Origin of the sequence: Pseudomonas sp. FeS53a (genome assembly GCF_000931385.1) — a bacterium.
Classification (GTDB): Bacteria; Pseudomonadota; Gammaproteobacteria; order Pseudomonadales; family Pseudomonadaceae; genus Metapseudomonas; species Metapseudomonas otitidis.
The window spans coordinates 111,559-222,869 of record NZ_JYFT01000078.1 but is presented as its reverse complement, the minus strand read 5'-3'; the positions used below and the strand labels follow the sequence as shown (position 1 = coordinate 222,869).

General features: G+C 68.0%; 108 protein-coding genes and 3 pseudogenes. 49 read left to right on the top strand and 62 right to left on the bottom strand.

Translation table 11 applies throughout. The annotated features are described in order from the left end of the window. Positions 1–214 precede the first annotated feature (214 nt). Positions 215–757, top strand: coding sequence for a hypothetical protein (locus tag SZ55_RS25440; protein WP_044413559.1), 543 nt, complete (start codon positions 215–217; stop codon positions 755–757). A gap of 140 nt (positions 758–897) precedes the next feature. Next, positions 898–1,233, top strand: a complete 336-nt coding sequence (locus SZ55_RS25435; protein WP_044413557.1) for a DUF2025 family protein — start codon at positions 898–900, stop codon at positions 1,231–1,233. Between the two features lies 1 nt (position 1,234). Here the strand turns inward: SZ55_RS25435 and SZ55_RS25430 are convergent, their stop codons facing one another. Both SZ55_RS25430 and def read right to left on the bottom strand, forming a co-directional pair. Then, positions 1,235–2,773, bottom strand: a complete 1,539-nt coding sequence (locus SZ55_RS25430) for a ComEC/Rec2 family competence protein (protein WP_044413555.1) — start codon at positions 2,771–2,773, stop codon at positions 1,235–1,237. A gap of 31 nt (positions 2,774–2,804) precedes the next feature. Next, positions 2,805–3,344: a peptide deformylase gene (def, locus tag SZ55_RS25425; protein ID WP_044413552.1), complete on the bottom strand. Its 540-nt coding sequence runs from the start codon at positions 3,342–3,344 to the stop codon at positions 2,805–2,807. A gap of 292 nt (positions 3,345–3,636) precedes the next feature. On the opposite strand from def, the gene SZ55_RS25420 reads away from it, so the two are divergent. Continuing rightward, on the top strand, positions 3,637–3,846 hold the full coding sequence (locus SZ55_RS25420) for a cold-shock protein (protein ID WP_044413549.1): 210 nt from the start codon (positions 3,637–3,639) through the stop codon (positions 3,844–3,846). Positions 3,847–3,890: 44 nt separating this feature from the next. Here the strand turns inward: SZ55_RS25420 and SZ55_RS25415 are convergent, their stop codons facing one another. Then, complete coding sequence (locus SZ55_RS25415) at positions 3,891–4,823, bottom strand: LysR substrate-binding domain-containing protein (protein WP_044413545.1); 933 nt, start codon at positions 4,821–4,823, stop codon at positions 3,891–3,893. 121 nt (positions 4,824–4,944) lie between these two features. Here SZ55_RS25415 and SZ55_RS25410 point away from each other — a divergent pair, with 121 nt between their 5' ends. The 4 genes and pseudogenes from SZ55_RS25410 (at position 4,945) to SZ55_RS25405 (ending at position 6,940) form a co-directional block, all read left to right on the top strand. Further along, the gene (locus SZ55_RS25410; protein WP_044413542.1) at positions 4,945–5,874 is read left to right on the top strand and encodes a DMT family transporter; all 930 of its coding nucleotides are present in this window, start codon (positions 4,945–4,947) and stop codon (positions 5,872–5,874) included. 69 nt (positions 5,875–5,943) lie between these two features. After that, positions 5,944–6,111 (top strand): annotated as a pseudogene (locus SZ55_RS29215) (DUF4124 domain-containing protein); the annotation flags it as partial. Positions 6,112–6,243: 132 nt separating this feature from the next. Beyond that, entirely contained in the window at positions 6,244–6,435 is a 192-nt protein-coding gene (locus SZ55_RS28755; RefSeq protein WP_236692485.1) for a hypothetical protein, read from the top strand. A 190-nt stretch (positions 6,436–6,625) separates the two neighbouring features. Next, positions 6,626–6,940 (top strand): hypothetical protein, encoded by a 315-nt coding sequence (locus SZ55_RS25405; protein ID WP_044413539.1) that lies wholly within the window; start codon positions 6,626–6,628, stop codon positions 6,938–6,940. 75 nt (positions 6,941–7,015) lie between these two features. On the opposite strand, the gene SZ55_RS25400 is transcribed toward SZ55_RS25405, so the two are convergent. Together SZ55_RS25400 and SZ55_RS25395 are read right to left on the bottom strand one after the other, a co-directional pair. Then, positions 7,016–7,285: a DUF3509 domain-containing protein gene (locus SZ55_RS25400; protein WP_044413537.1), complete on the bottom strand. Its 270-nt coding sequence runs from the start codon at positions 7,283–7,285 to the stop codon at positions 7,016–7,018. A gap of 178 nt (positions 7,286–7,463) precedes the next feature. Next, positions 7,464–8,303, bottom strand: coding sequence for a CvfB family protein (locus SZ55_RS25395; protein ID WP_044413535.1), 840 nt, complete (start codon positions 8,301–8,303; stop codon positions 7,464–7,466). Positions 8,304–8,545: 242 nt separating this feature from the next. Between SZ55_RS25395 and SZ55_RS25390 the strand changes: the two genes are divergently transcribed. Next, on the top strand, positions 8,546–10,894 hold the full coding sequence (locus SZ55_RS25390) for an LTA synthase family protein (protein ID WP_044413533.1): 2,349 nt from the start codon (positions 8,546–8,548) through the stop codon (positions 10,892–10,894). A gap of 45 nt (positions 10,895–10,939) precedes the next feature. Next, on the top strand, positions 10,940–11,638 hold the full coding sequence (locus SZ55_RS25385) for an RNA pseudouridine synthase (RefSeq protein WP_044413530.1): 699 nt from the start codon (positions 10,940–10,942) through the stop codon (positions 11,636–11,638). A 25-nt stretch (positions 11,639–11,663) separates the two neighbouring features. On the opposite strand, the gene SZ55_RS25380 is transcribed toward SZ55_RS25385, so the two are convergent. Continuing rightward, a complete protein-coding gene (locus tag SZ55_RS25380) occupies positions 11,664–12,962 on the bottom strand; it encodes a phospholipase (RefSeq protein ID WP_044413527.1) in 1,299 nt (432 codons plus the stop codon). Between the two features lie 195 nt (positions 12,963–13,157). On the opposite strand from SZ55_RS25380, the gene SZ55_RS25375 reads away from it, so the two are divergent. Next, complete coding sequence (locus SZ55_RS25375) at positions 13,158–13,466, top strand: hypothetical protein (protein ID WP_044413524.1); 309 nt, start codon at positions 13,158–13,160, stop codon at positions 13,464–13,466. A 3-nt stretch (positions 13,467–13,469) separates the two neighbouring features. Here the strand turns inward: SZ55_RS25375 and SZ55_RS25370 are convergent, their stop codons facing one another. Beyond that, positions 13,470–13,871 carry a hypothetical protein gene (locus tag SZ55_RS25370; protein WP_044413521.1) on the bottom strand — a complete coding sequence of 134 codons (402 nt, stop codon included), beginning with the start codon at positions 13,869–13,871 and terminating at the stop codon, positions 13,470–13,472. 141 nt (positions 13,872–14,012) lie between these two features. Here SZ55_RS25370 and SZ55_RS25365 point away from each other — a divergent pair, with 141 nt between their 5' ends. Together SZ55_RS25365 and SZ55_RS25360 are read left to right on the top strand one after the other, a co-directional pair. Then, positions 14,013–15,773, top strand: a complete 1,761-nt coding sequence (locus SZ55_RS25365; protein ID WP_044413519.1) for a S8/S53 family peptidase — start codon at positions 14,013–14,015, stop codon at positions 15,771–15,773. A 35-nt stretch (positions 15,774–15,808) separates the two neighbouring features. Then, positions 15,809–16,105: a hypothetical protein gene (locus SZ55_RS25360; protein WP_044413516.1), complete on the top strand. Its 297-nt coding sequence runs from the start codon at positions 15,809–15,811 to the stop codon at positions 16,103–16,105. Here SZ55_RS25360 and SZ55_RS25355 read toward each other — a convergent pair. The 4 genes and pseudogenes from SZ55_RS25355 to SZ55_RS25340 form a co-directional block, all read right to left on the bottom strand. Further along, complete coding sequence (locus SZ55_RS25355; RefSeq protein ID WP_052807669.1) at positions 16,099–16,824, bottom strand: substrate-binding periplasmic protein; 726 nt, start codon at positions 16,822–16,824, stop codon at positions 16,099–16,101. The genes SZ55_RS25360 and SZ55_RS25355 overlap by 7 nt on opposite strands. 70 nt (positions 16,825–16,894) lie before the next feature. Next, positions 16,895–17,953, bottom strand: coding sequence for a haloacid dehalogenase-like hydrolase (locus tag SZ55_RS25350; RefSeq protein WP_044413514.1), 1,059 nt, complete (start codon positions 17,951–17,953; stop codon positions 16,895–16,897). A gap of 162 nt (positions 17,954–18,115) precedes the next feature. Continuing rightward, positions 18,116–18,346, bottom strand: a pseudogene (locus tag SZ55_RS25345) (DUF1294 domain-containing protein); the annotation flags it as partial. Positions 18,347–18,360: 14 nt separating this feature from the next. Further along, entirely contained in the window at positions 18,361–19,692 is a 1,332-nt protein-coding gene (locus SZ55_RS25340) for a DEAD/DEAH box helicase (protein ID WP_044413509.1), read from the bottom strand. Positions 19,693–19,856: 164 nt separating this feature from the next. On the opposite strand from SZ55_RS25340, the gene SZ55_RS25335 reads away from it, so the two are divergent. Next, a complete protein-coding gene (locus SZ55_RS25335) occupies positions 19,857–20,402 on the top strand; it encodes a dihydrofolate reductase family protein (RefSeq protein ID WP_044413506.1) in 546 nt (181 codons plus the stop codon). Beyond that, a complete protein-coding gene (locus SZ55_RS25330) occupies positions 20,399–20,806 on the top strand; it encodes an NUDIX hydrolase (RefSeq protein WP_044413503.1) in 408 nt (135 codons plus the stop codon). The genes SZ55_RS25335 and SZ55_RS25330 overlap by 4 nt, the downstream gene beginning before the upstream one ends. Positions 20,807–20,816: 10 nt before the next feature. Here the strand turns inward: SZ55_RS25330 and rarD are convergent, their stop codons facing one another. The 3 genes from rarD to SZ55_RS25315 form a co-directional block, all read right to left on the bottom strand. Further along, complete coding sequence (rarD, locus tag SZ55_RS25325) at positions 20,817–21,716, bottom strand: EamA family transporter RarD (protein WP_044413501.1); 900 nt, start codon at positions 21,714–21,716, stop codon at positions 20,817–20,819. A 366-nt stretch (positions 21,717–22,082) separates the two neighbouring features. Continuing rightward, positions 22,083–22,682, bottom strand: a complete 600-nt coding sequence (locus SZ55_RS25320) for an FMN-dependent NADH-azoreductase (RefSeq protein WP_044413500.1) — start codon at positions 22,680–22,682, stop codon at positions 22,083–22,085. Positions 22,683–22,827: 145 nt separating this feature from the next. Then, a complete protein-coding gene (locus tag SZ55_RS25315) occupies positions 22,828–23,145 on the bottom strand; it encodes an S-Ena type endospore appendage (RefSeq protein ID WP_044413498.1) in 318 nt (105 codons plus the stop codon). 85 nt (positions 23,146–23,230) lie between these two features. Here SZ55_RS25315 and SZ55_RS25310 point away from each other — a divergent pair, with 85 nt between their 5' ends. The 5 genes from SZ55_RS25310 (at position 23,231) to SZ55_RS25290 (ending at position 28,278) form a co-directional block, all read left to right on the top strand. Next, positions 23,231–24,157 carry a LysR family transcriptional regulator gene (locus tag SZ55_RS25310; RefSeq protein ID WP_044413495.1) on the top strand — a complete coding sequence of 309 codons (927 nt, stop codon included), beginning with the start codon at positions 23,231–23,233 and terminating at the stop codon, positions 24,155–24,157. 10 nt (positions 24,158–24,167) lie between these two features. Next, positions 24,168–24,977 carry an alpha/beta fold hydrolase gene (locus SZ55_RS25305; protein ID WP_044413492.1) on the top strand — a complete coding sequence of 270 codons (810 nt, stop codon included), beginning with the start codon at positions 24,168–24,170 and terminating at the stop codon, positions 24,975–24,977. Then, complete coding sequence (locus tag SZ55_RS25300) at positions 24,971–25,525, top strand: peptidylprolyl isomerase (protein WP_044413490.1); 555 nt, start codon at positions 24,971–24,973, stop codon at positions 25,523–25,525. The genes SZ55_RS25305 and SZ55_RS25300 overlap by 7 nt, the downstream gene beginning before the upstream one ends. Positions 25,526–25,607: 82 nt before the next feature. Beyond that, the gene (locus SZ55_RS25295; protein ID WP_044413488.1) at positions 25,608–27,437 is read left to right on the top strand and encodes an ABC transporter ATP-binding protein; all 1,830 of its coding nucleotides are present in this window, start codon (positions 25,608–25,610) and stop codon (positions 27,435–27,437) included. A gap of 574 nt (positions 27,438–28,011) precedes the next feature. After that, positions 28,012–28,278: a DUF2790 domain-containing protein gene (locus SZ55_RS25290; protein ID WP_044413486.1), complete on the top strand. Its 267-nt coding sequence runs from the start codon at positions 28,012–28,014 to the stop codon at positions 28,276–28,278. Between the two features lie 3 nt (positions 28,279–28,281). Here the strand turns inward: SZ55_RS25290 and SZ55_RS25285 are convergent, their stop codons facing one another. The 5 genes from SZ55_RS25285 to SZ55_RS25265 all read right to left on the bottom strand — a co-directional run bounded on the left by SZ55_RS25285 (position 28,282) and on the right by SZ55_RS25265 (position 33,141). Next, positions 28,282–29,409, bottom strand: a complete 1,128-nt coding sequence (locus SZ55_RS25285) for a GNAT family N-acetyltransferase (protein ID WP_044413484.1) — start codon at positions 29,407–29,409, stop codon at positions 28,282–28,284. Between the two features lie 204 nt (positions 29,410–29,613). Then, complete coding sequence (locus SZ55_RS25280) at positions 29,614–30,924, bottom strand: OprO/OprP family phosphate-selective porin (protein ID WP_044413481.1); 1,311 nt, start codon at positions 30,922–30,924, stop codon at positions 29,614–29,616. Positions 30,925–31,181: 257 nt separating this feature from the next. Further along, the gene (locus SZ55_RS25275; protein WP_044413478.1) at positions 31,182–31,415 is read right to left on the bottom strand and encodes a zf-HC2 domain-containing protein; all 234 of its coding nucleotides are present in this window, start codon (positions 31,413–31,415) and stop codon (positions 31,182–31,184) included. Beyond that, positions 31,409–32,020: an RNA polymerase sigma factor gene (locus tag SZ55_RS25270; protein ID WP_044413475.1), complete on the bottom strand. Its 612-nt coding sequence runs from the start codon at positions 32,018–32,020 to the stop codon at positions 31,409–31,411. Before SZ55_RS25270 ends, SZ55_RS25275 begins: the two co-directional genes overlap by 7 nt. Continuing rightward, positions 32,020–33,141, bottom strand: coding sequence for a beta-ketoacyl-ACP synthase III (locus tag SZ55_RS25265; protein ID WP_044413473.1), 1,122 nt, complete (start codon positions 33,139–33,141; stop codon positions 32,020–32,022). Before SZ55_RS25265 ends, SZ55_RS25270 begins: the two co-directional genes overlap by 1 nt. Before the next feature lie 453 nt (positions 33,142–33,594). Between SZ55_RS25265 and SZ55_RS25260 the strand changes: the two genes are divergently transcribed. Continuing rightward, positions 33,595–34,050, top strand: a complete 456-nt coding sequence (locus SZ55_RS25260; protein WP_044413471.1) for a hypothetical protein — start codon at positions 33,595–33,597, stop codon at positions 34,048–34,050. Positions 34,051–34,088: 38 nt separating this feature from the next. Here the strand turns inward: SZ55_RS25260 and SZ55_RS25255 are convergent, their stop codons facing one another. From SZ55_RS25255 to fadD2, 10 genes are all read right to left on the bottom strand, one after another. Further along, positions 34,089–34,520, bottom strand: coding sequence for an HIT family protein (locus SZ55_RS25255; RefSeq protein ID WP_044413468.1), 432 nt, complete (start codon positions 34,518–34,520; stop codon positions 34,089–34,091). A gap of 83 nt (positions 34,521–34,603) precedes the next feature. Continuing rightward, entirely contained in the window at positions 34,604–35,668 is a 1,065-nt protein-coding gene (locus tag SZ55_RS25250) for a sensor domain-containing diguanylate cyclase (RefSeq protein ID WP_052807668.1), read from the bottom strand. An 87-nt stretch (positions 35,669–35,755) separates the two neighbouring features. Next, positions 35,756–36,796, bottom strand: a complete 1,041-nt coding sequence (locus SZ55_RS25245) for an AAA family ATPase (RefSeq protein ID WP_044413465.1) — start codon at positions 36,794–36,796, stop codon at positions 35,756–35,758. A 1-nt stretch (position 36,797) separates the two neighbouring features. Beyond that, a complete protein-coding gene (pnuC, locus tag SZ55_RS25240; RefSeq protein ID WP_044413463.1) occupies positions 36,798–37,388 on the bottom strand; it encodes a nicotinamide riboside transporter PnuC in 591 nt (196 codons plus the stop codon). Positions 37,389–37,510: 122 nt separating this feature from the next. After that, positions 37,511–38,035, bottom strand: coding sequence for a DUF3087 domain-containing protein (locus tag SZ55_RS25235; protein ID WP_044413461.1), 525 nt, complete (start codon positions 38,033–38,035; stop codon positions 37,511–37,513). Positions 38,036–38,072: 37 nt separating this feature from the next. Then, positions 38,073–38,594: a hypothetical protein gene (locus tag SZ55_RS28225; protein ID WP_152644545.1), complete on the bottom strand. Its 522-nt coding sequence runs from the start codon at positions 38,592–38,594 to the stop codon at positions 38,073–38,075. A gap of 287 nt (positions 38,595–38,881) precedes the next feature. Further along, positions 38,882–42,781, bottom strand: coding sequence for an ATP-dependent RNA helicase HrpA (gene hrpA, locus SZ55_RS25230; protein WP_044413458.1), 3,900 nt, complete (start codon positions 42,779–42,781; stop codon positions 38,882–38,884). A gap of 108 nt (positions 42,782–42,889) precedes the next feature. Then, positions 42,890–43,723, bottom strand: coding sequence for an SGNH/GDSL hydrolase family protein (locus SZ55_RS25225; protein WP_044413455.1), 834 nt, complete (start codon positions 43,721–43,723; stop codon positions 42,890–42,892). 255 nt (positions 43,724–43,978) lie between these two features. Further along, positions 43,979–45,664, bottom strand: coding sequence for a long-chain-fatty-acid--CoA ligase FadD1 (gene fadD1 / locus SZ55_RS25220; protein WP_044413452.1), 1,686 nt, complete (start codon positions 45,662–45,664; stop codon positions 43,979–43,981). A 290-nt stretch (positions 45,665–45,954) separates the two neighbouring features. After that, positions 45,955–47,643, bottom strand: a complete 1,689-nt coding sequence (gene fadD2, locus SZ55_RS25215) for a long-chain-fatty-acid--CoA ligase FadD2 (protein ID WP_044413450.1) — start codon at positions 47,641–47,643, stop codon at positions 45,955–45,957. 268 nt (positions 47,644–47,911) lie between these two features. On the opposite strand from fadD2, the gene SZ55_RS25210 reads away from it, so the two are divergent. Together SZ55_RS25210 and SZ55_RS25205 are read left to right on the top strand one after the other, a co-directional pair. Continuing rightward, complete coding sequence (locus SZ55_RS25210; RefSeq protein WP_044413447.1) at positions 47,912–48,868, top strand: alpha/beta hydrolase; 957 nt, start codon at positions 47,912–47,914, stop codon at positions 48,866–48,868. After that, complete coding sequence (locus tag SZ55_RS25205) at positions 48,865–49,335, top strand: MaoC family dehydratase (protein WP_044413444.1); 471 nt, start codon at positions 48,865–48,867, stop codon at positions 49,333–49,335. The genes SZ55_RS25210 and SZ55_RS25205 overlap by 4 nt, the downstream gene beginning before the upstream one ends. Before the next feature lie 66 nt (positions 49,336–49,401). Here SZ55_RS25205 and SZ55_RS25200 read toward each other — a convergent pair whose 3' ends face one another. From SZ55_RS25200 to SZ55_RS25190, 3 genes are read right to left on the bottom strand one after another with little or no spacing between them, the layout of a single operon-like run. After that, on the bottom strand, positions 49,402–50,274 hold the full coding sequence (locus SZ55_RS25200) for an efflux RND transporter periplasmic adaptor subunit (RefSeq protein ID WP_044413442.1): 873 nt from the start codon (positions 50,272–50,274) through the stop codon (positions 49,402–49,404). Between the two features lie 11 nt (positions 50,275–50,285). Next, entirely contained in the window at positions 50,286–50,492 is a 207-nt protein-coding gene (locus SZ55_RS25195) for a DUF1656 domain-containing protein (protein WP_044413439.1), read from the bottom strand. After that, on the bottom strand, positions 50,479–52,467 hold the full coding sequence (locus SZ55_RS25190) for an FUSC family protein (RefSeq protein ID WP_044413436.1): 1,989 nt from the start codon (positions 52,465–52,467) through the stop codon (positions 50,479–50,481). Before SZ55_RS25190 ends, SZ55_RS25195 begins: the two co-directional genes overlap by 14 nt. A 278-nt stretch (positions 52,468–52,745) precedes the next feature. Here SZ55_RS25190 and ccoM point away from each other — a divergent pair, with 278 nt between their 5' ends. Continuing rightward, positions 52,746–52,865 carry a cytochrome c oxidase subunit CcoM gene (ccoM, locus tag SZ55_RS28900; RefSeq protein ID WP_044413434.1) on the top strand — a complete coding sequence of 40 codons (120 nt, stop codon included), beginning with the start codon at positions 52,746–52,748 and terminating at the stop codon, positions 52,863–52,865. Between the two features lie 139 nt (positions 52,866–53,004). On the opposite strand, the gene SZ55_RS28495 is transcribed toward ccoM, so the two are convergent. From SZ55_RS28495 to SZ55_RS25175, 3 genes are read right to left on the bottom strand one after another with little or no spacing between them, the layout of a single operon-like run. Then, positions 53,005–53,163: a hypothetical protein gene (locus SZ55_RS28495; protein WP_164707288.1), complete on the bottom strand. Its 159-nt coding sequence runs from the start codon at positions 53,161–53,163 to the stop codon at positions 53,005–53,007. Continuing rightward, entirely contained in the window at positions 53,160–53,756 is a 597-nt protein-coding gene (locus SZ55_RS25180) for an alpha-ketoglutarate-dependent dioxygenase AlkB family protein (RefSeq protein ID WP_044413433.1), read from the bottom strand. The genes SZ55_RS28495 and SZ55_RS25180 overlap by 4 nt, the downstream gene beginning before the upstream one ends. 45 nt (positions 53,757–53,801) lie before the next feature. Continuing rightward, complete coding sequence (locus SZ55_RS25175; protein ID WP_044413430.1) at positions 53,802–54,098, bottom strand: hypothetical protein; 297 nt, start codon at positions 54,096–54,098, stop codon at positions 53,802–53,804. A gap of 154 nt (positions 54,099–54,252) precedes the next feature. On the opposite strand from SZ55_RS25175, the gene rapA reads away from it, so the two are divergent. Then, positions 54,253–57,102, top strand: coding sequence for an RNA polymerase-associated protein RapA (gene rapA, locus SZ55_RS25170; RefSeq protein ID WP_044413428.1), 2,850 nt, complete (start codon positions 54,253–54,255; stop codon positions 57,100–57,102). A gap of 55 nt (positions 57,103–57,157) precedes the next feature. Here the strand turns inward: rapA and SZ55_RS25165 are convergent, their stop codons facing one another. After that, positions 57,158–58,495 (bottom strand): spinster family MFS transporter, encoded by a 1,338-nt coding sequence (locus SZ55_RS25165; protein ID WP_044413425.1) that lies wholly within the window; start codon positions 58,493–58,495, stop codon positions 57,158–57,160. Positions 58,496–58,721: 226 nt separating this feature from the next. Between SZ55_RS25165 and SZ55_RS25160 the strand changes: the two genes are divergently transcribed. Next, a complete protein-coding gene (locus SZ55_RS25160; RefSeq protein ID WP_044413422.1) occupies positions 58,722–60,887 on the top strand; it encodes a putative bifunctional diguanylate cyclase/phosphodiesterase in 2,166 nt (721 codons plus the stop codon). Positions 60,888–60,902: 15 nt separating this feature from the next. On the opposite strand, the gene SZ55_RS25155 is transcribed toward SZ55_RS25160, so the two are convergent. The 4 genes from SZ55_RS25155 to SZ55_RS25140 all read right to left on the bottom strand — a co-directional run bounded on the left by SZ55_RS25155 (position 60,903) and on the right by SZ55_RS25140 (position 63,468). Further along, positions 60,903–61,682 carry a hydroxypyruvate isomerase family protein gene (locus SZ55_RS25155; protein WP_044413421.1) on the bottom strand — a complete coding sequence of 260 codons (780 nt, stop codon included), beginning with the start codon at positions 61,680–61,682 and terminating at the stop codon, positions 60,903–60,905. Then, entirely contained in the window at positions 61,679–62,563 is an 885-nt protein-coding gene (locus tag SZ55_RS25150; RefSeq protein ID WP_044413419.1) for an NAD(P)-dependent oxidoreductase, read from the bottom strand. Before SZ55_RS25150 ends, SZ55_RS25155 begins: the two co-directional genes overlap by 4 nt. 149 nt (positions 62,564–62,712) lie before the next feature. Beyond that, entirely contained in the window at positions 62,713–63,081 is a 369-nt protein-coding gene (locus tag SZ55_RS25145; protein ID WP_044413417.1) for a DUF5064 family protein, read from the bottom strand. A gap of 69 nt (positions 63,082–63,150) precedes the next feature. Continuing rightward, entirely contained in the window at positions 63,151–63,468 is a 318-nt protein-coding gene (locus SZ55_RS25140) for a DUF2288 domain-containing protein (RefSeq protein WP_044413413.1), read from the bottom strand. A 309-nt stretch (positions 63,469–63,777) separates the two neighbouring features. Between SZ55_RS25140 and SZ55_RS25135 the strand changes: the two genes are divergently transcribed. From SZ55_RS25135 to SZ55_RS25115, 5 genes are all read left to right on the top strand, one after another. After that, positions 63,778–64,896, top strand: coding sequence for a branched-chain amino acid ABC transporter substrate-binding protein (locus tag SZ55_RS25135; RefSeq protein ID WP_044413411.1), 1,119 nt, complete (start codon positions 63,778–63,780; stop codon positions 64,894–64,896). 115 nt (positions 64,897–65,011) lie between these two features. After that, positions 65,012–65,935 carry a high-affinity branched-chain amino acid ABC transporter permease LivH gene (livH, locus tag SZ55_RS25130; protein WP_044413408.1) on the top strand — a complete coding sequence of 308 codons (924 nt, stop codon included), beginning with the start codon at positions 65,012–65,014 and terminating at the stop codon, positions 65,933–65,935. After that, positions 65,932–67,194 (top strand): high-affinity branched-chain amino acid ABC transporter permease LivM, encoded by a 1,263-nt coding sequence (locus tag SZ55_RS25125; protein WP_044413405.1) that lies wholly within the window; start codon positions 65,932–65,934, stop codon positions 67,192–67,194. Before livH ends, SZ55_RS25125 begins: the two co-directional genes overlap by 4 nt. Beyond that, entirely contained in the window at positions 67,191–67,958 is a 768-nt protein-coding gene (gene livG, locus SZ55_RS25120) for a high-affinity branched-chain amino acid ABC transporter ATP-binding protein LivG (protein ID WP_044413403.1), read from the top strand. Before SZ55_RS25125 ends, livG begins: the two co-directional genes overlap by 4 nt. 3 nt (positions 67,959–67,961) lie before the next feature. Then, positions 67,962–68,663 (top strand): ABC transporter ATP-binding protein, encoded by a 702-nt coding sequence (locus SZ55_RS25115; RefSeq protein WP_044413400.1) that lies wholly within the window; start codon positions 67,962–67,964, stop codon positions 68,661–68,663. Positions 68,664–69,131: 468 nt separating this feature from the next. On the opposite strand, the gene SZ55_RS25110 is transcribed toward SZ55_RS25115, so the two are convergent. Next, a complete protein-coding gene (locus tag SZ55_RS25110; protein WP_044413397.1) occupies positions 69,132–70,052 on the bottom strand; it encodes a LysR family transcriptional regulator in 921 nt (306 codons plus the stop codon). Positions 70,053–70,165: 113 nt separating this feature from the next. On the opposite strand from SZ55_RS25110, the gene SZ55_RS25105 reads away from it, so the two are divergent. Continuing rightward, entirely contained in the window at positions 70,166–70,765 is a 600-nt protein-coding gene (locus SZ55_RS25105) for a short chain dehydrogenase (RefSeq protein ID WP_044413395.1), read from the top strand. Between the two features lie 4 nt (positions 70,766–70,769). Here the strand turns inward: SZ55_RS25105 and SZ55_RS25100 are convergent, their stop codons facing one another. Beyond that, positions 70,770–71,165 carry a DUF488 domain-containing protein gene (locus tag SZ55_RS25100; RefSeq protein ID WP_044413393.1) on the bottom strand — a complete coding sequence of 132 codons (396 nt, stop codon included), beginning with the start codon at positions 71,163–71,165 and terminating at the stop codon, positions 70,770–70,772. Between the two features lie 67 nt (positions 71,166–71,232). Between SZ55_RS25100 and SZ55_RS25095 the strand changes: the two genes are divergently transcribed. After that, positions 71,233–71,901 carry a COG3650 family protein gene (locus SZ55_RS25095; RefSeq protein WP_044413390.1) on the top strand — a complete coding sequence of 223 codons (669 nt, stop codon included), beginning with the start codon at positions 71,233–71,235 and terminating at the stop codon, positions 71,899–71,901. 107 nt (positions 71,902–72,008) lie between these two features. Next, the gene (gap, locus tag SZ55_RS25090; RefSeq protein ID WP_044413387.1) at positions 72,009–73,028 is read left to right on the top strand and encodes a type I glyceraldehyde-3-phosphate dehydrogenase; all 1,020 of its coding nucleotides are present in this window, start codon (positions 72,009–72,011) and stop codon (positions 73,026–73,028) included. Between the two features lie 44 nt (positions 73,029–73,072). On the opposite strand, the gene SZ55_RS25085 is transcribed toward gap, so the two are convergent. The 9 genes from SZ55_RS25085 to SZ55_RS25045 all read right to left on the bottom strand — a co-directional run bounded on the left by SZ55_RS25085 (position 73,073) and on the right by SZ55_RS25045 (position 81,575). After that, positions 73,073–74,170, bottom strand: a complete 1,098-nt coding sequence (locus SZ55_RS25085) for a PLP-dependent cysteine synthase family protein (protein WP_044413384.1) — start codon at positions 74,168–74,170, stop codon at positions 73,073–73,075. Between the two features lie 9 nt (positions 74,171–74,179). Next, positions 74,180–75,085, bottom strand: coding sequence for a DMT family transporter (locus SZ55_RS25080; protein WP_044413381.1), 906 nt, complete (start codon positions 75,083–75,085; stop codon positions 74,180–74,182). Between the two features lie 75 nt (positions 75,086–75,160). After that, positions 75,161–75,508, bottom strand: coding sequence for a Na+/H+ antiporter subunit G (locus SZ55_RS25075; protein ID WP_082078339.1), 348 nt, complete (start codon positions 75,506–75,508; stop codon positions 75,161–75,163). After that, entirely contained in the window at positions 75,505–75,774 is a 270-nt protein-coding gene (locus SZ55_RS25070; protein WP_044413378.1) for a K+/H+ antiporter subunit F, read from the bottom strand. Before SZ55_RS25070 ends, SZ55_RS25075 begins: the two co-directional genes overlap by 4 nt. Beyond that, on the bottom strand, positions 75,759–76,259 hold the full coding sequence (locus SZ55_RS25065; protein WP_044413375.1) for a Na+/H+ antiporter subunit E: 501 nt from the start codon (positions 76,257–76,259) through the stop codon (positions 75,759–75,761). The genes SZ55_RS25070 and SZ55_RS25065 overlap by 16 nt, the downstream gene beginning before the upstream one ends. Further along, positions 76,256–77,761: a monovalent cation/H+ antiporter subunit D gene (locus SZ55_RS25060; RefSeq protein ID WP_044413372.1), complete on the bottom strand. Its 1,506-nt coding sequence runs from the start codon at positions 77,759–77,761 to the stop codon at positions 76,256–76,258. Before SZ55_RS25060 ends, SZ55_RS25065 begins: the two co-directional genes overlap by 4 nt. Further along, entirely contained in the window at positions 77,758–78,090 is a 333-nt protein-coding gene (locus SZ55_RS25055) for a Na+/H+ antiporter subunit C (protein WP_044413370.1), read from the bottom strand. Before SZ55_RS25055 ends, SZ55_RS25060 begins: the two co-directional genes overlap by 4 nt. After that, entirely contained in the window at positions 78,090–80,885 is a 2,796-nt protein-coding gene (locus tag SZ55_RS25050; protein ID WP_044413368.1) for a monovalent cation/H+ antiporter subunit A, read from the bottom strand. The genes SZ55_RS25055 and SZ55_RS25050 overlap by 1 nt, the downstream gene beginning before the upstream one ends. Positions 80,886–81,110: 225 nt before the next feature. Beyond that, a complete protein-coding gene (locus tag SZ55_RS25045; RefSeq protein WP_044413366.1) occupies positions 81,111–81,575 on the bottom strand; it encodes a glycine zipper 2TM domain-containing protein in 465 nt (154 codons plus the stop codon). A 157-nt stretch (positions 81,576–81,732) separates the two neighbouring features. On the opposite strand from SZ55_RS25045, the gene SZ55_RS25040 reads away from it, so the two are divergent. After that, positions 81,733–81,981: a hypothetical protein gene (locus tag SZ55_RS25040; RefSeq protein WP_044413363.1), complete on the top strand. Its 249-nt coding sequence runs from the start codon at positions 81,733–81,735 to the stop codon at positions 81,979–81,981. Here SZ55_RS25040 and pdxH read toward each other — a convergent pair. From pdxH to dinG, 5 genes and pseudogenes are all read right to left on the bottom strand, one after another. Then, positions 81,978–82,625, bottom strand: coding sequence for a pyridoxamine 5'-phosphate oxidase (gene pdxH / locus SZ55_RS25035; protein ID WP_044413361.1), 648 nt, complete (start codon positions 82,623–82,625; stop codon positions 81,978–81,980). The two genes, SZ55_RS25040 and pdxH, sit on opposite strands and share 4 nt — an antisense overlap. Before the next feature lie 48 nt (positions 82,626–82,673). Further along, positions 82,674–83,375: pseudogene (locus SZ55_RS25030) on the bottom strand (OmpA family protein); the annotation flags it as partial. Between the two features lie 139 nt (positions 83,376–83,514). Continuing rightward, positions 83,515–84,660 (bottom strand): EstA family serine hydrolase, encoded by a 1,146-nt coding sequence (locus tag SZ55_RS25025; RefSeq protein ID WP_044413590.1) that lies wholly within the window; start codon positions 84,658–84,660, stop codon positions 83,515–83,517. An 88-nt stretch (positions 84,661–84,748) separates the two neighbouring features. Next, complete coding sequence (locus SZ55_RS25020) at positions 84,749–87,196, bottom strand: beta-agarase (protein ID WP_442963713.1); 2,448 nt, start codon at positions 87,194–87,196, stop codon at positions 84,749–84,751. Between the two features lie 137 nt (positions 87,197–87,333). Further along, positions 87,334–89,478, bottom strand: coding sequence for an ATP-dependent DNA helicase DinG (gene dinG, locus SZ55_RS25015; RefSeq protein WP_044413355.1), 2,145 nt, complete (start codon positions 89,476–89,478; stop codon positions 87,334–87,336). Positions 89,479–89,572: 94 nt separating this feature from the next. Here dinG and SZ55_RS25010 point away from each other — a divergent pair, with 94 nt between their 5' ends. Beyond that, complete coding sequence (locus SZ55_RS25010; RefSeq protein WP_044413353.1) at positions 89,573–90,037, top strand: CopD family protein; 465 nt, start codon at positions 89,573–89,575, stop codon at positions 90,035–90,037. 2 nt (positions 90,038–90,039) lie between these two features. Here SZ55_RS25010 and SZ55_RS25005 read toward each other — a convergent pair whose 3' ends face one another. The 4 genes from SZ55_RS25005 to SZ55_RS24990 form a co-directional block, all read right to left on the bottom strand. Continuing rightward, positions 90,040–90,801, bottom strand: coding sequence for a hypothetical protein (locus SZ55_RS25005; protein ID WP_044413351.1), 762 nt, complete (start codon positions 90,799–90,801; stop codon positions 90,040–90,042). Beyond that, entirely contained in the window at positions 90,794–91,063 is a 270-nt protein-coding gene (locus SZ55_RS25000; protein ID WP_044413349.1) for a DUF1145 domain-containing protein, read from the bottom strand. Before SZ55_RS25000 ends, SZ55_RS25005 begins: the two co-directional genes overlap by 8 nt. 197 nt (positions 91,064–91,260) lie before the next feature. Further along, positions 91,261–91,995, bottom strand: a complete 735-nt coding sequence (locus tag SZ55_RS24995) for an OmpA family protein (protein ID WP_044413346.1) — start codon at positions 91,993–91,995, stop codon at positions 91,261–91,263. 97 nt (positions 91,996–92,092) lie between these two features. Then, positions 92,093–92,791 (bottom strand): OmpA family protein, encoded by a 699-nt coding sequence (locus tag SZ55_RS24990; RefSeq protein ID WP_044413342.1) that lies wholly within the window; start codon positions 92,789–92,791, stop codon positions 92,093–92,095. 149 nt (positions 92,792–92,940) lie between these two features. Here SZ55_RS24990 and SZ55_RS24985 point away from each other — a divergent pair, with 149 nt between their 5' ends. The 3 genes from SZ55_RS24985 to SZ55_RS24975 are packed head-to-tail and all read left to right on the top strand — an operon-like array spanning position 92,941 to position 95,063. Further along, positions 92,941–93,438 carry a DUF6231 family protein gene (locus SZ55_RS24985; RefSeq protein ID WP_044413338.1) on the top strand — a complete coding sequence of 166 codons (498 nt, stop codon included), beginning with the start codon at positions 92,941–92,943 and terminating at the stop codon, positions 93,436–93,438. Positions 93,439–93,440: 2 nt separating this feature from the next. Then, positions 93,441–93,911, top strand: a complete 471-nt coding sequence (locus SZ55_RS24980; protein ID WP_044413335.1) for a YchJ family protein — start codon at positions 93,441–93,443, stop codon at positions 93,909–93,911. Positions 93,912–93,962: 51 nt separating this feature from the next. Continuing rightward, complete coding sequence (locus SZ55_RS24975; protein ID WP_044413332.1) at positions 93,963–95,063, top strand: hypothetical protein; 1,101 nt, start codon at positions 93,963–93,965, stop codon at positions 95,061–95,063. A 55-nt stretch (positions 95,064–95,118) separates the two neighbouring features. On the opposite strand, the gene SZ55_RS24970 is transcribed toward SZ55_RS24975, so the two are convergent. Beyond that, complete coding sequence (locus SZ55_RS24970; protein ID WP_044413330.1) at positions 95,119–95,691, bottom strand: hypothetical protein; 573 nt, start codon at positions 95,689–95,691, stop codon at positions 95,119–95,121. Positions 95,692–95,804: 113 nt separating this feature from the next. Between SZ55_RS24970 and SZ55_RS24965 the strand changes: the two genes are divergently transcribed. The 4 genes from SZ55_RS24965 (at position 95,805) to SZ55_RS24950 (ending at position 99,924) form a co-directional block, all read left to right on the top strand. Next, the gene (locus tag SZ55_RS24965; protein WP_044413328.1) at positions 95,805–96,305 is read left to right on the top strand and encodes an LEA type 2 family protein; all 501 of its coding nucleotides are present in this window, start codon (positions 95,805–95,807) and stop codon (positions 96,303–96,305) included. A gap of 8 nt (positions 96,306–96,313) precedes the next feature. Then, positions 96,314–96,514, top strand: coding sequence for an SEC-C metal-binding domain-containing protein (locus SZ55_RS24960; protein WP_044413326.1), 201 nt, complete (start codon positions 96,314–96,316; stop codon positions 96,512–96,514). A 94-nt stretch (positions 96,515–96,608) separates the two neighbouring features. After that, complete coding sequence (locus SZ55_RS24955) at positions 96,609–97,262, top strand: glutathione binding-like protein (protein ID WP_044413323.1); 654 nt, start codon at positions 96,609–96,611, stop codon at positions 97,260–97,262. 121 nt (positions 97,263–97,383) lie between these two features. Beyond that, positions 97,384–99,924 (top strand): penicillin acylase family protein, encoded by a 2,541-nt coding sequence (locus tag SZ55_RS24950; protein ID WP_044413320.1) that lies wholly within the window; start codon positions 97,384–97,386, stop codon positions 99,922–99,924. A 270-nt stretch (positions 99,925–100,194) separates the two neighbouring features. Here SZ55_RS24950 and SZ55_RS24945 read toward each other — a convergent pair whose 3' ends face one another. Then, positions 100,195–101,352, bottom strand: a complete 1,158-nt coding sequence (locus tag SZ55_RS24945; RefSeq protein ID WP_044413317.1) for a sterol desaturase family protein — start codon at positions 101,350–101,352, stop codon at positions 100,195–100,197. 175 nt (positions 101,353–101,527) lie between these two features. Between SZ55_RS24945 and SZ55_RS24940 the strand changes: the two genes are divergently transcribed. From SZ55_RS24940 to SZ55_RS24910, 7 genes are all read left to right on the top strand, one after another. Continuing rightward, a complete protein-coding gene (locus SZ55_RS24940; RefSeq protein WP_044413314.1) occupies positions 101,528–102,556 on the top strand; it encodes a ligase-associated DNA damage response exonuclease in 1,029 nt (342 codons plus the stop codon). Continuing rightward, complete coding sequence (locus tag SZ55_RS24935) at positions 102,553–104,217, top strand: ATP-dependent DNA ligase (RefSeq protein WP_044413311.1); 1,665 nt, start codon at positions 102,553–102,555, stop codon at positions 104,215–104,217. The genes SZ55_RS24940 and SZ55_RS24935 overlap by 4 nt, the downstream gene beginning before the upstream one ends. Continuing rightward, a complete protein-coding gene (locus tag SZ55_RS24930; protein ID WP_052807667.1) occupies positions 104,214–106,685 on the top strand; it encodes a ligase-associated DNA damage response DEXH box helicase in 2,472 nt (823 codons plus the stop codon). Before SZ55_RS24935 ends, SZ55_RS24930 begins: the two co-directional genes overlap by 4 nt. After that, positions 106,682–107,344 carry a ligase-associated DNA damage response endonuclease PdeM gene (pdeM, locus tag SZ55_RS24925; RefSeq protein ID WP_044413309.1) on the top strand — a complete coding sequence of 221 codons (663 nt, stop codon included), beginning with the start codon at positions 106,682–106,684 and terminating at the stop codon, positions 107,342–107,344. The genes SZ55_RS24930 and pdeM overlap by 4 nt, the downstream gene beginning before the upstream one ends. Positions 107,345–107,654: 310 nt before the next feature. Beyond that, positions 107,655–108,590 carry an oxygen-dependent tRNA uridine(34) hydroxylase TrhO gene (gene trhO / locus SZ55_RS24920; RefSeq protein WP_044413306.1) on the top strand — a complete coding sequence of 312 codons (936 nt, stop codon included), beginning with the start codon at positions 107,655–107,657 and terminating at the stop codon, positions 108,588–108,590. Positions 108,591–108,609: 19 nt separating this feature from the next. Further along, entirely contained in the window at positions 108,610–109,248 is a 639-nt protein-coding gene (locus tag SZ55_RS24915; protein ID WP_044413303.1) for a DsbA family protein, read from the top strand. Then, a complete protein-coding gene (locus SZ55_RS24910; protein WP_044413300.1) occupies positions 109,241–111,019 on the top strand; it encodes an ABC transporter ATP-binding protein in 1,779 nt (592 codons plus the stop codon). Before SZ55_RS24915 ends, SZ55_RS24910 begins: the two co-directional genes overlap by 8 nt. Positions 111,020–111,311 lie beyond the last annotated feature (292 nt).

Below are 111,311 nucleotides of genomic sequence, written 5' to 3'. Positions count from 1 at the left end.
TCTCGGGTGGGTCGGGTCGACCCTGAATGATGGCGGCAGCCACGCTGGCTGTCGCGTTCCGTGCCCCACAAGTGTTAAACAGTCGAGGCTTTGTCGCACGCGTGGTGCGCAACCCGGGCGTCTATGCTTGCGCTTCGGGGCCGGCACGGGCCGAACCGGCCCCGCCACGTGCAGTCGAACGCTCAACCCTGGCACCCGGACCCGAGGACGCCCCATGCCCGTGACCCGCTTCAGCTTCCGCACCCTGTTGCTCGGCCTGCCCCTGCTGCTGGCCGGCTGCGCCGGCCAGTCCTGCGACGAGCCGCTTTCCGGCGAGACCTGCCGCGACGAGAAGCTGCTCTACCAGAACGACATGCTGCAGGCCAAGCTGCTGATCGCGGCGGGTGACCCGGAGAACTACGAGCTGGCCGGCGCGCTGCTCAAGCGGGCGGAGCCGGGGGATACGCGCGGCGAGGTGCCCTTCTACCAGGCGGTGCTGCTGATCAACGAGGGCCCGCAGTTGGAGGAGGTGCTCGATCTGCTGGAGAAGGCAGCGGCGCGCAAGCACCCCCACGCCATCGCCCTGCTCTACAAGATCTGGTCCGAACCCTTCCTGGCCACCGAGGCCGACCCGTTGCGTGCCGAGCTGTACCGGGCACGCTATGCCGACCTGGACGTGGCCAAGAGCGGCTACCCCTCCTTCGAGAAGGCCCTGGCGGTGGTCAATACCCTGGTGGACCGCTCCAACCCGGCCGGGGCGCGGGTCAGCGGGCGCTGACGCCTGCGGCAATACGCCCAGCCCCACCTCGCCGACGCCTGCGGCACAATCCGCCCCCGGAGCCCGGCGCCAGACCGGCGCCCTTCGCCTGCGCGTGTAGACCCGATCCGGTCCTGCGGACCTTCCAGCGAGGTTTACCCATGAGCATCACTTCCAGCGGCATCTGCGCCGCCGCCGACCAGCTGCAGGGCTTCGTCGGCTTCAACCTGAAGACCGGGCACCACATCGTGCGCTTCAGCGAGGATTCCTTCGGCATGGACGTGGACAACGACAGCATCATGCCGGCCAGCGAATTCGTCTGGCAGCCCCACACCGACCACACCATGACCCTCAAGCGCGAGCTGATCCAGTTGCTGCTGGACCAGAACATCGACGAGCGCCTGAACATCAGCGAGCCGCTGCGGGTGTACATGCGCCGCCGCGACCTGCCCGAGATCACCGCCGAGCGCCGCCTGCGGGGCTGCCTGGAGGCCTGAGTCAGGCCTTCAGCACCGGCACCGGGCGCGGCTCGCCGGCCTCGTCCAGTTCGTAGCAGTAGGCTTCCTTGAGGTTGGCCTTGCCGCTGTCGGTGTAGACCAGCAGGCGCTGGCCGTCGGTGCGGGTCTTCACCAGCCCGTAAGCGGTCCGGCTGAAGGCATAGAAGTCGCCACGGCGTTCGGCCTTCTGGGCGTCGGTCAGGCGGGCCCAGCCTTCCATGCGGAAGAACGCCACCAGCTCGGTGACGAACACCAGTGGCTCCTCGACCCGGGAATGCCGCCCCAAGGCACCCATGAGGGTGGCACGGGGGTGGATGTATTCGTTCATCGGGTCGTCGCCGCTGGAGACGACGTTGATCACCGGCGACACCCGTTTGAACAGCGCGCCGGAGAAGTCCGCCGAGCCGTGGTGCGGCACCTTGAACACTTCGGAACGCAGGTTGACCTGCCCGGCATCGTGCTGGCGGGCCAGGGTGCGTCCGGCTTCGTCGTTGAGGTCCCCGCAGAACAGGTAGCTGAAGCCGCCATAGGCCAGGCGGAACACCACGGAGTGGCCGTTGATGGTGTGGGAGGCGGAGTACCCGGAGAAGCCGGTGGGCGCCGTTTCCAGCGAGTCATGACCGACACGGGGCCCGGCGGGTGGCGCACCGAGGAACGGCAGACCGGCGTCGGCCCCTTCGCCGACCGGCAATGGCCCGAGTACCTGGACGTCCACCCCCTCCTTGCGGAGGAAGTCGAAGGCATTGCGCTGGCCAAAGGACAGGCGGCGGAACTCGATGGGCTGGCGGGCCCGGCTCGACCAGGCCTCCAGCGCCTTGCGCCAGGCGCGGAAGTCGGTGTTCATCGCCTCGGCCGGTACGTCCAGGGGGTTGTCCAGCAGGGGCGAGACCAGCAGGGCGTCGTCGACCTGGCGGGTGGGGCCGAGTTGCTCGGTTTCCTTGAGGCCCTTGGCGGCACGCTTGACCAGGCCGTTGTGGTAGATCCGACGGGGCTCGATGAACAGCCGCTTGCGCGGTTCGGCGTTGGTTTCCGAGCGGTGGATCTGGGTCAGCCCGGAGAAGTGGTCGGCATCGCCGTGGGTGACGAGGATGCAGTCGATCACCTTGGGCGCCTCGGGCGAGGAGCCGCGGTAGCGAGCGGCCAGGTAGCGGGCGAACATCTGGTTGTCGCCGCCGTCCACCAGCATCACCTGCCCGACTGGGGTCTCGATCACCGCGCCATCGCCCTGCTGCACGTCGACGAAGTTGACCTTGAGCACCCGGCTTTCCGTGCGCGGCATGACCAGGTCGGCCGGTCGCAGGGGCTTGCCATCGCGGCGCCTGGCCGAGCGCGGAGGCACCAGCCAGGCCTCGGTGGCGACGGGCAGGATGCTGCCGTCGGGGCGCTCCTCGTAGGTGTGGGTGGCGATGCGCACATGCCGCTCGGTCACCTCCAGTACCTCGACGAAATCCCCCCAGGCGAGGGCGTAGAGCAGCGTGTTGCGTTCCGGGCTGTCGTAGACGTTGGCGAGGTCGACGGCGATGGCGTGCTGGGCGGTCATGCTCGGGCTCCTTCCGGGCGTGTTGGGCGGGTCAGTCGTCGGCCGTGGGATCGAGGCCGGGGAACAGCACCTCGGTGAAGCCGAAGCGGGTGAAGTCTTCGATGCGCGAGGGGTAAAGCCGGCCGATCAGGTGGTCGCATTCATGCTGTACGACGCGGGCGTGGAAGCCGTCGACGGTGCGATCGATGGGCTGCCCGTCTGGATCGACGCCCTGGTAGCGGATGGCCCGGTAGCGTGGCACCCAGCCACGCAGGCCGGGCACCGAGAGGCAACCTTCCCAGCCGTTTTCGCGGGCATCGTCCAGGGGCGTGATCACCGGGTTGAGGAGGATGGTCGGCGGCACGGCCGGCGCGTCGGGGTATCGCTCGCTACGCTCGAACCCGAAGATCACCAGCTGCAGGTCGACGCCGATCTGCGGGGCGGCCAGGCCGACGCCGCCGACGTGGTGCATGGTTTCGAACATGTCGTCGATCAGCGTCTTGAGGGCGGCGCTGCCGATCATCTCGTCGGGCACGGGCGGGGCGATGCGCAGCAGGCGCGGGTCACCCATGCGGAGGATTTCGCGGATCATCTCGGGCATTCCGGAACGGTGGCTGGAGGGGCTCGATGAAGCCTGCAAACGCGCCCGCTGGCAAGGGTCGCAACGGCTTTGCAACGCACCTCGCCGGGGGGCGCAAACGGGTCTTTCAACGCAGCGCTAAAAAACGGTAGGCAATCCCCGAAATGACGGGTATGGTGTTGCCCACTGTGCTGCATGTGTGACGTAAATCGATCCATGTTCCAAGCTTCGATTTGTACTCTTTGCGCTCAGTCCGGCGTGGAAAGTCCTCGCCGTGTCAACTTTGTTCAAGGAGTTACTCCAAATGGCTGATCGTCAAACTGGCACCGTTAAGTGGTTCAACGATGAGAAAGGCTTCGGCTTCATCACCACTGACAACGGCCCGGACCTGTTCGTCCACTACCGCTCCATCCAGTCCAACGGCTTCAAAACTCTGAAGGAAGGCCAAAAGGTTTCCTTCGTAGCCGTTCAGGGCCAGAAGGGCATGCAGGCAGACGAAGTCCAAGTGATCTGATCACCGACCGTCTTCCGGAAAAACCGGCCCTCGGGCCGGTTTTTTCATACCTGCGATTTGGCTTCGCTGACGCGCGTACTGGCGCGAGCCTCGGCCACCAGCCAGTCGATCAGCCGGCGTAGCCGCTCGCTGGGCTGCCCCTTCCGGCTCCAGGCCAGGCGGTATTCCCAGGGTGTCGGCAAGCGACACACCTCACCGAACGGCAGCACCAGCCGCCCCTGCGCGATGTCATCCCCCGCCAGCGCCGTCGACCCCAACGCAAAGCCCTGCCCATTCACCGCACCCTGGATCGCATGCCCGATCAGGCCGAAGCGGATGCCGGCCGACGTGTCGACGCGCGCGCCGACATAGCGCTCGAACCAGTCACCCCAGTCAGGAATCCGCAGGTTGCTGGCGCTCTTCCAATGGGCGTGGACCAGCCGCGCGCCCACCAGATCAGCCGGCTCGCGGACCGGATGGGCCTCCAGGTAGGCCGGGCTGCACACCGGGAAGAACACCTCACGGAACAGCAGCTCGCTGGCGGGCAGCGCAGTGCCCTCGGTGACGAAGCGGATCGCCAGGCTGGCCTCGCCGCGCTCCAGGTCCACCAGCTCTTCGGTGGCCTCCAGGCTCAGGGCGATGTCCGGATGGGTGCCGGAGAACTGGTTGAGCCGGCGCATCAACCAGTGGGACGCGATGGAGGGCGCACAGCTGACCTGCAGCGGCCCCTCGGGCATGCCCCGCAGCGCCGCCGCCCCCTCGGCCAGCAGGGCGAATGCCTGGGACACGGTGGCGGCCAGGCGCCGGCCGTTGTCATTGAGGGTGACGGTGTTGCGGGTACGGTCGAACAGGCTGACCCCGAGCTCTTCCTCCAGCAGGCGGATTTGCCGGCTGACGGCACCCGGGGTGACCGACAGCTCGTGGGCGGCCTCGGTGAAGTTGCGGCTGCGGGCGGCGACCTCGAAGGCACGCAGGGCGACAAGGGATGGTGTGCGCATGGGAGTGCTTTGAGTAGAAGTCAAAGCATGATGACAAAACATCGTTTGAATGCAAGGCGCCCGCTCGCCATCCTGCCGCCCTTCCGGCCCACCTGTGCGGCCCCTGCCTTGCGAGTCATCGATGAGACCCACACGCCTGCCCCTGGACCCTTTCGCCTGCGGCCTGATGCTGCTGCTCTGCATCGTCTGGGGCTTCCAGCAGGTCTCCATCAAGCTGGTGGAGCAGGACGTGGCGCCGGTCCTGCAACTGGCCATCCGCTCCGGTATCGCCGCGCTGGTGCTGGGCGCCATCACCCTGTGGCGGGAAGGCAGTGGTGCCTTCGGTGACGGCACCCTGCTGCCGGGGCTCGGGGTCGGCCTGCTGTTCACCCTGGAGTTCTTCTTCATCTCCGAAGGGCTGGTCCGCACCAGCGCGTCCCACATCGCGGTGTTCCTCTACACCGCGCCGATCTTCGCCGCCCTGGGGCTGCACCTGATCCTCCCCGAGGAACGCCTGTCGCCGGTCCAGTGGCTGGGCGTGCTGGTGGCCTTCGGCGGTATCGCCCTGGCCTTTCTCGGCAAACCGGGGAATGCCGCAGGCAGCCTGTTCGGCGATGCGCTGGGCATCTGCGCCGCCGTCGCCTGGGGCGCCACCACCGTGCTCATCCGGGGCTCGAGCCTGTCGGAAGCCGCCCCGGTGAAGACGCTTTTCTACCAGCTAGGCGTTGCCGGCCTGGTCCTGCTGGCGGTGGCCGCCGCCACCGGCCGCCTGGGCCTGGTCCCCAGCGACCGCGCCCTGCTCAGCCTCGGCTTCCAGGTGGTGGTGGTGGCACTGATCAGCTACCTGGGATGGTTCTGGCTGCTGCGCCGCTACCTCGCCTCGCGCCTGTCGATGCTGTCGTTCATGACCCCGTTGTTCGGCGTCGGCTTCGGCGTGCTGGTGCTGGGCGAGCCGCTGGACTCCTCCTTCATCTTCGGCGGCCTGCTGGTGCTGGGAGGCCTGCTGCTGGTCACCGGCGCCGAGCTGCTGCGCGACCACCTGGCGCGTCGGCGCGTGACACACGGCACCTGATTGCACCTATCGGTCAGGAAAAAGGGCTGATAGCCTGTCGGCCGTTTCAGACGAAGTGAGGGATGCACTTTGAGATCGGCCCTGCTCGGCCTCTGCCTGCTGCCCATGCTGGCGCAGGCGGCCGTTTACAAATGCGTCGGCAACGACGGCTCTGTCAGCTACTCCGCCGTGCCCTGCCCCGCCACCGAAGGCCAGACCACACGGATCGTGGAACCTATGCCGACTTCCGGCCCGCCTGCAGCGGTCCCCCCCCTGGAAACACAAGCCTCCCCCCCAGCCACGGCAAGCGAGCCAGACCGCCCACCTGGCACACGCATCACCGTAATTGAGGACAGCTCCGCCAGTAATCGGGAAGCACGAGCCAACGAGATGCGCGAACGCGCCCGGCGAGAGAAGGAGGAGAGTTACATCAGGGATTTCGAACGCATCAAGCGTCAAGAGCAAGAACTGCGCCTGCAGCGCGAATACGAAGCCCGTCAGCGCCAGCAGAACTCTGCCCCATCCCCCAACAGCAGTTCGTCGACCACCGGGGAACCATCGAGCACGGGCACGGGTCAGTGACAACGAGGCCGATGACCGGCGGCCTCAGGCCTCGGACCCCATAGAGTCGCCGCTGGGGGTCCGGGGTCGTTTCACCTGTCATCTCCGCTCACAGTTTCCCTGCGCCCGGGGCGTTCACGCCGGGCCCGGCGTGCCTGATCATGCCGGGCGACGTCGGCCCGATCTGCGGCCAGCCCTACGGAGCCCAACCATGCCCACGCTTTCCCGCCTCCCCTCCCTGCTGTTCGGCAGCGGCCTGCTGCTGGCCCTTTCTGGCTGCGACATGGCCCAGGAGTCGGCCGACCGCCTCGCCGAGAAGACCCGCGAAGCCGCCGAGGAACTGGCCCGCGAAGCCATCAACGACACCGTGGACCAGGTGAACAAGGAAGTGGACAAGGCGCAGCAGGCCACCCGCGAATGGCTCAAGGCACAACCCGGCGAACAGCCTGAACAACCACCCCGTGCCGAGGGCGAGCGCCCGAAGGAGGGCGACGCCATGATGCCGCCCGCTGGCGTGGAAACCTGATCCGCCTCGCCACCCAGCGCAGACGCGATAACGCCGGCCCGGGGCGACCCGGGCCGGCGTTCTGCCGTATGGAAATCAGGCGCCGAAGTAGCGCGGCAACGGCGTGCTGTGCAGGTTGCGCAACGACTCCACCGGCGGCACCTCGCCCAGCTCCAGGGCGATGTCGCGGCGCAGCGTGGCGATGATCAGCTCCAGTTGGGCCGGCTGCTTGAGCGCCGGCACCACGCGCTGGAAGCGGGTGTCGTCCTTCTCCAGCACCACCACGTAGCCACCGTCGGGGCGGCGCTGGGCGCTGAGCGCGTAGTCGGGAAAGGCCTTGGCCAACTGCTTGATGTCGAGACCCATAGCGTTTCACTCTCCAAGGGGCAAAATTTTTCCTGGCAGGGTGTCCTGCAGGCAGCATGCCAGCCTTGAGACAAGCGAAAGCCCAATAAAATCAATGCGTTGGTGAAATAAGCCCAACCCGCTTTCGTGCATTTCGCCCGACCAGCCGAAAATCACCGGGCAATATGCACGATGCGATTCAGCGGCGCGCCAGCTCGATGCCGTCCTCGTGGATGACGATCTCACCGCGCTTGTAGAGGCCGCCTATGGCCTTCTTGAAGTTGCCCTTGCTGACGTTGAACATCTGGGCGATCACCTCCGGCGGGCTCTTGTCGCTCAATGCCAGGCGACCACCTTCGTCGCGCAGACGCTCGAGGATGCGCTCGGCGAGGTCGGACGATGCGGCTTGCCCCTGGGGCTGCAGGCTCAGGGCGATCTTGCCGTCGGGGCGGATCTCGCGGATGTAGCCCTTCTCGCGCATGCCGCTGCGCAGGAACTTGAACACCTCGTTGCGGTGGATCAGCCCCCAGTGGCGGTCCTCGATGATGGCCTTGAAGCCCATGTCGGTCTGCTCCACCACCAGCAGGTCCACTTCCTGGCCCACGCTGTAGCGGGCCGGAGTGGTGTCCAAGTAGCGGTCCAGCCGGGCCGTGGCGGTGATGCGGCGGGAGCGGTCGAGGTAGACGTGCACCACGCAGTAGTCGCCCACTTGCAGCGGGCGCTTCTCTTCCGAGTGCGGCAGCAGCAGGTCCTTCGGCAGGCCCCAGTCGAGGAACAGGCCGATGCGGTTGATCTCCACCACCTTCAGGCTGGCGAAACCTCCCACCTGGACCTTGGGTTTCTGGGTGGTGGCGATCAGGCGGTCCTCGCTGTCGAGGTAGACGAACACGTTGAGCCAGTCACCCACTTCGCAGGGCTGGTCCTTGGGCACATAACGCCGGGGCAGGAGGATCTCGCCTTCCGCACCACCGTCCAGATAGAGACCGAAATCGGTGTGCTTGGCCACCGGCAGGCTGTTGAATCGACCGATCAGGGCCATCTCGCGTACCTCGAATTGACAGGGCGCGCATTCTACAGCCCCCGCCGCAGCGGGGCCACGCACACCGCTCGACGGCCTCGCAACGCCACCTGTCGCCGCTTCGCTGAAACACCTTGATGCGGAGAATTCCGCATTGCCGGCGTTGTCCACTGGCCGCTAGCACAATGATGTTTCAGAATCGTGTCCGCGTTGAAACATTTGCCCGGTTTTCGGATTCTCGCTGCCCTAACTCAGGAGTTCCTGTGCGCACCATCGGCCGCTGGCTGTCTGCTCCCCTCCACCTGATCCTGCTCATCGTCCTGTTCATTGGCATCCCGTTGGTCAGCCGTGCACTGCTCGGCTGGAGCGAAGGCTTCGGCTACGGTTCCGACCTGGCCTTCGGCAGCCTCCTGGTGGCCCTGCTGTATGGTCGCCCGCGCTGGGTAGCCCTGCCGGTGATGCTGTTCTGGGCGCTGATCATGCTGGGGACGGCCGAGCTGGTGGGCGCAGTCGGGCGCATGCCCGAGCCGAGCGACCTCAAGTACCTGCTGGACCCGCAGTTCGTCGGCCACTCCACCCAGGGCGGCGGGCTGACCTACCCCTGGCTGGCCGGCGCGCTGGCCATCGGCATCCTCGCCGCCCTGCTGGCCTGGCATCGCCCGGCCAAACGCCCGGCCCGTGCCTGGCTGGCCGTGCCGCTGGCCCTGCTGGCCGGCCACGCCACCCTGCAGTACCTGCGCCCCAGCGAAGCGGACCAGTGGCGCCAGTTCAACCTGCCCCACAAGCTGCTCGCCGGCGCCCTCAGCAGCGGCCAGATGGCCGTGGAAGACTGGCTCGCCGGAGACCAGCCGGAAAGCCCGCCGGACATCGCCGGCCTGGCCCGCCTGGACCTCGACGGCACCCCGCTGCTGGCCGGCCCCGGCCAGGCGCGCAACGTGCTGGTGATCACCCTGGAAGGCATCCCGGGGGCCTACATCGCCGCCAACCGCGCCGCCATCAACAGCCACTACGCCGAATCGCCCATGCCGCGCCTGAGCCAGTGGGCCGAACGCGCCATGACCACGCCGGACTACGTGCTCCACAGCCACCAGACCATCCGCGGCCTCTACGCCATGCTCTGCGGTGACTACAGCAAGCTCGACTCCGGCACCCCCAAGGGCCTGGAACTGCTGAACAACCCCACCCGCGCCCAGGACTGCCTGCCGGCCCAGCTGCACCAGCACGGCTTCAGCACCCACTTCCTGCAGGGTGCCGGGCTGCGCTTCATGGCCAAGGACAAGATCATGCCGCGCATGGGCTTCGACAAGACCCAGGGCCGCGACTGGTTCCGCAACACCCCCTACCTCGAATTCCCCTGGGGCATGGACGACAAGGCCTTCTTCGAGGGCGCGCAGACCTACGTGCAGCAACTGCGCAAGCAGAAGAAGCCGTGGATGCTCACCCTGCTCACCGTCGGCACCCACCAGCCCTACTCGGCGCCGGAGGACTACCTGACCCGCTACCCGGACGCCAAGCGCGCCGCCATCGCCTACCTGGACGATGCCGTGGACGCCTTCCTCAGCGGCCTGGAGAAACAGGGCGTACTGAAGGACACCCTGGTCATCATCACCTCCGACGAATCCCACGGCATCGACCAGGTGCGCCTGGCCTCCGCCTGGGGCTTCAACCTGGTGCTGGCCCCCGAGCAGGCCGCCCTGCCGCCGATCAAGGGGGGCGTCTACGGCCATGTCGACCTGACCGCCTCGGTGCTCGACTACTTCGGCTACCGCGTCCCGCTGAGCCTGGCCGGCCGCTCGCTGTTCCGCGACTACGAGCAGGGCCGCGAGATGATCTCCTACACCAACGGCATGCTGCGCTACCACGACGGCAAGGAGCACTTCGTCGAATGCGACTTCCAGCAGGTCTGCCGGCGCTACCGCAGTGAAGGCTTCATCGCCGACCAGGCCCGCTTCGACGGCCGTTTCAGCGGTCGCGAAGCCCGCCAGGTGGCCACCCGTGGCACGCTGCTGGACCAGTCCCTGGTCGGCGGCCAGGTGGGCCAGGAATACCAGTTCGCCACCCGCGAGCGCATCCGCCTGAAGCAGCAGGTGAAGGACGACTGGGCCGACAACCTGATCGGCGCCCAGTACCTGGAGCTGCCGAAGAACACCCGCACCGAGGTGGAGCTGACCATCAAGGTCCACGCCATGGACGCCAAGGGCGCCCGCCTGCAGCTCAAGACCAAGGAGTTCGAGCGCGACGTGGCCCTGGCAATTCCCGAGTTCCCGCTGCTCAAGCGCGGCAAGCCGGTAACCCTGCACTTCGCCTTCGACAACCCCGAGGCACGCAAGGCGTTCTCCTTCCACCTGCTGGCCGAAGGGCGCGGCACCATCGAGATCAGCAACTTCAAGGTGGTCACCCAGCCGCTGCCTAATCTCCCTACCGCGCCGGAGGCGGCCAGCCAGGTGGCGGATGCAGCCCCCGAGCGCAAGGGCATCGCCCGGGTGCTCAACCTGTTCGCCCGCCATCCGGAGACGGTCGACAACGACCTGGAGAGCACCGGGGAAGCCGAGTCCGAGGCCCTGCCCGAGCTGTTACCGGTCGACGCCGAGCCGGAAACCCTGGTGCGCTGACCGCGCACCGGGGACAATGCGGGCCCCGCCACAGGAGCCCGCACCATGACCGACCCCATCCGCCTCTCCAAGCGCCTCGCCGAGCTGCTGCCCTGCTCGCGCCGCGACGCCGAGCTGTACATCGAGAACGGCTGGGTCAGCGTCGCCGGCCAGGTGGTGGAAGAACCCCACGCGCGGGTGACCGACGAAGTCATCAACCTTCACCCCGACGCCAAGCCGACGCCGGTGCCGCCGGTCACCCTGCTGCTGCACAAACCCGCCGGCGTGGATGAGGACGGCGCCCGCGCCCTGCTGGTGCCGGCCAACCTGGCGGCGGAGCAGGCCGGCGAGCGCACCCTGCGCAAGCACTTCTCGCGACTGACGCAGATGGCCCCGCTGGAAACCCGGGCCAGCGGCCTGGTGATCTTCACCCAGGCCCACGGCGTCACCCTGCGCTTCGAGCGCCCGCTGGAAGAGGAATACACCGTCGACGTGCGCGGCGAAGCCGATGCCGAACACCTGGCGCGGGTGGCACGCGGGGTCGAGCACAAGGGCCGCCCGCTGCCCCGGGCCAAGGTCAGCTGGCAGAGCGAGAACCGCCTGCGCATCGCCCTGAAGAGCCCGCGCCCCGGCCAGCTGCGGCAGATCTGCGAGCACCTCGGCCTGGAGCTGCTGGGCCTGCGGCGCCTGCGCCTGGGCGGCGTCTCGGCAGCACGGCTGCAGCCGGGGCAGTGGCGTTACCTGCTGCCCGGCGAGAAGTTCTGAAGCGGCGGGCCAATGGCCCGCCTTCCTATGGATTGTCCAGGGTGGTCTTCACCAGGTTGCGGGTGTGCCCGGCGAAATGCCGGATCAGCTTCACCAGCACCTCGTTCAGCGCCGGATCGGTCTCCGCCGGCTTGAGCTGGTTGCCCGCACTGAAGCCCTGCCCCGGCTGGGCACCGGCCAGCCACAGGCCGATGCGCTCGTCGAACTCGTCCGCCGCCTCATAGGACTCCTGCGCCACCACGTCCTGCAGGTAGCCGGGGCCGAACGGCGGGTAGCGGTCGTCGTCCGACGTGTCCGCATAGGCCCTGAGCAGCGGGTCGTCATTGCGCCCCTCGCGCAGCAGCCGGCGCAACCAGTCGGCCTGGTACTTCTCCACTTCCGTATGGCGGGTCGCCACCCGCTCGATGGCCGCCTCCTTGCCCGAGGTATCGCCCAGCGCCGCCTGGATGGCCGTCCACATCAGCGTGGCGGTGTTTTCACCGGGCAGCGCCTTGGCGTGGTAGGGCTGGGTCAGGTCCTGCACGTAGTGCAGCGCCCAGCCGAGGAAGCGGTAGCCCCAGTACGGGTGGCCACTCTCGAACGCCAGCCGCGCCAGCGCCATGTACTGGCGCACGCGCAGCTCCGGGTAGGTGCGGGCGAGGAACGGCGCGGCCTGATAGATGACCGCCGACTCGTGGTAGTAGCCGATGTGGAACGGCGCCTGTGACGAGTATTCGAAACGCGCATCACCGAAGGGCTGGGGGCCGAAGCCGTAGAGCGCGCCGACCTCGCCGGGGTTGTCCGAGAAGAGGTTGATGTCGTGCCCGTAGTCCGGCTCGTCCGCCGCGCTGGCGAGCACCGCACGGGGGCTCACCCGCTCCCCCGGCTCCACCGCCAGGAAGCGCCATTCGTTCCACAGGCTCAGCTTGCGGAACACCAGCACGTCCTGGGCCGGCAGCACCTTGGCCGCCGGCAGCTCCAGCCCCGGCAGCGCCTGGACGAAATACGCCAGGCGGATCTCCGGGCTGACCCGCAGCGCCATGAGGAAGGCACGACGCCGGTCGCCGCTGCCATCGGTGATCCAGCGCAGGCTGTCCGGCCGGGCCGGGTAGTCCGGCAGCTCCTCGCGGGCACGCGCCTCCTGCTCGTCCAGCACCTGCTGCAGGGCCACCGCCTCGGCTGCGAGAAAGTCCTCCAGGCGCTCCACCTGCACCGGCTCGGCCTGGCGCAGCTCGGGCAGGTCGGCCAGGGCCAGCCAGGTGCCGAGGGAATGGTTGGACCAGGCCAGCAGGGTGGCCGGCGAACAGGCGATCAGGCCGCAGAGGGCGAGCAGCAGGCGTTTCATTGCATCTCCGTGTCTGGGGCGCCCTCTTGCCGGGGCGCTCGTCACGCAAGGGTAACAATCGAAGGAACGCCGGGGCACTGTCCAGGCAGGACAGGCGACTCACCAAATCGGTCGCTGCCCCTCGTCGGGCCATGGGAACCCCCGCCACAGGGCCGGTGGTCCACCCTCTGCGACCCCATCCACGAGGAGCCCGCCATGACCACGCCGATCACCCGCGACACCGCCATGCGCCTGGCCACCCAGGCCTTCCTGCCCTATGGCTGCCAGGCCCGGGCCCATGACGAGGACGACAGCTTCAGCTTCACCGTGACCGACCTCCACGGCGGCAAGGTGCTGGAGATCAGCCACGTCCGCAGCACCCAGTACGCCGACCCGGTGCGCCTGGCCGGCGTGCTGGAACAGGTTCGGCTGGACCTGACCCACCAGGGGCGCAACCTCGACCCCTGGGCCATGCCCTACATCCCCGATCCCGAGGTGCTGCCGGAAACCCCGCCGAACTACTGAGGCTCAGGCCCTGGCCGCCTGGTCGGCCAGGGTGTCGAACACCTCCGGCACCAGCGCCGCACTGCCGCGCTCGGTCAGTTGCTCGCGCACCTGCAGGTGCGCCGGCAGGCTGCTGCCGAGGATCTCCAGCAGGCGCACGCCTCGCGCGCCCAGCACGAAGTTCTCGCCGTTGCCGCCCTCCGCCTCCGGGCGGTGCTCCAGGTAGCCGCCCTCCAGCAGCAGGGCCTCGTAGTCCGCCGCGCGCATCTTCAGCGCATCCAGATTGCCGCCAGGGTCGCGACCGCTGGCCAGGCGCTCCTCGGCCAGTTGCGCGGCGTACTCGCGCGGGGCGAAGGGTCGGTTCGCGCCGTTCTGCGCCTCGTGCAGCAGGCGTTCGATCAGTTCCCAGTCGTAGTGCTCGTTCATGGCGATGACTCCTGTGGTGGTCCTCTTCCTTGCGACCGGACGACGCCCGGGCGGTTCGACCGACGAGGCGGACGGTCACCTGAACGAAAGCCGCCCGGGGACAGTCGGAACTGCACAAGGCCCGATCCAGGAGAACCGCCGATGCCCCTTCGTCCCGCCTGCCTCGCTCCCGTGCTGCTGGCCCTGTCCGGCTTGGCCGAGGCCGGCCCGGAGCCCTTGCGCATCGAGCGGCTGGCCCGCTGCGGGGACCTGCTGGAGCCGACCCGGCAGACCTGGTGCCTCGGCGTGCGCGGGCTGGGCAAGGCCGACCCCGTGCTGCACCTGGGCGGGCGCACCCTGGCCGTGGAGCGGGAGCCTGCCGAGGGCCGGCTGCGCCTGCAGGTGGACGCCCGCGAACACCGCAGCGGGCCGGTCTGGCTGGAGGTCGATGGCCGGCGCAGCAACCCGGTGTGGCTGTCGCTCAACCGCAGCCACGTGCTGGCCGCCGGGCCGGATGAGGTGGCGAAGAACATGGACGGGCTGACCACCTACGTCGACCTGGTGAGCCTGCTGATCGAAGAAGACCGCGACGGCGCCCAGGAGGCCCAGCGCCTGGCCGGCAAGTACGGTGCCCAGGTGGTCGGCGCGATCCCGCCGCTGAACGTCTACCAGCTGCGCCTGCCGGCCCGCGACCTGACCGAGCGCGATGCCCTGGTGCTGCGCCTGGGCAGCGAGACCAGCGTCGATGCCGTGGTGGTGGAGGAATCCGCCCCCGAGAAGGGCGAAGAAGCCGAAGCCGTGCCGGCGCGCAGCAAACCGGCGCCCGACTCGGACGAATGGGCCGCCAACCGCTTCATGGACGCGGTGAACTACTACACCCGGCGCATTCCCGCACACCAGGCCCCGGTGCCGGCCACCCCGGTGCGCATCGGGGTGATCGAGCGCGAGGTGGACTTCGACGCCCCCGACTTCGCCGACTACCTCGGTCCCTGCGAAGGGCCGCGCACCTGCCTCTACGCTCGCGACGCACGGCGCCCGGACAACCACGGCTCCACCGTGGCCGGCATCCTCGCGGCACATGCCGGGCGTGGCGGCAACAGCGGCTTCCTGCGGGCCCTGGACGGCGCCAGCCAGGGCTTCGAGGTGATCGCCGAGCGCAATGCCGATGCCGGCATCACCGCCAACATCGCCGCCTCGGTGAACCTGGTGGAGGACGGCGTGCGGGTCCTCAACTGGAGCTGGGGCATCCACCGGGTCGGCGCACGCAACGTGGAAGGCGACGAAGTGGACTCACTGGTGCGCTCCGGCATCGCCATGAGCGGCTACGAGGAGCTGCTGGAAGAGTTCTTCCTCTGGCTGCGCAAGGCCCACCCGGATGTGGTGGTGATCAACTCGGCGGGCAACGGCGCCTCTTTCTCCGGCACCGACGAGTACCGCCTGCCCTCCTCCTTCGTCACCGACCAGTTGCTGGTGGTGGGCGGCCACCAGCGCAGCGAACGCGAAGGCCTGGCGGTGGACGACCGGGCCTATGCGGTCAAGCGCAGCACCTCGAACATCGACATGCGGGTGGACATCACCGCCGCCGCCTGCACCCACGCCTCCACCCTGCAGGCCGGCCAGCGCGGCGACGTGCACTGCGGCACCTCCTACGCCACGCCCATGGTCACCGGGGTGGTGGCCGCCATGCTCTCGATCAACCCGCGCCTGCAGCCGGACCAGCTGCGCATGCTGCTGCGCCGCAGCGCCATGACCATCGGCGGCGACTATGACTTCGAGCCCATGGATGCCGAGGACCTGACGGCCCCCATCCTGCCCTCGGAACGTCGCTACCGGCTCGATGACCCGGATGTCGGCCGCTCGGCACGGCTGGACATGCAGAAGGCCCTGGACCTGGCGGTCCGGAGCCGCGACCGCGTGCGCTGACGCACGCCCCTCAGATGCCGAAACAGGAGGTCACCATGAACCCTCGTACTCCGCTCTTCGCCCTGGCACTGGCGCTCGCCGCACCGCTGCCGGCCCTGGCCACCTGCGGCGTGGACGACGCCGTCGACCAGCGCGGGCAACTGGCCCGCGAGGTGCACCAGGCCACCGACAGCGACCCGAAGCAGGCAGCCCAGGTGAACAAGGAGCTGCGCCAGGACAAGCCCGAGACGTCCGCCCGGCCGGGCACCGATGAATGCGCCGCCGCCGAGCGGCGGGCCCGCGAAGTGGAACGCGCCGGCAGCGAGGCCGAACGCAAGACACCGGATCAGTAGCGCCCGTACTTGCGCTCGATCACGCCGTACTCGCCGCTCTCGCGGATGCGCCGCAGGCCGATGTTGAAGCGGTCGCGCTGGTAGGCGTGGAGGAAGCCCACCTTGTAGTCGGTGGGCTCGAAGAGGTCGAACCAGGCCAGCGGCTGGGCCACGTCCACCTGGTCCCTCACCTCCTGGTTGAGGTAGTTGATGATGCGCCGGTCACCGATGACCACGTCGATGCGCCGCGCATACAGCAACCGGTTGCGGGCGATCTGGTGGGCCTCCTCGCGGTAACGCGGGTTGTTCTCGGCCATGGCCTGGAAGCGCGGCCCGAGCAGGAAGCGCGCACGCTGGAAGGCGCTCACCGAGTACTGCCCCAGGTCCTCGATGGAGGACAGGGTCAGGTTCGAGGCGGCCAGCGCGATGGCGTAGTTGTGGTACTGCAGGTAGACGTCGGAATAGAACGCCTGCACCTGGCTCAGCTCGCTGGTGGGGGCGATGCCGTCCAGCTCGCCGCGCGCCAGCATCAGGTGCAGGCGCTCCATGGGCAGGTAGTGGTACTCCAGCTCGAAGCCGGCTTCACGGGCGGCGGCGGCGATGATCTCCACCTCCAGGCCGCGTTGCTCCGCTTCGAATACATAAGGTGGCTTCTCGGTGCCGAAACCGAACCGCAGGGTTTCCCCCTGTGCCAGCAGGGTCACCCCTGCCAGCACGATGCCGATGAACCACTTTCCCATGCCACCCCCTGGTCACTGCCTCGCAGAATAGTCGCTGGCGCTGTGGCTGCGCAGGGGGCAAGACGGCCGGTTACTGGATCTCCTCCGGCGTCACCACCACCCAGTTGCGGTCGGCGGTGACCGGCAGGCCCAGCTTGGCCTGGGACTCGGCGTTCTTCTTCTGCATGGCGGTGATCTGGTCCATGTACTTGGCCTTGCGGTTCACCCACACCCGCAGCCCGCCCTTCTCCACGTCGGTGCCGTGGAACAGCATGTAGCCATCGCTCTCGGGGGTATCACCGCCCACCAGGATCGGCTTCTTCCACTGGTCGATGTAGGTGAGGATGGCCGCCTGCTTGCCCGCCATCCAGGTGGCCGGGGTCCACAGGTAGGGGGTGACTTCCAGGTCGAGGTTGGCCTTCTCGTCGTAGTGGCCGTCCTTGATCTGCTTGCGCGCGGTGGTCAGGGCGCCGGTCTTGCGGTCCTTGAGCAGGGTGGTGACGCCGATGACGTTCTCGGGCTTCACGTTGTAGCCGTACTTGGGATCGGCGGCGACCATGCGCACCAGCTCTTCCAGGGCGGCGGTCATGATGTACACCTCGATGCCGTTCTCCCGGAGCTTGTTCATCAGCTCCTTCTGCCCGGTGAAGGGCTTGGGCGGGTTGATCTCGATGGTCTTGACCTCATCCCCCTCGTAGTAGGTGCTGGGGATCGGCTTGCCGTAGGCCATCAGCTCGTCCACGTAGCCCTTCAGCTCGCGCAGGGTGAAGCCGGAGAACACCTGGGCCACCCAGGGGTAGCAGACCAGGTCGTCCACTTCGCAGAGGCGGTAGTAGTAGCTGTTGAGGCTTTCCTTGTGGCCGTTGACGTCTTTGAACGGGATGAGCTTGAGCGACGGGTCGAGCTTCTCGCGGGTCAGCACGCCCTTCATTTCCAGGAAGGGCAGCAGGGACTCCTCCAGGTCGTAGCGGTAGCTGGTGTTGTCCATGTCGAACACCGCGTAGGCGCCCTTGTTGGCGTTGGCGGCGATCAGCGCATCCAGCTGCTTGGCGGCGGGCGCCGGCCAGTGGGCGAGTTCGGTGGCGGCTGCGGCGGGGCCGGCCAGGCCAAGGCACAGGGCGGCGGCGAGAAGCGTCCGGGTCAATGTCATCGCGTAGGTTCCCTCGGGGTGGGCGAGGCGCATCAGGCGCCCCGGGCCCCTGGACCCTAGCAGAGGACCATGACGCCGCCATGACCGTAACCGACATGCACCATCGCGCCTGCGTCCACGTCAGTGCCAGCGCCACGTGACCCAGGCGCCGAAGGCCCCGAGGTGCAGCAGGACGATGAACCAGAAGCGCAACTGGTAGGGCAGCTTGCGGTTCTTGTGGCGGATCAGCCGCTGGGCCAGCAGGCCGCCGGGCCAGCCGCCGAGAAGCTCGAAGAGGTGCAGGCGCGCCTCGGGGATGCGCCGCATGCCGGCCACGGCCTGGCGCTTGTCGTACCAGTAGGCGACGAAGCAGACCAGGCTCATGACCAGGTAGACGAGGGCCAGCAGCTGCCAGCCCGAAGGGAGGGTCACTCAGCCGCCGGCTTGCGGCGCTTGAGCGGTGCCAGGCCGTCGCTGCTCACCACCTGCGGCTGCTCGCGGCGCGGGCTGGACGGCTTGCGCTTGGCGGCGGGCTTGGCGGACGCCTTGCCGGTGCTCTTCTTGTCGGTCTTTTTCTTCTTGCTACCGACTGCCTTGCCCGAGGCCTTGACCTTCTTCGGCCCGTTGTAGGTGCCTTTCAGCTCCTTGATCACACGGCGCTCGAAGCTCTGCTTGAGGTAGCGCTCGACGCTGGACATCAGGTTCCAGTCGTTGTGGCAGATCAGCGAGACGGCCAGGCCCTCGCCGCCGGCACGGCCGGTGCGGCCGACGCGGTGCACGTACTCGTCGCCGGAGCGCGGCATGTCGAAGTTGATCACCAGGTCCATGCCCTCGATGTCCAGGCCACGGGCCGCCACGTCGGTGGCCACCAGCACCTTGGTGCCGCCCTCGCGCACGCGGTCGATGGCCAGCTTGCGGTCCTTCTGGTCCTTGTCGCCGTGCAGCACGAAGGCCTTGTAGCCGGCCGCCACCAGGTGGCCGTAGAAACGGTCGGCCTGGGCACGGGTGTTGGTGAAGACGATGGCCTTCTGGTAGGTCTCGTTGGCCAGCAGCCAGCGCGCCAGGGCTTCCTTGTGGTCCACGTCGTCGGCGGTGATGACTTGCTGCCGGGTCGACTCGTTGAGCTGCTCGATGCCGTTCAAGCGCAGGTGCAGCGGGTCCTTCAGGACCTGGGCGGACACCTCGCGCAGGGCCGCACCGCCGGTGGTGGCGGAGAACAGCAGGGTCTGCTGGCGGTTGGCGCATTCGGCGGTGATGCGCTGCATGTCCTCGGCGAAGCCCATGTCCAGCATGCGGTCGGCCTCGTCCAGCACCAGCACCTCCACCTCTTTGAGGCTCACGGTGCCGGAGTTGAGGTGCTCGATCAGGCGGCCGGGGGTGCTCACCAGTACGTCCGGTAGCTTGCGCAGCATGGCGGCCTGGACCTTGAAGTCCTCGCCGCCGGTCACCAGGCCGGACTTGATGAAGGTGAACTGCGAGAAGCGCTCCACTTCCTTCAGGGTCTGCTGGGCCAGCTCCCGGGTCGGCAGCAGGATCAGCGAACGGATGCGCTCGCGGGGCTTGGCTTCACCGATCAGGCGGTTCAGCAGGGGCAGCACGAAGGCCGCCGTCTTGCCGCTGCCGGTGCGCGCGGTGACGCGCAGGTCGCGCCCTTCCAGCGCCGGGGGAATCGCCGCCTGCTGCACGGGCGTCGGTTCGACGAATTTCAGTTCGGCGACAGCCTTGAGCAGACGTTCGTGCAGGGCGAATTGGGAGAACACGGGTACCACCTCGATCGGAAGCCTGGAAAACAGCTGCGTAGGTTACCTTGTGTCGCGCCCGAACGCCCGCGATCCCTTCGCCGGCCCCTGCGCACGACTGAACTCGCGCCCGACCGGCCCACTCCAAACCCTGACGCCCCCGATCCCCTCTGCGGAAAGCCCCCATGACTGCTTCGCTGATCTATTACGTCGCCACCAGCCTCGACGGCTACATCGCCCGCCCCGACGGCCGGGTGGACTGGCTCGAACCCATCGAGCGCTCCGGCGACGACCACGGCTACCACGCCTTCTACGAAAGCATCGACGGCCTGCTGATGGGCCGGGGGACCTACGAGACCGTGCTGGCGATGGGCGGCGATTGGCCCTACCCCAGCAAGCCCTGTACCGTGCTCACCCGCGCCGACCTGCAACCCGCCGGCCCCCAGGTGAAGATCCGCCACAGCACGCCCCAGGAGGCCCTGGCGGAGCTGGCCGAGGCCGGCTGCAAGCGGGTCTGGCTGGTGGGCGGCGGGTCCCTCGCGGGCACCTGCTACGCCGCTGGCCTGCTGGACGAGCTGATTGTCAGTGTGATCCCCCACCTGCTCGGTGCGGGCATCCCGATGTTCGCCACCGGCCTCGAACGGCGCCTGCAACTGCACGAACAACGCAGCTTCGCCACCGGCGTGGTGCAGCTGCATTACCGACTGCTACCGGAAGCCCCTGCCCCATGACCACCCTCGACATCGCCGCCGCCTGCCTGATCGACGCCGACAACCGCCTGCTGCTGGTGCGCAAGCGCAACACCCGGGCCTTCATGCTTCCTGGCGGCAAGCGCGAGCCCGGCGAGAGCGCGCACGAGGCGCTGCGCCGTGAACTGCAGGAAGAGCTGGAACTGAGCCTGCCGGCCGAGGCCCTGAGCCTGCTGGGGTCATTCCGCGCGGCAGCGGCCAACGAGCCGGACACCTGGGTCGAGGCCCAGGTCTTCGTCGCACGCCTGGAGCAGCCGGTGGCACCCGCCGCCGAGCTGGAGGAACTGGCCTGGCTGGCCCCCGGCCAACCGCTGCCGGACACCCTGGCCCCACTGCTGCGGGAACAGGTCCTGCCGGCCCTGGCCGCTCACCCCGCCCTCGCCTGAAGGCTGCGCCTCACACGCCCAGCTGGCGCGCCTGGCGCCGCAGCAGCTGGGCGCTGTCCCAGCCGATCAGCAGCACCGCCAGCCAGATGGGCAGGTAGGTCCACAGCTGCGCCGGGTCGAACGCCTCGCCTAGGAACACCACCGCCACCGCGAACAGCAGCACCGGCTCCACGTAGCTGAGGATGCCGAACAGCCCCAGCGGCAGCAGCCGGCTGGAAGCCATCATCGCCGCGAAGGCCAGGGTGCCCAGCACGCCCAGCCCGGGAATCAGCCACCACAGCGCCGGGGACTGGGTGAACGCGCCCTCGGGGCCGTGGGCGATGATCAGCCACGCCGCCAGGGGGGCCAGCACCAGCATTTCGAGGATGAAACCGGACAGCGCATCCAGGCGCATCCAGCGACGCAGCATGAAATACGGCGGGTAGCCCAACGCCGTGACCAGCGTCAGCCAGGAGAAGGCGCGGGTCATCCACAACTCGTGGAGCACCCCGGCCAGCGCGCAGATCACCGCCAGCAGTTGCAGCGGACGCAGGCGCTCGTTGTAGAACAGCCGGCCGCACACCACCATCGCCAGCGGCAGCAGGAAGTAGCCCAGCGACACCTCCAGCATCCGCCCCTGCAACGGCGCCCAGAGGAACAGCCCCCACTGCAGGCCGATCAGCAACGCCGCCAGCGGCAGCGCCGCCAGCAACAGCGGCTCGCGCCGCAACCGCACGAGCACCCCGCCAAGGGTGGCCCACTGGCGACTCAGCGCCACCAGCAGCAACACCGCCGGAATCGACCAGAGCACGCGCTGGGCGAACACCTGCACACCATCCAGCGGCGCCAGCTCGCGCACGTAGCCCGGCATCAGCGCAAACAGCACCGACGCCACCAGGGACAGGGCGACTCCGCGCCCGGACAGCCTCACCGGCACACCGTGACGGCTGGGTAGAAGAACGAAGAAGACATGGCAGGCCTCTGATTGCAGCCGGCGAAAATACCCGCTCGTCACCAACAGAGGAAGCTTACCCACGCACGTGCGGACCCGCTGGGACCAACCCGGCATCCACGGGCCTGAAAGCGGCACCTGCCTACCAGGCTCCCGCTTCGGTAATCCAGTCGGCCGAAGCAGGGCGGTGGGCTGAAGCCCCCCTACGGCCGCCCACTCTCACCTCACCGGCTTCGCGAGCAGAGCGCGCTCCAACGGGAAGCGAGCGCCCATAAAAAAGCCCGGCCATGGGCCGGGCGGAGTGTGTGCGTCGGGATCACGCACGGAGCAATCGGGTGAAGCCGGTCAGGCGACCTTGACCAGTTGCGCACGGGCCTGGGCGATGCCCTTCTCCTGGAACTCGGCGCCCATGTTCAGGCCCTCGGCATGGATGAAGGTGACGTCATGGATGCCGATGAACGCCAGCGCCTGGCGCAGGTAGGGCTCCTGGTGGTCCAGCGGGCCACCGGCGTATACGCCGCCACGGGCGGTGAGGACGAAGGCGCGCTTGCCGCTGAGCAGGCCCTGGGGGCCGGTCTCGGTGTACTTGAAGGTCACCCCGGCGCGCAGCACATGGTCCAGCCAGGCCTTGAGGGTGCTGGGGATGCCGAAGTTGTACATCGGCGCTGCCAGCACCAGCACGTCGGCCGCCAGCAGTTCCTCGGTAAGTCGGTTGGAGCGGGCCAGGGCCGCGCGCTCGGCATCGTTCTGCTGGTCAGCCGGCTTCATCCAGCCGCCCAGCAGGTCGCTGTCCAGATGCGGCACGCTTTCCTGGGCCAGGTCGCGCACCACCACCTCGTCGGCCGGGTGGGCGGCCTTCCATTGGGCGATGAACTCGGCGGTCAGTTGGCGGGAGATGGAACCCTGTTGGCGGGCGCTGCTTTCGACGATGAGGACACGGGACATGCTGGCTGCTCCATCAAGAACGGTTGCGATTCGATGGAGCGCAGCTTAGGAGGACACAATTCGATAAAAAAGCGAAAAAATCCGCTACTAAATATCGATGTTTTTAATTTATAAAGGCCTCCTGATCGACCAGGAGGCGGCGCAATCAAACCGGCTTGCAGGTCAGCCCGACGCGCAGGCGGATGATGCTGCGGTTGAACTTGGCGGTCAGCGAGACGCTCTCCCCCGGTGCGATCACCGAGCGGCGCACCCGAGGGGTTTCCGGGCCGTTGACGAAGCGCGCGGTGCATTCGGCACGGGTCCCGCCCAGGTTGTAGACCGTGATGGCGCCCATGTTGTGGTCGATGTCATTGGTCTGGTAGGAAATCTCGGCACCGTTGTACTGCTTCTCCACCTCGATGGGGTAGGCCAGGGCGACGCCGGGCAGGCAGGCCAGCAGGGTACAGAGCATTGTTGTTTTCATCGGGGGTCTCCGCTGCGGTGGGCCGCCAGATTACAGGAGAGCGCCGATCCAGGTCATCGGCGCCGGTCAACGTGAGGAGCCAGCCATGAAAGCGCCCCGGGTCACCCTGGACCAATGGAGAACCCTGCAGGCCGTGGTGGACCACGGCGGCTTCGCCCAGGCGGCGGAGGCCACCCACCGCTCCCAGTCCTCGGTGAGCTACACCATCGCGCGCATGCAGGAACAGCTCGGCGTGCCGCTGCTGCGCATCGACGGGCGCAAGGCGGTGCTCACCGAAGCCGGCGAGGTGCTGCTGCGCCGCTCCCGCCACCTGGTCAAGGCCGCCAGCCAGCTGGAGGAACTGGCCCACCACATGGAACAGGGCTGGGAGGCCGAGGTGCGCCTGGTGGTAGACGCCGCCTACCCCACCGCCCGCCTGCTGCGTGCACTGGCCGCGTTCATGCCGCAGAGCCGCGGCTGCCGGGTGCGCCTGCGCGAGGAGGTGCTGTCCGGCGTGGAGGAGGTGCTGCTGGAGGGCACCGCCGACCTGGCCATCACCAGCCTCACCGTGGCCGGCTACCTGGGCACCGAACTGTGCAACGTGGAGTTCGTCGCCGTGGCCCACCCCGACCACCCGCTGCACCGCCTCAACCGCACCCTCAGCTTCCAGGACCTGGAAAGCCAGCTGCAGGTGGTGATCCGCGACTCCGGCCGCACCCAGCCCCGCGACGTCGGCTGGCTGGGCGCCGAACAGCGCTGGACGGTGGGCAGCCTGCCCACCGCCGCCAACTTCGTCAGCAACGGCCTGGGCTTCGCCTGGCTGCCGCGCCACATCATCGAACGGGAGCTGGCCGACGGCCTGCTCAAGCCGTTGCCGCTGGACCAGGGCGCCACCCGGCACCCGAACTTCTTCCTCTACGCAAGCAAGGAGAAGGCCCTGGGACCGGCCTCGCAGATCCTCGTCGAGCTGATCAAGACCTTCGACTCGACGCCCCTCAACGCCCCTTTCGCCGCGCCGATGCCCAGCGCCTGAGGAGCCCGCCATGCCCTGGTTCGACCATCACGGCTGTCGCCTGCACTACGAAATCCACGGCCAGGGCACCCCGGTGCTGCTGGTGCACGGCCTCGGCTCCAGCACCCTGGACTGGGAGTACCAGCTCCCCGCCCTCAGCGCCCGCCACCAGGTGGTGCTGATGGACGTGCGCGGCCACGGCCAGTCGGACAAGCCCCGCGAGCGCTACAGCATCGCCGGCTTCGCCGCCGACGCCGCCGCACTGATCGAGCACCTGGGCCTTGCCCCGGTGCACCTGGTGGGCATCAGCATGGGCGGGATGATCGGCTTCCAGCTCGGCGTCGACCGCCCCGAACTGCTGCGCAGCCTGACCATCGTCAACAGCGCACCGGAAGTGAAACCCCGCAGCCCGCGCGACTACCTGGAGGTGGCCAAGCGCTGGACCCTCTCGCGCCTGCTGGGGCTGGACACCATCGCCAAGGCCCTCGGCCGCCTGCTGTTCCCGCTGCCGGAGCAGGCCGAGCTGCGCGCCAAGGTGGAAGAACGCTGGCCACGCAACGACAAGCGCTCCTACCTCGCCGCCCTCGACGCCATCATCGGCTGGGGCGTGCGGGAACGCCTGGCCCGCATCACCTGTCCTACGCTGGTGGTGACGGCCGACCGGGACTACACCCCGGTAGCGCAAAAGGAGGCCTACGTCCGCGAATTGCCCGATGCCCGCCTGGTGGTGATCGAGCAATCCCGCCATGCCACCCCGCTGGATCAACCGCAACGCTTCAACACCACCCTCCTCGGCTTCCTCCACGAGGTCGAGCACAACAAGGAACGCCCCACATGCTGAAGAAACTCGCCCTCGCGGCCTGCACCCTGCTGTTCGCCTCCCACCTGCTGGCCGCCGGCAACCCCCACGTCACCCTCAACACTTCCGCCGGGGAGATCGAGCTGGAGCTGGACGAGGCCAAGGCGCCGATCACCGTGAAGAACTTCCTCGCCTACGTGGACGCGGGCTTCTACAACGGCACCGTGTTCCACCGGGTCATCCCCGGCTTCATGATCCAGGGCGGCGGCATGACCGCCGACATGCAGGACAAGTCCACCAATCCGCCGATCAAGAACGAAGCCGACAACGGCCTGCACAACGTGCGCGGCACCATCGCCATGGCCCGCACCCAGGCCACCGACTCGGCCACCAGCCAGTTCTTCATCAACCACCGCGACAACGCCGCGCTGGACCACGGTGCCCGTGGCTTCGGCTACGCGGTGTTCGGCAAGGTGGTGCGCGGCATGGACGTGGTCGACCAGATCGCCAACGTCCCCACCGGTCGCCGTGGCATGCACCAGGACGTGCCTGTGCAGCCGGTGGTGATCCTCTCCGCCAAGCGCTCCTGACCCCTTGCGGCCCGCCTCGGCGGGCCGCTGCACACGGGGCCGGCTCCCTGGAGCCGGCCCCGTTCCTCATTGAGGTTCCAGCATGTTCCGCCGCTTCGAACGCCTGATCGACGTCTTCCGACCGGCCCCTGACGACACCCCGCCACGCAGCGTGCTGCGCTTCTACCTGCACTACCTGCGCCAGGTCTGGCCGGTATTCGCCGCCCTGCTGGTGGTGGGGCTGATCGTGGCGCTGATCGAAGTGGCGATGTTCAGCTTCCTCGGACGCATCGTCGACCTGGCGCAGTCCACCCCGGCCGGCGAACTGTTCAGCGCCCACGGCCACGAGCTGCTGTGGATGGCGGTGGTGACGCTGCTGCTGCGCCCGCTGTTCAACGCCCTGCACGACCTGCTGGTGAACCAGAGCATCAACCCCAGCCTGACCAACCTGATCCGCTGGCAGAACCACCGCTACGTGCTCAAGCAGAGCCTCGGCTTCTTCCAGAACGACTTCGCCGGGCGCATCGCCCAGCGCATCATGCAGACCAGCAACTCCCTGCGTGATTCGGCGGTGCAGGCGGTGGACGCCCTCTGGCACGTGCTGATCTACGCCGTCAGCGCCCTGGTGCTGTTCGCCGAAGCCGACTGGCGCCTGATGATCCCGCTGCTGCTGTGGATCGCCGGCTACATCGCCGCACTCTGGTACTTCGTGCCCCGGGTCAAGCTGCGCGCGGTGGCCACCTCGGACTCGCGCTCGCGGCTGATGGGGCGCATCGTCGACGGCTACACCAACATCACCACTCTCAAGCTGTTCGCCCACACCAGCCTCGAGGAGCAGTACGCCCGCGAAGCCCTGAGCGAGCAGGTGCACCGCGTGCAGCAGACCAACCGCATGGTCACCGGCATGGACGTGGTCATCACCATCCTCTCCAGCGTGCTGATCGTCGGCACCACCGGCTTCGCCCTGTGGCTGTGGACCCAGGACATCATCACCGTCGGCGCCATCGCCCTGGCCACCAGCCTGGTCATTCGCATCAACAACATGTCCGGCTGGATCATGTGGGTGGTCAGCGGCATCTTCGAAAACATCGGCCAGGTGCAGGACGGCATCCAGACCATCGCCGTGCCGCGCCAGGTGGTGGACGCCCCCGACGCCCAGCCCCTGCAGGTGCAGCGTGGCGAGGTGCGCTTCGAGGCAGTGCGCTTCCACTACGGCAAGGGCAGCGGGGTGATCGAGCACCTGGACCTGCACGTGCGCCCCGGCGAGAAGATCGGCCTGGTGGGCCCTTCCGGCGCCGGCAAATCGACCCTGGTGAACCTGCTGCTGCGCCTCTACGACCTGGAAGGCGGGCGCATCCTCATCGATGGCCAGGACATCGCCCAGGTGACCCAGGACAGCCTGCGCGCGCAGATCGGCATGGTCACCCAGGACACCTCGCTGCTGCACCGCTCCATCCGCGAGAACCTGCTCTACGGCCGCCCGGACGCGGATGATGCGGCGCTCTGGGACGCGGTGAGCAAGGCCCGCGCCGACGGCTTCATCCCCCTGCTCAGCGACGCCGAAGGCCGCCACGGCCTGGACGCCCACGTTGGCGAGCGCGGCGTGAAGCTCTCCGGCGGCCAGCGCCAGCGCATCGCCATCGCCCGCGTGCTGCTCAAGGACGCACCGCTGCTGATCCTCGACGAGGCCACCTCGGCACTGGATTCGGAAGTGGAAGCGGCCATCCAGGAAAGCCTGGAGAGCCTGATGCGCGGCAAGACGGTGATTGCCATCGCCCACCGCCTCTCCACCATCGCCCGCATGGACCGCCTGGTGGTCCTCGACCAGGGCCGCGTGGTGGAAAGCGGCAGCCACGCCGAACTGCTCGCCCAGGGCGGCCTCTACGCCCGCCTGTGGCGCCACCAGACCGGCGGCTTCGTCGGCGTCGACTGAGCCGCCGGAGTTCCAACACCGCCAAACACCATGGGCTTCGCACAGCTCAGCCCATCCTACGGCCACAGGTACGGCCCGTAGGATGCGCTGAGGCCACGAAGCGCATCAGGCCACACCGCAACGGTCTGAGCCCACCGACACATCGGCCATGCCGCAACAGCCACAGGCTCAGCCCGTAGGATGTGCTGAGGCCACGAAGCGCATCAGGCCACACCGCAACGGTCTGAGCCCGCCGAGACATCGGCCATGCCGCAACGGCCACAGGCACAGCCCGTAGGATGCGCTGAGGCCACGAAGCGCATCGCGACGATCAATGCAACGGTCTGAGCCCGCCGCCACATCGGCCACACCGCAACGGTGGATCGCGCTCTTTCCATCCACCATTACCGCGCACGGCGGCCACCTGGGAATCGCGTCGACTATCAATCCCGATGATCTCGACTAGAAGAACCATCAATTTCCGCGATGAAAGGGGCGGTGGTCATATAGACCCCGTTCCCGGCACCCACCGAAGCCGCGCCACAGGCCCCGGGCTTCGGTCGGAGCGCCACCCACTGTTCGAGGAAAGACCGTCATGAAAATCGCAGCCGCCGTCACCGCCGTTCTCTCCAGCCTCGCCCCCACCGTGTTCGCCGCCGAAAGCCGCGATCCCGGCGCCGGCCTCCCGGTGGAGGAGTACCACTACGGGATGCAGGTCGACGTGAAGAAAGTGCTCTACCGCACCGACAACAGCAGCCGTGCCGGCGTGGTGCCGGTGGTGATGGTGTACGAGGACAGCCAGGGCGACGTGCACAAGATGCGCTACCTGGAATGGGGCGGCAGCACCCTCAGCAACGGCTGAGGCTCAGCCCTGGCGATAGGGCAACAGGCCCCGCGCCTCCTCGGCATAACGGAGGATCGCGGGGCGTTCCTGGGCCAGGAAGTCCGCCACTGCCGCGCGCAAGCCGGGGTGGCGCAACAGGTGCCAGGAGCGGGTCACGACCGGCTCGAAGCCCCGGATCAGCTTGTGTTCGCCTTGGGCGCCGGCGTCGAAACGCGACAGCCCGGCGCGGATCGCCCACTCGATGCCCTGGTAGAAACAGGTCTCGAAATGCAGGCGGTCGAACTCCGCCAGGCAGCCCCAGTAACGCCCGTACAGGGTGCTGCCATCCACCAGCGAGAAGGCCATGGCCACCGGCCGGCCGCCCTGCACCGCGAACACCACGCGGATGGCCTGGGGCATGCGCTCGGCCAGCAGGCTGAAGAATGCGCGCGTCAGGTAGGGCGTCTGCCCCCGCACTGCGTAGGTGTTGGCGTAGCAGGCATAGACGAAGTCCCAGTCCGCCTCCAGCAGCTCGTGCCCCTCGCGCCACTGGAACTCGATCCCCTGCCCCGCCACCTGCTCACGCTCCTTGCGCACCTGCTTGCGCTTGCGCGAGGCGAAGGCATCGAGAAAGTCCTGGAAGTCCCGGTAGCCCCGGTTGTGCCAGTGGTACTGGCAGCCCAGGCGCTCCAGCCAGTGCTCGCGCCCGCGCAGCACCGCGTCGGCGAAGTCATCGGTGAAATTCACATGCAGGCTCGACAGGTCTTCCGCGTCGAGGGCTTCGGTCACCCCCTCCAGCAACGCCGACGCCGCGCTGGCGTCCACCGCCAGCAGGCGCGCGCCGCCCACCGGGGAGAACGGCACGGCCCCCAGCAGCTTGGGGTAGTAGCCGATCCCGGCACGCTGGCAGGCATCGGCCCAGGACCAGTCGAACACGTACTCACCGTAGGAGTGCACCTTCACATAGGCCGGCATCGCCGCGCGCAGGTGGCCCTGGTCGTCCAGCAGCAGCCGGTGCGCCGGGTACCAGCCGGACTGTCCCCCCACACTGCCGCTGTCCTCCAGGGTCGAGAGGAAGGCATGGCGCAGGAAGGGCTGGTCATCGGGCAGCAGGGCGTCCCAGCGCTCGGGCGCCAGGTCGGAGAGTCGGGTGAGGGTCTGGATAGGCATGGCGAGCAGTCTGGCGCGGGGCGCAGTCGAAAAAAAGCCCGCCGTGGCGAAATTGCCGACGGCCCTGGTGCAGAGCGGGTGAAGCATTCGCGGCTGAAGCCGCTCCCACAGGGCGTCGCGCATGCGGTTCCGCCCGAGAAAATCCGCGCCATAAAAAAGCCCCGCCGAAGCGGGGCCCAAGAAGGAGCGGATGAACGGAGTTGCTTAGAACGCGTACTGCGCGCGGATGACGAAGCCGTCGCCGTCGTCGTCGCCCACGTTGTTGGTGATCTTGTCGGTAGCGGCACGGACATAGGTACCGCTGATCTTCACGGCTTCGTTGGCGTACCAGTTCACACCCAGGTTGTGCACCTTGGCCTTGGCGTCACCGACTTCGCGGGTGGCGCTGGCAGTGGTCACGTTGTTGTCGTCCACGCTGACGCTGTCGTAGCGGTAGAACAGTTCCCAGGCGCCGATCTGCTTGTTGTTCGGCTTGATCTTGTCGAACTTGCCGAGTTTGTAGTCGCGCGCTTCGCCGGTCAGGGTGTAGGCCGCCTGGACGTAGAAGCCATCGGCCTCGATGTCCTTGAAGGACGCGGAGTCGGCCTTCATCTTGCGCTTCATGTATTCGCCCTGCAGGGAGAACGGGCCGGTGGCCCAGGCTGCTTCCAGGCCCCAGGCGGTGTCGTCGTCATAGGAACCGGCAGGGCGGGTGTTGGCGCCACCGAAGACTACGCGGTTGCCGTTGGTGCCGGCATCGTTGCCACCCAGGGTTTCCACGCCACGCATGCCCAGGCGGCTGCGGAAGCGGGAGTCGATGGTGGAGTCGGAAACGTCACGGCGGGCAAAGTTGGCGCCGAAGTGCAGGACGTTGCCGGCTTCGGCCATCGGGGCGAAGACGCCGCGCAGGTTGACCTGCTTGTTGGCCTTGCCGTCGGTGTCGTTGTTGTCCTTGGAGAACACACCGCCGGACAGGTAGGCGTAGTTGCTGATGGTGGTCGACACCTGGGCGCCCATGCCGTTCTGGTGGCCGTTGGCCCAGTCGATGATGTCGTAGAAGGCGTTACGCTCCTGGGCGGTCACCCACTTGGAGCTGGTGGCTTTTTCCAGGCCGAACTCGGGGTCGAAACGACCGACCTTGATCACCACCGGGTTGAAGCCGGTGTAGGCGATGGAGGCTTCGTCGAAGTAGCCATCGTCGGAGCTGCCGGCGTTGTGGGAGAAGTCGTAGTTGATCTGGTAAGCCCAGTCGGTGTACGCCACACCGCCGATTTCCAGGAAGGCGCGACGGAAGTAGGCCGCGTCAGCGGAGTCGCCGTTCTTGGTGTAAATGCCGTCGAAGCTGCTGTAGTCAGCCTGCAGGCGACCACCGATCTTGAAGCTGAACGCCTTGTCGGTGGTGCCGACTTCCAGGCCGCCCTTGGTCTTGATAACGATGTCGGTGCCGTCGGTGGTCACGGTACCTGCGAAGGCCTGGGCGGAAATGGCCAGGGCGATGGCGCTGGCGGCAATACCGGCGAGGTGCTTACGGATCATCGAAGATTCCCCTAATTGGTCTTAGTGCTGGAAAAACACCCGAGCCCTCGGGGCTCGTTCGTGCTGGTGGGGAATGTTGGCGGGGGGTTATTTCAGCTCAGTTGCTTTTAGATAAATGTTTTATGACATCGGAACTTTTTAAGTTCGATGGGAAATAAGGCTCAAAGCCAGTACTCACGCGGGTTCCAGCCGGCCATCAAGCAGGGCGCACAGGTTCTTGGCGGCGGGAAAGATGACAGAACGGTGGCGAGGGTGCATCAGCCCCGGGAGCGGCGTTCGTCGGCCAGGCGCTGGGCCAGTACGTCCACTTTCCCCGGGGAAGCGTCAGGAAAATGCCGCACCACCTCTCGCGTCACCGCCAGCTGGCGGATGAAGCGCCGGCAATCGGCGCAGAACATCAGGTGACGACGCGCATCGAGGCGCGCCAGCAGCCCGAGGCGGCCGTCGAGGTAGTCGCTGGAGCAGGCCACCAGCGCTCGGCAGTTCAGCATTGGCCCGTCTCCTCGTAGTGCTCCAGGGTGGCGAAGACCTTCAGGCGCGCGCGGTGCAGCAGCACGCGCATATTGGAGAGCGAAACGTCCAGGAGATTACAGATCGCCTCCGGCGCCAGCCCTTCGCGCTCGTGCAGCAGCAACACACTGCGTTGCAGGTCGGACAGGCTCAGTAGGGTCTTTTCCAGGCACTGGCGCAGCTCGTCGGCCTGCAGCAGGGCTTCCGGCGAGTCCTCATGCCAGGCGCTGGGTGGGCGCAGCCAATGGCCGTCAGGGGCGAAGCGGGCGTCATCAATGCTGCCATGGGGCGCTGGCAGGTCGTCCAGCAGCACCTCCCGCCGGGCCTGGCTGGCGCGGGTACGGGCGGTGTTGGCGGCGATGGTGAGCAGCCAGGTCTTGAGGCTGGAGCGGCCTTCGAAACCGTCGAGCGCGCGCACGGCGGCCAGCCAGGCGTCCTGGACCACTTCTTCGACATGGCGGGGGCCGGCGATGGCGTAGGCCACCGCGCGCATCGCGCCCTGGTGGGCGGCGATGAGCTGGCGGAACGCCGAAGGCTCCCCCGCACGCAGGCGGGGCAGCAGTTCGGCGTCCGCAGGGAGGGGCATCAGCGCTTGCGCAGGATCACGCTGCCGATGGAGTAACCGGCGCCGAAGGAGCTGAGCACGCCGAGGCTGCCGCTGGGCAGGTCGTCCTGGTGCTTGTGGAAGGCGATGACCGAACCGGCGGAGCTGGTGTTGGCGTAGGTGTCGAGGATCACCGGCGCTTCCTGGGGCTCGGCGTCACGGCCCAGCAGCTTGCGGGCGATCAGCAGGTTCATGTTCAGGTTGGCCTGGTGCAGCCAGAAGCGCTTCACCTGGGTGACGTCGATGTCGTTCTCCTGCAGGTGCGCGGCGATCAGCTCGGCCACCATCGGGCAGACGTCCTTGAACACCTTGCGGCCTTCCTGCACGAACAGCTTGTCGCGGGCGCCGATGCCCTCTTCCGCCGCGCGGTTGAGGAAGCCGAAGTTGTTGCGGATGTTGTTGGAGAACTGGGTCAGCAGCTTGGTGCCGACGACTTCGAACTGGTGCTTGGAGGTGGCCTTGTCGGCACGCTCCAGGATCACGGCGGTGGCGGCGTCGCCGAAGATGAAGTGGCTGTCGCGGTCACGGAAGTTCAGGTGGCCGGTGCAGATCTCCGGGTTGACCATGAGGATGGCGCGGGCCTGGCCGGTCTGGATCGCGGTCACGGCCGCCTGGATGCCGAAGGTGGCGGAGGAGCAGGCGACGTTCATGTCGTAGCCGTAGCCCTGGATCCCCAGGGCGGCCTGGACCTCGATGGCCACTGCCGGGTAGGCGCGCTGCAGGTTGGAGCAAGCGACGATCACGCCGTCGATGTCGGCAGCGGTACGGCCGGCACGCTCCAGGGCCTCGCGGGCCGCGCCCACGGCCATCTCGCAGAGGATGCCCCACTCGTCGTTGGAGCGTTCGGGGATGCGCGGCACCATGCGCTGCGGATCGAGGATGCCGGCCTTGTCCACCACGAAGCGGCTCTTGATGCCCGAGGCCTTCTCGATGAACGCCACGCTGGACTCGGCCAGCGCTTCCACCTCGCCGCGCTCGATGGCAGCGGCGTTATCGGCGTTGAAGGCCTGCACGTAGGCGTTGAAGGACGCCACGAGTTCTTCGTTGGAGATGCTGTTGGACGGGGTGTAAAGGCCGGTGCCACTGATCACGACGTTGTGCACGGTCGATCCTCTCGTTGCGGGGCTGTGACGGGCACAGCCGGTTAGGCAGTTGGTTCGCCGGCCGACAGGGCGCGCCCGGCGTCTGAAATTGGGCCATCTCCGGGCAGCGGGATGGTGGGTAGAACGGGTTGGCAAGTCATCCGTGCCCCGGACTGGACACGGCCCACGCAGGATAACGGGCGAGGCGCTTGCTGGCGGCGAAGTTTGCCACAGCACGGGCCCTTCTGGCGCCTGCCGGAGCGCAACGGCAGACCACCGGGCATTTCGGTAGCCTCGCCACAATCAGAAAAAACCAATCAATTCATAAACAAGCGCTCACATGCAACCGATCCGACTGGCAGGCACACTCCCCGACCACTGCTGCCTGCGTCGAGTCGAGAAGCGGGCACGCAGACGAGGAGCAGCGCGCATTCACGCGACTGCGTCAACACAAGCCGAACAGGAACTTTCGACATGGAAGTAAAAAACGATAACCCCTATCAATCCCCAGAAGCGGAACTCCAAGCAGGAGAAATCGCTCACGAAACGGCCAACCCGCTATACCGGATCAGCGCTGTCGGCTGGGCCACTCTTTTCGGCACACCACTGGCCGGAGCCTGGATCGTGATGCACAACCTCCAACTACGAGGAAAGGCCAACAAAGGGGCGTTGGTATGGACAGGCTCGATCATCCAACTGCTACTCATGTGCGGACTGCTCTGGCTCCTGCCGGAAAGCGTTCCGGCGCTGCCGTTCACCGTCGTTCAGGTCGTAACGATGCTCATGTTCGCCAACGTCTTGCTGGAGGACGACATCAACCAGCACGTCGAGGAAAACGGAGCCTTCCTGTCCAACTGGCAAGCGGTAGGCGTCGGCGTGGTGTTCATGCTCGGCGTTTATGCACTGGTGTACCTAGGCGCCTTGATCTAGACGGCTCAACTGCCCTCGCAGCGCGAGGGCGGCAGGCCTTACAGATGGCGGCTGATGCGCGCCTGGAGCGCTTCCAGCACGGCGGGGTCGGCCTTCTGGCTGGCGTGGATGCCCAGGCCTTCACCCTCGTAGCGGGGAATGATGTGGAAGTGCAGGTGGAACACGGTCTGCCCGGCCGGGGCGCCGTTGAACTGGGCCACCTGGACACCGGCCGGCTTCAGCTCCTCGGTGATTACGCGGGACAGCCGCTGCACCACGGCCATGACCTTGGCCAGCGCCTCCGGGTCCACGTCCAGCAGGTTGCGTGCCGCCGAGCGCTTGGGGATCACCAGGGCATGGCCGTAGGACTGCGGGAACAGGTCGAGGAAGGCGAGCACGTCGTCGTCTTCGTAGAGCCTGTAGCACGGGGCATCGCCCCGGATGATCTGGGCAAAGATGTTCTGCGGATCGTAGGTACCGTGAAGGCTCATCGTGGCGCTCCATATGCCGACTGGTCAGCCGCGCACCTTACCCGCTGCGGCGCCGGAGTTGAACCCCCGGCGCCGCGCTGGCGTCACCCCGTGCGCTCCAGCACCACCACCCGGTTGCGCCCCTGGGACTTGGCCCGGTAGAGCGCCTGGTCCGCTGCGCGGATCCAGTCCTCCACCGACGCCATGCGCCCGTCGAAGACGGCCAGGCCAATGCTCAGCCCCACATCGCCTTCCTCGCGGGCGATCTTCTCGCGCAGGCGCTCCAGCAGCACCCGGGCGCCCTCCTCCTGGGTCATCGGCAGCAGCACGCAGAACTCGTCGCCGCCATAGCGCCCGCACAGGTCGGTGTCCCGCAGGGTCTCGCGCAAGCCCCGGCCCAGGCGCTCCAGCAACTCGTCGCCAGCCAGGTGGCCACGGGTGTCGTTGACAGCCTTGAAGTGATCCAGGTCCACCAGCGCCAGGCAGGCGGGCTGGCCACCCCGTTGGCAGCGGAGGAATTCCTGCTGGGCCTGCTCGGTCCAGTGGCGGCGGTTGTAGAGGCCGGTGAGGCTGTCGGTCTGGCTCAGGGTGCGCAGCGCCTTGCGGCTGCGCGCCACGCTCTGGGCCAGGTCATAGAGGGTGGCGCCGATCACCAGGGGGTGCAGCAGCATCATCGGCAGGCACAGCAGCAGGTGCTGCAGGGTGATGGGACTGTGGAAGGTGAAGCCGAACACCAGGATGCCCGCCCCCACGCCGGCCAGCTGTGCCAGCAGGCCCTGGGCCACGAAGCGGATGCCGCCGGCGGCGACGTTGTTCGCCTGCAACATGGCGAAGGCCACGCAGGTGGCAAGCGGGCTGAAGCCGGCGGTGGCGATCCAGAAAGTGCCGGCGAAGGAGTCGAACAGGATGTGCCGGCGCTCGTTGCGCACCGGGTCCTGGTAGCTCCGGCTCAACGCCAGGGCCACCCAGGGCCAGACGAAGGAGAACAGCGCCAGCAGCACCCAGACCCACGCCGGTCGGTGCAACTCCCACAGCGGCAGGGCAAGGCACAAGGCGCCAACGGGCAGCCCCAGGGCACGAGGCAACAGGGCCCGCCAGACGAAGCGGCTGTGCCCGTGCTTGCCGGAAGGCACTGCCGGGACGGTACTGCTGCCGTTCTGCCTGGCCATGGTCGTTCACTCTCGGGAGTCCTGCCGGGCTGTATAGCACGGCGCCACCACCCTCACCACGTAGCTCGCCGCCCCGTAGCCCGGGCTTCAGCCCGGGGAGCCACCGTGCAGGGCATCCAGCACCTGCTTCACCCGCGCCTCCAGCGGGCCGGTGAGTACCTGGAAGGGCCAGCCGCGACGTTGGAGTTCCGCGCGGTACCAGGCCTGCTGGCGACGGCGGAAGGTTTCGTCCTGGCGGGTACCGTCCTGCACGAAGGGGAAGTCGTCGGCGCAGAGGAAGGTGTGCGCATAGGGGCGTTCGGCCAGGGTGGCCAGCTCGGCCTCGGCGCGGCCGAACATCGCCTGGCTGTAGAACAGCGTGGTCAGCGCGGAGGTGTCGCAGACCAGGTAGCGCCCGGCCGTGAGTGCCGCCCGGTCTTCCCGCGCCACCTGGGTGCGGCCGATGTGCAGCAGGTCGTCGTACTCCAGCTGGCCGTCCTTCGCCACCCAGTGCTCGCGGCCGAATTCGGCCACGCAAGGCGCGTCGAGCGCGGCGGCCAGGGCGATGGCGAGGCTGCTCTTGCCTGTGGATTCACCGCCGAGCAGGACGATCCGTTCGACGAAGTCGGCGTGCACCTCGGGGGCGAGGAAGTCCCGTAACCCGTGCGGGTCGGCCCGCAGGCGGGTGCCGGAGACGGGCACGGCGAGACGCTGCGGGTCGACGCAGACGTGCCGCACCGGGTGCCCGAAGACACCCGCCAGGTGCGCGGCGAACCCCTCGCCATAGCACTCGCTGGTGAACACCGCGTCCACCGTGGTGCCGAACACCGCCTGGCAGAACTCGGCGACGAACTGGCGCGGCTCGAACTCGGGGGCGTCGTTGTGGGGCAGGTCGGGCAGGCGCTTGCCCTCCTCCCGCAAGGCCTGGATGCGGGCCGGGGTGACCACCTCGGCCTGCAACTCCGGGAAGCGCAGGCGCAGCCAGCGCTCACGGCGCCCGGCCTCGCAACCTGGCAGCTCGGGGAGGGACCAGCAGAGCAGCAACAGCCGCTCGCATTGCCCCTGGGCCGCGCGGATCAGTCGCTCATGGCCCAGGTGCAGCGGCGAGAACTTGCCCACCACCAGGCCGGTGCGAAAGGCCGTGTTCATCTCAGGCCGGTTCCTGCCCGGCCAGGGGCGCGGCGGCCTCGCGCAGCTCACGGCGCCAGCGGTACAGGCCGTACCAGGCGTTGCACCAGAACAGCGTGTAGAGCCCGGCGGTGAGGTACAGCTCGCGGGAGGCGTAGAGCGGCACCGCCAGGGTGTTCACCAGCAGCCAGGCGTACCAGTTCTCCAGGCGCCGGCGCATCAGCAGCAGCTGCGCCAGCACGCTGAAGGTCAGCACCAGGGAATCCACCAGCGGTGCGTAGGCGTCGGTGAAGTGGTGCAGCAGCGCCCCATAGGCCAGCGCCACCGCCACCGCCAGGGCCGCCATCCAAGCCAACGTGCCTGGCGCGGTGCGGCTCACCGGTAGCTGGGTGCCGGCGTTGCCACGCAACCAGGCCCACCAGCCCAGGGCGCTGGTGACGATGAAGAAGCCCTGCAGGGTGACGTCGGCATACAGCTGGGATTCGAAGAACAACCAGCCGAACAGCACGCAGCCGAGGATGCCGCTGGACCAGGTGTGCACGCTGTTGCGCGCGGCCAGCAGCACGGCGATCAGATTCACCAGGTCGGCGACGAGTTCGAGGGTGGAAGGCATGGGGTCGTCCCTGTGGGGTGATGCTGTTCCAGTGGCTCCCCGCGTTCGCGAGGATGACGTGTGCGGGGCGGGTCTTTCGTGAACGTCATTCCCGCGAACGCAGGAACCCGGCAGACGGTGGTTCAGCCGAAGCGCTTGACCGCGTCCAGCCAGTCGCGCTCCAGGCGCCCCTGCTCCGGGTCGAGCCCCAGGGCCAGCATCGCCTCGCGGTGCGCATCGATCTCGCGGACCATCTGGCTGAGGTCGGAGGTGTTGCCGTCCAGCTGGTGCATCTGGGTCACGCCCAGGTGGTAGAAGCGCAGCAGCTTCATCGCCGCCGGGTCGTTCACGGCGACGCCGGCCTTGACCCGGTGCATCAGGTTGGTGACGCGCATCAGGCTGCGCTTGAGCCCCCAGCCATAGACCGCCGGCGCCATGAACGGGCGCGGCCAGAGCTGCAGGCGCACCAGGGCCACGGTCACCGCCAGCCCGGCCAGCACGCCGGCCAGGTTCCAGCGGAAGTTGTCGCCACCGGGGGTGCCGAACAGCTGCACGCTGGCGGTGGCGAACAGCATGGCCAGGGCGATGAACAGCACGGCGATGCCGATGGCGATGCGCCGGGTCTTCTCGCGGTACAGCTCGGGGCTCATTGGGCGGATTTCGAACATGGGATCGCCTGCAGACAAGGATTGGATAAAAACAGTTCTAAGGCTGGAATCTGCGCGGCGACTTGATGGGATACGCGAGCGCTTTTAGAGATGTACTCAAGTTCTGGCCAAATGCCTCAATGTCCTTAGCGGATAACTTAAGTGCGATTCGCCACTGCTGTCCTTCGACGTTCTCGACAACCACGCCTCTGTCACGGTGCAAGAACCAGCCGCTCTGATCATAAATTGCTACCGATGCGATTTCCTTGAGAAGGATTTTTTCTTCCCATACTGGCTGGCTATCACGAAGTACTTTCAGATGGAGTGCATTCTTCCGGAAAAGGACCTCGGGATCACCTGTGCTCAAAGGGTCCACTTTACGGCCGAACCAGGTAACCACTAATCCTATAAACAGAATCACGACCGCCAGTGGATACATACCCTCCGCCTCAGGGCGGAGCAACAACAACACACAGAGGCCACCGGAACCTGTCAAAAATGTAGCCAGCCAGCTCGATCCGGTGCTACGTGGATATCGATACACACGGTCCAGCAATTCACGCTCAATGCGGAAAGTCATATTCCGTCCTTGGTTAATGTGAAAGGGGTTCCATGCCAAGGCAAAACGCTACGCAGGCGAAACTTACACAGCGCTTGCGCCACACATTGCAGCCTTACCTTAGCGAGGTCTTTGCCAGTCGTTAAGGAGTTCACCTACACCGACGAAGGCGCCGTATTTTAAGCACTTCACAACACGGCCGAAGGAAACCCAACTCATGTGGCGGATAGCATGCTGGTCAGCCGCAGGCTATCCACGCTGTAGAACTCTTCCCTGGCTAATCAGCCAAAGTGAAAGTCTTAGAGCCCTCAACCCTCCACCTGGGTCCACTGCTTGTTGAGACGCTTGTCGGAGACCGGCATCTTCGTCCCCAGCTGCTGGGCGAAGAGGGACACGCGGTACTCCTCCAGCATCCAGCGGTACAGCACCAGCTCGGGGTCGCGCTTGCCTTCCTGGGCATGCTTGGCCAGGCGCGCCTGGTACTGCTCCCAGTAGCCGGCCAGCTCGCCGGACCAGACGCGGTCGCGCTGCAGCTGGGCGCCGATCTTGTCGAAGCGCTGCTCGATGGCCTTGAGGTAGCGCGGCACTTCCTTCAGCCACTCGGCCGGGGTCTCGCGGACGAAACCGGGGTACACCAGGTTGCCCAGCTGCGCCTTGATGTCGTTGAGCGCCACCGCCTGGGCCAGGTCGATGCGGCCCTTGAAGCGCTTCTGCAGGCCATGCCAGAGCTTGAGGATGTCCAGGGTCAGGCGGGCCAGGCGTTCGGCGTGCTCGGCCCAGGCGCCGCGCTTCTTCTCCGCCAGCGAGGCCAGGGCCGCGCCGTCGCGGGGCAGGCTGGCTTCGCCGTCGAGGATGCAGCTGTCGAGGCTGGCCAGGAGGATGTCCTCCACCAGCGCGTCGACCCGGCCCATGTCGCGGTACAGCAGGCCCAGCTCGGTCAGGCCCGGCAGCTTGCCGCGCAGGTACTTGGCCGGCTCGGCCAGTTGTTGCAGCAGCAGGCGCTGCAGGGCGCGGCGGTGCTGCCAGTCGGCCTCGGCCTGGGTGGGGAAGCGGCTTTCCTTGACGCTGCCGCCCTCCTCCACCAGCGCCGGGTAGACGGTCATGGACAGGCCGGCGACCTTCTGCTGGGTCTTCTCCGCCACCTGGGCGAAGCCCTTGGCTTCCACCGGGCGCTGCTCGCCCTGCTTCTGCGGGATGGCCAGGGCGGCCTGGCTGGCCTCGGCGAAGCGCGCGGTCAGCTCGGCCAGGTCGCGGCCTTCGCCGAGGAACTTGCCCCGCGCGTCCACTACCTCGATGTTCATCTTCAGGTGGTGCTCCAGCAGGCCGGCGGCTTCCGCCCAGGCCTCCTCGGGCACGCGAGCGCCGGTCATGCGCTGCAGTTCGCGGCCCAGCGCCTCGGGCAGCGAACCCTGGGCGAAGGCCAGCTTGGCCAGCGCGGCCTTCACGAAATCCGGCACCGGCACGAAGTTCTTGCGGATGGCCTTGGGTAGGTTGCGCACCAGGGCCACGCACTTGGCTTCCAGCAGGCCGGGCACCAGCCAATCGAGGCGCTCGGCGGGCAGCTGCGGCAACAGGGGCGCGGGCACCCGCAGGGTCACGCCGTCACGGGCGTGGCCGGGTTCGAAGTGGTAGTCCAGCGGCAGTTGCAGCTCGCCGATGCGCAGGGTGTCCGGGTACTGCGCGGCGGTGACTTCGCTGGCTTCGCGGGCCAGCACGTCCTCCTCGCGCATGATCAGCAGCTCGGGGTTCTTCGCCCGCTCGCGCTCGTACCACTTCTCGAAGCTGGCGGTCTGGTAGATGTCCTCGGGCAGGCGCGCGGCGTAGTAGCCGAAGAGGGTTTCCTCGTCGGCGAGGATGTCGCGGCGGCGGGCCTTGGCCTCCAGCTCGTCGAGCCGTTCCAGCAACTGGCGGTTGGCAGCCAGGCACTTGGCGCGGCTGTGGATCTCGCCCCGCACCAGGCCCTCGCGGATGAACAGTTCGCGCGCCACCGGCGGGTCGATGGGGCCGTAGTGCACCGGGCGGCGGCCGACCACGATCAGCCCGTAGAGGGTGACCTGCTCGTAGGCCACGACCTGGCCACGGCGCTTCTCCCAGTGCGGCTCCAGGTGGTTCTTCTTCACCAGGTGGCCAGCCAGGGGTTCCAGCCAGTCGGGGTCGATCTTGGCGACCATGCGCGCGAACAGCTTGGTGGTCTCCACCAGCTCGGCGGCCATGATCCACTGCGGGCGCTTCCTGGCGATCACGGTGGAGGGGTGGATCCAGAAACGCCGCTGGCGGGCGCCGAGGTAGTCGCCGTCCTCGCTCTTCTGGCCGATCTGGCTGAGCAGGCCGGAGAGCAGCGCCTTGTGCACGCGCGGGTAGTCCGCCGGCTCCTTGTTGAGGGTCAGCTTGAGTTCGCGGCAGATCAGCGTCAGCTGGCGGTGGGCATCGCGCCACTCGCGCAGGCGCATGTAGTTGAGGAAATTCTTGCGGCACCAGGTGCGCAGGGCGTTGGAGCCCAGCGCCTGGCGCTGCTCCTCGAAGCCGCGCCAGAGGTTGACCAGCGCGGCGAAGTCGGAATCGGCGTCCTTCCACTGCGCGTGGGCCTGGTCGGCGGCCTGCTGGCGATCCATCGGCCGTTCGCGCGGGTCCTGCACCGAGAGCGCGCTGGTGATCAGCAGCACCTCGTCGAGGCTGCCCTGGTGGGCGGCCTCCAGCAGCATGCGGCCCAGGCGCGGGTCCACCGGCAGGCGTGCCAGCTGGCGGCCCAGGGGCGTGAGCTGGCCCTCGCGGTTCACTGCCGAGAGTTCCTGCAGCAGGGTGAAGCCGTCGCTCACCGCCTTGCCGTCCGGCGGTTCGATGAAGGGGAAGTCGGCGATGTCGCCCAGGCGCAGGTGGAGCATCTGCAGGATCACCGCCGCCAGGTTGGTGCGCAGGATCTCCGGGTCGGTGAACTCGGGGCGGCCGAGGAAGTCCTCCTCGCTGTACAGGCGCACGCAGATGCCCGGTTCGACCCGGCCGCAACGGCCCTTGCGCTGGTTGGCGCTGGCCTGGGACACGGCCTCGATGGGCAGGCGCTGGACCTTGGCGCGGTAGCTGTAGCGGCTGATGCGCGCGGTGCCGCTGTCGATCACGTAGCGGATGCCGGGCACCGTCAGCGAGGTTTCGGCGACGTTGGTGGCGAGCACGATCTTGCGGCCCGGCATGGGCGCGAAGATCTTCTGCTGCTCGGCCGGGGTCAGCCGTGCATAGAGCGGCAGCACCTCGGTGTGACGCAGGTTGGCCTTGCGCAACACCTCGGCGGCGTCGCGGATCTCACGCTCGCCGGGGAGGAACACCAGCACGTCGCCCGGGCGCTTGCCTTCGGCGCGCTCGTGGTCGGCGATCTCGTCCAGGGCGCGGAGGATGCCCTGGTCCACCGACAGGTCGTCGAACAGCGGCTCACCGTTCTCGTCCACCTCGGCGGCCAGGGGCCGGTACCAGGTGTCCACCGGGTAGGTGCGGCCGGAGACTTCGACGATGGGCGCATCGCCGAAGTGCTTGGAAAAGCGCTCCAGGTCGATGGTCGCCGACGTGATGATCAGCTTCAGGTCCGGGCGGCGCGGCAGCAGGGTCTTCAGGTAGCCCAGGAGGAAGTCGATGTTGAGGCTCCGCTCGTGGGCCTCGTCGACGATGATCGTGTCGTAGCGCTCGAGCAGGCGGTCGTGCTGGGTCTCGGCCAGCAGGATGCCGTCGGTCATCAGCTTGATCAGACTGCGCTCGTTGGACTGGTCCTCGAAGCGCACCTGGTAGCCCACCAGTTCCCCCAGGGGCGTTCCGATCTCCTCGGCCACGCGGGTCGCCACGCTGCGCGCGGCCAGCCGGCGCGGCTGGGTGTGGCCGATCAGGCCATGGGTGCCGCGGCCGATCTCCAGGCAGATCTTCGGCAGCTGGGTGGTCTTGCCCGAGCCGGTCTCGCCGGCGATCACCAGCACCTGGTGCTTCTCCAGGGCGGCCTTGATCTCGTCGCGTTTGGCGGCGATGGGCAGGGCGTCGTCGTAGCGCATGCGCGGCACGCTGGCGCGACGGGCCTCGACCTTGGCGCAGGAAGCCTGGAAGCGTTCCAGCCACTGGGCGAGCTTCGCCTCGTCCGGCTTCTTGTGCAGCTCGTGGAGCTGGCGGCGCAGGCGATGGCGGTCGGCGATCAGGGCGTGGTCGAGGTTCTTGTGCAGGGAGGCGATGTCGGTCATCAGGCGCTGGGCAATCGTGGCAAAGGCGCGATTGTCGCAGATTCCGCCCCCGCACCGCATCGGGAAGCGCCCGCGCGCCGATGGCTCGGCGGCGCGGGGTGGAGCGGGTCAGCGGGTGGCGGTGATCGGCAGGGTGCGCAGCTCGGCCGGTACGGTGCGCAGGGCCAGGTCCTGGGCCTGCAGGGAATTCCAGGCGAAGCCCTGCAGGGCGCTGCTGCTGTCGTGGTCCAGGCGCGCGGCCTGCTCGGACGACGGTGCCGGCGGCTGCACGCCGTAGATCAGCGAATAGAACACCGAGGCGGTCAGGTAGCTGCCGCTGTAGCTCGGGTGGCTGCCGTCCTCGATGAACAGGTGCGGTTGCGGGGTGGCCGCCAGGGCCTGCTTCCAGGCCTGCCCGACCGGAGCCAGCAGCGCGTGGGTCTCGTTGGCCAGGCCGGTGTAGACGGCATCGAGCTGCGCCTGCATGGCCGGGTTCGCCTGGCGCGCCCAGGTCAGGTAGAGGATCGGCTGGGCGCCGGCCTTGCGTGCCTCGGCGGCCATCAGGCGCACGTACTTGCGGGTCTTCTCGGGGTTGTCCACCGGCATGGTGCTGAAGTCCTGGATCACCACGTAGTCCCAGTGCTGGCTGGCCAGCACCTGCTGCACCACGCCGCGGTTCCAGTGGGCCTCCAGGCTGGCGCCGCCGAAGGTGACGTCGCGTACCGCCAGCGGGCGCGGCTGGGCGGCGTCGAGCGACATCTGCCGGACCATGGTCGGCAGGTCGTTGAAGAAGGTGTAGCTGTTGCCCACGAACAGCACGCTGAGCGGGCGGCCCATCACGGCCTGCGGCGAGGCGGAGCCGATCAGCGGTTTCGCGGACGGGCTTTCAGCGGCCACGCTCGGGCCGACGACGACAACTCCCAGCATCCAGGCCAGGAGGATTCGACGCACGTTCATACGCATGGAGGTCACCCAGGAAGCGCAACGGTGCGGGCCACGGCCCGCGGACCGGCGCAGGTTATGCGAATCCACCGCCGTCGCAATGCTGGCAGCGGGCGGGGGTGACGGGAGGTCATACCGTTCGGTAGAGCTGGCGAAGCGGCTGGAGGCACAGGGCGCTCCCGGGCTGAAGCCCGGGCTACACCTGCCGGGGTGACGTCATCGGGCGAGGAAAAGAAAAAGCCCCGCAGGTGCGGGGCTCGTTCATGCCGGGACGGATCAGCCCTTGAGCTTCTTCAGTTCCTGGTCACGCAGTTCACGGCGCAGGATCTTGCCGACGTTGGTGGTCGGCAGGCTGTCGCGGAACTCGACGGAGCGCGGGACCTTGTAGCCGGTGACGTTGGCGCGCATGTGCTGCATCACCTCGTCCTTGGTCAGGCTGGCACCCGGCTTGACCACCACGAAGACCTTGATCGCCTCGCCGGACTTCTCGTCCGGGATGCCGATCGCAGCGCATTGCAGCACGCCCGGCAGGGTGGCGAGTACGTCTTCCAGCTCGTTCGGGTACACGTTGAAGCCGGAGACCAGGATCATGTCCTTCTTGCGGTCGACGATGCGCATGTAGCCGTCTTCCTGGATCAGGCCGATGTCGCCGGTCTTCAGCCAGCCGTCCGCCGAGAGGATCTCGTCGGTGGCGTCCTGGCGCTGCCAGTAGCCCTTCATCACCTGCGGGCCCTTGACGCACAGCTCGCCGATGGCGCCGATGGCGAGGTCGTTGCCCTCGTCGTCCACCACCTTGCACTGGGTCGAGGGGACCGGGATGCCGATGGTGCCGATCTGGATGCTCTGGAATGGGTTCACCGACACCACGGGGCTGGTCTCGGTCATGCCGAAGCCTTCGCAGATGGCGCAGCCGGTGACCTCTTTCCAGCGCTCGGCCGCAGCGAGTTGCAGGGCCATGCCGCCGGACAGGGTGAGCTTGAGGGCGGAGAAGTCGAGCTTGCGGAAGTCCTCGTTGTTGCAGAGGGCAACGAACAGGGTGTTGAGGCCGACGAAGCCGGTGAACTTCCAGTTGCCCAGTTCCTTGACCATCGCCGGCAGGTCGCGCGGGTTGCTGATCAGGATGTTGTGGTTGCCGGTCAGCATCATCGCCATGCAATGGAAGGTGAAGGCGTAGATGTGATAGAGCGGCAGCGGGGTGATGAGCACCTCGCACCCTTCATTGAGGTTGGCGCCCATCAGCGCCTTGCACTGCAGCATGTTGGCGATGAGGTTGCGATGGGTGAGCATCGCGCCCTTGGCCACGCCGGTGGTGCCGCCGGTGTACTGCAGCACGGCAACGTCGTTGGCGGCCGGCGAGGCTTCGCGCACGGCCTTGCCCTGGCCCTTGGCCAGTGCGTGGTTGAGCTTGACGGCCTGGGGCAGGTGGAAGGCCGGCACCATCTTCTTCACGTACTTGATGACGCTGTTCACCAGCAGGCGCTTGAGCGGCGGCAGCAGGTCGCCCACTTCGGTCACCACCACGTGGCGAATGCCGGTCTTGGGCAGCACGCTCTCGGCCAGGTGGGCCATGTTGGCCAGGCACACCAGGGCCTTGGCACCGGAGTCGTTGAACTGGTGCTCCATCTCCCGCGCGGTGTACAGCGGGTTGGTGTTCACCACCACCAGGCCGGCGCGCAGGGCGCCGAAGACCACGACGGGGTACTGCAGGACGTTGGGCAGTTGCACGGCGATACGGTCGCCGGGCTGCAGGTCGGTGTGGTTCTGCAGGTAGGCGGCGAAGGCACCGGAGAGTGCGTAGAGCTCACCGTAGGTGAGGGTCTTGCCCAGGTTGCTGAATGCGGGCTTGTCGGCAAAGCGTTGGCAGGACTCTTTCAATACCGCCTGAATGTTGGGGTAAGCGTCGGCATTGATTTCCGCAGGAACGCCTGCTGGATACTTGTCCGTCCAGAAGTTATCGGTCATGGAAAGCCCACTCCTGAGCAACAGCTGATCTTCACTGCACGAGGCAGTTGTTTTTTGTGGTCTGTGCGGTTTCAGGCCCTTCCCAGGGCGAAAAGCGCGCCGAGATTATCAGCTTTGAAAAAAGGCGACCAGAGCCAAATAGACCCTTTCCAGTCAACAAAATGACCAGACAAAACCAATCAGTCACCTTTAGAGCAAACCACCTAACTGACGTAGAAAGCGCGTCCCAGGGCGGTTTGTGAACCCTCGCACACTGCCGGGCGGCAGGTGCGAGGGTCGGAGGGGATGGATCAGGCGATGTCGCGCAGCTCGCGACGGAGGATCTTGCCGACCGGCGTCATGGGCAGGGCGTCCTTGAGGACGATGTGCTTGGGCACCTTGTAGCCGGTGAAGTTTTCCTTGCAGTAGGCCTTCAGCTCCTCGACGGAAACGCCGCCCTCGCGGGGGACGACGAACAGCTTCACCGCCTCGCCGGACTTCTCGTCGGGCACGCCGATGGCGGCGCAGCTGGCCACCTTCGGGTGGGCCATGACCACGTCCTCGATCTCGTTGGGGTAGACGTTGAAGCCGGAGACGATGATCAGGTCCTTCTTGCGGTCGACGATGCGCACGTAGCCGTCCGGGTCGATCACGGCGATGTCGCCGGTCTTCAGCCAGCCCTCGGCGTCCAGCACCTCGGCGGTGGCTTCGGGGCGGTTCCAGTAGCCCTTCATCACCTGCGGGCCCTGGATGCACAGCTCGCCGCGCTCGCCCAGGGGCAGCTCGTTACCGTCGTCGTCGATCACCTTGAAGGCGGTGCCGGGCACCGGGATGCCGACGGTGCCCAGGCGGGCCTGGGCACCGTAGGGGTTGGCGCTGGCCACCGGGGAGGTTTCGGTGAGGCCGTAGCCCTCCACCACGGTGCAGCCGGTGACGGCCTGCCAGCGCTCGGCGGTGGCCTTGACCAGGGCGGTGCCGCCGGAGTTGGTGACCTTGAGGTTGGAGAAGTCCAGATCCTTGAAGTCGGGGTTGTCCATCAACGCGACGAACAGGGTGTTGAGGCCCAGCAGCGCGGAGAAGCGCCACTTCTTCAGTTCCTTGACGAAGCCGGGGATGTCGCGCGGATTGGTGATCAACACGTTGAGGTTGCCGTTGACCATCATGCACATGCAGTTCGCGGTGAAGGCGTAGATGTGATAGAGCGGCAGCGGCGCGATCATGATCTCCTGGCCCTGCTTCATCAGCGGCTGGCCATCCGGGCCCAGCTGCGACAGGCAGGCGTTGACCTGCTGCATGTTGGCCACGAGGTTGCCGTGGGTGAGCATCGCGCCCTTGGCGACGCCCGTGGTGCCGCCGGTGTATTGCAGCACGGCGAGGTCTTCCAGGCCGACGCTGACCGGCTTGAGGCCATGGCCCCGGCCCTGGCGCAGGGCGTCCTTGAAGGAGACGGCCTGGGGCAGGTGGTAATCCGGCACCATCTTCTTGACCTTCTTCACCACGGTGTTGACCAGCCAGCCCTTGAGGCTGGGCAGCATGTCACCCATGCGGGCCTCGATCAGGTGCTCGATCTCGGTGTCGGGCAGCACTTCCTGCACCAGCTTGCCGAACAGGTTGATGTACACCAGGGCCCGCACGCCGGCGTCCTTGAACTGGTGGCGCATCTCGCGGGCGGTGTAGAGGGGGTTGGTGTTGACCACCACCAGGCCGGCGCGCAGGGCGCCGAACACGGCGATGGGGTACTGCAGGACGTTGGGCATCTGCACGGCGATGCGGTCGCCGGGCTTGAGGTCCGTGTGCTTCTGCAGGTAGGCGGCGAAGGCGGCGGACAGGCGGTCCAGCTCGGCGTAGGTCAGGGTCACGCCCAGGTTGTGGAAGGCCGGGCGGTCGGCGAATTTCTTGCAGGAGCGCTCGAACACCTCGACCACGGAACGGTAGGCCGCCAGGTCGATCTGGTCCGGTACGCCGGCAGGGCGTTTGTCGCTCCAGAAATCAGGTTGCATTGTTGTTGTCCTCATTTGCCCTGAATGTGTCTGGCCCGCGCTGCGGGACTGCCCGGAAAGTAGCAGGTCCACCCGCGTGCGCAAATACGCGAAGCGCCCTCATTGATCCCGTGAATCTCGCCGCAACAGCCCGTGCCTGAGCGTCTGAACAAAGGCTGTCGAAACGGTCCGCGCAGGACCGACCGGTCACGCAGCGCAGCCCCTTTGCGCCGCCCCGGCCCCCGTGCACAATGCGCCGATCACTCCACTCCCGCCAAAAGGATTGGCCATGCGCCACGACGCTTTCTGGCTCACCGCCAGCGATGCCGCCCCGCTCTACGTGAACCGCTGGAGCGGCGAGGAGCCACCCCGGGCGGTGGTGATGATCGCCCACGGCATGGCCGAGCACAGCGGCCGCTACGCGCGGCTGGCAGCGGCGCTGGTGGCGGCGGGCGTCGAGGTCTACGCCCACGACCAGCGCGGCCACGGGCGCACCGCCCAGCACGGCATCCTCGGCCTGTACGCCGAGCACGACGGCTGGAACAAGGTGATCGCCGACCTCGCGGCCCTCAACCACCACATCCGCCAACAGCATCCGCAGACGCCGATCATCCTGCTCGGCCACAGCATGGGCAGCTACATCGCCCAGGGCTACCTGATGCGCCACAGCTGCAGCCTGCAGGGGGCCATCCTTTCCGGCTCCAACTACCAGCCGGTGGGGCTGTACCGCGCGGCTGCCGTGGTGGCACGGCTGGAACGCTGGCGCCAGGGCCCGAACGGCCGCAGCGCGCTGATCGAGTTCCTCTCCTTCGGCTCGTTCAACAAGGCCTTCAAGCCCAACCGCACGCCCTTCGACTGGCTCAGCCGCGACCCGGACGAGGTGGACAAGTACGTCAACGACAGCCTCTGCGGCTTCCGCTGCACCAACCAGTTGTGGCTCGACCTGCTCGGCGGACTTCAGAACATCACGCCCATCGGCCACCTGGCGCAGATCGACCCGGACCTGCCCCTGCTGGTGATCGGCGGCGCGTGCGACCCGGTCAGCGACGGCAAGCGCCTGGAGGACCTGGCCGATGCCCTGCGCTCGGCCGGTGTGCGCGACGTGCAACTGAGGATCTACCCCGACGCCCGCCACGAGTTGTTCAACGAGACCAACCGCGACGAGGTGACGAATCATCTGCTCGACTGGCTGAGGCACGCCCTCGCCCAGGGTCGAGCCTGCCAACCGAACAAGGAGACGCCATGAGCCAGGTAACCAACTTCACCTACGACGCCCTCGAAGTCGGCCAGAAGGCCAGCTACGCGAAGCAGGTGGAGGAGCGTGACATCCAGTTGTTCGCCGCGCTGTCCGGCGACCGCAACCCGGTGCACCTGGATGCCGAGTACGCGGCCGGCACGCTGTTCAAGGAACGCATCGCCCACGGCATGTTCAGCGGCGCCCTGATCAGCGCGGCCATCGCCTGCGAGCTGCCCGGGCCGGGCACCATCTACCTGGGCCAGCAACTTAAGTTCACCCGCCCGGTGAAGCTGGGCGACAGCCTGACCGTGGAACTGGAGATCCTCGAGAAGCTGCCGAAAAACCGCGTGCGCATCGCCACCCGCGTGTTCAACCAGAACGCCGAGCAGGTGGTGGACGGCGAGGCCGAGGTACTGGCGCCCAAGCAATCGCTCGCCATCGAGCTGCCGGAGCTGCCGCCGATCACCATCGGCTGAACCCCGCAGCCCTGATGAAGGAAGCCCGGCAATCGCCGGGCTTTTTCGTTCCGGGGGAGCTTCCGGCTAGTCCTGCGCCTGCGGCTGATCCCCGACCGTGACGCTGGCGGTCATCCCCGCACTGAGCTGTATGTCATCCGGTATTTGGTCGAGCTTGATCCGCACCGGGATGCGCTGGGCCAGGCGTACCCAGTTGAACGTGGGCTCGACGTTGGCGAGCAGTTGCCCGTCCGGGCTGGCGTTGCGGTCGGTGATGCCGCGGCTGACGCTTTCCACCGTGCCCTTGAGCGGCTGGCCGGCGCTCATCAGCCAGATGTCCACCGGTGCGCCGACACGGATGCCGGGCAGCTTGGTCTCCTCGAAGTACGCCTGCACGTAGAAGGACTGGTCGTCCACCAGTGCCATCACTGGCTGCCCGGCGCTGGCGTAGTTGCCCTGGGCCAGACGCAGGTTGGTGACCTGGCCGCTGCGCGGGGCACGGACTTCGCTGCGGGCCAGGTTCAACTCGGCGACCTTCACGTCGGCCTGGGCCTGGCGGTATTCGCCCCGGGCGATGTCGGCGGTGATCTGGGCGTTCTCCCGCAGTTCCGCACTGATGGCCTGGGGGCCGAGGCTGGCGCGGCGCGAGGCCTCGTGCTCACGCAGACGCAGTTGCTGCTGGCGAGTTTCGGCGACGGCGCGGGCCTTTTCCAGGGCGGCCTCGTAGCGGTCGCGGTCGATGGTCATCAGCAGGTCCCCGGCCTTCACCTGCTGGTTGTCGCGGACCTTCAGGTCCACCACCCAGCCGGACACGTCCGGTGCTATCACCACCACGTCGGCGCGGATGCGCGCGTCCCGCGTCCAGGGCGCGAGCATGTAGTGCTGCCAGAGGCTGTAGCCCCCCACAACGGCTGCGGCGACCAGCGCCAGGGTGACAACGACACGCAAGGTGGAGCCCATAGTTTTCTCCTTCACCAGTGCCCGAAGACGGCGACCAGCACCGACAGTACACAGACATAGAGGGCGGTATCGAACAGCGCCTCGTGCCAGATCCAGCGCGCCAGGCCCAGCCGCTGCAGCGCCAGGCGCAGTACGCCGGTCACCAGCAGCGCCGCCAGGGCGTAGATCAGCAGCGGGCTGAGCAATACGCCGCCCAGTGACCATTCACGCAAGCCCATGGCGCGCCTCCTGTTGTTCACACCACTGCCGCCAGCTTTGCCGCAACTGCAGCAAGGCCGCCAGGGCCAGCCGCCGGTCGATGCTGTTGCCGGCCTCGCGCAGGGCCTGGATCAGTTGTTCGGACGGCGCGTCCATCGCATCCGCCCGCTCCGGCGCGGGCCCCTGCTCCAGCAGTGGCTCGATCCGTTCGAGAAAGCGCGCCTCGGAAGCGCCGAGGGAGCGCTCCCCCACGGCCAGGCAACGGCGCAGGTGCAGCAGTTCGTCACCGATGTCGAGGCTGGTGATGCCGTCGTCCCAACGGTTGCGGGACTGGCTGGGCAGCGCCGGGTAGTGGCGGGCCAGCTGCAGCAGGCGGTCGGCCATGCGCCCGCCGAACCAGTTCTCCGCCCCCGCCAGGGTGCGGTGGGTGAGCCGGCCCAGGTCGCTGAAGGTGGCCCGCAGTAGCCGCCGGCCATGCCAGCCGGGGTGGGTCAGCACGATGAGGCGGAACACCAGCACGGCGAAACCGACCCCCAGCAGGATGGACAGGGCTTCGTTGAGGAACACCGCAACGTCGAAGTGCATGGTGTTCTGCGGTGCGCACAGCACGATGAAGTGCAGGCAGAACGAGGTGGCCGTGCCGCTCAGGGCCGGCCGCGCCATGCCCAGGGTGCCGAAGAACAGCGGCACGCCGAGGGCCATGCAGAGCAGCGGGAAGCCGCTGAACTGGGGCAGTACCACCTGGCCGATGAAGAAGGCCACCGGCAGCGCATAGAGGATGCCGCGCAGGAACATCAGGCCGATCTGCGCAGCGTTCTCGCGGCTGGCAAAGAGGCTGCAGACCACGCAGGTGAGGGTCAGCGCGCCGATGGAGGAGGTCCAGGCGGTGGCCATCCAGAAGGTCGCCAGCCCGAGGAAGGCCAGCCCGCTGCGGGAGCCGTAGAGCAAGGCCGTGGGCAGGTCGTGGTGCCAGGACAGGGGCGCCGAACTGTCCTCGGTGGGAGCACCACGCTCCACGGCCTCCAGCGCTGCAGCGGCGGCCCGTACCTGGCGGAGGGTGACCGCCAGGCGCCCCAGGCAGTATTGCTGCACCACGCTCAGTTCGGGGGATTCGGCCGCCTCCAGCAGGCGCTGCCCCAGGGCTTCGAGGCGTGCCGGATCGGGTGACTCCAGCGCCTGTCGCACGGCCTCCAGCCAGGGGGCCAGGCGCTCGGCCTCGTCACCCGACAGCTGCCGCCACTGGCGTGCCACCCCGCGCGCCAGCCGCAGCACGCTGAGCAGGTCGCGGCTGAGCACCCGCAAGGCAGCGGCGCGACGCCGACCGCGCGCACCTTCGAACCAGGCGTGCTCGCGCTGGGCATCCACGGCCACCAGGCGCCCCAGGACACCCAGCAGCCCCTGGCGCTCGTAGGGCGCACCGTCCAGGGCCGAGCGGGCCGCACGGATGCCGCTCTCCCACGCCTCGGTGGCCTGCCGCACCAGCTGGCGCTCCACACGCTGCGGCCAGATCAGCGCGCTGGTGGCGGTGGCACAGAGGATGCCGAGGCAGATCTCGGTGCAGCGGGCCACGGCCTGGTCGAAGACGTTGAGCGGGTGGGCGATGGCCGGCAGGCCGATGATGGCCACCGTGTAGCCGGCCAGGACGAAGGCGTACGACCAGGCACTGCGCAGCATGGTGGAGGCCGCCGTGCACAGCGCCAGCCAGGTGGCCAGGACGAAGAGGAACAGCCAGGGCGTCTGGGCGAACAGCGCCATGATCACGACAGCCATGGTGGTCCCTACCAGGGTGCCGAGCAGCCGCGCCAGGCCCTTCTGCACCACCATCCCGGACAGCGGCTGGGCCACGATGAAAGCGGTCATCAGCGCCCATTGCGGCTGCTCCAAGCCGAAGCGCAGCGCGCACCAAAGCGCCAGGCCGCCCCCGAGCAATGTCTTGATGGCGAACTGCAGGGCTGGGAGGTCGGGGGCGAGGAAGGCCTTCAGGGTTTCACGCACGTCGGGAACCTTGGAAGAAGTGCGGCAAGCATAGGCGGCCGCCCGCCTGTACGGCACGGCCCTGGATTCGTCTGATCATCTCCCCCTCTCCTTCCCTGTCGAAAGGCTCTGAAATGCCCCATCCGGCGCAGGGGACCCCCTGGAAAATTGACCTGGATCAGTTACCCGCAGACCTTGCGGGACGGGCCCTGCGGCCATTGATCCAGATCAATTTCGGCCCCCTGGCCCGGGTCTACCTTTGACCCATCGAAACAAGACGCCAGACGCAGGAGGCCCTTATGTTCGTCGATGTTGTGGTTCTAGCCGGTATCGGCACTGTTGGCCTGATGCTCGCCTTCTTCGGTGGCGTCGGATACTTCATCTGGAAGGACTCTCACAAGCGCGACAAGAAAGCGTAAGTCGAGTTCTCCAGGTACACAGGCACGCAAGGCACCTCGGGCGACTTCGGTCGCCCTTTTTTTCGTCCGTCGAAAATACCCCAGCCGGCACCGGGCGACACTCTGACCGCAGCCCATGACGGGCCGTTCAGGTTGGCGTTCAGCGCTTCTTCGGTTTGCTGCGGTTCTTCTTCGCCTTGCCCAGCGGCAGTGCCTTTTCGAAGGCCTGGCGCATGTCCACCAGCCGTTTCTCGTGCAGGTCATGGATGCGCTTGTCGCGCTCGGCGCCGAAATCGATCAGCTTGTCGTCATTGCTCATGGGCGGATCCAGCGGAAGGTGAGGTTGAGACGTGGCTGGCAGGCGGCTCGGGTCTTGGCCACCTGATGTTGCCAATGATGCTGCGTCGGCCCGCTCATGACCAGCAGCGCTCCGTGTGCCAGTTCCAGCGAGTGCTCGATGCGCCCGCTGCCCTTGCGGCGCAGGTCGAAACGCCGGGTGCCACCGAGGTTCACCGACGCCACGGTGGGATCGGGCCCCAGTTCCGGCTCGTCGTCGCTGTGCCAGCCCATGGAGTCCTGGCCGTCCCGGTAGAGGTTCAGCAGCACGCCGTTGAAGGGCTGCCCCACGTCTTCCTGCACGCGCTGGCGGATTTTCGCCAGCAGGGGCGTCCAGGGCAGCGGGCGGTGCACCAGGCCGGAATAGCGGTAGCTCGCTTCGGGGTCGCCGTACCAGGCCACCTGCCGGGGCACCCGGTAGTCCTGGCCGTGCAGGTGCACGACCGGCTGCTCCCAGGGCGTCTCCGCCAGCAGCCCGGCCAGCCATTCGTCGGCTTTCTCCACCGCCAGCCAGTGGCGCTCGTGGCGCAGGCAGGCGTCCGGCAGCTCAAGGGGCAGGTCGTCGAACAGGCTCATGGGATGACCGATTGCGCAAACAGGGGGACGTATTCTCCCACGACGTCAGACCTCGACGTCCACCCAGAGGCCCTGGCGCGGGAGGGTGTCGATCACCTCCTCGTCCGCCGGCTTCACCTCGCCCTCGGCCAGTTGCTCGGGGGTGTAGCCCCGGCGCTGGCGGCGGCGCTGCTCCTCGCGGAGCATCTCCTCGGCTTCCTGCGGGTGACGGCGGTCCAGCCCCACTTCGCTTTCGTGCTGGCTTTCCTGGGCTGGCGCCACGGGGGGAATGTCGGGGCGTGGCTTGGTCACGTCCTGCTGGGCGGTCACGGGAACCAGGCTGTGGGGGATCGGCGGCAACATGGTCAGACCCTCTGTCATTCAACCTGTCGGCAACACAGGCCACACCTTTAGCGGCCTCGCTACACTTCTACCGCAAACGGGAACGCAAGTTCCGTCGCTCTTGGCCACGCGTTCCGCTAAACTAGCCGGCTTTTTTGCATGGCGGGAGACACGCATGGCGCAGCAGTATGAACCGGGGCAACGCTGGATCAGTGACAGCGAGGCTGAACTGGGCCTCGGAACCATCCTGACATCCGACGGGCGGCTGCTCACCGTGCTCTACCCGGCGACCGGCGAGACGCGCCAGTATGCCCTGCGCAACGCCCCGCTGACCCGCGTGCGCTTCGCTCCGGGTGACGAGATCACCCACTTCGAGGGCTGGAAGCTCACCGTGCAGGAGGTCGACGACGTCGACGGCCTGCTGGTCTACCACGGCATCACGGCCCAGAACGAAGCCCGCACCCTGCCGGAAACCCAGCTGTCCAACTTCATCCAGTTCCGCCTGGCCAGCGACCGCCTGTTCGCCGGGCAGATCGACCCGCTGAACTGGTTCGGCCTGCGCTACCACACCCTGCAACACCAGAGCCGCCTGCTGCAATCCTCGCTGTGGGGCCTGTCCGGCGCCCGCGCCCAGCCCATCGCCCACCAGCTGCACATCGCCCGTGAAGTGGCCGACCGCATCGCACCCCGCGTCCTGCTGGCCGACGAAGTGGGCCTGGGCAAGACCATCGAGGCCGGCCTGGTGATCCACCGCCAGCTGCTCTCCGGTCGCGCCAGCCGGGTGCTGATCCTGGTCCCGGAGAACCTCCAGCACCAGTGGCTGGTGGAGATGCGCCGCCGCTTCAACCTGCAGGTCGCGCTGTTCGACGCCGAGCGCTTCGCCGAGAGCGATGCCAGCAACCCCTTCGAGGATGCCCAGCTCGCCCTGGTGTCCCTGGAATGGCTGAAGGACAGCGAGCGCGCCCAGGATGCCGCCTTCGCCGCCGGCTGGGACCTGCTGGTGGTGGACGAAGCCCACCACCTGGTCTGGCACCCCGAGCACGCCAGCGACGAGTACCGCCTGGTGGAGCAACTGGCCGAGGTCATCCCCGGCGTCCTGCTGCTGACCGCAACCCCGGAGCAACTGGGCCAGGAAAGCCACTTCGCGCGCCTGCGCCTGCTGGACCGCAACCGCTTCCATGACCTGGAAGCCTTCCGTGCCGAGAGCGCCCACTACCGCCCCATCGCCGAAGCGGTGCAGGAGCTGCTGGACGAGGGCCGCCTGTCCGCCGAAGCGCGGGCCACCATCGCCAACTTCCTCGGCAGCGAAGGCGAAACCCTGCTGGCCGCCGTCGCCGAGGGCGACAGCGACGCCTCCGCGCGCCTGGTGCGCGAGCTGCTGGACCGCCACGGCACCGGCCGCCTGCTGTTCCGCAACACCCGCGCCGCCGTCCAGGGCTTCCCCGAGCGCCAGCTGCACCCCTACCCGCTGCCCAACCCCAGCGAATACATGGAGCTGCCGGTGGGCGACCACCCGGACCTGTACCCCGAGGTCAGCTTCCAGGCCCAGCAGGGCGAGGTCGACGACAGCGAGCGCTGGTGGCGCTTCGACCCCCGTGTCGAGTGGCTGATCGACACCCTGAAGATGCTGAAGAAGTTCAAGGTGCTGGTGATCTGCGCCCATGCCGAGACCGCCCTCGACCTGGAAGACGCCCTGCGCGTGCGCTCCGGCATCCCCGCCACCGTGTTCCACGAAGGCATGAGCATCCTCGAGCGCGACCGCGCCGCGGCCTACTTCGCCGACGAGGAATTCGGCGCCCAGGTGCTGATCTGCTCCGAGATCGGCTCCGAAGGCCGCAACTTCCAGTTCGCCCACCACCTGGTGCTGTTCGACCTGCCGGCCCACCCGGACCTGCTGGAACAGCGCATCGGCCGCCTCGACCGGATCGGCCAGAAGCACACCATCCAGCTGCACGTGCCCTACCTGGAGAACAGCCCCCAGGAGCGCCTGTTCCAGTGGTACGACCGCGCGCTGAACGCCTTCCTCGCCACCTGCCCCACCGGCAACGCCCTGCAGCACCAGTTCGGCCCGCGCCTGCTGCCGCTGCTGGAAGACGCCGACGAAGACACCTGGGGTGCGCTGCTGAGCGAAGCCGAAGCCGAGCGCAAACGCCTGGAAAGCGAGATGCATTCCGGCCGCGACCGCCTGCTGGAGCTGAACTCCAACGGCGGTGGTGAAGGCCGTGCGCTGGTCGAGGCCATCCTCGAGCAGGACGACGAGTTCGCCCTGCCGATCTACATGGAGTCCCTGCTCGACGCCTTCGGCATCGACAGTGAGGACCACTCCGAGAATGCCCTGGTGCTCAAGCCCGGCGAGAAGATGCTCGACGCCGGCTTCCCCCTGGGCGACGACGAAGGCGTGACCATCACCTACGACCGCAACCAGGCCCTGTCCCGCGAGGACATGCAGTTCCTCACCTGGGAGCACCCCATGGTCCAGGGCGGCATGGACCTGGTGCTGTCCGGCTCCATGGGCAACACCGCCGTCGCGCTGATCAAGAACAAGGCCCTCAAGCCCGGCACCGTGCTGCTGGAGCTGCTCTACGTGAGCGAGGTGGTGGCGCCGCGCAGCCTGCAGCTGAGCCGCTTCCTGCCGCCGGCCGCGCTGCGCTGCCTGCTGGACGCCAACGGCAACGACCTGGCCTCCAAGGTGGCCTTCGACACCCTCAACGACCAGCTGGAAAGCGTGCCGCGCGGCAGTGCCAACAAGTTCGTCCAGGCCCAGCGCGACGTGCTCGCGGCGCAGATCCAGGTTGCCGAGACCAAGATCCGCCCGCGCCACGACGCCCGCGTGGCCGAGGCCACCAAGCGCCTCGCGGCCGAGCTGGAGGAAGAACTGGCGCGCCTGGAAGCGCTCAAGGCGGTCAACCCCAGCGTCCGCGACAGCGAGATCGAAGCCCTGCGCCGCCAGCGCGAAGAAGGCCTGGCGTTGATGGAGAAGGCCGCGCTGCGGCTGGAGTCCATCCGGGTACTGGTCGCCGGCTAAGCAAACCCCGCCCACGAAAAAGCGCGCCTCGGCGCGCTTTTTCGTTTCTGCGGCATCAGGCCAGCGCGGCCTGCGCCGCCGGCTGCTGCCCCTCGCGCATGCGCCGGACGTCCCGCCCGAAGCAGCGCGCTGCCTGGAACAGGGCCAGGGTGGTCAGCCCCAGGGCTACCGGAATCAGGTACATGGCATCGTGCAGGCCCACGGCCTTGAAGGCCTCGGTCATCTCGCTGGCACCGGCGGCATACATCGCCGCATGGGCGAAGTGGTCCGACAGCAGCCCCACCACCACCGGCCCCAGGCCACCGCCCAGCAGGTAGAGGCCGGCGAAGAACAGCGCCATGGCCGTGGCCCGCAGGCGCGGCTCCACTACGTCCTGGATGGCGGTGTAGACGCAGGTGTAGAAGGTGTAGGCGAACAGCCAGCCGATGCTGAACACGCCCACGAACACCCCCACCTCGATGCGCCCGGAGAACAGCGCGAAGCCGGTGGCCAGGGTCGCCACCAGCAGGCTGCCGGTGGCCAGCAGCAGGCGGCCACGCTCGGACTTCTCGTGGGCCTTGTCCGCCAGCCAGCCGCCCAGGGTCAGGCCGACCAGCCCGGTGAGGCCGGCGATGATGCCGGTGGCGACGGCAGCCCCCTGCAGGGACATCAGGAAGTAGCGCTGCAGCATCGGCACCATGAATGAGTTGCAGGCGTAGGTGGCGAAGTTGAAGGTCAGCCCCGCCAGGGTCAGCCACCAGAAGGTGCGGATCGACAGCACCCGGCGCAGCGGGCGGTCCAGCGGCGTCTGGTCCTGGGTGCGGTTGTCGGCGGCGCCGCGCTGCGGCTCCTTGATGAAGAACATGAACACCGCGAGGATCAGCCCCGGAATCGCCGCGATGACGAAGGGCGCCCGCCAGCTGCCGAAGGCCTGCACCATCGCGCCGATGGTGAAGAAGGCCAGCAGCAGCCCCAGCGGCAGGCCGAGCATGAACAGGCCCATGGCGCGGGCGCGCTTGTTCGGCGGGAACAGGTCGCCGATCAGCGAGTTGGCCGCCGGGGCATAACTGGCTTCGCCGATGCCGATCCCCATGCGGATCAGCAGGAAGCTCCAGAAATTCCACGCCAGGGCGTTCACCGCCGTCAGCCCGCTCCACACCGCCAGGCCCCAGCCCATGATCTTCTTCCGCGAGCCGGTGTCGGCCATGCGCCCGAGGGGCAGGCCGGCCACGGCGTAGACCAGGGTGAAGGCGGTGCCGATCAGCCCCAGCTGGAAGTCGCTCAGGCTCCACTCGTGGCGCACCGGTTCGATGATGATCGCGGGGATGGTGCGATCGAAGAAGTTGAACAGGTTGGCCAGGAACAACAGGAACAGCACGCGCCAGGCATTGGCCGCTTGCGGGGAAGGCTGCATGGGTCGGTCTCTTTGTTGTTGGTGACCCGGCAGACCGCCTGCCGGGCTTGTAAGGCCGAATCTAGAGGCTCGCCTTGCGGCTGTCTGCGAACATTCGCGCTGGTTATGGCGAACGATGGCGCCCTCCCCGACCACTCGTCGTACGGCGCCCGGCAGCCGTGGCGGGTGGATGGGGCTGGCCGATACTCAAACGGATCGGCACGCCCCGTCGCGGAGGCAACAGGCAATGGAATGGCTCGGGTTGCGCATCAGCAACGAACTCCCCGAGGGACAGGTGCGCCTGCTGGACTGCACCCACAACGGCTGGCTGGTGCTGCTGGCCTTCCTGGTGGCCAGCGCCGCCGCCTACACCGCGCTGAGCATGGGTGAGCGCGTGGCCAACGTGGCCGACCCGACAGCCCGACGACGCTGGTACTGGATCGGCGCGCTGTGCCTGGGCGGGGGCATCTGGTCCATGCACTTCATCGCCATGCTCGCCTTCGAAGCGCCGGTGGTGCTGCATTACGACGCCCTGATGACCGCCCTCTCCCTGCTGGTGGTGATCGGCGTCTCCCTGGCGACGATGCGCACCCTGGGCCGTCCGCAACTGGGGCCCCGGCACTACCTGGCCGGCTCGCTGACCCTAGGCCTGGGCATCGCCTGCATGCATTACACCGGCATGGCGGCGATCCGCTCGCAAGCCACCCAGACCTACCGCCCCGAGCTGTTCATGCTCTCCATCGATGTGGCCGTGGTCACCAGCCTGGTGGCGCTGATGCTGGCGGTGTTCTTCCGTGGCCGCGACGACAGCCTCAACCACCGCCTGCGCATCCCGGCCAGCCTGGTGATGGGCGGGGCCATCGTTTCCATGCATTTCACCGGCATGTGGGCGCTGGAGCTGACCGTGTCCCCCGGCACCGAACTGCACCTGCAGTCACCCGCGCAGAACCTGGCGATGGCCGTGAGCGTCGGGCTGATCGCCTTCCTCAGCCTGTTCTTCGGCCTCGGCGCCGCCTGGGCCGATCGTCAGTTGCAGCGCCGCGACCAGGACCTGGAGCGCGTCGGCAGCCTGCTGAAGCAACTGGACCAGGCCAAGGCGGTGTTGCAGAAAGTCGCCCATGTCGACCCGCTGACCAACCTGCCCAACCGCCGGGCGTTCAACGAGGTGTTCGCCGAGCGGCTGGCGATCCATGGCCGCACCCGGCAGTCGCTGGCGGTGATGTTCCTCGACATCGATCATTTCAAGCGGATCAACGACAGCCTAGGCCACGATGCCGGCGATGCCCTGCTCAAGGCCGTGGCCGAGCGCATCGCGGCGATGCTGCGGGACGAGGACCTGATCGCCCGGCTGGGCGGCGACGAGTTCTGCATCCTCGCCGGCCTGCACCGCCCGGAAGAGGCGCGGGTGCTGGCCAAGCGGGTGATGCAGGCGCTCAAGGAGCCCATCGAGCTGGCCGGGCGGAAGATGGTGATGACCACCAGCATCGGCATCAGCCTGTTCCCCGAGGACGGCGAGAGCTGCGAGGAACTGCTCAAGCACGCGGACCTGGCGCTGTACCAATCCAAGGGCAGCGGCCGCAACAACCTGCACTTCTTCAGCCGCCACCTGAAGCACAAGGCCACCGTCGAACTGCAGCTGGAGGAAGAGCTGCGCCGCGCCCTGGCCGAAGACCGTGAGCTGGAGCTGCACTACCAGCCCATCCTCGCCCTGGCCGGCAACCGCCTGGGCAAGCTGGAGGCCCTGGTGCGCTGGCGTCATCCGCAGCATGGCCTGCTGACGCCGGAGCGCTTCGTCGGCATCGCCGAGGCCAACGGCTTCATCACCGATCTGGACGCCTGGGTGCTGCGCCGCGCCTGCCGCGAGCTGGCCGAGCTGGGCCACGGCAGCCTGCGGGTGGCGGTCAACTGCTCGGCCCTGAACCTGTGCCAGGACGAACTGGCCGACCGTGTGGCCGAAGCCCTGGCACTGTCGGGGCTGGCCGCCAACCGGCTGGAACTGGAGGTGACCGAGAACGCGCTGATGAGCAACGTCAACCAGGCCTTGCGCCTGCTGCAGCGCATCCGCGACCAGGGGGTGGCCGTCTCCATCGACGACTTCGGCACCGGCTATTCGTCCCTGGCCTACCTCAAGCGCCTGCCGCTGAACACGCTGAAGATCGACCGCTGCTTCATCCAGGACCTGCCCCACGCCCACGCGGACATGGAGATCGTCCAGGCCATCATCGGCATGGCCCACACCCTGCGCCTGCAGGTGGTAGCCGAAGGGGTGGAAAGCGAGGCACAGCTGGAATTGCTGCGCGGGCTGGGCTGCGACTTCATCCAGGGCTACCTGCTGAGTCGCCCCCGATTGCTGGCGGACCTGCGTCCGCTGCTGGAGGAGTGGGGCGAGGGGCCGGCCCTCAACTTCGCCTGAGGCCGGCCCATTCGGTCACGCGGCCTTGAAGCGCGGTAACCAGTCGAGCCCGTCGCGGGTCGGCCCGCCGGGGCGATACTCGGCGCCCAGCCAGCCGGCGTATCCCACCTCGGCCAGGGCGGCGAGCGCCGGGGCGAAATCCAGCTCACCGCTGCCGGGGGCGCCGCGTCCGGGGTGGTCGGCGAACTGCACATGGCCGATGGCGTCGCCCAGCAGGCGGATTGCCGCCACCGGGTCCAGCTGCTGGCGGGCCAGGTGATAGAGGTCCAGCTGGGCGGCGAAGCTGGGGCTTTCCACCGAGCGCACCAGCTCCAGCAACTGCTCGGGGGTGTTGATGAGGAAGCCCGGCATGTCGAAGGGGTTGATCGCCTCGGCCAGCACCTGGATGCCCAGCGGGTGGAAGGTGTCGGCGGCCTTGCGCAGGTTGGCCACCAGCGTGGCCAGCGCCTCGGGTCGCGACACGCCATTGGCCAGGCGCCCGGGCAGTACGTTGACGCACTGCGGCTGCACCAGCGCGGCGTAGGTGTAGGCATGGCGCAGGGCGGCGTCGAAGGCGTCCTGCTGGGCCGGGACGGCGGCCAGCCCGGCGCCGCCCTGCATCAGGTCGCCGGCGGGCAGGTTGATGAGCACCAGCGGCAGGCCGGCCTGGTCCAGGGCGGCCTTCAGCTCGCCGGCAGGCAGCTCGTAGGGGAACTGGATCTCCACGCCGTCGAAACCCGCCTCGGCGGCAGCGCCGATGCGTTCGATCAGGGGCAGCTCGGTGAACAGCAGCGACAGGTTGGCGGAAACCTTCATGGGTGCTCCTCTCGGTAGAGTTCGATCAGGGTCGCGGGGTCGCGCTCCAGGTTGCCCTGGCTGCCATGCAGGCGCATGAGCTGCGCGGCGAGCCCGCTCATGGGGGTGGCGCTGCCCTCCTCGCGGGACAGGCGGGTGGCGGTGTCCAGGTCCTTGAGCAAGGTGCGGACATGCCATTTGACCGGCTCGAAGCAGCTTTCGGCCATCTGCGGCGCCAGGATCTGCAAGGGCCGCGAGTCGGCGAAGCCGCCAGCCAATGCCGGCGCCAGCAGGCTGGCATCGACCCCGGCCTTCTCCGCCAGGGCCACCACCTCGGCAATCACCAGGGCATTGCAGGCGACGATCATCTGGTTGCAGACCTTGGTGACCTGGCCGGCACCGACCTCGCCCATGCGCGTCAGACGCTGCCCCAGGTGCGCGAGCACGGGGCGCACCCGCTCCACATCCTCCTCGCGGCCACCGGCCATGATCGCCAGGGTGCCGGCCTCGGCACCCGGGGTGCCACCGGAAACCGGTGCATCGATCCAGTGCACGCCGGTGCGTCGCTCCAGTTCGGCGGCCATCTCGCGGGTCGCCGCCGGTTCGAGGCTGGAGAAATCCACCAGCACCTGCCCGGCCCGCGCCCCTTCCACCACGCCGCCCGGCCCGAACACCACCTCACGCACCACGGCCGTGTCGGCCAGGCAGAGCATGAGGATGTCGGCCTCGGCACACAGCTCGGCCGGGGTTTCGGCACGGCGTGCACCGAGTTCCAGCAGGGGTGTGCATTTGTCGGGAGTCCGGTTCCAGACCGTGAGGGGGAAGCCGGCGGCCAGCAGGCGGCGGGTCATCGGCAGGCCCATGAGGCCGATGCCGGCGAAGGCGATGCGGGGTAACGACATGCTGAGCTCCAGTCGGGCGGAAGCGCCTATCTTAACCGGCTGCCCAGGCCGTGCACCGCCCCGGAAATCGGTGTGTCACCCAGCAGGAAAAATGCACCTCAACGGTGCGAAAGGTAACGGTGCGCACCAGGAGTGCGCACCGATATGGATCAGAGGCCGTCCTTCTGCAGGTGATCCAGGTTCACCGGCTCGCCGGGTTCCGCCCCCAGCTTCTGACGGATGTCCTCGAACATCGCATCGAACTCCTGGTGGTTGTGCACGATCGGTCCGACGCTGGTGTGCAGCCCGTGCTTGTTGGCAATGCGGGTGGCGACGCTGGCGAAGTTGAAGGCGGTATCCCGGTGCAGCTCGAAGGTTTCCTCGAAGCTCACGCCATTGATCACGCCCACCATGCGGAAGTGCAGCATGGTGCCTTCCTCCGCATCACGCCGGACCTCGTAATAGAGGTCGATGGAGAACTCCGGCTGGTTGGGCAGCCCGGGAATGCTGGCACGGTGCAGGTGGCCGGGTTCGAACATGGTGAAGCTCCTTGAGAGACGAACGGGGTGGAAGGAGTCTAGACGGCCTTTGCCGGCAGGCCGCAGCCCTCAGTGACGGGCCGGTGCCTCCAGGCGTTCCTGCACCAGCACCCAGGGCGCCACCACCACGGCCCAGAGGGTGGGATCACGCTCCAGCAGGTCCCGTGCCCGAGCCTCTTCCACGCGCTCCAGCTTGCCGGCCTGCAGCAACGCTGCGACCTGGGGCTTGTCGTCCTCGGCCACGGCCAGGGCGACGCCGACCAGATCCTCCTGACCCTCGACCCAGAGCAGTTGCCCACGGGCGAAGAAGGGCTGCAGCTCCTCCCAGGTGATGGCGGCGGTCTCGCCGAGCAGCTTGGCATAGAGGGTGCTTGAGGATTCGTTCATGGCTTGCTCTGAGTGGGAAAGTAACGGTTGCAGGGCGGGCAATGATAACCAACGCCCGTCATCTTGTTCACAAGTGCAGCCGGACGCTTCCTGCGTCCTTCAGGGCACGCCGTATTTCTATACGTTTGTTGCGATTAGGCGACATAGGAACATTCCGCACCCTCCTGTCGGCTTTTCAAGCCGCAAATCGGCACTCTACACTGTACCGGTACAGTTGCCGGAGGACTCGGCGGGGTGACAAAAAGGACCCTGTCCTCTGCTTTCAGGCAACCAGGACAACAACAACGATAAACATACGAGTGGAGCACTATGAACAAGGCTACCAAGCAGCTTTCCAAACTGTTCGCCGCCATGGCCCTCGCCGGTGCCGCCAGCTACTCCGTAGCGGCCGACACCATCAAGATCGCCATGGCTGGCCCGGTGACCGGTGCGGTCGCCCAGTACGGTGAAATGCAGTTCATCGGCGCCAAGATGGCGATCGAGCAGATCAACAAGGCCGGCGGGGTGAACGGCGCTCAACTCGAAGGCGTGGTCTACGACGACGCGTGCGATCCGAAGCAAGCCGTCGCCGTGGCCAACAAGATCGTCAACGATGGCGTGAAGTACGTCGTTGGCCACCTGTGCTCCAGCTCCACCCAGCCTGCGTCCGACATCTACGAGGACGAAGGCATCCTGATGATCACCCCGGCCTCCACCAGCCCCGAGATCACCGCCCGTGGCTACCAGCTGGTGTTCCGCACCATCGGCCTGGACAGCCTGCAGGGCCCGACCGCCGGCAACTTCATCGCTGACCACATCAAGCCGAAGAACGTCGCCGTCATCCACGACAAGCAGCAGTACGGCGAAGGCATCGCCACGGCCGTGAAGCAGACCCTGGAAGCCAAGGGCGGCAAGGTTGCCCTGTTCGAAGGCATCAACGCCGGCGACAAGGACTTCTCCGCCCTGATCGCCAAGCTGAAGCAGGCCAATGTCGACTTCGTCTACTACGGCGGCTACCACCCCGAGCTGGGCCTGCTGCTGCGCCAGGCTTCCGAGAAAGGCCTGAACGCCCGCTTCATGGGCCCGGAAGGCGTCGGCAACAAGGAAATCTCCGCCATCGCCGGCCCGGCTTCCGAAGGCCTGCTGGTGACCCTGCCGAAGTCCTTCGACCAGGATCCGAAGAACCAGGCGCTGGTAGAGGCCTTCAAGGCCAAGAACGAAGACCCCACCGGTCCGTTCGTGTTCCCGGCCTACGCCGCCGTGCAAGTGATTGCCGAAGGCATCAAGAAGGCCGGCGACGACTCCGCCAAGGTGGCTGAAGCCCTGCGCTCCAACTCCTTCGAAACCCCGACCGGCACCCTCTCCTTCGACAAGAAGGGCGATCTGAAGGACTTCAGCTTCGTGGTGTACGAGTGGCACAAGGACGGCACCAAGACCGAAGCCAAATAAGCTTCCCGCCTTAGCCCAGAGCCCACTGCATCCGCAGTGGGCTTTGTTTATCCGAGATTTACGGGCTCCGCTGCGCCACAAGCGCCGCTTTACGTGATGCCCGAGGAGTTGGGGAATGCCTGATCTCTATCACTACCTGCAACAGCTGGTTAACGGCCTGACCGTTGGCAGCACCTATGCCCTGATCGCCATCGGCTACACCATGGTCTACGGCATCATCGGCATGATCAACTTCGCCCACGGCGAGGTTTACATGATCGGCTCGTACGTAGCCTTCATCGCCATCGCCGGGCTCACCATGCTCGGTCTCGACAGCCTGCCTCTCCTGATGGTGGCGGCCTTCAGCGCCAGCATCATCGTCGCCAGCGCCTATGGCTACAGCATCGAACGGGTGGCCTACCGGCCGCTGCGCGGCAGCAACCGCCTGATCCCGCTGATCTCCGCCATCGGCATGTCGATCTTCCTGCAGAACGAAGTCCTGCTCGCCCAGGACTCCAAGGACAAGGCGATCCCGAACCTGCTGCCGGGCAACTTCGTGTTCGGCGAAAGCACCATGAACGGGGTCACCATCTCGTACATGCAGGTGCTGATCTTCGTCGTCACCTTCCTGGTCATGTTCGGCCTCACCCAGTTCATCTCCCGCTCCCGTCTGGGCCGCGCCTGCCGCGCCTGTGCCGAGGACATCAAGATGGCCAACCTGCTGGGGATCAACACCAACAACATCATCGCCCTCACCTTCGTCATCGGCGCCACCCTGGCAGCCATCGCCGCAGTGCTGCTGGGCATGCAGTACGGCGTGATCAACCCGCACCTGGGCTTCCTCGCCGGCATCAAGGCGTTCACCGCCGCGGTACTCGGCGGCATCGGCAGCATCCCCGGCGCCATGCTCGGCGGCCTGGTACTCGGCGTGGCCGAAGCCTTCGGCGCCGACGTGTTCGGTGACCAGTACAAGGACGTGGTGTCCTTCAGCCTGCTGGTCCTGGTCCTGCTGTTCCGCCCCACCGGCATCCTCGGTCGTCCGGAGGTGGAGAAGGTATGAACACCGCCAAGAACCTCAAGACCGCCCTCTTCAGCGCCCTGCTGGTCATCGCGGTCGCCTACCCGGTGCTGGGCCTGAAGCTCAGCACCGTGGGCATCAACCTGCAGGTGCAGGGCGCAAGCCCCGCCGTGCTCTGGACCATCGCCGGCTGTGCCATCGCCATGTTCTTCTGGCAGCTGTTCCGCAACCAGCTGACCGAAGCCTGGAGCAAGGCCCCGAGCCGGCCGAAGCTGTCGGACAAGGCCACCAACTTCCTCACCCTGCCCTCCACCCAGCGCTGGATCATCCTCGGCCTGATCGTGGTCGCCCTAGCCTGGCCGTTCTTCGGCTCGCGCGGTGCGGTGGACATCGCCACGCTGATCCTGATCTACGTGATGCTCGGCCTCGGCCTGAACATCGTGGTCGGCCTCGCCGGCCTGCTGGACCTGGGCTACGTCGGCTTCTACGCCGTGGGCGCCTACAGCTACGCGCTGCTGTCGCACTACTACGGCCTGGGCTTCTGGGTGTGCCTGCCGATCGCCGGCATGATGGCCGCGCTGTTCGGCTTCCTGCTGGGCTTCCCGGTGCTGCGCCTGCGCGGTGACTACCTGGCCATCGTGACCCTCGGCTTCGGCGAGATCATCCGCATCCTGCTGCGCAACCTCACCGGGATCACCGGCGGCCCCAACGGCATCAGCAACATCGAGAAGCCCAGCCTGTTCGGCCTCACCTTCGAGCGTCGCGCGGCCGAGGGCATGCAGACCTTCCACGAGTACTTCGGGATTGCCTACAACTCCCAGTACAAGGTGGTGTTCCTCTACCTGGTGGCGCTGCTGCTGGTGCTGCTGACCCTGTTCGTGATCAACCGCCTCCTGCGCATGCCCATCGGCCGTGCCTGGGAAGCGCTGCGCGAAGACGAGATCGCCTGCCGCGCGCTGGGGATGAACCCCACCGTGATCAAGCTCTCGGCCTTTACCCTGGGCGCCTGCTTCGCCGGTTTCGCCGGCAGCTTCTTCGCCGCACGCCAGGGCCTGGTGACCCCTGAGTCCTTCACCTTCATCGAGTCGGCGATCATCCTCGCCATCGTGGTGCTGGGCGGCATGGGCTCGCAGCTGGGGGTGATCCTCGCTGCGGTGGTGATGATCCTGCTGCCGGAACTCGCCCGTGAATTCAACGAGTACCGCATGCTGATGTTCGGCGCCCTGATGGTGCTGATGATGATCTGGCGTCCGCAGGGCCTCCTGCCCATGCAGCGTCCCCACCTGGAGCTGAAGCAATGAGCCGCACCATCCTCGAAGTAAGCGGCCTCTCCATGCGCTTCGGCGGCCTGCTGGCCGTCAATGGTGTGGCCCTGAACGTCAAAGAAAAGCAGGTGGTCTCGATGATCGGCCCCAACGGCGCCGGCAAGACCACCGTGTTCAACTGCCTCACCGGCTTCTACCAGCCGACCGGGGGCAACATCCTGCTGGACGGCGAGCAGATCGCCGGCCTGCCGGGCCACAAGATCGCCCGCAAGGGTGTGGTCCGCACCTTCCAGAACGTCCGCCTGTTCAAGGAAATGACGGCGGTGGAGAACCTGCTGGTCGCCCAGCACCGCCACCTCAACACCAATTTCCTGGCCGGCCTGTTCAAGACCCCGGGCTTCCGCAGGAGCGAACGCGAGGCCATGGACCTGGCGGCGCACTGGCTGGAGCAGGTCAACCTCACCGACGTGGCCAACCGCCCCGCCGGCACCCTCGCCTACGGCCAGCAGCGCCGGCTGGAGATCGCCCGCTGCATGATGACGCGCCCGCGCATCCTCATGCTCGACGAGCCCGCCGCCGGCCTGAACCCGCGCGAGACCGAGGACCTGAAGGCGCTGATCGCCCTGCTGCGCAACGAGCACAACGTCACCGTGCTGCTGATCGAGCACGACATGCACCTGGTGATGAGCATTTCCGACCACATCTACGTGATCAACCAGGGCACGCCCCTGGCCGACGGTACGCCGGAGCAGATCCGCAGCAACCCGGATGTGATCAAAGCCTATCTGGGGGAGGCCTGAGTCATGCTGAGTTTCGACAAGGTTTCCACCTTCTACGGCAAGGTCCAGGCGCTGCACGACGTCAGCATGGAAGTCAGCCGTGGCGAGATCGTCACCCTGATCGGTGCCAACGGTGCCGGCAAGTCCACCCTGCTGATGACCCTCTGCGGCTCGCCGCGTGCGGCCAGCGGCAGCATCCGCTACCTCGGCGAGGAGCTGGTGGGCCAGGAGTCCAGCGACATCATGCGCAAGAGCATCGCGGTGGTGCCGGAAGGCCGCCGTGTGTTCGCCCGCCTGACCGTCGAGGAGAACCTGGCCATGGGCGGTTTCTTCACGCCCAAGGGTGACTACCAGGAGCAGCTGGACAAGATCCTGCACCTGTTCCCGCGCCTCAAGGAACGCTATGCCCAGCGCGCCGGCACCATGTCCGGCGGCGAACAGCAGATGCTCGCCATCGGCCGCGCGCTGATGAGCAAGCCCCAGCTGTTGCTGCTGGACGAGCCGTCCCTGGGCCTGGCGCCGATCATCATCCAGCAGATCTTCGACATCATCGAACAGCTGCGCCGTGATGGCGTGACCGTGTTCCTCGTCGAGCAGAACGCCAACCAGGCGCTCAAGCTGGCAGATCGCGGCTACGTGCTGGAGAACGGACGGATCGTCATGCAGGGCACCGGTGAAGCCCTGCTCACCGACCCCAAGGTGCGCGACGCGTACCTGGGCGGCTGATCCCGCAGCGACACGACAACGGCCCCGGAAGGGGCCGTTTTCGTTTGTGTCGCCAGAGCCCCGGAGCCTGGCTGGACGCACAATGGTGGACCGACGAAGCGCGGTCCACCCTGCGGCGTTTAGCCGGCAATCGCCTGGAAACGATGGGCTTCGCACAGCTCAGCCCATCCTACGGGTGACGTCGGCTCGTAGGATGCGCTGAGGCACGAGACGCATCACACCAGGGCACGGGGTTGCAGCTCTTCCCATCCACCATCGGTGCCTTGGCTGGACGCACAACGGTGGACCGATGAAGCGCGGCCCAGCCTGCGGCGTTTAGCCGGTAATCGCCTGAATATGATGGGCTTCGCACAGCTCAGCCCATCCTACGGGTGACGTCGGTTCGTAGGATGTGCTGAGGCACGAAGCGCATCACACCGGGGCAGCTCCCACCGAGCCTGCGCCCATGGCATTGCAGATGACTCCGCCCTATGCCCCGAGCTCCAGCCGGTCGAGGGCCTGGCGGCTGCGCTCGAACCAGTCCAGCAGGTAGTCCACCAGCACCTGGGTACGGCGGGGCAGGCCGCTCTGGTAGGGATGCACGAGGAACACCGGCGACTGCCGGGTGCGGTACCCACGCAGCAGCCACACCAGGCGGCCATCCGCCAGTTCGTCGTGCAGCATGTAGGACGGCAGCCGGGCGATGCCGGCGCCGGCCAGGGCGGCCTTCTTCAACAGGCTGTAGTGGTTGCTGGCGAGGTTGCCCGCCACCTGCACCCGCTCCAGCTGGTGCTGGCGGTGGTAGAGCCACTCCTCGTAGCCGGCGTAGTGGGTGTTCAGCAGGCACTGGTGGCCGGCCAGCTCCGCCGGGGCATGGGGTTCACCGTGGCGGGCCAGGTAGCCCGGGGCGGCGCAGGTGATTTCCTCCAGGGAGAACAGTGGCCGGGCCACCAGCCGCTCGTCCTGGTGCGGACCGCTGCGCACGCCCAGGTCGAAGCCCTCGGCAATCAGGTCGCGGTAGGCATTGCTCAGGTCCAGCTCCACCCGCACCGCCGGGTACTGGCGGGTGAAGTCCAGCAGCAACGCATCGAAGAAGGTCTCCCCCAGGGACACCGGCACGCTGATCCGCACCCGACCGGCCACCTCCTCCTGCAGGCGCTTCACCGCCTGCCGTGCCGCCTCCGCCTGGGCCACCAGAGCGCGGGCCTGGGGCAACAGCGCGGCGCCAGCCGCCGTCAGGTCCAGGCGCCGGGTGGTGCGGTGCAACAGCGTCGTGCCCAGCCCCTCCTCCAGATGACGGATGCGCTTGGACAGCTGCCCCTTGCTGCACCCCAGCCGTTCGGCCGCGCGGGTAAAGCTGCCCGCTTCCAGCAAGACGGCGAACGCCGCCAGGTCGTCGAGTTCGCTCACGTGCCCCTCACTGTTTCCAAACGAAAACCCAAGGTTTCCGATTACCCTGCTTATCGGAAACAAAAGCGACTCTACACTGGATTCCGTCATCCCTCAGCCACAGGAATCCCTTCATGAAGATCCTTCTCATCGGCGCCAGCGGCACCATCGGCCAAGCCATCGACAACGAGATCAAGGAGCGCCACGAGATCGTCCGCGTCGGCCACAGCAGCGGCGACTTCCAGGTGGACATCCGCGATGCCGCCTCGATCCGCCGTCTGTTCGAGCAGACCGGGCGCTTCGACGCGCTGATCAGCGCCACCGGCAAGGTGCACTTCGGCGCACTGGCGGAAATGGGCGAAGCGGAATTCGCCAAGGGCCTGGCGGACAAGCTGATGGGCCAGGTGAACCTGGTGCTGATCGGTCGTGAGTTCATCAACGACGGCGGCTCCTTCACCCTCACCTCCGGGGTGCTGAGCGACGACCCGATCCGCGCCGGCGCCTCGGCCAGCATGGTCAACGGTGCCATCGACAGCTTCGTGAAAAGCGCCGCCATCGAACTGCCCCGCGGCCTGCGCATCAACAGCGTCAGCCCCACGGTGATCGAAGAGGCCCTGCCGTCCTACGGCCCGTTCTTCCGCGGCTTCAAGGCCGTGCCGGCAGCCGTCGCAGCCCTGGCCTATGCCAAGAGCGCCGAAGGCGGCCAGACCGGCCAGGTGTACCGCGTCTGGTAAGCCGCTACACCTCGCCGGCGTAGCACACCGGAGAGCTGGACGGCCCTTCGCGGTCCAGCTCCTCTTCGAGGAACTCGGCCAGCACCCGGGCGTTGTTGGCCTGCTCGTCGCGGGCGGCGTAGAGCAGGGTCAGCGTCCCTTCCCGCGCCATCTGCAGCAGTCCCTGCCAGTGCTCCGGGTGCGCCGCCAGCTCGCCCCGGTAGCGCAGGCGGAATTCATCAAAGCGCTCGGGGTCGTGGCAGAAATCGCGGCGCAACGCATCCGAAGGCGCCACCGCCTTCTGCCAGAGCGCCAGCCCCAGTGCCTCCTTGCGGCAACCGCGCGGCCACAGCCGGTCCACCAGCGCCCGCTGGCCATCGCGTTCATCCCAGGGTTCATAAACCCGTTTGCACTGGATCATCCGTCCTCCTCACCCTTGAGCTCGCCGAGGCGCCCCGGTAACGTGGCCGCTTCCCAAGGAGGCCCCCATGCGCATCGTTCGTCCCCTACTGTTCAGTCTGATCCCCCTGTTCGCCGGCTGCCAGGTGTTCACCGGCCCGGAGAAGGCGCCGCAACTCCCGCAGCAGCGGATGCAGGGCGAACTGGAGGCCAGCGAAGGACGCCTGGTGTTCCGCCCCTGCCAGGAGCAGCGCCGCTTCGTGATTACCGACGTGGGCGCTACCGGCATCCTGCAGGAAGCCGCCACCCTCCTGGACGACGGGCCGGGCCCGCTGTTCGCCGACCTCGGCGGCCAGCTGGGTGCGAGCAAGGCCGGTGCCGATGGCCAGCTGGACGTGCGCCGCCTGTACCGCCTGCAGCGCGAGGGCCATGGCTGCGACGACCCGAACTTCCGCCGCCTGCTGCTGCGTGCCAGCGGCAACGAGCCGTCCTGGAACGTCAACGTCAGCAACGCCGGCCTGGTGCTGGAACAGCCGGAGCAGCCGCCGCTGGCCATTCCCTACATGGAAGAACAACTGCCCGACGGCCGCTTCAACCTCACCAGCGAAGCCAACGGCCGCCGGGTGGAGCTGTGGATCGCCCCGAAACGCTGCGTCGACAGCATGAGCGGCGCCGTCGAGCACCTCTCCGCCGAACTGCGCCTGGACGGCAAGGCCCTGCGCGGCTGCGCCGCTTTCGGTGGCGCCCGCAACGACTGAACCGTTGTTTCCCTCCCCCGCCTCGGCCCGTTCCCAGGGCCGGAGCGGCCCCCGTTCGCCGATGACCTCCTAAGCTTGCAGGCAGGACACGCAAGAAGGAGAACGTCATGCTGCGCATCGCATTGAACGGGTATGGACGCATCGGCCGGGCCATTGTCCGCGCCGTGTTCGAACGGGGCCTCGACCAGCAGGTGCGGATCGAAGCCATCAACGACCTCGGCGATTTCGCCACCCTCGCCCACCTCACCCGCTTCGACTCCACCTTCGGCCGCTTCGCCGGCCCCCTCGAACTGCGCCAGGACCACCTGCACGTCGGCACCCAGGCGATCCGCCTGCTGGCCGAGCCGGAACCCGGCAACCTGCCCTGGGCGGACCTGGGGGTGGACCTGGTGCTGGAATGCTCGGGGCGGATGAAGAAGCGCGAACAGGTGGAACGGCACCTGGCCGCCGGGGCCTCCCACGTGCTGCTCTCCCACCCGCTGGACAGCGCCGACCTGACGGTGGTGTACGGGGTCAACCACGACCAGCTGGGTGACCAGCGCATCGTCTCCAACGCCTCCTGCACCACCAACTGCCTGGCGCCCCTGGCCAAGGTGCTGCATGCCGCCGTGGGCATCCGCAGCGGCCTGGTGACCACGGTGCACGCCTACACCAACGACCAGAACCTGCTGGACAAGACCCACGACGACCTCTACCGCGCGCGGGCCGCCGCCCTCTCGATGATTCCCACCAGCACCGGCGCGGCACGGGCCATCGGCCTGGTGCTGCCGGAGCTGGCCGGGCGCCTCGACGGCCTGGCGGTCAGGGTGCCGACCCCCAACGTCTCGCTGGTGGACCTGAGCTTCATCGCCGAGCGCCCCACCACCCGCGAGGCGGTCAACGCCGCACTGCGCGAAGGCGCCTTCCGCCTGCCGGAGGGGGTGATGAGCTGCAACGAGCTGCCGCTGGTGTCGGTGGACTTCAACGGCTACCCGGTGTCCTGCGTCGCCGACCTGACCCAGACGCGGGTGCAGGACGAGCTGGTGAAGGTGCTCGCCTGGTACGACAACGAATGGGCCTTCGCCCACCGCATGCTGGATGTGGCCCTCGCCTGGCGAGGGGGCGAGGCCCGGCACGCCGTTGAATGACGCACACGGCGCCGCGGCAGCGCCGTGTGCGTTTCAACAGCCTGTCAGAGCCCGGCCACCGCCAGCGAATCCGGCAGGGGCGCGCCCTGCTCGGCGCAGGCGGCGATCTGCGCGACCAGGGGATCGAGGTCGAACCCCTGGCTCGCCAGCCAGGCCGGATCGTAGTAGGTGGTCGCGTAGCGCTCGCCGCCGTCGCAGAGGATCGCCACCACCGAGCCCTGCTCGCCCTTGGCCGCCATGTCTGCGGCCACCCGCAAGGCCCCCACCAGGTTGGTCCCGCTGGAGCCACCGACCCGCCGCCCCAGGCGCTGCGCCAGGTAGTGCATAGCCGCCAGGGACAGCGCATCCGGCACCTTGGCCATCGCATCGATCACCTGGGGCAGGAAGGACGCCTCGACCCGAGGCCGGCCAATGCCCTCGATGCGCGACCCGCAGCCCAGGGTCAGGTTGCGGTCGCCACTCACATAGGCATCGAAGAACACCGAGCGCTCGGCGTCGGCACACAGCACCCGGGTCGGGTGCTGGCGGTAGCGCACGTAGCGCCCGAGGGTGGCCAGGGTGCCGCCCGTGCCGGGGCTGGACACCAGCCAGCTCGGCTCCGGGTGCGGCTCGTGGCGCATCTGCTGGAAGATCGACTCGGCGATGTTGTTGTTCGCCCGCCAGTCGGTGGCGCGCTCGGCGTAGGTGAACTGGTCCATGAAGTGGCCGCCGCTCTCCCGCGCCAGTCGTTCGGACTCGGCATAGATCTGCGTCGGGTCGCTCACCAGGTGGCTGCGGCCGCCATAGAAGGCGATCTGGGCGATCTTCTCCGGGGAGGTGCTGGCCGGCATCACGGCGATGAACGGCAACCCCAGCAGGCGCGCGAAGTAGGCCTCGGACACCGCCGTGGAGCCGCTGGAGGCCTCGATCACCGGCGCTCCCGGCTTCAGCCAGCCGTTGCACAGCGCATAGAGGAACAGCGAACGGGCCAGGCGGTGCTTGAGGCTGCCGGTGGGGTGGCTGGACTCGTCCTTGAAATACAGGTCGACACCCGGGAAGCCCGGCAGCGCGAGGGGGATCAGGTGGGTATCGGCGCTGCGCTGGAAGTCGGCCTCGATGAGGCGGATGGCGTCGCGGGTCCAACGGCGGAAATCAGCGGGCATGGTGTGTACTCAATCGAGGATGCCGGCCGGGGCCGGCGGGGCGCTGCGCCACTGGCTGAGGGCCACCCCGGCGAATACCAGGGCAGCGGCGCAGAACTGGGCAGGGCTGAGGCGTTCGTCCAGCAGCAGCATGGCGAAGATCAGGGTGAACACCGGGATCAGGTTGATGAAGCCGGTGGCCTGGCTTGCCGGCAGGCGCCCCACGCCGAAATTGTAGAGGCCATAGGCGCCGACGGTAACCACGATGCCGAGGTAGACCATCGACCCCAGCGCCAGCGGGCTGATGACGGCGGGCAAGGGCTCGCCCAGCAGCGCCACCGGCAGGAAGAACCCGGCCCCGATGAACGCCTGCAAGGCGGTCAGGTGGAAGGCCGAGTAGCGCGACGACAGGTGCTTGAGCAGCAGCGTGTAGCCGGTGGCGCAGAGCATCGCGAGGAATTCGTAGAAGTTGCCCAGCAGGGGCGCGCGGGCATGGGCGTCCGACTCGCTGGCCAGGCTCAGCCACACCGCGCCGAGCACCGCCAGCAGGAAGCCGGCCAGGGTGGTGCGGGTGATGCGCTCCCGGAGGAACAGGTAGGCCCCCACCGCTACCAGCAGCGGCAACAGCGCCGTGATCATCCCCGCCTGGGAGGCGCTGGTGTGCTCCAGCGCCAGGGCTTCGAAGATGAAATAGAGGCAGGGCTCGCAGGCGCCCAGGGCCAGGAAGTACTTCCAGTCGCCGGGCCGGGGTTCAGCCCTCCCCCGCCAGCGCCAGGCCAGCAGGAACACCAGGCTGCCGAGGGCCATGCGGGCGAAGATCACCCACATCGACGGCACCTCGCGGAAAGCGAACTTGAGGGCGATGAACGAGCTGCCCCACAGCGCCATGGCCAGCACCAGGCAGACCACTGCCACCCACCGAGCCTGCTGCGTCATGCCCCATCTCCGGAAAAATCGACAGTCTAGGGGGCGGCAGGCGCCCCCGACAGGCACAGCCGCCCGGCAAAACTGTTACTGCTGCCAGGGTTTGCCGCGGGTCCGCGACGTGAGCGGCAGCTGCTGCAGCACGGCGGCCTTGGCCAGCATGTAGGCACTGACCGGGGCACTGATGAAGAGGAACAGGCTGATCAGCAGCTCGTGGAAGCTGAGCGTGCCGGACACCCAGGAGAAGTACACCAGCGACCCCATCACCAGGCTGCCCACACCCAGGGTGGTGGCCTTGGTCGGCCCGTGCAGGCGCATGAAGAAGTCCGGCAGGCGATAGAGGCCGATGGCACCGATCAGCACGAACAGCGCCCCCAGCAGCAGCAGCAGGGAAACCAGGATCTCGGCCCACAGGGGCAGGTCGGCGATGTTCATTCGATGATGTCTCCGCGCAGCATGTACTTGGCCACCGCCACCGTGCCGACGAACCCCAGCACGGCGATCAGCAGCGCCACCTCGAAATACAGGTTGGTGCCTTGCCAGATACCCAGCAGGATCAGCATGGCGATGGCATTGACGTAGAGGGTATCCAGCGCCAGCACCCGGTCGGGCAGGCAGGGCCCGCGCACCAGGCGGGCCAGGGTCAGCAGCATGGCCACCACCAGCAGCCCCAGGCAGACGGGAATCACGTACGCGAGCATGGGAACACCTCCTTGAGGGGCGCTTCGTAGCGCTGCTTGATCTCCGCCACCAGCGCGTCGGCATCGGGCACGTCCAGGGCGTGGACCAGCAGGATGCGGCGGTCGCCGCTGAGGTCGGCGGACACCGAGCCCGGGGTCAGGGACACCACGCACACCAGCAGGCTGATGGCCATTTCGTTGTCCAGGTCGATCGGCACCTCGACGAACCCCGGCTGCAGGCGCCGGATCGGGCCGAGGGTCTGGCGGGCCACCAGGAAGTTGGCCACCAGGATGTCCCACAGCACCAGCAGGATGAACCGGGCCAGGCGGGCCGGGCGCCAGGCGCGCGGGTGCTCCAGCATCAGCGGGTTGCACAGCAGCGGGATGAGCACGGCCAGCGCGCCCCCCAGCAGCCACTGGCCGAAGGACAGGGAATCCACCAGCAGCAGCCAGGTGACCAGCAGCAGCAGGCTGGTGGCCGGATGGGGCAAGAGACGACGGATCATGCGCCCGCTCCTGGCAGGACGGCCTGCCGGTAGAGATCGACATCGTGCAGCTGGGTGGCCGTGGCCTCCAGGTAGCCCATCAGCGGGCCCGCCAGCACCACCAGCAGCACCGCCAGGCCCAGCAGGGCAAGGGTGACGGCCAGGCGCACGCCGTCGAGCCCCTCGCCACCGGGCGCATCAGCCCCGGTGGTGCGCCAGAACAGCGTGCTGCCGGCCCGGCTCAGGGCCACCAGGCACAGCAGGCTGCCGCCCAGCAGCACGCCCCACAGCAAGGCCGTCGGCAGGCCCGGCGTCGCGGCCTTGAGCAGCAGCAGCTTGCCGATGAAGCCGGACAGCGGCGGCAGGCCGGCCACCGAAACGGCCGCGAAGAAGAAGGCGCCGCCCAGCAGGGCCGGGTGTTCCAGCAGCGGCCCCTGCACCAGCGCGCCACGGCGTTCGCCACGCTCGCGGCTGATGAGGTCGGCCAGCAGGAACAGCCCGGCCGCCGCCCAGGTGCTGTGCACCAGGTAGTAAAGCGCCGCGCCCAGGGAGGCCGGCGTGCCCAGGGCCACGGCCGCCAGCAGGGTGCCGGCGGAGAGCAGCACCAGATAGGCCACCAGCGCCTGAAGGCTGGCAGCAGCCAGGGCACCGAGTGCGGCCACCGCCATGGTCAGCAGCGCCAGCGGCCACAGCCAGTCGTTGCCCAGGTGGGCCAGCTCACCCGCACCGGCACCGAACACCAGCAGGTAGACCCGCACGATGGAGTAGACGCCCACCTTGGTCATGATCGCGAACAGCGCCGCCACCGGCGCACTGGCCACGGCATAGGCACGCGGCAGCCAGAAGTGCAGCGGCAGCAACGCCGCCTTGAGGGCGAACACCACCAGCAGGAGCAGCCCGGCAGCCGCCAGCAACGGCGCATCGGCGGGTGCCACGGCGGCCACCTTCACCGACAGGTCGGCCATGTTGAGGGTGCCGGTGATGCCGTAGAACACGCCCAGGGCGATCAGGAAGAACGCCGAGCCCACCAGGTTCAGCACCACGTAGTGCAAACCGGCGCGGGTCCGTTCGGCACCGCCACCATGAAACAGCAGCGCATAGGAGGCGATCAGCATCACCTCGAAGAACACGAAGAGGTTGAACAGGTCGCCGGTGGTGAAGGCACCGTTCAGGCCCAGCAACTGGAACTGCAGCAGCGCGTGGAAGCGCATGCCCCGGCGGTCGTCACCCCGGGCCGCATAGATCGCCACGGCGGTGCCGAGCACGGCGGTGACCAGCAGCATCAGCGCGCTGAGGCGGTCCAGCATCAGCACGATGCCGAACGGTGCCTGCCAGCCGCCCAGTGCGTACACCTGCAGGTCGCCTTCCGCCGCCTGCCGCATCAGCAACAGGGCCACGGGAATCAGCGCCAGGCAGGCAAGGATCGACAGGGTGCGCTTGATGCGCTCCAGCGAGGGCAGCATCAGCAGCGCCGCCCCGGCGAACAGGGGCAGGAGGATCGGCAGGATGAGCAGGTGGTTCATCGGCCCTCCCCGTCACGGCGGCCATCGACATGGTCGTTGCCCAGCTCGCCGACGCCCCGCAGGGCCAGGGCCACCACGAAGGCGGTCATGGCGAAGCCGATGACGATGGCGGTGAGCACAAGCGCCTGGGGCAGCGGGTCGGCCGGGGTGCCGCCCTGGCCGAGCACGGCGGCGTCGCCTGCCAGGCGCCCCATGGCGAAGAGGAACAGGTTGACCGCGTAGGACAACAGCGTCAGCCCGAGCACGACCGGGAAGGTGCGCGCCCGGAGCAGCAGGTACAGGCCGCTGGCGGTGAGCAGCCCGAGGGTGACGGCGAACAGGGCTTCCATCAGTGGACCTCCTCGGTCATGGGCGGGTGCAGGCTCAGCTTGCCGAGCCCGGAGAGGATCAGCATCACGGCGCCGACCACGGCGAGGTAGACGCCCAGGTCGAAAGCCAGTGCCGTGGCCAGTTCGAACTCACCCACCAGCGGCAGGTGGAAGTGGTCGAAGGCCGAGGTCAGGAACGGGGCGCCGAAGGCCCAGCTGCCCAGCCCGGTAAGGCCGGCCAGCAGCACGCCGCAGCCGGCCATGCGCTGGTAGCGCAGCGGCAGCCGCGACTCGACGTAGGCCGAACCGCTGGCGATGTACTGCAACACCAGGGCCACGGCGGTGATCAGGCCGGCGATGAAGCCGCCGCCCGGCAGGTTGTGCCCGCGCAGGAAGATGAAGGCCGACACCATCAGCGCCAGGGGCAGCAGCAGCCGCGACAGGGTTTCGAGGATCAGCGGGTGCTTGGCCCGTGCCCAGTTCCGGCCCTGGGGATCGCAGGTGGGGTTGCGCAGCAACAGCCCGGACAGCAGCGCATGCACGCCCACCGCGGCGATCGCCAGCACGGTGATCTCGCCCAGGGTGTCGAACCCGCGGAAGTCCACGAGGATGACGTTGACCACGTTGTGCCCGCCGCCGCCGGGGATGGCGTTGGCGATGAAGTAGTCGGCGATGGTGGTGTACGGGCGGGTCATCACCGCGTAGGTCAGCAGGCCCACCAGGGTGCCGCCGGCGCCGGCCAGGCCGAGGTCGCGGAGGATGCGCAGGCTGGAGCTTTCCGCCGGGGTACGCGAGGGCAGGTAGTACATGGCAAGGATCAGCAGCACCAGGGTCACCACCTCCACCGTCAGCTGGGTCAGTGCCAGGTCGGGCGCGGAGAAGCGGGCGAAGGCCAGGGCCACCAGCAGGCCGCCGACGCCCAGCACCAGCAGCGCCACCATGCGCTGGCGGTGCAGCAACGCCGTCAGCACACCGCTGGCGGCCAGCACCAGCATTCCCACCGCCGTCACGCCATCCAGCCCGGTGAGCGGCCGCGAGCCCGTCAGCGAGGTCAGTGGTGCCAGGGCCACGACCACCACAACGATGGCCGCCAGCAGCAGCACGGCCATGTAGCGCTGCAGGGAGCCGTTCTCCAGCGCGGCGATGAAGCGCGCAGCCACGCCGATCACCCGTTGGACCGCAGCCTCGAAGATTTCCTTCGCGTCCGCGTCCGGCAGCCCTTCGTACCAGCGGAACAGCGGCTTGCGGCCGATGTAGATCAGCACGCCGCCGACCAGTGCCAGGGTACTCATCAGCAACGGAAGGTTGAGTCCGTGCCAGATCGCCAGGCTGTATTCCGGCAGCGTGCCGCCCATGCTCACCGAGGATGCGGCCGCCAGCAGGGGCGCGACGCTGAAGTTCGGCGCCATGCCCACCAGCAGGCACAGGGCGACGAGCACCTCCACCGGCACCTTCATGTAGCGCGGCGGCTCGTGGGGCGGGAACTTGGGCAACTGGCGCGGCTCGCCGTTGAAGAACACGTCGTGGACGAAACGCAGCGAGTAGGCCACCGAGAACACGCCCGCCAGGGTCGCCCCGGCCGGGATCAGCCAGCTGAAGCTGCCCAGCAGGTCCTGCCCGAGGGTCTCGCTGAAGAACATCTCCTTGCTGAGGAAGCCGTTGAGCAACGGCACCCCGGCCATGGCCAGGGAGGCGACCATCGCCAGCACGGCGGTGTGCGGCAGGTAGCGCCACATGCCGTTGATCTGCCGCATGTCGCGGCTGCCGGTCTCGTGGTCGATGATGCCGGCCGCCATGAACAGCGACGCCTTGAAGGTGGCGTGGTTGATGATGTGGAACACCGCCGCGACGTTGGACAGCGGGGTATCCAGGCCGAACAGCAGGGTGATCAGGCCCAGGTGGCTGATGGTGGAATAGGCCAGCAGGCCCTTGAGGTCATGCTGGAACAGCGCCATCCCGGCGCCCAGCAGCAGGGTCGCCAGGCCGCTCAGGCCCACCAGGTAGAACCACAGGTCGGTGCCGGCCAGGGCCGGGTAGAGCCGCGCCAGGAGGAACACACCGGCCTTCACCATGGTCGCCGAGTGCAGGTAGGCGGACACCGGGGTCGGCGCGGCCATGGCGTGGGGCAGCCAGAAGTGGAAGGGGAACTGCGCCGACTTGGTCAGCGCCCCCAGCAGCACCAGGCACAGCATCACCGGGTAGAGGCTGTGCTGGCGGATCAGGTCGCCCCGGGCCAGCACCTCGGTCAGTTCGAAGCTGCCGGCGATCTGCCCGAGCAGGAGGATGCCCGCCAGCAACGCCAGGCCGCCGCCACCGGTGACCGCCAGCGCCATGCGCGCGCCCTTGCGAGCGTCGGAGCGGTGCCCCCAGAAACCGATCAGCAGGAACGACGACAGGCTAGTGGCCTCCCAGAACACCAGCATCAGCAACAGGTTCTCGGACAGCACCACGCCGAGCATGGCACCCATGAACAGCAGCAGGTAGGCGAAGAAGCGGCCACAGGGCTCGCGCTCGGAGAGGTAGTAGCGGGCGTAGAGGATCACCAGCAGGCCGATGCCGAGGATCATCAGTGCGAAGAGGAAGCCCAGTCCATCCAGGCGCAGGCTGAAGTTCAGCCCCAGCTGCGGCAACCAGGGGATGGACAGTTTCAGGACCTCCCCACCCAGCACGGTGCCGGCCTGGGCGAGCAGCAGGCCAAGGCCGATGGCCGGCGCCACGGCGGCTGCCAGCGCGGCACGGGTGCGGCAATGGCGGCCGAACAGCAGCGGCAACAGGGTTCCCAGGAACGGCAGGGCGACGATCAGCGCCAGTAGCATCGAAATCCTCCTCTTTCGGCCTGCCAGCGCTGAGCACGGCAATGGCGATGCGGTGATCGATTATCCAGAACTATCGATCACCGCGCATGCATGAATTATTTCAAAACCTAGCAAGCCGGAACAGGCGACCCGCTCTACAGAGCCATGAATCGCCTGCCGGTTGGCTGGTGAGATGAAGCGTAGGGGACGAACCGGCGGAAAGCCCGCCGGTTGCGGGGGGATGGATCAGTGGGTCACGCGGCTGGTGCCATTGACGGTCATGATGCGAACACGTTCGCCGACACGGAAGATCTCGTTTTCCTGCACTTCCTGCACGTAGGCGCGCATGGAACCGTCATCCTCGCGCACGGTGATCTCCACGCCCTGGGTGCGGGTCAGGCCTTCTTCGGTCGCGGCGCCCAGCAGGCCACCGGCCACGGCGCCGATCACGGCGGCCACCACACTGCCACGGCCACCGCCGATGGCGCTGCCGCCGACACCGCCCACCACCGCACCGGCACCGGCACCGATGGGGGTCTTGGTGCCCTCGATCTTCACCGGGCGCAGCGATTCGATGGTCCCCATGCGCACGGTCTGCACCTGGCGGGCCTCGGCGCGGGAGTAGGTGTCTCCGGTCAGGCTCGATTGACAGCCGCTCAGAAGCATCGCCATCGAGGCGAACGAAGCGGCCAGCAGAACGGATTTACGCATGATTTTTCCTCCAGATTGGATGCGCCTCCATTAGACTGCGCGGCACCTTCAACTGTCACTCGACGCTCGGCCAAAGTGCAGACTCGTTCAGTTTCCGTACAGCCACGGCCATCGGACAACGAAACGACGCCAGGGTGCCGAGCAGCAAGGTTAGTCCATGGATTACTTCATCATCGTCGTCACCACCGTCGCGGGCCTGTACTTCCACTGGTGGATCTACGTGCGCATCAAGCGCTGGGTGGACCGCGACCTGGCCCTGTCGATGGCGGGGGACGACCCGCAGCGCCGCGCCTACATGCTGGAGCAACTGGAGGCGGCGAAGGCTGCGGGGATCAAGCGCAAGGCGCTGCAGGCCTGGCTGGAGCAGGCGGCCAGCCGTTACCCGCAGCCGCCCCAGGCGTCCTAGGGCGCGAGGCGCTCGCGCTGCCAGCGCCCATCTACCAGGCGGTAGTTGAGGCGGTCGTGCAGCCGGCTGGGGCGCCCCTGCCAGAACTCGACGCGCTCCGGCAGCAGCCGGTAGCCGCCCCAGTGCGGCGGGCAGGTGGGGGACTGGTTGAGGAAACGCCGCTCGGTGTCGGCCAGCAAGGCCTCCAGTTCGGCGCGATCGGCGATCACCCGGCTCTGCGGTGAGGCCCAGGCGCCAATGCGGCTGCCCAGCGGGCGGACCTGGAAGTAGGCGTCCGACTCCGCCGGAGTCACCCGCTCCACGCGCCCCTCGATGCGCACCTGGCGCTCCAGGCTGGGCCAGAAGAAGGTCATGGCCGCGAACGGCCGCGCCGCCAGTTGCTCGCCCTTGGCGCTGTCGTAGTTGCTGAAGAAGGTGAAGCCACGCTCATCCAGCCCCTTGAGCAGCAGCACCCGGCAATGGGGGCGCCCATCGGCGTCCACCGTGGCCAGGGTCATGGCGTTGGGTTCGACGGGCAATTGCTCGGTCTTCACCGCCTCGTCGAACCAGCGGTGGAACAGCGCGAGCGGCTCCTGGGGGGCCTGCTCCTCGCTGAGTCCGTCGCGGGTGTAGTCGCGGCGCATATCGGCCAGGGTCTGGGTCATGGGGGCTCTCCGGAAAGGGAAAACGCTAGCCTATCCGAGGATTGCTCACTTGCCTTGATCTGCCGCAACCGCCTGCTGGGCGACCTTGGGCGGCTGGTTGTAACGCGCCAGCAGGGCCACCAGGGTGTCCTGCGGGGTGAGGACGATTTCCACACGGCGGTTCAGGGCGCGGCCGTCCTTGCTGTCGTTGGCGGCGCGCGGCATGTCGGAGCCCACGCCCTTCAGCGACAGGCGGTCACGCTGCAGCCCGCTGAGGCGGAAGATGGCAGCCACGGCCTGGGCCCGCTCCTGGCTGAGCTGGCGGTTCTTGGCGTCGTCGCCGGACGGATCGGCATGGCCGAGCACCAGCACGCCGGTCTTGGCATCGCCCTCCACCAGCTTGGCAACGCGGGACACCGGCCCGAGGGAGATCGGCAGCAGCATGCTCGGGCGGTCCGGGTTGAAGGAACCGTCCACCGGCGCGGTGACCACCAGCACGTTGTCGCGGCGCTCCACTTCCATGCGCGAGCCCTTCACCGCTTCACGCAGGCGCGGCTCGTACTGGTCCAGCCAGGCCTGGGTGGCCTGGGTGTCGATCTTGGCGACCTTGGCCGGCTCGGCCTTCTGCTCGCCCCCACCGAACGGCCACCACCAGTGGTGGGTGCCGCTGTTCTGCGCCTGGGCCTCCGCCGGCTGCTTGTCATGGCTGAAGGTGCTGCAACCAGCAACGGTCATGCAGAGGATCAAGGTGGAGTACTTGAACAGCTTCATGGAAAGGACCCGTGACAGGAGGGGTGAAGAAAGCCGATGCGCCATCGCGTGATGGCGCATCAATCTCAGATTCAGGCTGAAATTCTGGACGCAACCCATTAATCCGAAAAGGGATATTCGTTCCAGCTGACGAGTGGCGCTACAGGCAGCTGGCCAGGGTGCGTGCCAGGTGCTGGGCGCGGGGGTCCATCAGCACGTAGGGACCGAGGGTGTTGGTGACGAAGCCGAAGGCCACGTCGCGCTCCGGATCGGCAAAACCGATGGAACCGCCCGCACCCGGATGGCCGAACGCCAGGCGCCCCATGCCGTAGGTGGCATTGGGCACATCGGGCTGCTCCAGCATGCAACCCAGGCCGAAACGGGTCTGGGTCAGCAGGGTGCGGTCGTCACCCAGGCTGTGTTCGCGGGTCAGCTCGGCCAGCAGTGCCGAGTCCAGCAGGCTGCCATCCAGCAGGCCGGCATAGAAGCCGGCCAGGCTGCGGGCATTGCCGTGGCCGTTGGCCGCCGGCTGCTGCATGCGCCGCCATTCGGGCTTGTTGGTGCTGGTCATGATCGACGGCGGGTTGGTGAAGGCACGGGTACTGAGGGCGTTGGGCTCGCTCATCATGCACTTGAGCAGGCGCTGGGCCGCCGCATCCCCCAGGTTGCCCTTGCCCCGGGCGATGTGGGCGACGCGGTGGAATTCGGCATCGTCCAGGCCGACGTGAAAGTCCAGCCCCAGGGGCCGGGCCACGCGGGCCACGATGGATTCACCGGGGCCACGGCCATCGACACGGCGGATCAGTTCGCCCACCAGCCAGCCGTAGGTGATGGGCGCGTAGCCATGGCCCTCGCCCGGCGTCCACCAGGGCTGCTCGGCGGCCAGGGCGGTCGTCATGGCGTCCCAGTCGTAGAGCGCCTCGGCCGGCAACGGCTCGCGGATCGCCGGCAAGCCGGCACGATGGCTGAGCAGGTGGCGCAGGGTGATGCGCTCCTTGCCGGCGGCAGCGAACTCCGGCCACAGGCGGGCGACCGGTGCATCGAGGTCGAGCTTGCCCTCCCCCACCAGCTGCAGGGCGGTGACGGCGGCATAGGTCTTGGTGCAGGAGAAGAGGTTCAGCAGGGTGTCGCTGTGCCAGGCCTGCTGGCCGTCCTTGTCGGCGGTGCCGGCCCACAGGTCGAGCACGGTCTCCCCGCCCACCTGCACGCACAGCGCGGCCCCGCGCTCCTGGGAGCCCTCGAACAGGGCGGCGAACTGGTCGCGCACCGCTTCGAAACGCAAGTCGAAGTAACCCTGGATCTGCACCATCACTCTCCTTCAAAAAAGACGACGGCGGCATTGTTGCGATGCCGCCGTCTGCTGTGAACCCCGCTGAAGTTCGGCGCGGATGGCCTCAGTTCGCGGCGGGTTGTGCCGGCGCTGCATCCTTGGCCTCGGGTGCAGGCTGGGCCGGCGCGGGGCTGGATGCCTCGGGCTTCGGCGCTTCGCTGGCCTCAGGCTCGGCCTTGGGTGCCTCGGCTTTCGGCGCCTCGGGCTTCGCCGGCTCGGTCTTCGGGGCTTCCGGCTTGGCGGCTTCAGGCTTGGGTGCCTGAGCCTTCGGCGTCTCGGGCTTGGCGGGCGCGGCCTTCGGTGCGCTGGCCGGCTGCTTGGCCGAGTCGTTCACTGCCGGAGCGGGAGCGGCCAGTTGCGCGGCGATGTCGAGGTTGGTCTTGCGCACCGACTTGACGAAGCCCTCGTAGGGGCGGTCAGTGATGGCCACCAGGCCGAGGTGGCCGTTCTCGCCATCCAGCAGGCGACCGCTGGCGGGCTGGTCGAGGTACTGGAACCAGTGGGCACCGACGATCAGCGGTTCCTCCAGGGCCTTCTTGAGGAAGTTGGCGTAGGCCGGGCCACGCTCCTCTTCCTTGTAGACCTCGGAGACACCGCCCCAGAACGGGCCCCGGTCGCGGGAACCGAAATGGAACTCGGTGACCAGCAGCGGCTTGTCCAGCTTGCGCAGGAACTCGAAGTCATGCCCCTGCTGCGGCTCGCGGGTGTAGAAGTTGAAGCTGAGCACGTCGCAATACTGGGCGCAGGACTCCACGGCCTCCGGCACGGTGGCGGCGAAGCGCCCGCCCAGCAGCAGGTGGTTCGGTGCGTGCCACTTCATCGACTCGGCGATGGTCTTGAAGTAGGTGTCGGCGAAGAAGCGCTGGAAGCGCTTGAGGTCTTCCTCGATGGCCGGGTGCTCGGGATTGGGCAGCGGTGCCTCGAAGCCCGGGTCCTCCATCAGCTCCCAGGCCGGCAGCTCGATGCCCCAGGCCTGGGACAGGCCCTGCTGGTTGCGGTACTTGTCGCGCAGCTGCTTGAGGAAGGCACGCTTGGCCGGCACGTCGGTGGTCAGGCGCAGGGTGCCGTAGGCCAGGGCGTAGCGGGACTTGGGATCGCTGCCGGGGCCGGCCCAGGCCAGCTCGTTGTCGGCGAAGTAGCCGATCAGCCAGGGGTCGTCGCGGTGGTCACGGGCGGCAATGGCAATCGCCCGCTCGGCCGCCATGGCAAAGCGCGGGTCGAACGGGTCGGGCATGCCGCCCCACCAGTCGAGGCCGGTGCTGATGGTGGCGAAATCGCCATGGATCGACAGCGGCAGGGTGTAGGGCATGCGTTGGGCGGTGCCGAATTCGCCGGCGCTCCAGTTGCCCACGGTGTTGAAGCCCCAGGCTTTCAGGCGATCCAGGCTGTGTTCGACCCAGCGCGCAGGCTCCTGCGGACCGTAGGTGCGCTCCAGGTTGGCCCGGTAGAAGTCGTACCAGCGACCATGGTCGAAGGCCCGCCCCTTGTTGGAGCCGGTCTCGCGGCGGCTGTCGCCGTTGCCGTACCAGTTGGCGAGGGGTTCGCCGTCCTTGGGCAGCGCGGTGAACATGCCCTCGCGGCCTTCGACGTAGGTCTGGCTGTTGTCCGGGGTGACGGTGTTGACGCCCAGGGAGAAGAACGGGTGGCCTTCGGGAGAGACCAGGTACCAGCGCCCGTCACGCTTCTCGGTGCGGAAGAACCCGCTGGCCTCGAAGCTCGGGCCACCGAGCCAACCGCCGTAGGCGTCCTGCTCGGGCAGCTTGGCCTTCCATTCCTCCAGTTGCTTGCGCTCCTTCTCGGCGGCCGCCTTGAGCTGCTCATCGCTCTTGACCTTCTCCGGCCAGTCGGCGCGGGTGTACTGGCCGTAGGCATCGATCAGGCCGGCGTAGAAATCAGCCTGGGGGTTCTTGTCCTCGGTGCCGAAGCGGCCCAGCAGGATGTTCTGCGCCGCGTCCGGGTGCTCCAGGGAAAGGGTCACGGCGGTGACCTTGGACAGGTCCAGCTCGCCTTCCACCTCAGTGGCCAGCAGGTAGCGCTTGCCATCCTTCACCCAGGGCTGGGGCGGCGCGGCGCGCATGCCCTGGGCACGGGGAGAGGTGGCGGCCAGGGGCAGCAGCAGGGTCTGGGCAGGGCCGGCCGGCAGGGCGATGCGGCTGCGCAAGGTCTTGCCGTCGGCGCTTTCGACGGTGACGTCGAGGGTGATGGCCCAGTCCTGGGCGCTTTGCAGGCGCAGGCTCATGACGCCGGCCTGGCTCCAGTCCCAGGTGCCGTTCTGCGGCGCCAGGCGCAGGCTGGGCTTCTCGGCCGGGTTGAAGGTCAGGCGACGCAGCACCTCGCCCTCGGGCGTGGTTTCCGCGGTGACGCTGGGCAGGGCAGCGTCCTGGGTGGTGACGGTGACGGCGTCCAGCGGACGCACGAAATTGAACAGCGTGTCGGCCTGGACGGAGGCGCTCATGCCGGCCAGGGCCAGCACGATGGGCAGCAGGCGTGCCGATTTAGGTGTCGAGAACATCAAGCCGATCCCCAAGAAAAGTCAGTGCATAGACAACGGATCCGGCGAATGTTGCCGCTGATCGAGCGATCCGTGTCCGCGCGAGCGGGCAATGATCGCAGAGGCAAGCCCGGCGTCAAGCGCCGGGGACCGTCCGGTCATTCGATCTCGCGTCGGAAGGGGGGCAGCGCGTTGAGGATGGCCTTGCCATAACGCTGGGTGACCACCCGGCGATCCAGCAGGGTGATGGTGCCGCGGTCGCTTTCAGTACGCAGCAGGCGACCACAGGCCTGCACCAGGCGCAGGGAGGCATCGGGCACGGCGATCTCCATGAAGGGGTTGCCGCCACGGGCCTCGATCCACTCGGCCAGGGCCGCTTCCACCGGGTCATCCGGCACCGCGAAGGGGATCTTGGCGATCACCACGTGCTCGCAGTAGGCACCCGGCAGGTCCACACCCTCGGCGAAGGACGCCAGGCCGAACAGCACGCTGGGCTCGCCGTCGTCCACCCGAGCCTTGTGCTTGTTGAGGGTCTCCTGCTTGGACAGGTTGCCCTGGATCAGCACCCGCTTGCGCCAGTCGCGCTCCAGCCCGTCGAACACGTCCTGCATCTGCCGGCGCGAGGCGAACAGCACCAGGGTGCCCCGGGCGCCTTCCACCAGGCGTGGCAGCTCGCGGGTGATGGCGGCGGTGTGGGCGGCGGCGTCACGGGGGTCGGCCTTGAGGTCCGGCACTCGCAGCAGGCCGGCATCGGCATGGTGGAAGGGGCTGGGCACCACGGCCGTGACCGACTGCCGCGGCAGGCCGGCGCGCATGCGATAGCGGTCGAAGGTGCCGAGCGCGGTGAGGGTCGCCGAGGTCACCAGGGCGCCGTGGGCAACGTTCCACAGGTTCCGCCGCAGGGTCTCGGCGGCGAGGATCGGGCTGGCGTTGACCTCGATGTCGTAGGCCGCGCCGAACTCGGCGAGGGTCAGCCAGCGCGCCATGGGCGGGCTTTCCTCCGGGTCCTCGGTGGTGAAGGCGGTCCACAGCTCCCAGTTGTTCTGGGCGCGGGTCTGCAGGCTGCCGAACAGCGGGTACCACTCCTCGGCCTGCTGGCTGGAGAGGCCGTTGGCACCCTCCCCGTCCATGGCTTCCTTGAGCAGTTCGGCCAGGCGGGTGAACAGGTCGTTGAGCTTGGCGAAGCCTTTCTTCAGCTCGATGCCCATCTCCACCAGGTGCTCCGGCACCACGCCGCCCTCGAATCGGTGGCGCGGGCGCTCGCGGCCTTCCATGTCTTCGCCGGCCCGGAAGTCGGCCAGCTCTTCGCAAGCGGTGAACATGAATTGCTGCTGGGCCCGGATCTCCCGCGCCAGCTCGGGCACGTTCTCGATCAGGCGGCCCATGTCCCCCGGCAGCGGGTGCTGGGCCAGCAGTTTGGTGAGGTTCTTGGCCACCGTCTCCAGCCAGTCGGCGGTGGAGCGCAGGCGGGTGTAGTGGGCGAAGTGGCCGATGGCCTTGTCCGGCAGGTGGTGGCCCTCGTCGAACACGTAGAGGGTTTCGCGCGGGTCGGGCAGCACGGCGCCACCGCCCAGGGCAAGGTCGGCCAGGACCATGTCGTGGTTGGTGACGATCACGTCCACCTTGGTCATGCCCTCACGCGCCTTGTAGAAGGCACATTGCTGGAAGTTGGGGCAATGGCGCTTGGTGCACTGGCTGTGGTCGGTGGTGACGCGGGCCCAGTCCTGGTCCTCGATGGCCTCGGGCCAGGAGTCACGGTCGCCGTCCCAGCGGTTGCCGGCCAGGCGCTCGATCATCTGGTTGAGCAGCTTCTGGCTGCTCTCGTCGACGTCGATGCGGAAGCCTTCCTCGGCGAACAGCTGCGCGGTGGCGCTCTGCGCCTGGCCGTCCTGCAGCAGCATGTCGAGCTTGGACAGGCACAGGTAGCGACCGCGCCCCTTGGCCAGGGCGAAGCTGAAATTCAGCCCGCTGTTGCGGATCAGGTCGGGCAGGTCCTTGTGGACGATCTGCTCCTGCAGGGCCACGGTGGCCGTGGCGATCACCAGCCGCTTGCCCGCCGCCTTGGCCGAAGGAATCGCCGCCAGGCTGTAGGCCACGGTCTTGCCGGTACCGGTGCCAGCCTCCACCGCCACCACCGCCGGCTCGCCCTGGCGGTGCCCTTCGTCATCCTGGGGGATGGCGCCAAGCACCTTGGCCACCTCGGCGATCATCAGGCGCTGCCCATAGCGGGCCTTGAGCCCCTTGGCTTCGAGGAAACGGGAGTAGGCCCCCTGGATCTGGGACTTGAGTTCGGTGCTGAGCATGGGGAGGTTGCGGACGCCGGAGAGCTGGATAAATTTTCAGTACTTTAACAGGGCGGCTATCATACCGCGCCCTGTTTCCGACTGGAGAAACCCGATGACGCCCTTCGCCGCGCTCTACGCTGCCCACGTCCTCGCCGCCCTGGTGTGGGTCGGCGGCATGTTCTTCGCCTGGATGGTGCTGCGCCCGGCGGCCGTGACCACGCTGCAACCGCCAGAGCGCCTGAAGCTGTGGATCGAGGTGTTCCGCCGGTTTTTCGTCTGGGTCTGGGTCGCCGTGCTGGCGCTGCCGCTGAGCGGCGTGGGGATGATGCACCTGCGCTTCGCCGGCTTCGACGGCTCGCCGCGCTACGTGCACATCATGGTGGGCCTGTACCTGGCGATGCTGGCGCTGTTCCTGCGGGTCAGCCTGCTGCAGCTACCGGAACTGAAGCGCGCCGTGGCGGCGGAAGACTGGCCAGCCGGCGGCGCAGCCCTGGGGCGCATCCGTCGGCTGGTGGGGATCAACCTGCTGCTGGGGCTGCTGCTGGTGGCCATCGCCGCCGCCCGCCCCAGCTTCTGAGGTCAGTAGCGCACCACGTCCATGCGACCGTTCGTGCCGGCCGGGCCTGCCTGCCCCGGCTGGCCGGCGCGGCCTTTCTGGCCACGGTCGGTGCTGTAGACCAGGCAGCCCTTGGCGGCACCACCCGCACCGGGGGCACCGGCCTCACCGGCCGGCCCACCGGCACCGCCCTCGACCCGGGCCCGTACCTGCTCCAGCGGGAAGTCCTGGGCCACTTCCAGGCGAATGTGCCCGCCCTTGCCCCCTTCCCCGCCGTTTCCGCCGTTCTGGCCGTCGTGGCCCCGGCTGGCCTGGCCCCAGAGGCAGCCACCGGGCTTGCCATCGGCACCGGCCAGGCCGCTGTAGCCCGGCGCACCGATACCGCCGCGTACATCCACGGTGAGCTCGTCGACGGCGACGGTGCCGAGGCGCAGGGTCAGGTCGCGGCCGTCGCTGGCCGGTTTCTTCATGCTGCCGGCTGCGCCGGAGGCTGTGATGTGGCCGCCGGTGGCGATCTCACCCTGGGTAACTTCCAGGCGGAAGGGCTGATCAGCCGAGGCAATGCCGATGCGCGCATCACGCCCCATGCGCAACTCGCCCACCTTGAGTTCGGTGATGCTGGCGGGCACCACGAGGGTGCCGTGGTCGGCAATCACCACGCGATCGAGGCTGAGTGTGCCGGTCAGGGCCGGCAGTTTGATGAAGCTGTTGGTGTCGACGGTCACGCTGGTTTCAGCGAGGGCCAGCGGGCTGGCCAGCAGGGCGAGGAGGCAGAGTCTACGCATGGCTGGCCTCCTGCTTCGGCAGTCCGGCCAGGTGGAACACGCCGAAGAGCATCAGTTGCAGGCGGTCCCGCCAGGGGTGCGGCCGCGCCCGGAGCTGGCCGTTGTAGAGCAGCGCTTCCAGCACGTGCAGCCCGAGCACCAGCAGGGCGAGGCCATTGAGCAGTGTGGAGAAGGGTCGAGCGAAGGGTTCGAACAGATTGGCCAGCACCGCCAGCCAGAACAGCAGGGCAACGGACTTGCCCACCCCCAGGAATAATTTCATGTCACCCCCTTTGTTTTTCTAGTGGGGCGACCTTACCCCTAACGTCGCCGCAGCCAAATACCCCCGCCGAAATAAAGTTGCAGCGACGGACCTCCTCTCCTGGCGACCTTTGCGCCTCCCTTCATAAGCCAGATGCTGACGGTTGATAACAGGCAAAAAGAAGGGGCCTGCCGGCCCCTTCGATGGTCTGACATGTTTCAACGGTCGACGTGGATCTCCACCCGCCGGTTCTGTGCACGGCCTGCGTCGGTGCCGTTGTCCGCCACCGGCTGGCTTTCGCCGAACCCTTCGGTGGTGACCTTGCCCGAGGGCACGCCCTGGCTGATCAGGTAGTCCGCCGCGCTGCGGGCCCGGCGCTCGGAAAGCCGCTGGTTGTAGGCGTCGGCCCCCACGCTGTCGGTATGCCCGACCACCTTCACCGACACCATCGAGGCACCGTTCAGGCGGGTCGCGATGGTGGCCAGCTCCTGCTTGGCGGCCGCCGTGAGCTCGGCCGAGTCGAAGGCGAACAGCACCTTGCCCTGGTCGCTCAGCACGATGACTTCGTCCTCGGCGGGCGGCGGGGGTGGTGGCGGCTCGTTGCGCACCGTGTCGGGGTAGCTCGGCTGCGGGCAACCGTTGTGGTTGACCTTCATGCCGGCCGGGGTGTTGGGGCAGGTATCGCGACGGTCGAAGACACCGTCACCGTCCGCGTCACCGTCCTGGGCATAGCAGATGAGGCCGCCGACCACCGCACCCGCGACGGCCCCGCCCCCAGCCCAGGCTGAACTCTCGATCGCCCCCAGCCCACCGCCGGCCAGGGCACCGATCGCACTGCAGATTGGCCAGTTCCCCTGGTTGAGCGGCGCGTCGCCCTTACTGGACGTCGAGGCGCAACCGGAAAGAACACTGCCGACCAGAAGAAAGAGAGCCACCCGTGGAAAGGTACTCATGATGAAGTTCTCCTGTGTCACCGACCGAATGCCGGCAACACAGGAGTAAAGACCCCGGCGCTGCGCTTGCCAAGCCGCAGGCCACGCGGGGCGCGGCCTAGCGGTGGATGACGATCTCCACGCGGCGGTTCAGCGCGCGGCCTTCAGCGGTCTTGTTGTCGGCCACCGGCTGGCTCTCGCCCGCCCCGCCGACCGACTGCACGCTGTCCGCCGGAATCCCCGAGGCCACCAGGTAGTCCGCCACCGACTTGGCGCGTTTCTCCGACAGCTTGAGGTTGTACGCATCGCTGCCGACGCTGTCGGTGTGCCCGGTCACGCTCAGGCGAGCGCTGGGGGCCTCGTTGCGCAGCCGCGCGACGATGGTGTCCAGCTTGGCCTTGTCGGCCGGGTCGAGCTTGGCCGAATCGAAGGCGAACAGCAGGTCACGGACCACGATGGTTTCCTCCTTGACCACCACCACCTCTTCCACCTGCTCCACCACCGGGGCCGCCGGCGGGCAGCCGTTGGCGTCCACCACGGTACCGCGCGGCGTGCCGGGGCATTTGTCGCGGCTGTCCGGTACGCCGTCGCCATCCTCGTCGCCGTCGCCGTGCGACCAGCAGTAGCCGGCCGCCAGGCCGCCACCGAGCAACGCCCCCCAACCCGCCCAGGAACTGCTCTCGATCGCACCCAACGCCGCACCGCCTACACCGCCTACTGCTGCGCACTTGGGCCAGTCGGTCTTCTGCAGGCCGGCGCAGCCGGTCAGCAGAGTCGACACAAGTAGCAAGGGTATTGCTGTCCTTGTGATGCTCATATGCCTGTCTCCTCGTGGTTGTCGGCCCGGAAAGCCGATCTTTGGGGAGTAAAGACGCGGCCCCTGCAAACTGCCAGCCAGGCACCCGGCAGAACTAGGCCTGGCCCCACGGGCAAGCTAGTCTTCGCAAACCTGTCCGAGGAACCACGATGACCCAGAGCTTTTCCACCCGCACTCCGCAGCAGGCCGTCGCCGCCCTGCTCGACCGCTATGCCCCGGCCCGCCTGCTGCTGGTGGGCAATACCCCGCTGCCGGCGGCCGAAGCCTTTGCCGCCGCCCACCCCGACAGCCAGGTGGAACATGCCCCCGCCGCCCCGCTGCCCAGCGCCCAGGCAGCCCAGCGCTATGACCTGGCCCTGCTGGCCGACTGCCTGGAGCACCTGCCCAAGCGCACCGGCCTGGAACTGCTGGGCGGCATCCGCAACCTGAACGCCAGTCGCATCGCCGTGCTGGTGGACCTCGCGGCCTGCGGCTGGCAGGACACCGACTTCTTCGCCCTGGCCCTCCAGGCCACCGAAACCTTCCAGCGCGAAGGCCAGGTGCTGCACCTGTTCACCTACGACCTGCACGAATACAAGCAGGTGCCCGACTGGCTGAACGCGAAGTTCTGGGCCAACCCGGAAAACTTCGGCAAGTACTGGTGGTGACCATGAGCGCAACCCCTTGTGCCTGCGGCAGCGGCAACCTGCTCGACCAATGCTGCGGCCGCTACCACGCCGGCCAGCCGGCCCCTAGCGCCGAGGCGCTGATGCGCTCGCGCTACTGCGCCTACGTACTGGGCCGGGTGGACTACCTGGTCGCCACCACCCTGCCGAGCCAGCAGGCGGGCCTGGACCAGGAGTCGATCAAGGCCTGGAGCCTGGGCAGTACCTGGCTGGGCCTGGAGGTGGAGGCCAGCGAAGTCCTCGGCGGCGCCCCCGAACACGCCCGCGTCACCTTCACCGCCCGCTGGCACGACAGCCAGGGCGAGCACGCCCATCGCGAGCGCTCGTCCTTCGTCCAACGTGACGGGCGCTGGTACTTCATCGACCCCACCGTGCCGGTGAAGGCGGGCCGCAACGACCCCTGCATCTGTGGCAGCGGGCAGAAATTCAAGAAATGCTGCGCGGGGTATCTCTAGACACGGCTGCGCAGCGAAAGGAATCCACGCCAACCCAAGAAGGAGACACCCATGGCCAAGCGCCATTTGCTCATCCCCCTGCTCGCCGCCATGGCCTGCGCCAGCCAGGCCGCCGAAGTCCACCTCGGACTCGGCAGCGCCGAGCGGGTCACCCGCCTGTTCGCCTACCCCAACAACTGCAACGTCATCTGCTACCGCGACTGGAGCCTGGAGCAGACGGTCGAGCACTACCTCAAGCAGAGCCTGGCCCGCGACGGCCTGGCCAAGGCCTCGGTGAAGGTCCACCGCGACAAGGACGGCGTCTACGCCAACTTCTCCGGCGTGCCGGCCGACTACGGCAAGCCGCTGATGAAGCTGCTGGATGCCGGCGACAGCGCCTACGAAGGCGCCAAGCGCCTGAACCATGACAAGCAGTGGCAGTACAACTGGTACTTCTTCCTGCCGCTGGGCATGGCCCTGGAAAACCGCCGCAGCGTCGAGCTGCTGCACTTCCCGCCGGACTACTCCCTGACCAAGGCGCAGGACTACCTCGAGTCCTCCACCACCAACCGCTGGGCCAGCCTGCTGGTGGTCAACGGCGTGGCCGCCGACGCGACCCCGGGCTACCAGACCATCATCGACATCGCCCCCATCGCCGCCCCGGCCGACGCGGGCAGCACCCTGGAAACCGTTTACGACTACTTCACCCCCTACCAGACGCGGATGGTCCAGGAGCTCACCGCCGGCAAGCCGGCCCTGCCCATGGTGGCGTTCGGCAAGCCGGTCCGGGACTGGGTGAAGAAGCAGTACAACGTCAGCATCGGCGTGCTCGGCCTCGGGCAGATCGATCTCGGCAAGGACCAGAAGGTTCCGGTGCTGGGCAGCAACCACCCGAGCTACATCTGGTACGCCGCCAACCCGGACAACTACGACGGCGACGAAGCCAAGGCGAACGCCGCGGGCCTCAAGGTGATGGGCCAGGACCTCAGCGCTGCCTGCTGGCAGGCCAAGCTGGGCAGCAACCCAAGTGCCGATCCGTCCACCACCCTTTCCAGCTGCAAGCAGGCCTGGCAGGTGACCAACAAGGTGCAGACCTGCGAGCTGTTCTACACCTCCATCCGCAAGTACGACGCCGACAAGGCCAAGCAGACCTGCACCGCCCCGCAAGGCTGAGGCAGGGCGCAACGGTCGGAACGAAAGAGCCCGCCAGATCGGCGGGCTCTTTCGTTCATTCCTGCAGCTTCAGGTGCGAGATGTCCGGCGGCGGGCCTGCCGGCACCGCCTTGGCCTGGCCCATGTCACTGCCCACCGGCGCCAGGCTGAACTGGCTGAGGTCCACCTTCGGTGCCACCGGCTCGGCCTTGGCGTCCTGCAGGTCCGCCCCCACCGGCGCGATGCCGAAGTCCGGCGCGTCGACGTCCATGAAGGCCGCCATGTACTCGTCCCGCGGGGCCACCTTGAGGCGTCCGGCCGGTGCGGCTGCGGGGGCCGCAGCAGCGGGCACCGGTGCCACGGCAGGCGCCGCCGGTTCGGCGGGTGGCGGGGGCGCCAGCTCCACCTCCTCGATCTCCACGTCCATGTCGCGCACATCCACCCGCGCCCCGGCTCGCTCCAGCGTCACCCGGTATTTTTCCGCCCCGGCCGCATCAAGATTGTTCTTGATCACGATGCGCCGGCCGGAAAACAGCAAGGCTATGCGCTGTGCGTCGGCCTGGAACAGCCTGGCGAGGTTGGCCTTCACCTGGTCGGCATCCGCACCGGGAACCAGTTGGCCGGAGAAGGCGATCTCGTAGCGGCTCATCGGTCACACTCCTGTCCAAAACAGCCCGCAGTATGGCGCAGGTTTTTTTCTGCCAACAACAAGTTGCAGCCGAGCAGTTGCTTGTTACACTTGAGCGTCTTCGGAGTATCGCGATGTTTTATCAGGCGCAAACGATAAGAATTCTCAGCCTACTGGTTTTGCTGACCCTCTCTGCCTCGGGCCTTTCCGGTTGTTCCACCTGGCTGACCGGGGGCTTTCGCGATCCCGACGTGCAACTGGTCAAGGTCGACGTGATCAAGGCCCGTCTCCTCGAACAACAGTTCCTGCTGCGCTTTCGCGTGGACAACCCCAACGACGTCAGCCTGCCCATCCGTGGCCTGGCCTACACCGTCTACCTCAACGACGTGAAGCTCGCCACCGGCGAGTCCGACACCTGGTTCACCGTCCCCGCCCTGGGCCGCGAGACCTTCGAAGTGCCGGTGCGCACCAACCTGTGGCGCCACATGAAGTACATCGTCAAGCTGCTGGAGAAGCCCAACGAGGTCATCCGCTACCGCCTCGAAGGTGAAGTGAAAACCGGCCTCATGTTCGGCAAGAGCGTGCACCTCGCCCGCAATGGCGAGATAATCCCGGGCAACTACATCCCGGAGTGATCCACCCCATGAGCCAGCACGAACACGTCCATGGTCCCGACTGCAATCACGACCATGACCATGACCATGACCACCATCACCACGTCCACGGCCCGCACTGCAACCACGGCCACCAGGAGCCCGTGCGCAACCCGCTGAAGGAAGTGGGCCGCAACGACCCCTGCCCCTGCGGCAGCCAGAAGAAGTTCAAGAAGTGCCACGGTGCCTGATCCGCATCCGCACAACGAGGCCCGTCTAGTACGGGCCTTTTCGTATCTGCCGGGAATCCTTTAGGCTGACCGACCGCTTCAGAGGAGCCCTGCCATGATCGATTTGTATTACTGGACCACCCCCAACGGCCACAAGATCACCCTGTTCCTCGAGGAGACCGGCCTCCCCTACCGGATCCACCCCATCAACATCGGCAAGGACGAACAGTTCCAGCCGCATTTCCTCAAGATCGCCCCCAACAACCGCATCCCCGCCATCGTCGACAACGAGCCGGCGGACGGCGGCGAACCGCTCTCGCTGTTCGAGTCCGGGGCCATCCTGCTCTACCTCGCCGAGAAGACCGGGCGCTTCATCCCCCAGGACCTGCGCGGCCGCCAGGAAGCCCTGCAGTGGCTGTTCTGGCAGATGGGCGGCCTCGGCCCGATGGCCGGGCAGAACCACCACTTCAACCGCTTCGCCCCGGAGAAGGTGCCCTACGCCATCCAGCGCTACGTCAAGGAAACCGCCCGCCTCTACGGCGTGCTCGACCGCCGCCTGGCCGACCGCGCCTTCGTCGCCGGCGACGACTACAGCATCGCCGACATGGCCATCTACCCCTGGATCGTGCCCCACGCCTACCAGGAGCAGGACCTGGACGACTTCCCCCACGTCAAGCGCTGGTTCCAGGCCATCCAGGCCCGCCCGGCCACCGTCCGCGCCTACGACCTGGTGGAACGCATCAACCCCGCCGCAGCCGTCCGGAAGTAACCCCTGCACAGCGCCCGGGCGCCCCCGTCGGAAGGCCGGTCATCCGGCCCTTGCGCAGTCCGAAGACGCTCTCTAACGTAGCGCGTTTCGAACCGCCGCCTTCCCCGGGAGACACCGCCCCATGGCTTCGCCTGCGCCCAAGCGCCTCATCTCCACCTTCTGCCTGGGCGCCGCCCTCAGCGCCATGGTCGGCCTCACCGGCTGCCAGTCCTGGCTGGACAGCCGCTACGCCGACAGCCTGCCGCCCACCTCCGGCTTCCAGCCGGTCAAGGGCCTGGCGCAGAGCGTCTCGATCCGCCGCAACCCGCTGGGCATGCCGCTGATCGAAACCACCACCTTCCACGACGCCCTCTTCGCCATGGGCTACGTGCATGCCTCCGACCGCCTCAGCCAGATGGTCGGCCTGCGCCTCATGGCCGAAGGCCGCCTGGCGGAGATGGCTGGCCCGGGCGTACTGGAGATCGACCGCTTCATGCGCGCGGCCAACCTGCGCAAGAGCGCCGACCTCCTTTACAAGAACGCCTCCCCGCGCCTGAAGTCCTTCTTCGAGGTCTACGCCCGGGGCGTCAACGCCTACCTCTACCGCTACCGCGACAAGCTGCCGATGGACCTGGCCGAATCCGGCTACCGGCCCGCCTACTGGAAGCCCGAGGACTCGGTGCTGGTCTTCACCCTGCTCAACTTCGGCCTGGCGGTGAACCTGCAGGAAGAGATCGCCTCCCTGGTCATGGCGCAGAAGGTCGGCGCCGACAAGGTGGCCTGGCTGCTGCCGGTCTACCCCGACGAGAACCTGCCCTTCGACGAAGCCGAAAAGCTCAAGGGCCTCAACCTCGGCGGGCAAATCCCCGGCCTGGCCAGCATCGACCAGGCCGCCGGCCAGGTGGCCGGCCTCGGCATGCTCGGCGTCGCCGCCTCCAACAACTGGGCCATCGCCCCGCAGCGCGCGCGCAATGGCAAGAGCATCCTCGCCAACGACACCCACCTGCCGCTGTCCATGCCCTCCATCTGGAACTTCGTGCAGATCCGCTCGCCGAAATTCCAGGCCGCCGGCGTCTCGGTGGCGGGTGTCCCGGCCATCGTCGCCGGCTTCAACGGCAAGCTCGCCTGGGGCATGACCATGGTCATGGCCGACAACCAGGACCTCTACCTGGAGAAGGTCAAGCGCGAAGGCAACCGCCTCTACTACCTGGCCGACGGCAAATGGCAGCCGGCCATCGAGCGCAACGAGACCTTCTTCATCAAGGGCGAGCGCCCGATCCGCGAGACCCTCTACGAAACCCGCCACGGCCCGCTGCTCAACTCCGTGCTCGGCCAGCGCAAGCACCCGCTGCAGCCGGTGGAGCTGAAGAGCGGCCTGGGCATCGCCCTGAAGACCGCCCAGTTCGAGCAGGACACCACCCTCGATGCCTTCTTCGACCTGTCCCGCGCCCAGTCCGTGGAGCAGGCCGCCGAAGCCACCCGCGCCATCCGCGCCATCGGCCTCAACCTGCTCACCGCCGACGCCCAGCACATCGCCTGGCAGGTCACCGGCCGCTACCCGAACCGCCGTGAAGGCCGGGGCCTGATGCCCTCACCCGGCTGGGACAGCCGCTACGACTGGGACGGCTACGCCGACCCCATGCTCCACCCCTACGACCAGGACCCGCCCCAGGGCTGGCTCGGCACCGCCAACCAGCGCACCGTCCAGGGCGGCTATGGCGTGCAGCTGTCCAACTCCTGGTTCTACCCCGAGCGGGCCGAGCGCATCGCCCAGCTGGCCGGCAGCGGCAAGCACGACACCCGCAGCATGATCGCCATGCAGTACGACCAGACCACCCCCTTCGCCGCCAAGCTCAAGGCCATGTTCGAAGACCCGGCCATGGCCCAGCCGCTCAAGCAGGCCATCGACGCCCTGCCCGGCGCCGAGCGTGACCGTGCCCGCGAAGCCCTGAGCCGCCTGCTGGCCTTCGACGGCAACCTCGCCCCCACCTCGGCCGACGCCGTCTACTACGAAGCCTTCCTCCACGAGAGTGCGCGGCAGATCTTCCTCGACGAACTGGGCCCGGACACCAGCCCCGCCTGGCAGGCCCTGGTGGAGACCGCCAACCTCTCCTACTCCGCCCAGGCCGACCACCTCCTGGGCCGCGCCGACAGCCCCTTCTGGGACGACGTGCGCACCCCGCAGAAGGAAGACAAGCCCGCCATCCTCGCCCGCAGCCTCGCCGCTGCCGTCAGCTTCGCCGAAGGCAAGCTCGGCGCCGACCGCCGCAGCTGGCAGTGGGGCAAGCTGCACACCTACACCTGGGCCACCGACACCACCCGCCTCGCGCCCTACATGAGCGCCAGCCAGCGCACCAGCATCAACGCCATCAAGGGTTACCTGGACCGCGGCCCCTACCCCGCCGGCGGCGACATGAGCACCCTCAACGTCTCCGGCTACAACTGGGGCAACGACTTCGACACCTGGCTGATCCCGGCCATGCGCATCATCGTCGACTTCGGCCAGCCGGAACCCATGATCGGCCTCAACAGCTCCGGCCAGTCCGGCAACCCCGCCAGCCCGCACTACGCCGACGGCATCGACGCCTGGCTCAAGGCCCGCTACCTGAGCTTCCCGTTCCAGTCGCAGAACCTCGACGGCGTCTACGGCACCAAGCGGCTGATGCTCACCCCGCAAAAATGATCACCACCACGCGGAACTCCCCGCGTGGTGGCTGTCTATGTAAACGGACTTACTCCATAGATCACATCTTCAGGGCGCCCTTACCGGCGCCCTTTCTTTTGCCCGTGAAAAGCCTCACGGCCGATCCAGACGCCCAACGTCGGGCATCGCGAGCTCGGCGCCAACCTGCGGAAAAATGCACGGACGTAGCCCGGGCTTCAGCCCGGGAAATCGGCAAGAAGGGAAAAGCCTGGGAAAGCGGCCCCTGCATTGCACAGGGGCCGCCCGGGTTCAGGACGCCTTGGGCTTCACCGGCGCCTTGGGCTCCGGCTTCAGGAAGGGATACAGGTGCTGGCGCAGAATGCCGTCCGGCAGCGGCTTGCCGAACACCCCGTAGCGGGTCGGCCACTCCTTCGGCGGCAGCTTGAAGGTGCCGAACACCATGTCGACGATCGGCAGGTGGATCGCATAGTTCTTGTAGATGTAGTCCGGGTGCCGGGCGTGGTGCCAGTGGTGGTAGCGCGGCAGCACCAGCAGGTAGTTCAGCCAGCCGCCATCGATGCGCACGTTGGCGTGGGCCAGCACCGCCTGCACGCCCACCAGGATCACGTAGGCGTTCATCGCCTGAGGCGAGAAGCCCATCAGCATCAGCGGCACCAGCACCCCGGTACGGGTCAGCAGGATCTCCACGAAGTGGATGCGCGAGCCCGCCAGCCAGTCCATCGACGTGCTGGAGTGGTGCACCGCATGGAAGCGCCACAGCCAGGGCACCACGTGGTACAGGCGGTGCAGCCAGTACTGGCCGAGGTCCGCCACCAGCACCGCGAGGATGAACTGCAGCCAGATCGGCATGGACTGCACGCCGGCCTGGAAGGTCGCCGAGACCGCCCAGCCCCCCAGCAGGGTGGAGGACGCAGTGACGAAGATCAGGATGAACTGCACCAGCATGTGGCTGACGAAGAAGTACGCCAGGTCCGTGCGCCAGTGCGGCCGCAGGATGTTCTGCTCCGGGTCCTTCGCGTACAGCTTCTCCAGCGGGATGAAGACGATGGCCGACACCAGCAGCGCCAGCACGAACCAGTCCAGCCCCAGGGAATAGGGCGTCTCGCCGATGGTCTCGAACTGGATGTTGGTCCCCCCCAGGAACACCGCCAGCCCCGAGGCCGCGATGCCGGTGAAGCCCAGGCGCTTGCGCCGGTTCAGCAGGATGTTCAGCGTGCCCAGGCTGAACGACAGCACCAGGCCCACCAGAAGCACCGTACGGGCGAACTGCTCGCTGTAGACCTTGCGGAACTCCGCGAAGGTCAGCCACTCGGGAAACAGGAAACACAGCACCGCGCAGAGGCTCAACAGGCCCAGTGCCGCAGACAGGTAACCACTGATGCGCCCTTCCCCGACCCGGAACGGGGCGTGGCCATGGCGCTGGAAATAGGCTTTGAGAGCCTCCATCGGACATCCTCCTTGAAACCGGCCTTCTGGCCGTTCACGATCTTGACGCACCTGCCGCGCTCCAGGCCACCTCCGGCGACGAATGCCGCGTCCAACTGCGACGTCCATCGCGTTGAGGGCGAACCAACCGGCGCACGGCAGGGTCAGCAGACACGAACCCACAGCAAGGCATCCCATGGACCTGGTCGTCGCCCGGCCGGAGGGCCTCTACTGCCCGCCCGGCGATTTCTACATCGATCCCTGGAAACCCGTCGCCCGCGCCGTCATCACCCACGGCCACGGCGACCATGCCCGCAGCGGCAACGGCCACTACCTCACCGCCACCCCCGGTGCCGGCGTGTTGCGCGCCCGCCTCGGCGACGTGCCCCTGCAGACCCTGGACTACGGCGAAGCCCTGCTGCACAACGGCGTGCGCGTCAGCCTGCACCCCGCCGGCCACGTGCTCGGCTCCGCCCAGGTGCGCCTGGAACACCAGGGCCAGGTCTGGGTCGCCTCCGGTGACTACAAGACCGAAGCCGACGGCACCTGCGCCCCCTTCGAGCCGGTGCGCTGCCACTGCTTCATCACCGAATCCACCTTCGGCCTGCCCATCTACCGCTGGCAGCCCCAGGCCCAGGTCATGGACCAGGTGCGCCAGTGGTGGCAGGCCAACCGTGCCGCCGGGCGCGCCAGCGTGCTGTTCAGCTACGCCTTCGGCAAGGCCCAGCGGCTGCTCCACGGCCTGGCGGACGAACCCGGCCCGATCCTTGTCCACGGCGCCGTGGAGCCCCTCAACCGCGTCTACCGCGAAGCCGGCGTGCGCCTGGCCGCCACCCGATACGCCGGCGAACTCAAGCGCAACGACCCGCTGCTGCGCGAAGCCCTGGTCATCGCCCCGCCCTCCGCCGCCGGCAGCACCTGGATGCGCCGCTTCGGCGACTACAGCGACGCCTTCGCCAGTGGTTGGATGCTCCTGCGCGGCGCCCGGCGCCGCCGGGGCGTGGACCGCGGCTTCGTGCTCTCCGACCACGCCGACTGGCCCGGCCTGCTCTGGGCCGTGCAGCAGAGCGGCGCGGAGCGGGTCTTCGTCACCCACGGCTCGGTCCCCGTGCTGGTGCGCTACCTGCGCGAACAGGGCCTCGACGCCCAGGGCTTCAGCACCGAATACGGCGACGAGGACGACACCCCCGACAGCGCCGACGCCACCCCGGAGGCCCCCGCATGAAGGCCTTCGCCGACCTCTACGTGCGCCTCGACGCCAGCACCTCCAGCAATGCCAAGCTCGCCGCCCTGGAGGACTACTTCCGCCAGGCCAGCGCCGAAGACGCCGCCTGGGCCGTGTACTTCCTCAGCGGCGGCAAACCGCGCCAACTGGTGCCAGTGCGCCAGCTCAAGGCCAGCACCCTGGCCGTCACCGGCCTGCCCGAATGGCTCTTCGAAGAGAGCTACCAGAGCGTCGGCGACCTCGCCGAAACCATCGCCCTGCTGTTGCCCACCGCCGCCAGCGACAGCCAGGAGGGCCTCGCCCACTGGCTGGAAGAGCACCTGCTGCCCCTGCGCGGACTGCCGCCGGCCGAACTCACCGAGCGCCTGTCGCGGCTCTGGGCGCGGCTCGATCGCGACGGCCTGCTGGTGTTCAACAAACTCATCACCGGCGCCTTCCGCGTCGGCGTCTCGCGCCTGCTGGTGACACGCGCCCTGGCCAGCCTCAGCGGCCTGGACCCCAAGCGCATCGCCCAGCGCATGGTCGGCTACACCGACATCAGCCGTGTCCCCAGCGCCGACGGCTACCGCCGGCTGATCGCCGCCGAAAGCCCCGACGAGCACCGCGAACGCGGCGGCCAGCCCTACCCCTTCTTCCTCGCCCACCCGCTGCAGCTGGAGCCCGAGGCCTTCGACGAASGCCTCGGCCCGCCCAGCGACTGGCTGGCGGAATGGAAGTGGGACGGCATCCGCGCGCAACTGGTACGCCGCGACGGCCAGCTGTGGATCTGGTCCCGGGGCGAAGAGCTGGTCACCGAGCGCTTCCCCGAGCTGCACGCCCTCTGCCGGCAGTTGCCCGATGGCTGCGTGATCGACGGCGAACTGCTGGTCTGGAAGGACGGCCGCGCCCAGCCCTTCGCCCTGCTGCAACAGCGCATCGGCCGCAAGCGCCTGACCCGCCAGGTGCTGGAAGACGCCCCCGTGCGGGTGCTGGCCTACGACCTGCTGGAATGGCAGGGCGAAGACTGGCGCAGCCGCCCGCAACAGGCCCGCCGCGCCCAGCTCGAACAGCTGCTGGCGGGGCTCGACACCCCGCTGCTGAGGCTGTCCCCGGAAGTCACCGGCGCCACCTGGGAGGCCCTGACCGCCGAACGCCAGCGCGCCCGCGAACAGGGCGTGGAAGGCCTGATGCTCAAGGCCCGCGACGCCCGCTACGGCGTCGGCCGCACCCGCGAGGACGGCACCTGGTGGAAATGGAAGCTCGACCCCTACAGCGTCGACGCCGTGCTCATCTACGCCCAGCGTGGCCACGGCCGCCGCGCCAGCCTCTACACCGACTTCACCTTCGCCGTCTGGGCCGAGGGCGAAGGCGACGCCCCGCGCAGCCTGGTGCCCTTCGCCAAGGCCTACTCCGGGCTCACCGACGAGGAGATGCGCCAGGTGGACGCCATCATCCGCCGCACCACCGTGGAGAAGTTCGGCCCGGTGCGCAGCGTCACCCCCAGCCTGGTGTTCGAACTGGGCTTCGAAGGCATCGCCCGCTCGCGCCGGCACAAAAGCGGCGTCGCCGTGCGCTTCCCGCGCATGCTGCGCTGGCGACGCGACAAACCCGTGGAGGACGCCGACACCCTGGCCAGCCTGCACGCCCTGCTGGGCGATGCCCCGGCAGAGGACGATGCATGAGCCGCCCCTCAGACGCCTGGTTCGACGCCCAGGGCTGGACGCCCTTCCCCTTCCAGCGCCAACTCTGGGACGCCGCCCGCCAGCGCCGCTCCGGCCTGCTCCACGCCACCACCGGCTCCGGCAAGACCTACGCCGCCTGGTTCGCCGCCCTCGACGCCATCGCCCCCGGCAGCGCCAGCCCCGCCAAGCCGCTGCCCCTCTCGGTGCTGTGGATCACCCCCATGCGCGCCCTGGCCTCAGACACCGCCCGCGCCCTGCAGGCGCCCCTGGACGCCCTCGGCCTGCCCTGGAGCCTCGGCCTGCGCACCGGCGACACCGGCAGCAGCGAGCGCGCCCGCCAGGCCCGGCGCCTGCCCAGCGCCCTGGTCACCACCCCGGAAAGCCTGACCCTGCTGCTGACCCGCGCCGACGCCGCCGAGGCCTTCGCCCACCTGCAGATGGTGGTGGTGGACGAATGGCACGAGCTGCTCGGCAGCAAGCGCGGCGTGCAACTGCAGCTGGCCCTCGCACGCCTGCGCCGCTGGCACCCGCAACTGGTGACCTGGGGCCTCTCCGCCACCCTCGGCAACCTCGACCACGCCCTGGAGGTGCTGGTACCCGACGGCCAGGGCCTGCTGCTCGAAGGCCGCCAGGACAAGGCCCTGGCGGTGGACACCCTGCTCCCCGACAGCGTCGAGCGCTTCCCCTGGGCCGGCCACATGGGCCTGCGCATGCTGCCCAAGGTGGTCGCCGAACTGGAGGCCAGCCCCAGCAGCCTAGTGTTCACCAACACCCGCTCCCAGGCCGAACTCTGGTACCAGGCCCTACTGGAGGCGCGGCCCGACTGGGCCGGGCTGATCGCCCTGCACCACGCCTCGCTGTCCCGCGAGGTGCGCGAATGGGTCGAGGACGCCCTCAAGCACGGCCGGCTCAAGGCCGTGGTCTGCACCTCCAGCCTCGACCTGGGGGTGGACTTCCTGCCCGTCGAACGGGTCCTGCAGATCGGCACCGCCAAGGGCATCGCCCGCCTCATGCAGCGCGCCGGGCGCTCCGGGCACGCCCCCGGCCGCACCTCGCGGGTCACCCTGGTGCCCACCCACAGCCTGGAACTGGTGGAGGCCGTCGCCGCCCGCCAGGCCGTGGCCGAACGCCGCATCGAAGCCCGGCAGAGCCCGGAAAAGCCCCTCGACGTGCTGGTGCAGCACCTGGTCAGCATGGCCCTGGGGGGCGGCTTCCAGCCCGACGCACTGCTGGCGGAAGTGCGCGGCGCCTGGGCCTACCGCCACCTCAACGCCGCCGACTGGGCCTGGTGCCTGGCCTTCGTCCGCCACGGCGGCAGCTCCCTCAGCGCCTACCCCGACTACCAGCGGGTGGAGCCCGACGAGCAGGGCCTCTGGCGTGTACCCAACCGCGCCCTGGCCCGGCGCCACCGGCAGAGCGTCGGCACCATCGTCGGCGACGCCAGCCTGCAGGTGCGCTTCTGGGGCAAGGGCGGTGCCGCCAGCCACCTCGGCAGCATCGAAGAGAGCTTCATCGCCCGCCTGCGCCCCGGCGAGGTGTTCCTCTTTTCCGGCCGCCACCTGGAACTGGTGCGGGTGGAAGGCATGACCGCCTACGTACGCCGCTCCAGTGCCAGCAAGGCCGCCATCCCGCGCTGGAACGGCGGGCGCATGCCGCTCTCCAGCGAACTGGCCGCCGCCCTGGTGCACCAGCTTGGCGAGGCCGCCCAGGGCCGCTACGACAGCCCCGAACTGCAGCTCGTGCGCCCGTTGCTGAGCCTGCAGGCCGCCTGGTCCGCCCTGCCCGAGGACGACAACCTGCTGGTGGAGCGCCTGCACTCGCGGGAGGGCTGGCACCTGTTCCTCTACCCCTTCGCCGGCCGCCACGTGCACCTGGGCCTCGCCAGCCTCCTGGCCTGGCGACTGGCCCGCCAGCGCCCCGGCACCTTCTCCATCGCCGTCAACGACTACGGCCTGGAGCTGCTGGCCGCCGAAGCCCCCGACTGGGACGACGCCCGCCTGCCCGCCCTGCTGGAGGACGGCGACCTGCTCACCGAACTGCTGGACAGCCTCAACGCCAGCGAGCTGACCCGCCGCCGCTTCCGCGAGATCGCCCAGATCGCCGGCCTGCTCTACAGCGGCCCGCCCGGGGCGCACAAAAGCACCCGCCAGCTGCAGGCCTCCAGCAGCCTGTTCTTCGACGTGTTCCGCCAGTACGACCCGGACAACCGCCTGCTGCACCAGGCCCGCGACGAAGCCCTGCGCCAGGAGCTGGACCTGCCACGCCTGGCCGACGCCCTCGCCCGCCTGCGCCAGCGGCGCCTGGTGGTGAAGGACGTCGAACGCGCCACCCCGCTGGCCTTCCCCCTGCTGGTGGAGCGCCTGCGCGAGGGCCTGAGCACCGAGAAGCTCGCCGACCGCATCGCCCGCATGGTGGCGCAACTGGAAAAAGCCGCCGACGCCCCGCCCAAACGGAGGCGCCGCCCGTGAACACCCACCTCGACGTGGACCTGGCCGGCACCTGCCTGCGCCTGCTGGGGGACCGCGCCCTCTACTGGCCGGAACAGCACTGCCTGCTGATCGCCGACATCCACTTCGGCAAGGCCGCCAGCTTCCGCCGCCTCGGCCAACCGGTCCCCACCGGCACCACCGCCGCCAACCTCGCGCGGCTGGACCGCCTGCTGCACAGCCACGCCACCCGGCGCCTGGTCTTCCTCGGCGACTTCCTGCACGCCCGCCACGGGCGCCACGACGGCCTCTGGCAAGCCCTGGCCGACTGGCGCGAACAGCATCCCGCGCTGCACGTCGACCTGGTGCGCGGCAACCACGACCGCCACGCCGGCGACCCGCCCGCCAGCCTCGGCTTCGACCTGCACGAGGCCGAACTGCTGCTCGGCCCCTTCGCCCTGCGCCACGAGCCCGAACCCCACCCCGAGCGCCACGTCCTGGCCGGCCACCTGCACCCCTGCCACCGCCTGCGCGGCCCAGGCCGGCAGAGCCTGCGCCTGCCCTGCTTCGCCCTCGGCCGCAGCGTCAGCCTGCTACCTGCCTTCGGCGAATTCACCGGCGGGCAGGAACAACCGGCCACCCCGGGCACCCGCCTCTACCTCTGCGGCGACGGCGGCGTCTGGCCCGTGCCGGCAGCCTGAAACCACCGTTCCGGGCCAACGACTGAACGTGTCGGCCCCGAGGGGGTCAGAACAAGGGCATTGTTCATTGCTCCCTGTGGCGCCCTCGTGGCGCCTGCTTTTTTTGGGGATATCTTGCTGGGGCGCTACAGCTTGGCTTCACCCTTCTTCCGTACATGCAGGCAACAAGCCCCACCCGACGACTGAGACATTCCCCCACATCCGTGACCCAGCGGTTTTTGATAGACTCCGCCCCCAGCGCCGGCCCAGCCGGCGCTGTCGTTTCTGTCACCCGGTCCGCCCTTTGCGTGGGCGACCACTGGAGGTTTTCATGTCCCGCATCGTTGTCGCGGCGCTCTACAAGTTCGTATCCCTGAAAGACTACGTCGCCCTGCGCGAGCCCCTGCTCAAGACCATGACCGAGCACGGCATCAAGGGCACCCTGCTGCTCGCCGAGGAAGGCATCAACGGCACCGTGTCCGGCACCCGCGAGGGCATCGACGCCCTGCTGGCCTGGCTCAAGGTCGACCCGCGCTTCGTCGACCTGGACCACAAGGAGTCCTACTGCGACGAGCAGCCCTTCTACCGCACCAAGGTCAAGCTGAAGAAAGAGATCGTCACCCTCGGCGTGCCGGGCGTGGACCCTAACCAGCAGGTGGGCACCTACGTCGAGCCGCAGGACTGGAACGCCCTCATCAGCGACCCCGAGGTGCTGCTGATCGACACCCGCAACGACTACGAAGTGGCCATCGGCACCTTCGAAGGCGCGGTGGACCCGAAGACCAAGTCCTTCCGCGAGTTCCCCGAGTACATCAAGGCCCACTACGACCCGGCGGTGCACAAGAAGGTGGCGATGTTCTGCACCGGCGGCATCCGTTGCGAGAAGGCCTCCAGCTACATGCTCAACCAGGGCTTCGAAGAGGTCTTCCACCTCAAGGGCGGCATCCTCAAGTACTTGGAGGACGTGCCCCAGGAGCAGAGCCTGTGGCGCGGCGACTGCTTCGTCTTCGACAACCGCGTGACCGTGCGCCACGACCTCAGCGAAGGCGACTACGACCAGTGCCACGCCTGCCGCAACCCGATCTCCGTGGAAGACCGCCAGTCCCCGCACTACGCCCCCGGCATCAGCTGCCCGCACTGCTGGGACAGCCTCTCGGAGAAGACCCGCGCCAGCGCCCGCGAACGGCAGAAGCAGATCGAGCTGGCCAAGCAGCGCAACCAGCCCCACCCCATCGGCCGCGACCCGCGGCAGAATCCGGAACACTGACCAACGACGAGGGATCGCCATGGCCAACGCACGCCTGCTCTACGTGATGGACCCCATGTGCTCCTGGTGCTGGGGGTTCGCCCCGGTGGCCGGAGCGCTGATCGAGCAGGCGCGTGACGCCGGCGTGCCGCTGCGCCTGGTGGTCGGTGGCCTGCGCACCGGCCAGGGCGCAGCGCTGGAGCCGACCACGCGGCGCTACATCCTCGAACACTGGCACGCCGTCGAGCAGGCCACCGGCCAGCCGTTCCGCTTCGACGGCGCGCTGCCCGACGGCTTCGTCTACGACACCGAACCGGCGTGCCGGGCCCTGGTGGCCGCGCGCGGACTCGACGAGGACGCCACCTGGGCGCTGGCCCGCAGCATCCAGCACGCCTTCTATGCACAAGGCCAGGACGTGACCCAGGCCCCGCAACTGGTGGCCCTGGCCGAGACCGCCGGCATCCCGCGCATCGAGTTCGCCGAGGCCTTCGATGACCCGGCCACCCGCCAGGCCACCGCCGAGGACTTCACCTGGGTGCAGGACCTGGGCATCGCCGGCTTCCCCACCCTGCTGGCCGAGCGCGATGGCCAGCTGGCCCTGCTGACCAACGGCTACCAGCCGCTGAGTGACCTGCAACCGCTGCTGGGCCGCTGGCTGGAGCGCATCACCCATGGTTGACCAGCTGAGCTGGGCGGAGATCCGCCGCCTCGCCCTGCGCCACCGCAAGGCCCTCTGGCTGGCCAACGGCGTGGCCATCCTCGCCGCGCTCTGCGCCGTGCCGATCCCGCTGCTGCTGCCGCTGCTGGTGGACGAAGTGCTGCTGGGCAAGGGCGACGCCGCCCTGCGCTTCATGGACGGCTTCCTGCCCGATGCCTGGCAGGGGCCGGTGGGCTACATCGGCCTGATGCTGGCCGTCACCCTGGTGCTGCGCAGCTGCGCCCTGGTGTTCAACGTGCTGCAGGCACGCCTGTTCGCCCGCCTCTCCAAGGACGTGGTGTACCGCCTGCGGGTGCGCCTGATCGAACGCCTCAAGCGCATCTCCCTCGGCGAGTACGAAAGCCTCGGCGGCGGCACCGTCTCGGCCCACCTGGTGACCGACCTGGACACCCTGGACAAGTTCATCGGCGAGACCCTCAGCCGCTTCCTGGTGGCCATGCTCAGCCTGGTGGGCACCGCCGGCATCCTGATGTGGATGCACTGGAAGCTGGCGCTGCTGATCCTGCTGTTCAACCCGCTGGTGATCTACGCCACGGTGCAGCTGGGCAAGCGCGTGAAGCACCTGAAGAAGCTGGAGAACGACAGCACCGCCCGCTTCACCCAGGCCCTGACCGAGACGCTGGAAGCCATCCAGGAGATCCGCGCCGGCAACCGCCAGGGCTTCTTCCTCGGCCGCCTCGGCGAACGGGCGCGGGAAGTGCGCGACTACGCCGTGGCCTCGCAATGGAAGAGCGACGCTGCCGGACGCACCAGCGGCCTGCTGTTCCAGTTCGGCATCGACGTGTTCCGTGGCGCGGCGATGCTCACCGTGCTGTTCTCCGACCTGTCCATCGGCCAGATGCTGGCGGTGTTCAGCTACCTCTGGTTCATGATCGGCCCGGTGGAGCAACTGCTCGGCCTGCAGTACGCCTTCTACGCCGCCGGCGGCGCACTGAGCCGCCTCAACGAGCTGCTGGCACGGGCCGACGAGCCGCAGTACCCGCCGCGCATCGACCCCTTCGCCGACCACCGCACCGTGGGCGTCGAGGTGCGCGGCCTGCGCTTCGCCTACGGCGAGGAGCCGGTGCTGGACGGCCTCGACCTGACCATCGCCCCCGGTGAGAAGGTCGCCATCGTCGGCGCCAGCGGCGGTGGCAAGAGCACCCTGGTGCAGCTGTTGCTGGGCCTCTACACACCCCAGGCCGGCAGCATCCGCTTCGGCGGCGCCAGCCTGGAGGAGATCGGCCTGGAGCGGGTGCGCGAACACGTCGCGGTGGTGCTGCAGCACCCGGCGCTGTTCAACGACAGCGTGCGCGCCAACCTGACCATGAGCCGCGAGCGCAGCGACGAGGCCTGCTGGCAGGCCCTGGAGATCGCCCAGCTGGCCGAGACCATCCGCGCCCTGCCCAAGGGCCTTGACAGCATCGTCGGGCGCTCCGGCGTGCGCCTGTCCGGCGGCCAGCGCCAGCGCCTGGCCATCGCCCGGATGGTGCTGGCCGAGCCGAAGGTGGTGATCCTCGACGAGGCCACCTCGGCCCTGGACGCGGCCACCGAGTACGCCCTGCACCAGGCCCTGGCGCGCTTCCTCGCCGGCCGTACCACCCTGGTCATCGCCCATCGCCTGTCGGCGGTGAAGCAGGCCGACCGGGTACTGGTGTTCGACGGCGGACACATCGCCGAGGACGGCGACCACCAGCGCCTGATCGACCACGGCGGCCTCTACGCCCGCCTCTACGGCCACCTGCAGCACTGAGCCGCCCCCTGCGTCACGTCGGCGCACCAGCCTGTCAAACAAACGTTACGCCCGCACCCGGCATTGCCGGGGCGCGGGGCGGTGCTGTCAGGAAAAGCTGCCGCGCCCAGCGCCGGCCAGCACAGTTCCGGTGCGCGACTGTGCCTTGTTTCGCGCCGGTGCGGCGGGGTCAGATGGCCGCGCTCGACCGACAAGAACAACAACCGGAGGTCACCGTGACCCCAGCCTTGCTGCCCGGCGCCCGCGTGCGCCTCCCCGCCCTCGCCCCGCCCGCCTGTGACCCGGTGGTGCC

Bases quoted from the DNA above. Each gene is read 5' to 3' on its own strand.
- SZ55_RS24970 (WP_044413330.1), bottom strand. From the start codon at position 95,691: ATGAGCCGCTACGAGATCGCCTTCTCCGGCCAACTGGTTCCCGGTGCG.
- SZ55_RS25320 (WP_044413500.1), bottom strand. From the start codon at position 22,682: ATGTCCCGTGTCCTCATCGTCGAAAGCAGCGCCCGCCAACAGGGTTCC.
- SZ55_RS25415 (WP_044413545.1), bottom strand. From the start codon at position 4,823: ATGCGCACACCATCCCTTGTCGCCCTGCGTGCCTTCGAGGTCGCCGCC.
- fadD1 (WP_044413452.1), bottom strand. From the start codon at position 45,664: ATGACCGATAACTTCTGGACGGACAAGTATCCAGCAGGCGTTCCTGCG.
- SZ55_RS25005 (WP_044413351.1), bottom strand. From the start codon at position 90,801: ATGCGTAGACTCTGCCTCCTCGCCCTGCTGGCCAGCCCGCTGGCCCTC.
- SZ55_RS25095 (WP_044413390.1), top strand. From the start codon at position 71,233: ATGCGCATCGTTCGTCCCCTACTGTTCAGTCTGATCCCCCTGTTCGCC.
- fadD2 (WP_044413450.1), bottom strand. From the start codon at position 47,643: ATGCAACCTGATTTCTGGAGCGACAAACGCCCTGCCGGCGTACCGGAC.
- SZ55_RS25200 (WP_044413442.1), bottom strand. From the start codon at position 50,274: ATGGGCTCCACCTTGCGTGTCGTTGTCACCCTGGCGCTGGTCGCCGCA.
- SZ55_RS25375 (WP_044413524.1), top strand. From the start codon at position 13,158: ATGACCACGCCGATCACCCGCGACACCGCCATGCGCCTGGCCACCCAG.
- SZ55_RS25150 (WP_044413419.1), bottom strand. From the start codon at position 62,563: ATGTCGTTACCCCGCATCGCCTTCGCCGGCATCGGCCTCATGGGCCTG.
- SZ55_RS25140 (WP_044413413.1), bottom strand. From the start codon at position 63,468: ATGAACGAATCCTCAAGCACCCTCTATGCCAAGCTGCTCGGCGAGACC.
- SZ55_RS25380 (WP_044413527.1), bottom strand. From the start codon at position 12,962: ATGAAACGCCTGCTGCTCGCCCTCTGCGGCCTGATCGCCTGTTCGCCG.
- pnuC (WP_044413463.1), bottom strand. From the start codon at position 37,388: ATGCCTTCCACCCTCGAACTCGTCGCCGACCTGGTGAATCTGATCGCC.
- SZ55_RS25290 (WP_044413486.1), top strand. From the start codon at position 28,012: ATGAAAATCGCAGCCGCCGTCACCGCCGTTCTCTCCAGCCTCGCCCCC.
- SZ55_RS25335 (WP_044413506.1), top strand. From the start codon at position 19,857: ATGACTGCTTCGCTGATCTATTACGTCGCCACCAGCCTCGACGGCTAC.
- SZ55_RS25175 (WP_044413430.1), bottom strand. From the start codon at position 54,098: ATGTTGCCGCCGATCCCCCACAGCCTGGTTCCCGTGACCGCCCAGCAG.
- SZ55_RS24945 (WP_044413317.1), bottom strand. From the start codon at position 101,352: ATGGAGGCTCTCAAAGCCTATTTCCAGCGCCATGGCCACGCCCCGTTC.
- SZ55_RS25420 (WP_044413549.1), top strand. From the start codon at position 3,637: ATGGCTGATCGTCAAACTGGCACCGTTAAGTGGTTCAACGATGAGAAA.
- SZ55_RS24990 (WP_044413342.1), bottom strand. From the start codon at position 92,791: ATGAGCATCACAAGGACAGCAATACCCTTGCTACTTGTGTCGACTCTG.
- SZ55_RS25075 (WP_082078339.1), bottom strand. From the start codon at position 75,508: ATGAACATCGCCGACCTGCCCCTGTGGGCCGAGATCCTGGTTTCCCTG.
- SZ55_RS25040 (WP_044413363.1), top strand. From the start codon at position 81,733: ATGGATTACTTCATCATCGTCGTCACCACCGTCGCGGGCCTGTACTTC.
- SZ55_RS25045 (WP_044413366.1), bottom strand. From the start codon at position 81,575: ATGCGTAAATCCGTTCTGCTGGCCGCTTCGTTCGCCTCGATGGCGATG.
- livH (WP_044413408.1), top strand. From the start codon at position 65,012: ATGCCTGATCTCTATCACTACCTGCAACAGCTGGTTAACGGCCTGACC.
- SZ55_RS25315 (WP_044413498.1), bottom strand. From the start codon at position 23,145: ATGAAAACAACAATGCTCTGTACCCTGCTGGCCTGCCTGCCCGGCGTC.
- SZ55_RS25205 (WP_044413444.1), top strand. From the start codon at position 48,865: ATGAGCCAGGTAACCAACTTCACCTACGACGCCCTCGAAGTCGGCCAG.
- SZ55_RS28225 (WP_152644545.1), bottom strand. From the start codon at position 38,594: ATGACTTTCCGCATTGAGCGTGAATTGCTGGACCGTGTGTATCGATAT.
- SZ55_RS25060 (WP_044413372.1), bottom strand. From the start codon at position 77,761: ATGAACCACCTGCTCATCCTGCCGATCCTCCTGCCCCTGTTCGCCGGG.
- SZ55_RS25395 (WP_044413535.1), bottom strand. From the start codon at position 8,303: ATGGCCCTGATCGGTCGATTCAACAGCCTGCCGGTGGCCAAGCACACC.
- SZ55_RS24930 (WP_052807667.1), top strand. From the start codon at position 104,214: ATGAGCCGCCCCTCAGACGCCTGGTTCGACGCCCAGGGCTGGACGCCC.
- SZ55_RS25180 (WP_044413433.1), bottom strand. From the start codon at position 53,756: ATGAGCCTGTTCGACGACCTGCCCCTTGAGCTGCCGGACGCCTGCCTG.
- SZ55_RS25405 (WP_044413539.1), top strand. From the start codon at position 6,626: ATGCCCACGCTTTCCCGCCTCCCCTCCCTGCTGTTCGGCAGCGGCCTG.
- SZ55_RS25085 (WP_044413384.1), bottom strand. From the start codon at position 74,170: ATGCCCGCTGATTTCCGCCGTTGGACCCGCGACGCCATCCGCCTCATC.
- SZ55_RS24995 (WP_044413346.1), bottom strand. From the start codon at position 91,995: ATGAGTACCTTTCCACGGGTGGCTCTCTTTCTTCTGGTCGGCAGTGTT.
- SZ55_RS25285 (WP_044413484.1), bottom strand. From the start codon at position 29,409: ATGCCTATCCAGACCCTCACCCGACTCTCCGACCTGGCGCCCGAGCGC.
- SZ55_RS25100 (WP_044413393.1), bottom strand. From the start codon at position 71,165: ATGATCCAGTGCAAACGGGTTTATGAACCCTGGGATGAACGCGATGGC.
- gap (WP_044413387.1), top strand. From the start codon at position 72,009: ATGCTGCGCATCGCATTGAACGGGTATGGACGCATCGGCCGGGCCATT.
- SZ55_RS25225 (WP_044413455.1), bottom strand. From the start codon at position 43,723: ATGCGTATGAACGTGCGTCGAATCCTCCTGGCCTGGATGCTGGGAGTT.
- SZ55_RS25235 (WP_044413461.1), bottom strand. From the start codon at position 38,035: ATGTTCGAAATCCGCCCAATGAGCCCCGAGCTGTACCGCGAGAAGACC.
- SZ55_RS25440 (WP_044413559.1), top strand. From the start codon at position 215: ATGCCCGTGACCCGCTTCAGCTTCCGCACCCTGTTGCTCGGCCTGCCC.
- SZ55_RS25350 (WP_044413514.1), bottom strand. From the start codon at position 17,953: ATGACATTGACCCGGACGCTTCTCGCCGCCGCCCTGTGCCTTGGCCTG.
- SZ55_RS25065 (WP_044413375.1), bottom strand. From the start codon at position 76,259: ATGATCCGTCGTCTCTTGCCCCATCCGGCCACCAGCCTGCTGCTGCTG.
- SZ55_RS25050 (WP_044413368.1), bottom strand. From the start codon at position 80,885: ATGCTACTGGCGCTGATCGTCGCCCTGCCGTTCCTGGGAACCCTGTTG.
- pdxH (WP_044413361.1), bottom strand. From the start codon at position 82,625: ATGACCCAGACCCTGGCCGATATGCGCCGCGACTACACCCGCGACGGA.
- SZ55_RS25245 (WP_044413465.1), bottom strand. From the start codon at position 36,796: ATGAACACGGCCTTTCGCACCGGCCTGGTGGTGGGCAAGTTCTCGCCG.
- SZ55_RS28755 (WP_236692485.1), top strand. From the start codon at position 6,244: ATGCGCGAACGCGCCCGGCGAGAGAAGGAGGAGAGTTACATCAGGGAT.
- SZ55_RS25135 (WP_044413411.1), top strand. From the start codon at position 63,778: ATGAACAAGGCTACCAAGCAGCTTTCCAAACTGTTCGCCGCCATGGCC.
- SZ55_RS25275 (WP_044413478.1), bottom strand. From the start codon at position 31,415: ATGCTGAACTGCCGAGCGCTGGTGGCCTGCTCCAGCGACTACCTCGAC.
- SZ55_RS25385 (WP_044413530.1), top strand. From the start codon at position 10,940: ATGACCGACCCCATCCGCCTCTCCAAGCGCCTCGCCGAGCTGCTGCCC.
- livG (WP_044413403.1), top strand. From the start codon at position 67,191: ATGAGCCGCACCATCCTCGAAGTAAGCGGCCTCTCCATGCGCTTCGGC.
- SZ55_RS25070 (WP_044413378.1), bottom strand. From the start codon at position 75,774: ATGCTCGCGTACGTGATTCCCGTCTGCCTGGGGCTGCTGGTGGTGGCC.
- SZ55_RS25115 (WP_044413400.1), top strand. From the start codon at position 67,962: ATGCTGAGTTTCGACAAGGTTTCCACCTTCTACGGCAAGGTCCAGGCG.
- SZ55_RS25270 (WP_044413475.1), bottom strand. From the start codon at position 32,020: ATGCCCCTCCCTGCGGACGCCGAACTGCTGCCCCGCCTGCGTGCGGGG.
- SZ55_RS25300 (WP_044413490.1), top strand. From the start codon at position 24,971: ATGCTGAAGAAACTCGCCCTCGCGGCCTGCACCCTGCTGTTCGCCTCC.
- SZ55_RS24910 (WP_044413300.1), top strand. From the start codon at position 109,241: ATGGTTGACCAGCTGAGCTGGGCGGAGATCCGCCGCCTCGCCCTGCGC.
- dinG (WP_044413355.1), bottom strand. From the start codon at position 89,478: ATGCTCAGCACCGAACTCAAGTCCCAGATCCAGGGGGCCTACTCCCGT.
- SZ55_RS25410 (WP_044413542.1), top strand. From the start codon at position 4,945: ATGAGACCCACACGCCTGCCCCTGGACCCTTTCGCCTGCGGCCTGATG.
- SZ55_RS25105 (WP_044413395.1), top strand. From the start codon at position 70,166: ATGAAGATCCTTCTCATCGGCGCCAGCGGCACCATCGGCCAAGCCATC.
- SZ55_RS25020 (WP_442963713.1), bottom strand. From the start codon at position 87,196: ATGTTCTCGACACCTAAATCGGCACGCCTGCTGCCCATCGTGCTGGCC.
- SZ55_RS25355 (WP_052807669.1), bottom strand. From the start codon at position 16,824: ATGGGAAAGTGGTTCATCGGCATCGTGCTGGCAGGGGTGACCCTGCTG.
- SZ55_RS24960 (WP_044413326.1), top strand. From the start codon at position 96,314: ATGAGCCAGCACGAACACGTCCATGGTCCCGACTGCAATCACGACCAT.
- SZ55_RS25255 (WP_044413468.1), bottom strand. From the start codon at position 34,520: ATGAGCCTTCACGGTACCTACGATCCGCAGAACATCTTTGCCCAGATC.
- SZ55_RS25165 (WP_044413425.1), bottom strand. From the start codon at position 58,495: ATGCAGCCTTCCCCGCAAGCGGCCAATGCCTGGCGCGTGCTGTTCCTG.
- SZ55_RS25330 (WP_044413503.1), top strand. From the start codon at position 20,399: ATGACCACCCTCGACATCGCCGCCGCCTGCCTGATCGACGCCGACAAC.
- SZ55_RS25160 (WP_044413422.1), top strand. From the start codon at position 58,722: ATGGAATGGCTCGGGTTGCGCATCAGCAACGAACTCCCCGAGGGACAG.
- SZ55_RS25010 (WP_044413353.1), top strand. From the start codon at position 89,573: ATGACGCCCTTCGCCGCGCTCTACGCTGCCCACGTCCTCGCCGCCCTG.
- SZ55_RS25195 (WP_044413439.1), bottom strand. From the start codon at position 50,492: ATGGGCTTGCGTGAATGGTCACTGGGCGGCGTATTGCTCAGCCCGCTG.
- SZ55_RS25080 (WP_044413381.1), bottom strand. From the start codon at position 75,085: ATGACGCAGCAGGCTCGGTGGGTGGCAGTGGTCTGCCTGGTGCTGGCC.
- SZ55_RS24975 (WP_044413332.1), top strand. From the start codon at position 93,963: ATGGCCAAGCGCCATTTGCTCATCCCCCTGCTCGCCGCCATGGCCTGC.
- SZ55_RS25365 (WP_044413519.1), top strand. From the start codon at position 14,013: ATGCCCCTTCGTCCCGCCTGCCTCGCTCCCGTGCTGCTGGCCCTGTCC.
- hrpA (WP_044413458.1), bottom strand. From the start codon at position 42,781: ATGACCGACATCGCCTCCCTGCACAAGAACCTCGACCACGCCCTGATC.
- SZ55_RS24985 (WP_044413338.1), top strand. From the start codon at position 92,941: ATGACCCAGAGCTTTTCCACCCGCACTCCGCAGCAGGCCGTCGCCGCC.
- SZ55_RS25360 (WP_044413516.1), top strand. From the start codon at position 15,809: ATGAACCCTCGTACTCCGCTCTTCGCCCTGGCACTGGCGCTCGCCGCA.
- SZ55_RS24965 (WP_044413328.1), top strand. From the start codon at position 95,805: ATGTTTTATCAGGCGCAAACGATAAGAATTCTCAGCCTACTGGTTTTG.
- SZ55_RS25055 (WP_044413370.1), bottom strand. From the start codon at position 78,090: ATGGAAGCCCTGTTCGCCGTCACCCTCGGGCTGCTCACCGCCAGCGGC.
- SZ55_RS25295 (WP_044413488.1), top strand. From the start codon at position 25,608: ATGTTCCGCCGCTTCGAACGCCTGATCGACGTCTTCCGACCGGCCCCT.
- ccoM (WP_044413434.1), top strand. From the start codon at position 52,746: ATGTTCGTCGATGTTGTGGTTCTAGCCGGTATCGGCACTGTTGGCCTG.
- SZ55_RS25430 (WP_044413555.1), bottom strand. From the start codon at position 2,773: ATGACCGCCCAGCACGCCATCGCCGTCGACCTCGCCAACGTCTACGAC.
- SZ55_RS28495 (WP_164707288.1), bottom strand. From the start codon at position 53,163: ATGAGCAATGACGACAAGCTGATCGATTTCGGCGCCGAGCGCGACAAG.
- SZ55_RS25000 (WP_044413349.1), bottom strand. From the start codon at position 91,063: ATGAAATTATTCCTGGGGGTGGGCAAGTCCGTTGCCCTGCTGTTCTGG.
- SZ55_RS25400 (WP_044413537.1), bottom strand. From the start codon at position 7,285: ATGGGTCTCGACATCAAGCAGTTGGCCAAGGCCTTTCCCGACTACGCG.
- SZ55_RS25280 (WP_044413481.1), bottom strand. From the start codon at position 30,924: ATGATCCGTAAGCACCTCGCCGGTATTGCCGCCAGCGCCATCGCCCTG.
- SZ55_RS25305 (WP_044413492.1), top strand. From the start codon at position 24,168: ATGCCCTGGTTCGACCATCACGGCTGTCGCCTGCACTACGAAATCCAC.
- SZ55_RS25310 (WP_044413495.1), top strand. From the start codon at position 23,231: ATGAAAGCGCCCCGGGTCACCCTGGACCAATGGAGAACCCTGCAGGCC.
- SZ55_RS24940 (WP_044413314.1), top strand. From the start codon at position 101,528: ATGGACCTGGTCGTCGCCCGGCCGGAGGGCCTCTACTGCCCGCCCGGC.
- SZ55_RS25155 (WP_044413421.1), bottom strand. From the start codon at position 61,682: ATGAAGGTTTCCGCCAACCTGTCGCTGCTGTTCACCGAGCTGCCCCTG.
- def (WP_044413552.1), bottom strand. From the start codon at position 3,344: ATGATCCGCGAAATCCTCCGCATGGGTGACCCGCGCCTGCTGCGCATC.
- SZ55_RS25210 (WP_044413447.1), top strand. From the start codon at position 47,912: ATGCGCCACGACGCTTTCTGGCTCACCGCCAGCGATGCCGCCCCGCTC.
- SZ55_RS25370 (WP_044413521.1), bottom strand. From the start codon at position 13,871: ATGAACGAGCACTACGACTGGGAACTGATCGAACGCCTGCTGCACGAG.
- SZ55_RS24980 (WP_044413335.1), top strand. From the start codon at position 93,441: ATGAGCGCAACCCCTTGTGCCTGCGGCAGCGGCAACCTGCTCGACCAA.
- trhO (WP_044413306.1), top strand. From the start codon at position 107,655: ATGTCCCGCATCGTTGTCGCGGCGCTCTACAAGTTCGTATCCCTGAAA.
- SZ55_RS25435 (WP_044413557.1), top strand. From the start codon at position 898: ATGAGCATCACTTCCAGCGGCATCTGCGCCGCCGCCGACCAGCTGCAG.
- SZ55_RS24955 (WP_044413323.1), top strand. From the start codon at position 96,609: ATGATCGATTTGTATTACTGGACCACCCCCAACGGCCACAAGATCACC.
- SZ55_RS25125 (WP_044413405.1), top strand. From the start codon at position 65,932: ATGAACACCGCCAAGAACCTCAAGACCGCCCTCTTCAGCGCCCTGCTG.
- SZ55_RS24950 (WP_044413320.1), top strand. From the start codon at position 97,384: ATGGCTTCGCCTGCGCCCAAGCGCCTCATCTCCACCTTCTGCCTGGGC.
- rapA (WP_044413428.1), top strand. From the start codon at position 54,253: ATGGCGCAGCAGTATGAACCGGGGCAACGCTGGATCAGTGACAGCGAG.
- SZ55_RS25250 (WP_052807668.1), bottom strand. From the start codon at position 35,668: ATGGCCAGGCAGAACGGCAGCAGTACCGTCCCGGCAGTGCCTTCCGGC.
- SZ55_RS25260 (WP_044413471.1), top strand. From the start codon at position 33,595: ATGGAAGTAAAAAACGATAACCCCTATCAATCCCCAGAAGCGGAACTC.
- SZ55_RS24915 (WP_044413303.1), top strand. From the start codon at position 108,610: ATGGCCAACGCACGCCTGCTCTACGTGATGGACCCCATGTGCTCCTGG.
- SZ55_RS25145 (WP_044413417.1), bottom strand. From the start codon at position 63,081: ATGTTCGAACCCGGCCACCTGCACCGTGCCAGCATTCCCGGGCTGCCC.